Origin of the sequence: Serratia liquefaciens ATCC 27592, assembly GCF_000422085.1 — a bacterium.
GTDB classification, from domain to species: Bacteria; Pseudomonadota; Gammaproteobacteria; order Enterobacterales; family Enterobacteriaceae; genus Serratia; species Serratia liquefaciens.
Map to the genome: position 1 here is coordinate 862,759 of NC_021741.1, position 115,343 is coordinate 978,101.

Consider the following 115,343-nt stretch of genomic DNA (forward strand, 5'->3'; position numbering starts at 1 on the left):
CACACCGGTCACCTCAGCTGCGGCGCGCTGCTCGATAGGGATGGCGGCGCCGTTCGGACAGTGGGGGTCGTGCGTTGTATGCGGGGCGGCAACGTAGAAGGGGATGTTGTGGTAATGCGCCAGGACTGCCAGGCTGTAGGTGCCTATTTTATTGGCAACGTCACCGTTGGCAGCGATGCGATCGGCACCCACCCATACGGCGTCGACCTGGCCCTGCGCCATCAGACTGGCAGCCATGGAGTCGCAAATCAACCGATAAGGAATACCCAACTCGCCCAGCTCCCAGGCGGTCAAGCGGCCACCCTGCAGCAGCGGCCGGGTTTCATCCACCCACACCTGCTGCACTTTGCCCTGCTGATGGGCGCGTAGTAGCACGCCAATGGCAGTACCGACGCCAGCGGTCGCCAAGCCACCGGTATTGCAATGGGTCAGCAGGCGACTGCCGGGTTTGACCAGTTCGGCTCCGTGGTCGGCAATGCGATCGCACAATTTGCGGTCTTCTTCCACTAGCCGCAAGGCTTCTTCCACCATCGCCGCCACCCAGTGCGGTTGCGCCAGCGCCAGCTTCATGCGGTCCAGATTGTTCATCAGATTGACCGCCGTCGGCCTTGAAGCACGCAGAGTGATCAGTGCCTGCTCAAGCTGTTCACGCGGCAGCCCACGTTCTGCCAACAGGGCCAACAGCAGGCTGGCGGACAGGCCGATCAGCGGTGCGCCCCGCACCCGCAAGGTATGAATATGATCAACCAGTTCCTCTACGCTGTCGCAGGTTCGCCACTGTTTTTCCTGCGGCAAAGCCTGCTGATCGAGGATCCAAAGTCGGTTGTCACGCAGGGTCAAACTGGTGGTGTTAAGCGCTTGCATCGGCGGTTAATTCCTTGTTGCGTAGTTATTGCATCTGGAAAGCTATTCTGCCAACATGACTTCCAGATGTATAGACGTCCAAATGCTTTTACGTCTAAAAAATAATAATCGTTGTGTCAGAGAGACAGGAAAGAGGGGTTGGGAATGTCGCATTATCGTACGTTTACTGCTGCCGATGCCGTTGAGTATGCTCGCCAATACGGACAGTTAGCCGATCCGCAGGCGCTGGTGAGCGCTGACGAGATTGGTGACGGCAATCTGAACCTGGTGTTCAAGATCCGCGATCGCGACGGTGTGAGCAGGGTGATCGTTAAACAGGCGCTGCCGTATGTACGCTGCGTGGGCGAATCCTGGCCACTGACCCTGGATCGGGCACGGATCGAAGCGGAAACTCTGTTGATCCACGGCGGTTTTTGCCCAAGACATACGGTAAAAGTGTTGCATCATGATCCAGAGCTGGCGGTGATGGTGCAGGAAGATCTTTCCGACCACCATATCTGGCGCAGTGAATTGCTCAAGGGCCACTATTACCCGCTGGCGGCCGGGCAATTGGCGGAATATTTGGCGCAGACCCTGTTCCATACCTCCGATTTTTATCAGACGGCACAGGCAAAAAAGGCCGAAGTTAGTCGCTTCACCAACCCTGAACTGTGCCAGATCACCGAAGATCTTTTCTTTACCGATCCCTATATCGATCATGAGCGTAATCAGTTTGACCCGGTGCTGCTGCCCCAGGTGCTAGAGCTGCGTAGCGATTCCGCGTTGAAACTGGCGGTGGCTGGACTGAAACATCGCTTTCTGAGCAAGGCGGAAGCGTTGCTGCACGGCGATATCCACAGCGGCTCAATTTTTGTTGCGGAAGGCAAGTTGAAGGCGATAGACGCCGAGTTTGGTTTCTATGGGCCGATCGGGTTTGACGTCGGCAGCGCCTTGGGCAATCTGTTGTTGAACTACTGCGGTCTGCCGGGGTTGTTAGGGCCGCGTGACGCCGCCGCCGGGCGAGAACAACGCCTGCAGGATGTGCGTGAACTCTGGCTGATTTTTGCCGATCGCTTCCTGGCGCTGTGCCACCAATACACTCGTGAGCCGGCGCTGGCGGTGCCAGGTTACGCCGAGCAGTTCCTGCAGCAGGTGTGGACGGATGCGGTAGGTTATTGTGGCAGCGAACTGATTCGCCGCACTATCGGTCTGGCACACGTGGCCGATCTGGACAGTATTAGCGATGCCGAGATGCGTGCAGAATGCCAGCGCCACGCATTGAGCCTTGGCCGAGCGCTGATCGTTAATGCGTCGCAGATCGAACATATCGATGCACTGCTGGCGCGCATTCGCCAAAACGGCTAGCAGCCTGACGGATACGGCGAGGAAGGGTGCTCATGGATCTGTCGTAACAACCAACAGGCGGGGCGAGCCCCGCCGTTGGGTTGCCTTACCGTTCGGGTTCGTAAGCCAAAATGGCTGCAACCTCCGTGTCCCCCAGTTTGATGCGCAATTCACACAGTGAACCGCGAGTGATCCACATCAGCGCGATAAGCGTTATGCAGATAATCATCAGCCTAAGAACGACCCGTTCCTGCTGCATTTTTGACCTCCTTATCCTTGCCTTCCGGCGGGTAAGAGGCTAACCTGACGTTGTTGAGACGTTCAGAGTGGCCTCGGGTTGATGTATCGACTCGGGGCCTTTCTCTTTCTATCCTCGACTAAACTGAAGCTCCGGACAGAAAGATCCAGAGCACCCACCGGCAGTCTATCCGATAATCCTCAGGGTTAAATTAGCCGTTCTGGTAACGTTGCGAACGGCTGCGCATTTCTCAGTGGAAATAAAAAAGGGGCGATGATTATCGCCCCTGAGTGCACGTGTTTATTGCCGTTACGCGGCTTCGGTATGCTTCTGACGTTTATCCTGCTTTAGCGGCTTTTCCGGCTTGCTGGCCGCCAGCGCATCCGGCTCGAAATCATCCACGTTGATGGAACGCAGACGGCTCTCTTCGGCTTTCACCAGGATCTTCGCTTCATCGGCGCTGATTTTGCCTTCTTCCAGCGCCCGTTGTGCCAAACGATCCAGTCGGGTGAATGGCAGGTTTTTACCACTCTCCTTACACAGACGCAGGTGAATCGGCTCTGCGGCAATCACGTCCGCCAATGCGGCTTCCAACAGGCCTACCGGGTTATGCTCGCTCGGCGTCAGATACTGACCGCGCCCCAGACGGCTGCGGGTGGCAGACGGCTGTTGGAGGATCTTGGCCAATTGGTGATCCAGACGGTCAGAAGGTGCAGTATGCACGCGGCCGAACGGGAAGATCACGAAGCGCATCGCACCGGCGATAAAGCGGTTCGGGAAGTTGCGCAGCAGATCGTCCAACGCTTGTTCCGCCTGGTGCAGACTGTCCTGCACGCCCCAGTGGACCAGCGGTAAATCTTCTTTCTGACGGCCTTCGTCTTCAAAACGTTTCAGCGTAGCGGAAGCCAGGTACATTTGGCTGAGAATATCCCCGAGACGAGCCGAGATACGCTCGCGGCGCTTCAGGCTGCCGCCCAGCACCCCCATAGAAACGTCCGACAGCAGCGCCAGGTTAGCGCTCAGGCGGTTCAACTGCTGATAATAGCGACGAGTCGCGTCTTTGGTCGGTGTGCCACTGGTGCGGCCGTTGGTCAGGCCCAGCCAGAAGCTGCGCACCTTGTTGCTGCCTACGTGACCCAGATGGCCGAACAGCGATTTATCGAAGGCGTTCAGGTCGTTATTTTGCGCTGCCGCCATTTCATCCAGTACATAAGGATGGCAACGGATAGCGCCCTGACCGAAGATCATCATGGTACGGGTCAGGATATTCGCGCCTTCCACCGTGATGGCGATAGGCGCGCCCTGATAGGCACGGGCCAGGAAGTTGGATTTGCCCAGCATGATGCCTTTACCGCCGGCAATATCCATTGCATCGATGATTGCCTGCTGGCCTCTGTGGGTACAGTGGTATTTCACGATGGCCGACAGCACCGCCGGTTTCTCACCCAGCATCAGGCCGCTGGTGATAAGCGTAGCCGCGGCATCCATCACATAGGTGTTACCGGCGATACGCGCCAGTGGCTCTTCGATGCCTTCCATTTTGCCGATCGAGATTTTGAACTGACGGCGGATATGGGCGTAAGCGCCAATGCCCAACGCCATGGATTTCACGCTACCGGTGGAGTTGGAAGGCAAGGTGATGCCACGGCCTACCGACAGACATTCAACCAGCATGCGCCAGCCCTGACCGGCCATTTTTGGCCCGCCAATGATGTAATCGATAGGTACGAACACGTCGTTACCGCGGGTAGGGCCGTTTTGGAACGGCACGTTCAGCGGGAAGTGACGGTTACCGATTTCAACGCCCGGAGTGCTGGTTGGGATCAGCGCACAGGTGATGCCCGGTGATTCGTTATTGCCCAGCAGGTGGTTCGGGTCATAAAGTTTGAACGCCAGGCCCAGCACGGTCGCCACCGGTGCCAGCGTGATGTAGCGCTTGTTCCAGGTCAGGCGCATGCCCAACACCTGCTCGCCTTGCCACTCACCCATGCAGACGGTACCGACATCCGGAATAGCGCCGGCATCGGAACCCGCTTCCGGGCTGGTCAGGGCGAAACAAGGGATCTCGTCGCCGCGCGCCAGGCCCGGCAAGTAATGATTTTTCTGCTCGTCAGTCCCGTAATGCTGCAGCAGTTCGCCCGGACCGAGGGAGTTGGGCACGCCAACGGTGATCGCCAGAATGCCAGAAACGCCAGCCAGTTTTTGCAGCACGCGAGCCTGAGCATAAGGAGAGAAGTCAAGGCCGCCGTACTCTTTCTTGATGATCATCGCGAAGAAGCGGTGTTCTTTCAGGTACGCCCACAGTTCCGGCGGCAAATCGGCCAGTTCGTGGGTGATTTGGAAGTCGTTGGCCATGCGGCAAGCTTCTTCCACCGGGCCGTCAATAAACGCCTGCTCTTCGGCGGTCAGCTGTGGTTTCGGGTAATTATGCAGCTTGTTCCAGTCCGGCGTCCCGCGGAACAGATCACCTTCCCACCAGGTGGTACCGGCTTCGATCGCTTCCTTTTCGGTGGTGGACATAGGCGGCATTACCTTGCGGAACGCACGCAGCGCCGGTGCAGACAGCATCGAACGGCGCAGTGACGTGATGTTCAGCGGCAGCAGGATAATCGCCAGCGGCAGCAGCATCCAGAAGGTCCAAAGACCGATGGCGCCCATGGCGGCGGTGTATGCCAGCAGGATAAGGCTACTGAGGGTGAGGTTCACTCGGTGATAGAACACCACACCAATGAGTGCCAGTAAAACAACAATACTAAGAACCATCATAAGAAGCTCCAAAGTGGCAAGAGGTCTGACCTGTTGTGTGTATGTAATAGGTTTTAGTACAAGCCCATATTTTTATCAATGCATTTACAGTTTAATTACAACTTAAGTCACAATCTGACCGCACCAATCATCAAAAACCTCAGCGGCACCTCAACGAAGGCGCTGTTTGACTCAGAGTGCTTCTCGGTTTTTCCCCGATCCGGTACACTGCGGGGCGGAAGATTGACGATAACAAGAGGTTCCTCATGTACCACGACCTTATTCGCAGTGAACTGAACGAAGCGGCCGATACCCTGGCGAAATTTATCAATGACGATGCCAATATCGACGCCATTCAACGCGCGGCAGTGCTGCTGGCCGATTCCTTCAAAGCCGGTGGGAAAGTCATTTCCTGCGGTAACGGTGGCTCCCACTGTGACGCCATGCACTTTGCCGAAGAGCTGACCGGCCGCTACCGTGAAAACCGCCCAGGCTATCCGGCGATTGCCATTTCCGACGTCAGCCACCTGTCTTGCGTCAGCAACGACTTCGGCTACGAGTATGTGTTTTCGCGCTATGTGGAAGCGGTAGGCCGCGAAGGCGACGTACTGCTGGGCATTTCCACCTCAGGCAACTCCGGCAACATCATTAAAGCTATCGAAGCGGCGCGTGCCAAAGGGATGAAAGTGATCACCCTAACCGGCAAAGACGGCGGCAAAATGGCCGGTTCCGCAGACGTGGAAATCCGCGTACCGCACTTCGGTTACGCCGATCGCATCCAGGAAATTCATATCAAAGCGATCCACATCTTGATTCAGCTGATCGAAAAAGAGATGGTTAAGGCTTAACGGCTTTAGGGGGCGCACAGCCCCCGCTAATATTGTATTGGGGTGCGCCTGGCGCGCTCCAATAGACGGCGTCAGGGTGGTTAAGGAGTGGCAAGCGATGTGTGAACTGCTCGGGATGAGCGCAAACGTACCGACCGATATTTGCTTTAGCTTTACCGGGCTGGTTCAGCGCGGTGGCCGTACCGGGCCACATAAAGATGGTTGGGGCATTACCTTCTATGAAGGGAACGGTTGCCGCACGTTTAAAGATCCCCAGCCGAGTTTCGACTCGCCGATCGCCCGTCTGGTGCAAGAATATCCGATTAAGTCCTGTGCGGTGGTTTCGCATATCCGCCAGGCTAATCGCGGTGAAGTGGCGCTGGAGAATACCCACCCTTTTACCCGTGAGCTGTGGGGCCGTAACTGGACCTACGCGCACAATGGCCAATTGAAAGGCTATCGCCAGTTGGAAACCGGCAACTTCCGCCCGGTCGGCCAGACTGACAGCGAATATGCTTTCTGCTGGTTGCTGCACCAGCTTTCCCTGAAATACCCTCGTACCCCGAGCCGTTGGCCGCCGGTATTCCGCTATATCGCGCTGTTGGCGGATCAACTGCGTCAGAAAGGGGTATTCAACATGCTGCTGTCGGACGGGCGCTTTGTGATGGCGTACTGTTCCACCAATTTGTATTGGATCACGCGTCGTGCGCCATTCGGCAAAGCTACGTTACTCGATCAGGACGTGGAGATTGATTTCCAGCAGCAGACCACACCCAACGATGTGGTCACGGTGATTGCCACCCAACCGCTGACGGCGAATGAAACCTGGCACAAGATCGCACCAGGCGAATTCGCGTTATTTCACTTCGGTGAGCGGCTTGGCCTGAGCGAAGGGATTGGTGCTGACAGCGGGAGCCGTGGTTGACGCATACTGCGTCATCTGGCTGCTGCTCATCAACGGTTGGCCCAGCACGTACTGACCGTTGGATACCCCCACCATTGGCGGTTGATGGTTTTTGACGAAGTAGTCATAACCCGGCTTCAACTGGCGCCAAAAAGCGATGTAGTTAGACGAACTGTGTCGCTTCAGGTTTTGATCGGTCATGCGGAACGGGTAGATACTGATATCAATCCGGCTCTGACCATAAGCGAACGCGGCTTCGACGTAACGATAAATCTCATCCATATAGGTGTTGGTCATCGCGTAACACCCAATCGATTTACATTCACCGTGGATCATCAGATAAGCGCCGGAATACCCCTGTGATTTATCGTAATCATTAGGGAAGCCGATATTTATTGCCCGATAATACTTACTGTCGGGTTTCAGATGGCGCGAGTCGACGCTATAAAAGCCTTCCGGACTTTTAAAGTCACCTTCACGACGTTTCGGGCCGAGGCCGCCGGAGAAATTGCAGATAGGGAAAGAGTTCACCAGGCGGAATTCATTGCCCATTTTTGCATACAACTCCAGCGTGCGTTCTTCTTTGAATATCTGAATATAAACCGGTGAACCCACTAATTGCTGCTTAACCACCGGCGCCTCGGGAACCTGCTCGCTGGCGCTGCAGGCCGTGATCATCGGCATAGAAAAAAGCATCGCAAACAACAACGCGATTTTGCTCATTATTATTCCTGCTTATATTTATCTGCTGGCTCAATGTAAACATGGCCAACATGCCACTGATTATTGTTTTACGGTCTTAAAACTCCGTCAGATTACCAGCGTGTTCTTTTTTAGCAATATGCGATGTGTATAAAAAAACTACAAACTTCGATAAAAGTGAATCGACAGGCAGATTTTAACGATTGGTGGAGTAAAACAGCGGAAATTTAATTGCGTTTGCTTGACTCAGGTCACTGCCCAGCGCAGAAAAATGTTGTGAAAAATGTTAATATCCCGGCTCGAATTAATCTGCTGTTACGTCCGCAGAATGAGGTGTTGAGCTTACTTCTCGGGGGGATTGAATCACCCCTGCGGCAACAAAGTATTAACAGCGTTTTTAGCGCGCAAAAATGGATCCAGGAGTTATCAACGGAATGTTCGCGACCCCATTTTGTCAGTGCGAAAGATTTCATGTTGAGCGTGATGCCGTTGCGCTTAACCCAGAGGCTGCTGATGCAGTCTCATCATCCAGGCATCGTCAGCACCAGCCTCTGGGGCCGGTAAGACGTGTGAAACTAACCAACATCGTATAAATCTTATGATTAAAATCAGAAAAGGGTTAGATCTGCCCATTGCCGGAACACCGGTTCAGGCAATTCATGACGGCCCAATCATTCAGCATGTCGCCCTGCTTGGGGAAGAATACGTCGGAATGCGCCCGTCCATGCTGGTGCAGGAAGGCGATAGCGTTAAGAAAGGTCAGGCGCTGTTCGAAGATAAAAAGACCCCCGGCGTATTCTTCACTGCGCCAGCCAGCGGCCGCATCGTAGCCATCAACCGTGGTGAACGGCGCGTTTTGCAGTCGGTGGTGATCGCCATCGAAAATGGCGGTGACGAACAGCTGGAGTTTGCCCATTACCCGATGGCGGAACTGGCCATGTTGCCGCGCGAGCAGGTCGAAAGCGAACTGATCGCCAGCGGCTTGTGGACGGCGTTGCGCACCCGCCCTTTCAGCAAAACTCCTGTGCCGGGAACGACGCCGCGTGCCATTTTCGTTACCGCCATGGACAGCCAGCCGCTGGCTGCCGATCCGTTGGTGATCATTACCGAACAACTGGCGGCATTTAACGCCGGGTTAGCGGTATTGGCACGCTTGACCGACGGTAAAGTCCACGTCTGTCACGCATCAGGTGCGAACCTGGGCAAGCAGCCGGATGCACAGGTGACCTATAACGAGTTTGCCGGCCCACATCCTGCCGGGTTGGTGGGGACCCATATCCACTTCCTCGAACCGGTCAGTTTGAAAAAAACCGTCTGGCATATCGGTTATCAGGACGTGATCGCTATAGGGACGCTATTCACTACCGGCAAGCTCGATACCGATCGGGTGGTGGCGCTGGCCGGCCCGCAGGTGGAACAGCCACAGCTGCTGCGTACCCGCCTGGGGGCCAGCCTCGATGAACTGACCGCCGGCCGTCTTAAAGCCGGTGAAAACCGGGTGATTTCAGGCTCGGTGCTGAGCGGCACCCACGTCGCTGGCCCTAACGCCTATCTTGGCCGTTTCCACTCGCAGGTTTCCGTGCTTGAAGAAGGGCGTGATAAACAGCTGTTCGGCTGGATCGCGCCGTCGCCGGATAAATTCTCTATCACCCGCACCACGCTGGGCCATTTCCTGAAAAACAAGCTGTTCGCCTTCTCGACCACCACCCACGGTGGCGAACGCGCCATGGTACCGATCGGCAACTATGAGCGGGTGATGCCGCTGGACATTCTGCCGACGCTGCTGCTGCGTGACCTGCTGGCGGGTGACAGCGACAGTGCACAGGCGCTGGGCTGTCTGGAGCTGGATGAAGAAGATCTGGCGCTTTGCACCTTCGTCTGCCCCGGCAAGTATGAATACGCTCCGGTGCTGCGCGACGTGCTGACCAAGATTGAGCAGGAAGGATAACCGATGGGCCTGAAGAACTTTTTTGACAAAATCGAGCATCACTTCACTCCGGGCGGCAAGCTGGAAAAGTGGTACCCGCTGTTTGAAGCCACGACGACGGTGTTTTACACCCCGGGTCTGGTGACACGCGGCGCTTCGCACGTGCGCGACGCCATCGATCTGAAACGCATGATGATCCTGGTATGGCTGGCCGTTTTCCCGGCGATGTTCTGGGGTATGTACAACGTTGGCCAACAGGCCATTCCGGCGCTGCATCACCTCTACAGCGGCGATCAGCTGCAACAGGTATTGGCGGGCGACTGGCACTACCGGCTGGCGCAATGGTTGGGGGCTTCTTTGGCGGCGGACGCCGGCTGGGTCAGCAAAATGGTGCTGGGTGCCTGCTACTTCCTGCCGATATACGCCGTGGTGTTTCTGGTCGGCGGATTTTGGGAAGTGCTGTTCGCTATCATTCGCAAGCACGAGATTAACGAAGGTTTCTTTGTTACCTCGATTCTGTTTGCGCTGATTGTGCCGCCCACGCTGCCGCTGTGGCAGGCCGCGCTGGGGATTACCTTCGGCGTGGTGGTGGCGAAAGAAATTTTCGGCGGCACCGGGCGCAACTTCCTTAACCCGGCATTGGCGGGGCGCGCTTTCCTGTTCTTCGCTTATCCGGCGCAGATTTCCGGTGACCTGGTGTGGACCTCCGCCGACGGTTTCTCCGGCGCAACGCCGCTGGCGCAATGGAGCGCGGGTGGGGCGCACAGTCTGAGCAACGTCGCTACCGGCCAGTCAATCAGCTGGATGGACGCGTTTCTCGGCAACATTCCCGGCTCCGTCGGCGAAGTTTCCACACTGATGATCCTGCTTGGCGGGGCGATAATCCTGTTCGGTCGTGTGGCATCCTGGCGCATCGTCGCCGGCGTGATGCTGGGCATGATGGCTACCGCCTTCCTGTTTAATTCCATCGGTTCTACTACTAACCCGCTGTTCGCCATGCCGTGGTACTGGCACCTGGTGTTAGGTGGTTTCGCCTTCGGCATGATCTTTATGGCCACCGATCCGGTTTCCGCCTCGTTCACCAATAAGGGGAAATGGTGGTACGGCATCCTGATTGGCGTGATGTGCGTGCTGATCCGGGTGGTCAATCCGGCCTATCCGGAAGGCATGATGCTGGCGATCCTGTTCGCCAACCTGTTCGCGCCGCTGTTCGATTATCTGGTGGTGCAGGCCAACATCAAGCGGAGAAAAGCCCGTGGCGAATGAATCTAAAAACGACAGCATCGGTAAAACGCTGCTGGTGGTACTGCTGTTGTGCCTGGTGTGTTCTGTGGTGGTGGCGGGTTCCGCCGTCGGTCTGAAGTCCAAACAGCAGGAACAAAAGCTGCTCGACAAGCAGCGCAATATCCTCGATGTGGCCGGCCTGCTGCAACCGAAAATGGAGGGCGAGCAGGTCAAAACGCTGTTCACCCAACGCATCGAACCCCGGTTGCTGGATTTAAACAGCGGTGAGTTTGTTACCGGCAAGGCAGCGGCGTTCGATCTGGCTGCGGCATTGCGTGATGACAGCAAAAGTGCGGCGTTGCCGGCGGCTGACGATCCGGCGGGCATCAAACGCCGCAGTAACCAGGCGGAAATCTATCTGGTGCGTGACGACAGCGGCGCGGTGAACAAAATTGTGCTGCCGGTTTACGGCACGGGCCTGTGGTCAATGATGTACGCCTTTGTTGCGCTGGATAATGACGGTAACACGGTGAAAGGCATTACTTACTACCAGCAAGGGGAAACCCCGGGTCTGGGTGGTGAGGTTGAGAATGCCAGCTGGCGCCAGCAGTGGGTCGGTAAAAAGCTGTTTGACGATAACGGGCAACCGGCGATCCGCGTAGTGAAAGGCGGAGCGCGTCAGGGAGATGAACACGGGGTGGACGGCTTGTCCGGCGCCACGCTGACCTCCAACGGCGTGCAGCATACTTTTGACTTCTGGTTGGGCGAGCACGGCTTTGGCCCGTTCCTGAAAAAAGTTCGTGAAGGAGCGCTGAAAAATGGCTGATTCCAAAGAGATTAAACGGGTCCTTTTAGGGCCTCTGTTCGACAACAACCCGATTGCCCTACAGGTGTTGGGCGTCTGCTCCGCGCTGGCGGTGACCACCAAGCTGGAAACGGCGGTGGTGATGACCATCGCGGTGACGCTGGTTACGGCGTTTTCCAGCTTCTTTATTTCGTTGATCCGTCACCATATTCCGAACAGCGTGCGCATTATCGTGCAGATGGCGATTATCGCCTCGCTGGTGATCGTGGTCGATCAGCTGCTGCGCGCCTATGCGTTCGAGATTTCCAAACAGCTGTCGGTGTTCGTTGGCCTGATCATCACCAACTGTATCGTGATGGGGCGCGCCGAAGCCTATGCCATGAAGTCGCCGCCCATCGAGAGTTTCATGGACGGTATCGGCAATGGGCTGGGGTACGGGGTGATCCTGGTGCTGGTTGGCTTCCTGCGTGAGCTGTTCGGTTCCGGCAAGCTGTTCGGCATCCCGGTGCTGGAAACGGTACAGAACGGCGGTTGGTATCAGCCAAACGGTTTGTTCCTGTTGGCACCGAGCGCGTTCTTTATCATCGGCCTGCTGATCTGGGCGCTCCGCACCCTGAAACCAGCGCAGATCGAAAAGGAGTAATGGCCGATGGAACATTATATCAGCCTGTTTGTACGCGCAGTGTTCGTAGAGAACATGGCGTTGGCGTTCTTCCTGGGGATGTGTACCTTCCTGGCGGTATCGAAGAAGGTCTCGACCGCCTTTGGTTTGGGGATTGCGGTTACCCTGGTGCTCGGTATCTCCGTGCCGGTGAACAACCTGGTCTACAACCTGATCCTGCGTGATGGCGCGCTGGTGGAAGGCGTTGATCTGAGCTTCCTCAACTTCATCACCTTTATCGGCGTGATTGCTGCGCTGGTGCAGATTCTGGAGATGATCCTCGATCGCTTCTTCCCCTCGCTGTACAACGCACTCGGCATTTTCCTGCCGCTGATCACCGTGAACTGCGCCATCTTCGGCGGTGTGTCCTTCATGGTGCAACGTGACTACAACTTCGCCGAATCGGTGGTGTACGGCTTCGGTTCCGGCACGGGCTGGATGTTGGCGATAGTCGCGATGGCGGGGATCCGCGAAAAACTCAAGTATGCCAATGTCCCCGCAGGGTTGCGCGGCCTGGGCATTACCTTTATCACCACCGGGCTGATGGCGTTGGGCTTTATGTCCTTCTCCGGTGTTCAGTTGTAAAGGCGGGAAGAATTTATGGAAATTATTTTAGGCGTCGCGATGTTTACCGCCATCGTTATGGTGCTGGTACTGCTGATCTTGTTCGCCAAATCGAAGCTGGTGAACACCGGCGATATTGCGGTGGAAGTGAATGGCGATTTGGACAAAAGCTTTACCGCTCCGGCGGGCGACAAGCTGCTGAATATGCTCTCCAGCCAGGGGATCTTCGTTTCGTCCGCCTGTGGCGGCGGCGGTTCCTGCGGGCAATGTCGGGTGGTGATCAAAGAGGGCGGCGGCGATATCCTGCCGACTGAACTGTCGCACATCAACAAGCGTGAAGCGAAAGAGGGTTGCCGCCTGGCCTGTCAGGTGAACGTGAAGCAAAACCTGAAAATCGAGCTGCCGGAAGAAATCTTTGGCGTGAAGAAGTGGGAGTGCGAAGTTATCTCCAACGATAACAAAGCCACCTTTATCAAAGAGCTGAAGCTGAAAATTCCTGACGGTGAAGATGTGCCGTTCCGTGCCGGTGGTTTTATTCAGATCGAGGCGCCGGTGCACGACATCAGCTATGCCGATTTCGATGTGCCGGAGGAGTACCGCGGCGACTGGGACAAATTCAACCTGTTCTGCTATCGCTCAGTGGTGAATGACACCACGGTGCGCGCCTATTCCATGGCGAACTATCCGGATGAAAAGGGCATTATCATGCTCAACGTGCGTATCGCTACGCCACCGCCGCGCGATCCTGACGTGCCGCCGGGCATTATGTCTTCCTATATCTGGTCGCTGAAGGCCGGTGACAAGGTGACCATCTCCGGGCCGTTCGGCGAGTTCTTTGCCAAGGATACCGACGCCGAAATGATCTTTATCGGCGGTGGTGCCGGCATGGCACCGATGCGTTCACACATCTTTGACCAGCTCAATCGCCTGAAGTCCAAGCGCAAAATCACCTTCTGGTACGGCGCGCGTTCGCTGCGTGAGATGTTCTACGAGGACGATTTCAATCGGTTGCAGGAAGAGAATGAAAACTTTACCTGGCACGTGGCGCTTTCCGATCCGCAGCCAGAGGATAACTGGACGGGTTACACCGGCTTTATCCATAATGTTCTGTTGGAAAACTATCTGCGCAACCACCCGGCGCCGGAAGACTGCGAATTCTACATGTGCGGTCCGCCAATGATGAACGCCGCGGTGATCAAGATGCTGAAAGATCTGGGCGTCGAAGACGAAAATATCATGCTGGATGACTTTGGTGGCTAAATGCGCGTAGGGGCAATGAAGGGCTGGATGACGACGGTGGTGCTGAGCGCCACCCTGTTATTGACCGGTTGCGGGCCGGAGCAGGTGAATCTCGATGGTAAAACCATGGGGACCTCCTATTCGATCCGCTACGTCACCGGCGACGATACGCCGTCCGCCGCCAAGATACAGGCGGAGATCGACAAACGGTTGGAGTTGGTGAACGACCAAATGTCCACCTATCGTCCTGGCTCGGAACTGAGCCGCTTCAACGCCAGTCGCGCAGTGGATAAACCCTTCCCGGTGTCGGCCGCGACGGCAGAAGTGGTGCTGGAGGCGCTGCGTATCAACCGCGTTACTGACGGCGCGCTGGACGTGACCGTCGGGCCGTTGGTTAACCTGTGGGGCTTCGGGCCTGAAGGGCGGCCGGACAAGGTGCCGAGCGCCGCCGCACTGGAGCAGCGCCGCGCCTGGACTGGCATCGACAAGCTGTCGGTACAGGGCAACGCGTTGGTCAAACGCATTCCGGAGCTGTATGTCGATCTTTCCTCGATTGCCAAGGGTTACGGGGTGGATGTGATTGCCCAGTACCTGCAGTCGCAGCAGGTGAAAAATTACATGGTCGATATTGGCGGCGAGGTGCGCACTCGCGGCCACAACGGTGAGAATAAACCGTGGCGTATCGCCATTGAGCGGCCGACCGCCGGCATGGAGCAGAAAGCGCAATTGGTGATCCAACCCGGTGAGATGTCGATAGCTACCTCGGGGGATTACCGTAACTATTTCGAACAGGATGGCGTGCGGTATTCGCATACTATAGATCCGATCACCGGCCGGCCGATCCATCACCACCTGGTGTCGGTCACGGTGTTGAGCCCAACCTGCATGGCGGCAGACGGTTTGTCGACCGGATTAAACGTACTGGGGCCGGAACGCGGCATGGCATTGGCGAACCTGATGGGGATCCCGGTGTTCATGATTGTGAAAACTGCCACCGGTTTTGAAGAGCGCTACTCTGAGGCGTTTAAACCCTATTTGAACAAGCACTCGTGAGGTCGCTATGTTGACGGTATTTGTCGCCACCTTCGTGTTGTTTCTGCTGATTGTCGGCGGTATGTCCCTGGGCTACGTGTTTAAACGTAAAAGCCTGCAGGGCAGCTGCGGCGGCATTACGGCGCTGGGGATGGATAAGGTCTGCGACTGTCCGGAACCTTGCGATGCGCGGAAAAAACGCCTGGAGAAAGAGGCGTTGCGCCAGCAGCAGTTGGAAAAGCACCGGATTATCTGACTTGGAAAAGCATCGGATTATCTGACTACAAGGGGCGCATGCAGCGCCCCTTTTTTTATCGGTTATTTGGCCTGGCGAAAGTTTTTCGCATCGGCCGGTGAGTTGACCATCACCCCGTCTACCCCAAGCGCCAGCGCCTGCTGGTAGTCTGCCGGGGTGTTAATACCAAACAGAATGATGTGCGCTGGGCCTTGCGAACGGAAGCAGTCGATCGATTCTTTATCCCAGGTCAGAAACGCCTTGGAGCGCCCCTCGCCCAGGGTAAATTTCTCCACCACTTCCACTTCCCGTTTCAGTTCCAACCCGTACCAGCGTGGCTTCTGGTTATCCGGCTTCAGTTCGCACAGGTGTGACAGGCTGATATTCGCCAGCAGGTCGCGGGTTTCATCGCGGGTTTCGAAACGCTTGATAGCCGGCGGTAGCGCCTGCAAATATTTGGCATCGGTGGAGTAGACGCGAGTGCGGTTCAGGCTGTCGGTTTTTTCCAGGGTTGCCAGCAAGGTTTTACCGAACTGGGCCGGATTGGCATCCGGTGACTTGATGTCCAGATAGAAATTGACCTTGGGGAAGTCGTTTAGTATCTCATCCAGTCGAGGAATGCCAATGCCTTTCCCCCGGAACGGGTGCGTTTCCCCTTTGGCGAATGACCAGCCGGCGTCAACTTTCGCCAGTTGTTCGGCGGTGTAAGCGGAGACCAGGCCCTGTTGGTTGGTCAGCGCTTTCAGGTCTGAAGGACGGTATAGCACGATGACGCCGTCTTTGGATTCCTGCAGCGTGATCCAAATGGCGTCGGCGCCGTTTTTCAGTGCGGTTTCAATTGCGACGCGAGTGTTTTCAGGTGCGTCGGCAGTGCCACCGCGGTGCGCAATAATGGCAGGGGCTGCGCTCGCGGCAAGGGATATCAGGGATAATGCTGAAGCGAATAAATAGACCGATAATGCTTTCATGTAGGGCACCTTCCTGTGCAAGGTTTATTGTTATCAATAACTGAGGCGATTAATTTGCCACAGCGTACTATTCAAAAATTACGCTTTTTTAACAAGTCGAAGATAATTGGGTGAAACCCTGTTTTATCCGAGCTGATCCGAGTTTTGCCGAGGCTTGAGCTTTCCATTATTGGCTGTATACTTATACAGTATTATTGGAGGGGCGATGCGTAAAATCATTCATGTCGATATGGACTGCTTCTTCGCGGCGGTAGAAATGCGCGACGATCCCAGCCTGCGCGATATTCCGTTGGCGATTGGTGGCAGCGCCGACCGGCGTGGGGTGATCAGCACCGCCAACTATCCTGCACGTCGCTATGGCGTACACAGTGCCATGTCGACGGCGATGGCGCTCAAGCTTTGCCCGCACCTTAAGCTGCTGCCCGGCCGCATGGCGGCGTACAAGGAAGCCTCGCTGCATATCCGTGAAATTTTTGCCCGCTACACCCCGTTGATCGAACCGCTGTCTCTGGATGAAGCCTATCTGGACGTCACTGACTGCAGCCAGTGCAACGGCTCGGCGACGCTGATCGCCGAACAAATCCGCCAGGCGATAGCCGATGAACTGAACCTCACCGCGTCTGCCGGTGTCGCGCCCATCAAATTCCTCGCCAAAATCGCCTCGGAGCTGAATAAGCCGAACGGCCAATACGTCATTACCCCGGCGCAGGTTCCCGCGTTTTTACAGCAACTGCCGTTGAGTAAAATCCCGGGCGTGGGAAAAGTGACCGCCAAACGGTTGGAAGAAGTGGGGTTGATCACCTGCGCCGACGTGCAGCAGTACGATCTGGCAGCGTTGTTAAAGCGCTTTGGCAAATTTGGCCGCGTTCTTTGGGAACGCTGTCAGGGCATCGATCTGCGGGAGGTTTCGCCAGAGCGGCTGCGCAAGTCGGTGGGGGTAGAACGCACGCTGGCGGAGGACATTCATGCCTGGGAAGAGTGCGAAGCGCTGATCGTCGACAAACTGTATCCGGAACTGGAAATGCGCTTGCGCAAGGTAAAACCGGATCTGCATATCGCCCGCCAAGGCGTAAAGCTGAAGTTTCAGGATTTCCAGCAAACAACCCAGGAACACGTTTGGCCAGTACTGAATAAAGAGGATTTGATCAATGTAGCGCGTCAGGCATGGAGCGAAAGGCGCGAAGGGCGTGGGGTGCGGCTGGTAGGCTTGCACGTGACGCTGCTGGATCCGCAGCTAGAGCGCCAGCTGTTGCTGCCGTGGGAATAGCAAGGGCGCAATGCAATATTGCGCCCTTGCTTGCACAGCACGGTATTTTTTAGGGTTCAGTACACCGAACCCGGCAAATTACGCGCGCTCTGGGATAGCCTTCAGCAGTGCCGTCAGCAGTTTCCAGTACAGGCCCACGCTTTCGATATGCACCTGCTCATCCGGCGAGTGCGGCCCGGTGATGGTCGGCCCAATCGACACCATATCCATATTCGGGTACGGCTTTTTAAACAGGCCGCATTCCAGCCCCGCGTGGATCACCATGATGTTTGGCGTCTTGTTGAACAGATCCTGATAGATCTCGCGTACCAAATGCATGACCGGTGAGTCAGCGTCCGGTTGCCAGCCAGGGTAGCCGCCTTTCGGGGCCACTTTGGCATTGGCCAACTGGCCCAGCGCGGTCAGCATGCCGACCACGTAATCTTTACCGCTGTCGATCAACGAACGGATCAGGCAGATGATTTCTGCTTCGCTGTCGCTGGTGGTCACTACGCCCACGTTCAGTGAGGTTTCCACCACGCCTTTCACCGCGTCGCTCATGCGGATCACACCGTTTGGCGTGCCGTTGAGCAGTGCCAGGAAACGCTGTTGGCTGTCTGCGGTCATGGCCTGAGACGTGCTGGTGGTTGGCTCCAGCAGAACGGTGATGTTCTTCTCTTTAGCGGACAGCTCATTTTGCAGGGTGGCCAGGAACGCCTGGCTCAGTGCTTTGAGCTCATCGGCCTTAGCTGCCGGTACGGCAACCACGGCAGAAGCTTCACGCGGGATGGCGTTGCGCAGGGTGCCGCCGTTCAGGTCCAGTACGCGCAGATTCAACGCCGCGGCATTATCGAACAGGAAGCGCGCCAGCAGTTTGTTGGCGTTGCCCAGACCGACGTGAATATCCGCGCCGGAGTGGCCGCCTTTCAGGCCTTTGATCGTCAGCTTCAGGGTCTGGTAACCGGCCGGTACGGCTTCACGCTGCAGCGGCAGGGTGGTGATGAAATCAATACCGCCGGCGCAACCCATGTAGATCTCGCCTTCTTCTTCGGAATCGGTGTTGATCAGGATATCGGCCTGCAGCCAGTTAGCCTGCAGCCCGAATGCACCGTCCATGCCGGCTTCTTCGGTCATGGTCAGCAGCACTTCCAGCGGACCGTGCTCGACGCTGTCGTCTGCCAGCACAGCCAGCGCGGAGGCCATGCCGATGCCGTTGTCGGCGCCCAGCGTGGTGCCGCGCGCTTTGATCCACTCACCGTCGATATACGGCTGAATCGGATCCTTGGTGAAGTCGTGCACGGTGTCGTTATTCTTCTGCGGCACCATGTCCAGGTGCGCCTGCAGGGCAACCGGCTTGCGGTTTTCCATGCCTTTGGTGGCTGGCTTGCGCAGCAGGATATTGCCTACCTGGTCACGCTCGGCGTGCAGGTTTTTCTCTTTGGCCCATTCGAGGATGTGCTGCGCCAGCGCTTCTTCATGATAAGAAGGGTGTGGAATAGAGCAGATTTTGGCAAAAATATCCCACAGCGGCTGTGGCGAAAGTTGAGACAATTCAGACACAATAAGTCTCCTGTAACGGCATTCACGGCATAGCGGGAATACCGCTCGGTTAGGGTTAGGGGCATCTGTGCGGTTTTGGCACGATCTCCAGAGAATATCACTTTCTACCGGGCGGTGCCCGTCCCGAATTGTGCTGTTTAAGCGCTTGATCACACTAGTTTGCTGCGCTGCAGTTCATTTTTTCAGCATCAATCACCAGAGGAAATACTTATGATTTCCACGGTACAACTGGTATTCGGCGCGCCCAGTCTCTATAATCTCGCGCAACCTTTTTTCCCCTGATTACTGAATAAGCCACACGCTGGCTGGCTGGGACACCATTCTATGAGCGAAAAATACGTTGTTACCTGGGACATGCTGCAAATGCAAGCGCGCAAACTGGCTCACCGCCTGCTGCCTGCTGACCAATGGAAGGGCATTATCGCCGTAAGCCGCGGCGGTCTGGTACCGGCTTCTCTGCTGGCGCGTGAGCTAAGCATTCGTTATGTGGATACCGTGTGCATTTCCAGCTATGACCATGACAACCAACGCGAAATGAAAGTGCTCAAGCGCGCTGAAGGCGACGGTGAAGGCTTTATCGTCATCGACGATCTGGTGGATACCGGTGGTACTGCAAAAGCCATCCGCGAGATGTACCCGAAAGCGCATTTCGTCACCATCTTCGCCAAGCCAGCAGGTCGCCCGCTGGTGGACGATTATGTGGTTGATATCCCACAAGATACCTGGATCGAACAGCCATGGGATATGGCGGTGACCTTCGTACCACCGATCGGCGGTCGTTAAGTTCGACAGGCTGTTCCATTAAAACGCCCGGTTTCGCCGGGCGTTTTCGTTATTTTGGTTTATCGCCCCAGAGTTAGGTACACTACCTCCAGTTGATTAGGCTGTTTGCGGCCTATAGCCAGATTTACGGAGGCTGTTGTTACCATGGCACAAGCCAACCTTTCTGAAATTCTGTTCAAACCCTCATTTAAACATCCTGAGACCTCGACGCTGGTGATGCGCGCGCGCGCAACAAAGTCAGCGCCGATTTGCATTCCACGCTGGAAGGCAACACCGTCAGCAACTGGTATCGCATGCTTAACCCGCTGTTGTGGGCCTGGCGCGGCGTTGATCCGATCGAAATCAACGAAGTGCTGGCGCGCATCGCAGTCGCCGATGTGGAGCACACCAACGACAAATGGCTGGATACCGTGGTCGGTTACCGTAACGGCAACTGGATTTACGAATGGGTTCACCAGGGCATGCGCTGGCAACAGAGCGCGTTGGAACAGCAGGATCCTTTGATCGGCGGTCAGCACTGGCTCAACGCCGCCAATTTTTACAGCATCGCCGGCTACCCGCACCTGAAAGGGGACGAACTGGCCGAGCAGGCCGAAGCGCTCTCCTGTCGGGCTTACGAAGAAGCCGCGCTGTTGCTGCCTTATCAGTTGAAAGAGCTGGAGTTTCGCATTGAGGGCGGCAGCAGCATCAATGGCTTCCTGCACCTGCCGGACAAGGGTGAGGCCCCGTTCCCGACGGTGTTGATGTGCGGCAGCCTGGACACGCTGCAAACTGACTATCACCGCCTGTTCCGCGATTATCTGGCACCGCACGGCATCGCCATGCTGACCATCGATATGCCCTCCATCGGCTCCTCATACAAGTGGAAGCTGACGCAAGATTCCAGCTTCCTGCATCAGCAGGTGCTGATCCAGCTGGCCTCGGTGCCGTGGGTCGATCATCAGCGCGTCACCGCGTTTGGCTTCCGTTTTGGTGCCAACGTGGCGGTACGTCTGGCCTATCTGGAGCCACAGCGGCTGCGTGGCGTGGCTTGTCTGGGGCCGGTGGTGCATCGCCTGCTGTGCGACAGCAAAACGCAACAGCATGTGCCGGACATGTACATGGATGTGCTGGCCAGCCGGATGGGGATGGCCAACGCGTCGGATAACGTGCTGAAGGTGGAGCTGAACAGTTATTCGCTGAAAACCCAAGGGCTGTTGGGCCGCCGTTGCCCGACGCCAATGCTGGCCGGTTACTGGGATCAGGATCCGCTCAGCCCGAAAGAAGAAGCGCAACTGATCGCATCATCCTCGCTGGACGGCAAACTGATCGCCATACCGCGCGCCCCTGTCTACAGCAGTTTCCACAAGGCGTTGCTGCAAATGACCCACTGGATGAAAGATAAAATGCGTTAATTAGTTGCTAAATTTTAACAGTTTGTTAAAAAGAGTGGTCTACATTGAGGAGGTTAAAGAATGACGTTACCGAGTGGTCACCCTAAAAGCCGACTAATGAAACGTTTCGCCAGCTTGGGGCCGTACCTGCGTGAAGGGCAGTGTGAGAACGACCGTTTTTTCTTTGATTGTTTAGCCGTGTGCGTCAATGTTAAGCCCGCTCCAGAGAAGCGCGAGTTCTGGGGTTGGTGGATCGAACTGCATGCCGAAGATACGCGTTTCACCTACGCCTATCAATTTGGCCTGTTTGATAAAGATGGGCACTGGACGCCGGAAAAGATTAAAGATGCTGAAGTGAAAACCAAGTTGGAAACCACCCTGCGTGATTTCCACCGTCGTCTGGGCGAGCTGCTGACCACCATGGAACTGACGCTTGAACCGGCCGAGAATTTCAAAGAGAAACTGATTAAACTTTCCGCCTGACCCCGTTAGACCACAAGTATTCTGCTGATTTCGCGTTGTGCCTGTTGGCATAACGCGTCTCTCCTGCTACAAAGTCCTTTGCACTCTTATTCTCATCATATCCTATAGCTTTCGAGTTGCAGCTAGGCGGCAAGTGCAGGAATCCGCAGGAGCTTACCAAGGTAAGTGACTGGGGGGATTGCGAGTAGCCAACAACGCTGCAGCTTGAAAGATGACGGATAAATTACACGGCAGAAATACTATGAACGGCAGCCAGACACTGGTTGTGAAATTGGGCACCAGCGTGTTGACCGGCGGATCGCTGCGTCTTAACCGTGCTCACATTGTCGAACTGGTACGCCAGTGCGCACAACAGCATGCAGCGGGTCACCGCATCGTTATCGTCACCTCCGGCGCGATTGCCGCCGGGCGCGAACATTTGGGTTACCCCGAACTCCCCGCCACCATCGCCTCCAAGCAGCTGCTGGCGGCGGTCGGGCAGAGCCGGCTGATTCAACTGTGGGAGCAACTGTTTTCCATTTACGGCATCCACGTCGGGCAGATGTTGCTGACGCGCGCCGATCTGGAAGACCGTGAACGCTTCCTCAACGCGCGTGACACCATGACCGCGCTGCTGGACAACCGTATCGTGCCGGTAATCAATGAGAACGACGCGGTAGCGACCGCAGAAATCAAGGTGGGCGACAACGACAACCTGTCTGCGCTGGCGGCGATCCTGGCCGGGGCCGACAAGTTGCTGTTGCTGACCGATCAGCAAGGCTTGTACACCGCCGATCCACGTAATAACCCGCAGGCGGAACTGATCCGTGAAGTGCACGGCATCGACGATGCGCTGCGGGCCATCGCTGGCGACAGCGTTTCCGGCCTGGGCACCGGCGGCATGGGCACCAAGCTGCAAGCTGCCGACGTGGCTTGTCGCGCCGGCATCGACGTGATCATTGCCGCTGGCAGCAAGCCGGGCGTGGTGGCGGACGTTATTGAAGGTAAACCGGTGGGCACGCGTTTCCACGCGCTGGAAACCCCGTTGGAAAACCGCAAACGCTGGATCTTTGGCGCACCGCCAGCGGGTGAGATTACCGTCGACGACGGCGCGGTCGATGCGATTATGGCGCGCGGCAGTTCGCTGCTGCCGAAGGGCATTCGCGAAGTGAAAGGCGATTTCTCCCGTGGTGAAGTGATCCGCATCCGTAACCTGGCGGGGCGCGATTTGGCCCACGGCGTCAGCCGCTATAACAGCGACGCGATGCGCATGATTGCCGGTCATCACTCGCAGGAAATCAGCGAAATTCTCGGTTATGAATACGGCCCGGTGGCAGTGCACCGCGACGATATGATAGTCAGTTAAGGAGTGAGCATGCTAGAGCAAATGGGGAGAGCCGCCAAACAGGCTTCCTGGCAACTGGCGGTGCTGAGCACGGCGAAGAAAAACCAGGTGTTGTCGGTCATCGCCGACCGGCTGGAAGCCGAAAGCGAAGTGATTTTGCAGGCTAACGAGCAGGATATGACGCAGGCACGCGCCAGCGGGATGAGCGAAGCGCTGCTCGATCGCCTGCTACTGACCCCGGCGCGACTGGCGGCGATCGCCAACGATGTGCGCCAGGTGTGTCGTTTAAACGACCCGGTCGGCCACGTGTTGGACGGTAGCCTGCTGGACAGCGGGCTGAAACTGGAACGCCGTCGCGTGCCGTTGGGCGTGATTGGCGTGATTTATGAAGCACGGCCAAACGTCACCATCGACGTTGCCAGCCTGTGCCTGAAAACCGGCAACGCGGTGATCCTGCGTGGCGGTAAAGAAACCCACCATACCAATCAGGCGACGGTGAAAGTGATCCAGCAGGCGCTGGAACAGTGCGGCCTACCGGCGGCGGCGGTACAGGCTATCGACAGCCCGGATCGCGCGTTGGTGAATGAACTGCTGCGCCTGGATCGCTACGTCGATATGCTGATCCCACGCGGTGGCGCGGGCCTGCACAAGCTGTGTCGTGAACAGTCGACCATCCCGGTGATCACTGGCGGTATCGGCGTTTGCCACACCTACGTTGATGACAGCGTTGATTTCGACAAGGCGCTGACGGTGATAGAGAACGCCAAAATTCAGCGCCCAAGCGCCTGTAACTCGCTGGAAACGCTGCTGGTGAACCGCAACATCGCCGCAGAGTTCCTGCCGGCGCTGAGTGCCAGAATGGCGGCGGTGGGGGTTACCCTGCACGCGGCGGAGAATGCCATGTCGCTGTTGCAAGACGGCCCGGCAACGGTGGTGGCGGTGGCGGCAGAAGATTATGACGACGAATGGCTGTCGTTGGATCTGAACGTGGCGCTGGTGGACGATATCGATCAGGCCATCGACCATATCCGTACCCACGGCACCAGCCATTCCGACGCGATCCTCACCCGTTCACTGAGCAGCGCCGAGCACTTTGTGCGTGCGGTGGACTCCAGCGCGGTGTATGTGAATGCCAGCACCCGCTTCACCGACGGCGGCCAGTTCGGTCTGGGTGCAGAAGTGGCGGTCAGCACGCAGAAACTGCATGCCCGCGGTCCAATGGGCCTGGACGCTCTGACCACCTACAAGTGGATCGGCTACGGCGACGATTTGGTTCGCAGTTAACGTTTAGTACGGCGTTGAGATTTCATGTAGGGGCGCAGCATGCTGCGCCCTTTTTGTATGCTGGTTCATACCAGAACTGGCATTGTTGCAGGCCCAAAGAAATTATTCTGACAGTCGGTTCTGTGCCAGGAGCGGACGTTATTAACACTATGGTGTGTTAATAAATGTTGGGTAGAGCATCTCTCAGATGTTTTATATTAAAAATAAAAAAGGTATTATTTCTATTCAACCTCAACTTTTTCGACAACAAATCCATCTTTGCTAAAAAAGTCCAAAACTCGTTCAATGTTACCTATACCCCATTGGTTGGATATTACTATTACTTCACCTGATTCGAGCTCAATCAGATCATCGTCATTCATGTGGTATCGATTTTTTCTCTCATCACTAATACATTCAGCTAGAGCTATCGTACGGTTTTTTATGACGCCAAATAATTTTTTTCTCAGCTCATCGAAGTTAGCAGGATTATTCTTTTCTATCCAATCAGTAAAAATTTCTAATGCAAGATTTCTTTTGTTTAGGACAAGTCCTTTGTATCTATAACTTGAATAATCCCTCTCTGATTTTTTAGAGCTGGCAATCTGCTCTATACGCTTCTCTCTAAATCTAACTTGGTATTCGTTCAGTTCGGGGACCGGTATTATCTGCTCTGCATTGATTAGAACTTCACCTTTGAAATTATAAGGTGTTATTTTTACGCAGCTAATATCAACGCCTTTATCCCTTAGCCAGATTGCCGTAGTAGTAAGTTCCTTACTAAATCCAGCCGATGCCAATATGACTCTTATATCTTTTCCAAAGTCGACAAGCTCTGTATCTTGAAGTTCAACAAAGTCTAGTATTTTTTCTTTAGCATCGATATCAATATTGTTTTTATGAAGATAGGCCTGATAATATTCACATGCCTTAGAAAAACTCATAGTAGATATCATCGCCGCATATCTCAATGCTTGGAGCTCCATATGAGCACCAATCTCGTCACGCTTTAACTCTATTACTACAAGGTTTGCCTGTTTATCAATAGCTAATATGTCAATCCTTCGGCGACTATCTTCCCAATCAGAGAATTCTTCGGCGATGACAAGACAATCAGGTGCCAATATGGTGATGTTATTTTTAATTGCCTCTTGCAAATCATAACGCTCTTGCAATCCTTCAATAGAAAACGTAGTTCTCTCTAAAGGTGTCAATGTTTTGTTGGAAATGTTATATAAAGCCACAAAAACTCCTTTTTAAACCTAACTGATAATAATTAAATGAATCGTTAAATATCACTTTTCCTTGTTAATAACATACCTCTGTTGTGAGTTGTGTGCCAATGAGAAATTTACGTCTGCTCCTCGATCATAGCGGCCCAATATTAAAGGTTTTCCATATAATAGAACGTTTTCATCAGTTCTTCTTCGGTTTGTGGTGATACCAAACTTGCCCCAGAATCTTCCTCAACTTTTATCAAAAGCTCAATTCCTAACCTGTTTGCCACATGGTTAGCACAACTTCGTGCATGAGAAGCTCTGTGTGCCAAGGATCTTGCAATATCCAAAACTCTTGTCCTCGATGATGAATGAGATATTAGTTCCTCCTTAAACAGATACACCTGGATAACTCGTTCTTCGCTGCCAAAGCTATCAGGGGGCGTTCAACTATAAGGCAGGGAATGTACCGGACCGGTGGCTCTCTTCAATAGCTATAGCTATGGAGTGTCTAATTTGCTCATCGCGCCCGATATGTACTGATAAGCGCATTCGTAATGCAAAAATCGTAGGTTCGATTACAGAGAATGAAATCGCCCGCCAATTCGCTCAATAACCGCTCCAGCATCAACCCCAAGCAACCGGGTAATCACAGCAAACTCCACCACATCCAGCTTGCGCTCGCCGTTTTCAACCTTGGCGATAAACGACTGCGGGCGTCCCAGCGCTTCGGTCAGGTTGGCCTGAGTGATGCCTTTTTCCATACGTGATACCCACACCAGCGCAAGAAAAGTGAGCTGCGGGTGGGTGCATAACAGGGCAGCGAACCTAACGCCGATTCAACCAAGGCAGCATACGCACCAGCGCATTGTCCTTAACGATATAGTGATGGAACAGCGCTGCGGCGGCATGCAGCCCGATCAGCCAATAGCCGAAAGCCGCCAGCGTCTTATGCCAGCCGATAATCGTCCGCGCCTGCGGCCGGTCGGCAATCTCGGCGAAGGGCATCGGCAAGCCGAATAAAAACCACTCTTTCCCCCCCAAATAGCGGGAATAGACGCCCAGAATCGGCAACGTCAGCAGCAGCAGGTAAATTAGGCTGTGTACCAGATGGGCTACGCCAGTTTGCCATTTTGCCGGTTTCGGCTCGATAGCGGGGCTGGTGTGGCGCCAGCGTAGAAACAAGCGGGCGATCATCAGAACAAATACCGTCACTCCGCAACTGAAATGGGTCACCACCAGCACGTACCACACCGGGGTGCCCGGTACGGCAAGCCCTCTCAGCTCAATCGTCGTGCAGGTCACGACCAGCAGGATCGCCACCAGCCAGTGCAGACGGATCTGCATCGGCATATAAGAGTTCTGCACCGGGTTACCTTTTGATGTTAAATCACAGTGTTGATGAGAGTAACCAAATGTTACAGGAGAGGAAAGCGCCGGATGAGAATTTCATCCGGCGGAATGCCGGTGTGGCACCCAACGCGGGTGCCACACTTTCACTCAGTTGATCTTGGCCTTGGCAAAGTCGCTGCCGTTAACGTCAACCACATAGCCGCTGACGTTGCTGCGGGTGGCGTAGAACACCTTGCCGTTAGCCAGCGGCAGCAGCGGAGCCTGCTGGGCAAAAATCACCTGTGCCTGCTGATAAAGCTTGGCACGTTCGGCCGGGACGCTAACCTTAATCGCCTGCTGGATCAGCTTGTCGTAGCTGCTGTCGCACCAGCGTGCCGCGTTGGCACCGGTTTGCACGCCGGCGCAGTTGAGCAGGGTAGCGAAGTTGTCCGGGTCGCCGTTATCCGACATCCAGCCATACAGCGCGCTCTGCTGTTCCCCTTTGCGCAACCCGGCCAGATACTGGCCCCATTCCCAGGTGACGATTTTGGCTTTTACGCCCACTTTCGCCCAGTCGTTTTGGATCATCTGAGCGATGCGGCGTGAATTCGGGTTGTAAGGGCGGGCTACCGGCATCGACCAGATGTCGGTCTCAAACCCTTTCTCCAGCCCGGCCTGCTTGAGCAGTTCACGCGCTTTTTCCGGGTTGTAAGCGTATTCGGGCAGTTTGTCGTTATAGCCCAGCATGCCCGGCGGCAGTATCGAATAGGCCGGCGTGCCGCTGTCTTTGAATACCGCCGCAACGATGGCCTTTTTGTCCACCGCATAGCTCAGAGCCTGGCGTACCAACACGTTGTCGAACGGCTTCTTCTGGGTGTTGAACGCCAGATAGCCGACGTTCAGGCCGTCGATGTTGTGCAACTGCAGGTTTTTGTCGCTCTTGATGGCGTCAAACTGCTCCGCCAGCGGGGCAGGGATAATCTGACACTCGTTGGTTTTCAGCTTGGCCAGCCGGGTTTCCGGGTTTGGCGTAATGGAGAAAATCAGGTGTTTGCTGGCCACTTCGCCCTGCCAGTAATGCGGGTTGGCGATGTAGCGGATCAGCGAGTCCTGTTTGTACTGCTGCAGCGCAAACGGACCGGTGCCGATCGGCCAGTTATCGACATATTCCGGGGTGCCTTTTTTCAGCATGGCATCGGCATATTCGGCGGAAAGGATCGAGGCGAAGTCCATCGTCCAGTCGGCGAGGAACGCGGCGTTAGGCTGGCTCAGCGTAAAGCGCACGTGGTCGTTATCCACCGCCTCCACTTTGGTGATCAGCTTGTCCAGCCCGGTGTCGGTGAAGTACTCGTAGTTGCCGCCGGACACCTTGTGATACGGATGATTGGGGTCCTTTTGACGCATCACGGTGAACACCACGTCCTCGGCGTTGAAGTCGCGCGTCGGGGTGAAGTATTTGTTGCTGTTGAATTTCACGCCCTTGCGCAGCGTAAAGGTGTAGGTTTTGCCATCCGGACTGATGGTCCACTCGGTCGCCAGTGAGGGCGCCGGGGTTTTATCGCTTTCACGCAGCGTCAGCAGGCGGTTGTACAGCACCTGCGAGGTGGCGATAAAGGTGGTGCCGGAGCTGGAAAGCTGCGGGTTGAAAGATTCGGGCGAGGCTACGGTGCAGTAGACCAGGGTATCCGTGGCGGCCAGTGCGTTGCCCGTCGTCAACAGGCCGGTTCCTGCCAACAACAGACCCGCAGTGCTTTGTTTTAAACGCATAAAATGGATGGCTCCCTCAGGTTGATTGAGGACACTGCCGCCGCGGTGGCATTCAGGCAGCCCTCAATTTAAATATAAGTGATTGATCGCGAATATGGGAACTGAGGAATGACGATTGTTCGACGGTCGCAGAACGGTCGGGCGTCAAGATAGCCGATGAAATTGTATGCTTAGGTAAATAACCCCGGTTTTTCGGTTGTCTGACAAAAATGTTATCGACGAGTCACTTTGGGGTCAGCAACCCCCACTTAGAATCACCTCACCAGGCAGAACCTGGTCTGGTCAATCTAATGAGGTGGTTATATGAAAGCGATTAAATATGTCATGGCGGCGTTTATCCTGGCGGTGGTGTCCACCAGCAGCTTTGCGGCCAACAGCGTCAGTTCCGAGCAGGGGCTGACTAAACTCGGCGTGGTCTCCGCCAGCGGAGCACTGACGCTCTCAGGTCTGGAAAAGCAATTGGCGAAGAAAGCCGATCAGGCTGGGGCCAGTTCATACCGCATTATTTCCGCCAGCGGAGGCAATAAACTGCACGGCGTAGCGGTAATTTACCAATAATGGCAGGTGCATGCCGTTAGACCGGGGCGGTACTTGTTTTTACCGCCCCAGAAGGTTTCTGTTTTGTTGGTTTGTAGCCCTCATCCTCCGTCACTTAACCCTCGGTCATTCCTCAAGCGCACTCTCCCCGTCAATTAAGTTTGCAGCATGAACAGGTTGTTCTATATTCATGAAAATGATAATAAGTGTTATTATCATTTTCATTTGTAACCAAACCGAAACATCTTCAGTGCGTTGCCCTGGCCTTGGAAAAGGTGGCTGCGCCGTCTCGCTTTACGTGCGCCAGGGAGGTCAAGCACGCCAACCACAACACAATAATAAGGATCACGCCGGGCAGCCCTTGGGCTGGTCATCCAACCGTGTCCGCCATTTACCCCGCTTTTGGCCGTTATCGGCGGCAGCGGGGTTTTCGCTTCCGTTGTTTCAACATTTGTTTATGGCTTATCAAAGGTAGGTAACATGTCGGAAACTGTTTTGGCTACTGAATGGCTGCCGCTGACACCGGCGCAGTTAGACTTCTGGGACGAATTTACCTTGCACCCCGGACAGCCTTTTTCCACCGTCGCTCACGTCACCGAACTACGCGGCGCGGTAGATGAAGAGGCGCTGTGTCGGGCTATCACTCAGACGATGGCGGAAACGCAGGCGTTTGCATTGCGTTTTCGCGGCGGCACTGGCGAGAGCTTGCCGCAGCAACGTTACGATCCCCAGGCAATACCGCAACTTAATCGCCTAGATCTTCAGGCACAGCCCGATCCCTACCAGACCGCGATGCGGCTGATGCAGGCGGATGTCGATCAACCACTGGATCTATGCAGCCAGCCGGTGGCCGCGGTGTGGTTGATCAGGCTGGGGCCTTCGCGTTTTATTTGGTACATGCGCGCCCATCATATTGTGATTGATGGCTTTGGCATGGCGTTGGTTGAACATCGTTGTGCCGCGCTGTATGCGCATTTCCTCGACGACAGCGCGGCAGGGCACGCATTGGGCGAAATTCGTGCTTTTCAGCACCATGAACTGGCCTATGCGGCTTCTGAACGCTGCGCTAAAGACCGGTATTTTTGGCAGCGGTATTTGCCACCGTCGCAGACCTTGCCAACGGTGCGCAAAGGCGGCAGGGAATATGGCGTGAAATCCCTGAGTACCAGCACGCCGTTGCCGGAGGAGATCCCGCAGCGGTTGCGTTGGCTGTCGGAACGTAGTGGTATCGGTTGGCCCGATCTGTTGCTTTCCCTGTCCGCCGCCTGGCTGTTCTTTACCTTGCCGCCGTTGCCGCATGATAAGGGCGATTCGCGCACCATGTGGATGCCGGTGATGAACCGCCGCAGCAGCCAGGCCACCAATACGCCGGCGCTGGCGGTCAATACGCTGCCGCTTTTGGTATCGCTGCGTGCGGAAGAGACTTTGGGCCATTTTCTGTCGGGCATGGCGAAGATGCTGCGTGAGCTGCGCAGCCACGCAGGTTACCGTCTGCGGCACATTGCCGCAGATCGCGGTGTGACGCCGGCCTCTCGTTTGTTTATCTCGCCGTTTATCAACGTCCAGCCGTTTGATCCCGCCGGTTTCAGCGGCTGCACCTGTACGCGACGGGTACTGGCAGGAGGATCTGGCGACGGCGCTAACCTGACCTTCCGCGGGCGCACCGATGCTGGCGATCTGCACCTGGATATCGATGTTTACGTGCAGCAGTTTGCCTGCGATGGGATCGAAGACTACGGGCGTGACCTGCAGGCGTTTTTACTGCGTGCGTTGCGGGAAGAAGCGCTGGAGACGGCGCTCGGCGAACTGGTGGCGGTGCCCGCCTGATGGCCGAAAGGTCAGCGTAATGGTTGGGGCCATGCTCGACCCGATATAAGTTTGAATGAGGTGATAGGGGGCTGCATGCAGCCCCTTTTAGTTTGAACCGTTTAACGTGCCAACAACGCCGCCACTTCCCGCGCATTTTTGCAGGGGATTAACAGCGTTGGCGGCAGTTGGGTGTCAAAGGCCTGGTTAAGCTGCGCCGCCACCTGGCGAATGTGTGGCAGCTTCAACCCCATGCTGATAAAGGCCGTTTCTTCTCCCCATTCCGGGCGCGGCGTTGCGCCGATAGCCTGCAAATAGATCGACAGGATCTTGCCGCTGTGCGCCGGTGGCGCGCTCGGCAGCGGTGCCGCACAGGCATTCAGGCCCGGAGTGGCACGATCGGCGCTGAAGGCTGCGCGGATGCGGTGACGGTCGGTCTTGCCGTTACCCGACAGCGGCAGCAACTCGGTATGAATAAAGCGTGTCGGGATATGGGTACAAGGAAGGTAGCCGGTCGAAAAAGCGCGGATCGCCGCCAGCGACAGCGGTTTGCCGTCGTGGGTGAGGTACATCGCCCCGAGCGTCGCTTCGCCATTGTCACCGCCAGGGTAATCCACTACCACGATATCGACAATAGCCTCGTGTCCGCGCAACACATCTTCAATTTCCGGCAGCGAAACGCGCACGCCACGGATTTTCACGTAGCCGTTCACCCGGCTGGCGAACAGGATATTGCCGTCCGGACGATAGTACCCCTGATCGCCGGTACGGAAGGCCCGCAGCGGTTGCCCGTCGGGCCCCTCCAGCGTAACGAAATCATGTTGTTTTAAATCACCGTCCTCCAGATACCCCAGCGCCAGATTCACCCCGGAGGTGTGGATGCGGCCGACCACGCCGGTCGGGCAGTGGGTACCGTCGTCATGGCAGATAAAGTATTGGTTAGCCGGCAGCGGCTGACCATAAGGCACGGTGCCGGTGTCCTGCGGCGCTAGCGGGTGCCAGATGCTCCAGATGGTGGTTTCGGTCGGGCCACCGAGTGAGAACAGGCTGATGTCCGGACGCAGGCCGCGCAATTGCTGTACCGTCGCCGGTTTGATGTAATCGCCCCCCTGAGCCACCAGTCGCAGCGAACGCAGGCTGTCGTCGGTTTTACAGGTAAGCAGCATTTCCAGAATGGCGGGGACCGAACACCACAGGCTGACGCCATGGCGCTCAACCAACTGGTTCCAACTGATGGCGTCCTTTTCCTGATGTGGTGCCGGTAACACCAGCGTGGCACCGGCGCTGAGCGAGCCGAACAGATCAAACATCGACATATCGTGGTGCGGCGGCGTGACCGAAATCATCACGTCGTCGGCGGTGACCGCCCAGCGCTGCAGGGTCTGGCCGATAACGTTGGCGGTGGCGCGGTTATTGAGCACCACGCATTTCGGTTTGCCGGTGGTACCGGAGGTATACAGATAATAACTGGCTTCGGTGCTGACGCTGCGCTCGGTCAGCGTCTGGCTGTCCGGCAGCTTGGCGGCGCCCGCCGTCGGGTCAAGCAGTTCCACTGGCGTAACCCCGAACGAGGTGTCCAGCTCACCCTTGTGTACCACCAGATCCGGCCGGCAGTTGGTCAGCAGATAGGCGGTACGTTCCGGCGGTGAGTTGATGTCGATCGGCACCCAGATAATGCCCAACAGCGCACAGGCGAGTGAAATGGTTACATGCTCCGGGCTGCGCGCCAGATACAAGGCCAGCACGCTGCCTGGCTTCAGGCCACGCTGTTGCAGATTTGCCATCACTGCGCTAACCCGTTGGCCCAATTCCGGGTACGTCAGGCTTAGTTGGTCGCAGATTAACGCGGGGCGCGGCTGCGGATCGTTAAACAACCTGTCGGCCAACTGCGCAAGATAAGGGTAAGCGCTGAATGACGTCTCGCTGTGGTTATGGCGGTAATGTTGGTAATCGATAAATTGCGCGGGGGAATTTCCACATCGCCGTCCCGGCACATCAACATTACCCGACGTTGCAATGCGTCCAGCATTGCCTGAACTTGCTCACCATCCAACGCCTGCTCGGCGTAGTCGACGCACAGCAGCAGGTTCTTGTCGGCATCTTGTGTCAGGCGGATATCGATCGCCACCTGCGGCGTCTGGGTCACGCCGTCATGGTAGCGAACCGGCGCGTTGCCAGGCAGCGTCTCCCACCCCAGGCAGTTGGTGAGGATCACCGGCAGCGCCGGGGAACCCTGGCTGAGGTTTAGCAACTGCCGCGCCAGATCAACACCGGAAAATGCCAGATGGTCTAGCGCCCCCAGCACGTCGTCCTGCAAGGCCTGGGCGCGGCTGATAAAGGTGCCCCCCAGGCGGGAATAGCGTACCGCCACAAAGGTAGAGGCGTTGCTGAGCGCACCATTTGCCGCAGGAAACGCCACCGGCACGCCGACGCAGAGTTCGCCGTCGGTGGTCCACTGCGCCAGCGTATCGAGGATCAGAGCCGAAAGGCTGCTGTTGCGCAGCAGGGCATGGGCGGAACCTAGGCGCGAGAACTGTTTTAGAACCTCGCGCGGCAAAGTCAGGTTGGCGCGGCGATAGCGAGAGGATTTGATATTGGCCAGCGGGGTGCGCCACGGCAACGCCGACGGCGTGGTGACGTCCTGTAGCTTGGCTTGCCAGTAGGCGGCATCAATCTGACGCTGTTCCGCCGTGGCTGCAGCCGGTGGGCTTGGCGGCACGACAGGCGGCAGCGGGGCGTCGTCGAACAGCCGGGCGATGACGGTGGAGATACCCTGGCCGTCGAGGATCAGCGCGTCGAAGCTGGTGAAAATCACGGTGTCGTAGGGGTTGCCGGTGGCGTCCTGCGTCTCCGAGAACTGAATGGCGGCAATACGCCACAACGGCTGCGCGGGATCGTGGCGCTGATGCGAATATTGCTCGCGCAAGTCAGCCAATTGGCGTTGCGCTGCCTGATGGTCGAGCGCACGCAGATCGTGCCGATCCAGATTCAGCGTGGCCTCTGCCCGCACGTGTTGGGTGAAACGCTGGGTATCGATGCAAGTGCGCAGCGCCGCATAGTGCTGCACCAGTTCGCTCAATCGGCTTTCCAGGCGGGCCAAATCCAGTCCCAGACCGCGATATTCGCGAAAGTCGTGCATCGCTACGCCGCCGAGCGGCCATTGTTCGCTGCGCCCGAGCAGGTAAGCCTGCTGCAGTGCGCTTAATGGTGTCTCCATGGTATTTCCCTATTGATTGTCACTAACCCACGAAATAGAAAGCAGGGCGCATGAGACCACGCGCCCGGATCGGTATCAGGCTTTGGGTGCCAGCACCTGCAATAACAGTTGAGCGCCCTCGGCGGCATTGGGGGCTCGCTCGCAGATCACTGCGGCAAGAGCGGCCGGAGTCGGGTTCGCCTCTATATCCTTCGGCGCCAGCGCCACCGGCAGGTATTTGTTAAGTACCGCCAATAGGGCCATCAGAGCGTCCTGCGGCAGTTGCAGGGTACGGATATCGTCATCGTCACCCAGCCTGGCGTCCGGCGCGACCCGCGCCAGCAGCCGGTGCAGCAGTTGGCGAACCGGCATCTGACGTGCCTGGCCCGCTGAGGAGCATTGCGCCAACCACTGCGAAAGTGGCTGATTAAAGCTGTCCGGCCGGTTGGCGGCCCGTTTCAGCAAGGCGCCGTAAGTGGCGAACAGCTGCGGCAACAGCCGATCAGGGAAGGCGTCCAGGCGGACGTCCCAGTTGATCAGAATGCCGCCGTTGGCGTGTGCCACCTGCGCGTCCAGCGCCACCTGCGGCCCCTGGGAAATTACCCACTCCAGCGGGCCAAAGGTGCGGGTGACGTTGTCAGAAAACAACGCTTTGCCACGGATGCCAAACCCGGCGGTAAACACGACGGGTGAAGGCTGCATGCTGCCTTGCAGGCGCGACAAATCGCGCATCACGCTGACGCCGGGGTAATCGGCGTGAGCTATTAACTCCGCCAGCTGGGCCATCAGGCGGCGGCTGAAAGCCGGCAAGTTTTCAGCCGGGTTCAGCTCCACGCCCAGCAGCACCAGGTTAGAGAAGTCGCCAATGATCGGGGCGAGGTTGGCTTCATCCCGGTGGAACAGCGGCACGTTGAGCCTGAAGCGCGGCATGTTCCAGCCATGGCCGACGGTAACGGCAAACAGCGCCAGAAACAGGGATGACAGCGTGATGCCGTGCGCTCTGGCGGCATCCTCCAGCGCTTTGGTTTCGCTCGCGCTCAGTTGCAGCGCCAGCCGATCGCTGCGGCAAATATCCGGCGTGCGCAACAGGTGTGGTGCCGGCGGCAGCTGAGGCAGGCGTTCACGCCACCAGGCCTGAGCGCGAGTGCGACGTGACTGCTGCGCGGTATCGGCATAGTGACGATCCAGATAGTCAAAGTAGGGTACGCCATTGTCGGCGGGGGATGCCGGACATTGGTGATAAAACCGCGCCAAATCCTCCATCAACACGCGGAAACCCATGGCATCGCCGGCGATCATATCCAGATCAACATGCAGCCTGCTGTGGCCGCCCGGCAGCAGGCTGAGGCTGATATCGCAGGGGATACCTTGTTCCAGCGGCAGTTTTTGGCTGCTTTTTTGCTGCCGTTTGGCTGTGAGCCGGTGGCTCGCTTCGGGGGTATCGAACTGGCTGAAATCGTCCAGATGCAGGCCATGCTCAGGGCCGCAGGGGCTGATGGTCTGCTGGCCATCGGCCGTGATGCACAGGCGCAACATAGGGTGATGCAGGTAAAGGGCGGCAACGGCCTGTCTCAGTCGTTCGACGTCCAGGTCGCAGCAGTTAAATTCCGCATACAGGTGGGCGGATACGCCCCCCAGCGGCGCTTCGGATTGCCGACCTACCCAGTAGGCGGCCTGCATCGTGGTCAACGCTTTCATCGGGTTTCCATCAGTATTGAGAGACTGTAAGAATATATTGCAATGTTAATGGGAATGAAAATTATTACTATTTTTATTTGTTGGTATAAAACGTAAGGGTAATGTGGAAAGGGGAGATTCTCGCTCGCTTATAGAAAATATTAATACTGATATAATTATGTTTTATATTCATTTTAATTGAAATTATTGGTTTTATAGAACCCACAATAACTGCGTTTTATCGTTCAGCACTTTACCCGCTGCGCATCCTGTTTATTTGTTTAGTTGATAATGATTTGCATTAAAAAATGTAAAATATTATCATTATTAACATTTCTTTACGTTTCCAGACAAAAAATCTGCGTCCGCCCCCGGTTTATCTGGGGTGGGGCGGCTGTCTGCGGCAGGGATATGCAATAGCAAGGTCAGGAAGGCCGCAATGCCATTGTCAGTGTGAGAATCAGCGTCGTTACCTATGTGAAATAAAACATATTTTTGTGCATCTGGGATGAAAGGAGAATACATCTATGAGCAAGCATTCAGCGGCTCAAAGGCATAAAATCGTAGGAAACAAGGAAAAAGCAGGCTTGCAAGCCATTGGGGCATTTTCCTCACTCTTTCTGGGTCTTTGTTCTTTATCTGTGGGCAGCGTTAATGCCGCCGCAGTGGACGAAAAGGTGCAGGAAGCCGCCGACAGCAAACGTAACGATAATTGGCAGGACTCCGAAAGCCTGCTGGTGACCGGCGAAAAGATAAAGCGCAGCATTTTCGACACCGGCTCCAGCGTGCAGGTGTTCGACAGTGAGCGGATCGCCGCTATGCCCAATGCGTTGCAGATCCCCGATTTATTACGCATGACGGCCAACGTCATGGATGTTGGCATCGGTAACGATCTGCCCACCGTACGCGGTATCGACGGCTCCGGCCCGAACACCGGCGCCAACGCCTTCCTCAGCGGCACCCGTCCGCGCCTCAATTTGTCTCTGGATGGTCGCTCCCTGACCTATAACGAGCAGGCCTATGGCCCGCAGTCGCTGTGGGATCTGGATCGCGTCGAAGTGTTCCTCGGCCCGCAGAGCTATATTCAGGGGCGTAACGCCATTGCCGGTGCGATCGTGATGGCCAGTAAGGATCCCACTTTCGATTGGGAGAGTGCCTTCAAGGGCGGTGCGGGCAACCAGCACTCTTCGCAATTGTCCGCTATGGTTTCAGGCCCGCTGGTGGAAGATCAACTGGCGTTCCGCGTCAGCGTCGATCGCCAGCGTCGCCGCAGCGATGTCGATCTTCCTGCTTATGAGCCGGTGGGCGATCCGCGTGAGGTTGAAGCCACTACCGCACGTGCCAAACTGTTGTTCAATCCGGCAGGCCTGCGCGAGCTGACCACCAAGCTGACCTTTAACCACTTTGGCAGCACCTCGCCACAAAACGAGAGCCTCAACCCGCTGGTTCACCCGACCAGCCTGCGCCACGATCCGCGCCGAGCGGTGTTTAAAAGCAACACCAACAGCGGCGTTTGGGATCTGTCCTGGGAGCAATCCGACAGCCTGACGCTGGAAAACCGCGTTATTTATACCGACTTCAATATTAACCGTCCTACGGCTTATGCCTTGCCGTACGCCGATATCGGCGGAAAAGAGGTGCACGTGGAGCCGGTGGCGCGTTTTGGTGGGCCAGACAGCCGCCTGCGCGGGCTGGCGGGGTTGCGTTATTTCCACTCCAAGCAGGATGAGTTCGTTAATATTTTCGGCGGTTCGACCTTCAAGGATAAAACCGACACCAACTCGGCCTTTGCCGAGCTGACCTACGCCATCACGCCGAAGGTGGATATCACCGCCGCCAGCCGTTTGGAACGCGAGCACCGTCAGCGTACCGGCGGCAGCAAGGCCGTGCGTATCGATTTCGATGAAACCTACGACGTATTCCTGCCGAAGCTGGATCTGGCCTGGAAACCGACGGATACCCAGACCTACGGCGCCAAGGTGGCGCGCGGCTATAACGCCGGTGGCGCAGGCATCACCATCGGCACGCCGGTAGTCAATTACACCTATGGTTCGGAATATGTCTGGAACTATGAGTTGTACACCCGTCACCACCTGAAAGATGCCAACGTCATCCTGACCAGCAACATCTTCTACAACGACTACAAGGACATGCAGCTGCCGTATTCCCTGGGGCCGAACTCCTCGGTGATCCGCAATGCCGACAAGGTGGAAACCTACGGCGCGGAAATGGGGGCGACCTGGCAGCCGCGTTGGGACTTCGAACTGTTCACGAACGTCGGTCTGCTGAAGACCAAGATCAAGAAGTTCTCGGGCAGCGGCGTAGATGGGCATGAACTGGCGCGTGCGCCGGCTTATACCGCCAACATGGGCGCCAAGTACCAGTTGATGGCCGGGTTGGAACTGAGCGGCAACGTGGCGTTCTCGGACTCCTACTACTCGCAGTACGACAACGACTCTCGCGGGCGCATCGGATCTTACTGGTCGGCGAATACTCAACTGGCGTACACCTTCGCCTATGGCCGCGCCACCCTGTATGCGCAGAACCTGTTTGACTCGGAACGTCGCGTGATGGTCAGCGGCAACGACGTCTACACCGCGACTCAGCAGCGTCCACGCATGATCGGTGCGGCGCTGGAACTGACATTCTGATGCGATAGCAATCGGTCTGCAGCAGGGGCGTATTCACGCCTTGGATTGTTGGCGCTTGCGCGAGTTTGTCAGCGATCTGTGGTAGATACGTCCCTGTTTATGACCCGCGTTCCCCCGAGGTTCCGGTATGGCCGGGCACAAGGAGATAGAGCAGTGAGCGGTTATTTTGACAATATTCTCAGCGATGACGAGGCCCAGCGTCTGGACCTGGCGTTTCAGACGCTGGGCGAGCGGGCGGCGGATGCCTCACAGCCATTGAGCGAAGCGGAAGAACTGGCGTGGTTCATGCACCAGCAGCGCGGCGACGGCGGTTGCCAGCAGGCGATGGCCTGGCGGCTGGGCGGCGAGCCGGATATCGGCAGACTGGCCAGCGCGCTGGAGGCTCTGACCCGACTGATGCCGGAACTGGACGTTCGTTACGATTTCGACGATGAGCAAGGCTTACGCAAACTGCGCGGCAACGCAACGCTGAATCCGGTGAGCATTCAGCCTGTCGCGGACGAACAGCAGGCGGTAAGCCGTCTGTTGCAAGCGCAGGCGACGCCTCTTGAGTTGGCAAGCGAAGCGCCGCTTCGTTTTCTGCTGTTTACCGGTGCCGGTTCGGTGCTGGGCGTCGTTGCCCACGATATTTTGGCTGAAAGGCTGTCGTGTCGACAATTATTGACGATGCTGTCGGCGCTGTATAATCGCCATGATCCCCTGCCAGTCCCGGACACTCTGTCGCCGGTTGCACTGAATAATCCATTGCCGGAAGCGACGGAGCTGGTTCTGCCGTGGCCACGCCATGCGACAGCGCTGCGGGACTACCGACAATTGGCAGCACAGGACGAACGTCTGGCGCAGGCCGGGGTACGTATAGCGACCCGCGTGGCGCGCAAGATTTTGCCCGTAACCGATAACCCAACCACCTTACTGGCGGCGATCACCGTTCGCTTTGGCCGCTTTATCGCCGCTCAGTCCGGCGGGCAACCGGTGCAGTTGTGCGTGCCGCTCGACGACGCACAACAGGCGAACGGTATGGACGGCTGGCAGGGCGCCAGCCGATTGAAACGCCTGACCTTGCAGCCTGCGGATCAGGAGGCGGAAAGCCGACTGCTGGCACAGCAAACGGCGGAAGCGCCCAACCCAGAATTGGCTCAGCTTCTGGTGAGCTGGCTGGCGGATCCTTCGGTGGCGCTGCAGTTGGATGGGGTTAACGCTGAACGCCTGCTGTTACCGCCGCTGCATACGCCTTTTGAACTGATGCTGGCTTTGAGCCTGCCCGAGCCGGACTCGATGGTGTTGGAGCTAGTGGCGGATCCGCGCCTGACCCCGCATGTCGCGCCGTTCCTGCTGGAGCAGTTCGTCGCTTATCTCGCCGGACGGACGATCACGACAGCCCTGCTGCCTGCCGCTGAGCAACCGTTGGCCCAGCCCGAAGCTGTCCTGGCGGGAGAGGATGCACAACAACAAGAAAATGATGAAATCGCCCAATTGATCCTGGCGGAATTCCGCGATGCCCTGGTGGCGCCGGACATGACCGTCGATGAAGATTTCTTCGATCGCGGCGGGCATTCGCTGGTCGCGACCCGCGTCATCGGTCGCTTGTTAAGCCTGCACCGTATCGAACTCAACATTAACGACCTGTTCAGTCACGCCACGGCCCGAGGGCTGTCGGCCTACGCCAAACGTCAGGCGGTTACGGCACCGGCGGTACAAGCGCCCAGTACGCAGCTGCGGGATGAGGTGGTCCAGGCACCGCTGTCGCTGGCCCAGCACTCCCTGTGGAAAGTGTACGAGGCCTTCGGTCACGACGAGATTTTCAATCTGCCTTTCGCCATCAATTTCCTCGATCCGGTGGATGAAATGGCCCTGCGTCAGGCGTTTATCGACGTCATGACGCGCCACAGCGTATTGCGTTCACTGTTTATCGAACATCAGGGGGAGGTTCGCCAACAGGTCGTGCCTGCGGCTGAACTGCTCGATTACGAGTGGTTCCACTTCTCTTATGAAACACCGGCCGGTAACGCCAGCGAACTGTTGGCCAAGGCCGGCGACCACCGCTTTGATCTGACCCGCGAGCTGCCGCTGCGCGCTACCTTCCTGCGTGACGCGGCAACCGGCCGGCAACTGCTTTCGCTGCTGTTCCACCATGTGGTGCTGGATGAATGGTCGCTGAACCTGATGATGGACGAGCTGGGCATCGCCTACAGCCACCGTGTGGCAGGGCAGAAGCCGCAGTGGAAAGGTGAAGTGCCGCAGTTTTATGCCTTTGCCCGGCAGCAGCAGGCCGGCGGCGTCGCACAGCAACACCTGGACTATTGGCTCGATAACCTGCGCGATGCGCCGGTCGGTCAGCCGCTGTTCCAGCAGGAACCTTCGCACCATCCTGCAGTCCCGGCCGATGCAGACGTCAACGGCGGATGGCTGGAATTTGACGTCGAACCAACGGTGGCTGAGGGGTTGTACGCGCAGGCCAGGAAGAACAACGCCTCACTGTTCAACGTGGTCTACGCCGGTATCACTACGGCGCTGCGCCTGTTGGGCGGTCCGACGGATCTGCTGGTGGGGACTTCCACCTCCGGCCGTAACGACGCCGAGTTCTTTGACACCATCGGCTACTTCACCACGGTGGTGGTGCACCGGGTGCGCTTCGCCGACCAGCTGACGGTCGCTGGGCTGATTGACCAGGTGAAAAACACCATCAATGGTTCTATGCCTTACACCGATATTCCTATCGATCTGGTGGAAGAAGGGCTGTTTGGTGCTCATGCCGACCGCAAGAACCACATGTTCGAAGTGTTCATTCAGATCCACAGCCGTATCAAGCTGAACGGGGCATTTACCCTGCAGGACGGCAGCACGGTGGCCTATCGTCAGGTGGAGCCGGAGAAAACCGAATCGCTGCTCGGTTTGCAGTTTGAAGTGATGGAAGAAAACCTCGACGGCGTGAAATCCCTGCGCGTGATGATGACCTACCGTACCGATCATTACACCGCGCAACAGGCGGGGTTGATCGCTGCAACTATTCAGCACGTGTTCTCTCACTTTGCCCAACAGGCCGGCGGGGACATGCCACTGTCGGCCTTGCCGCCGGCGCCACAGCAATAACGTTGTTCACCCTAACTGACTTTATTACTTTCATGGAGATAAACGGATGTCTGGAACAATAGGAACACCCCGCGCTTTACTGTCGCTGTTGATTGCAACGTCGTTGGTGGTGGCCGGTGCGGCGCAGGCCCGTGACGCAGGGATCTCTCAGCAGGATATCAAGCGCCAGCCGTTGTCGTCGGCGCTGGTGGAAATGGCCTACAGCCCAAGCCAGAAGTCGCTGTTCGTCAGCGCACCGGACTGGAAGGAAGAGGCGAAATCCCGCGTGTTGCGTCTGGATCCGACCACGTTGGCGGTGCAGGCGGAGATCCCTCTGCAGGTGAAGGGGTTCGGCGTAGCCCTGGATGATGCCGGCCACCGGCTGTATCTGACTCAAGGGTTCAATGGCTCGGTCGGCGTGGTGGATACCACCACCAACCGTGCGCTGGACAGCATTCCGGTGACCGAAAAAACGATGCTGGAGCAGACCTACAAGGAGGCCGGTATCAGCGGCAAGCGCCTGGAGTTCCTGCTCAAGGAGCTTAAGCGCTTCAAGATCACTGAAGACTACCAGTACCGCATCCGCGAAATGAAGTATGACGCGCAGAGCGGCCGCCTGTTCTTGCCGGGGTTGGGTTTTGGGGTAGATAGCGTGCTGTTTGTGGTCAACACCCGGACTCAAAAGCTGGAGAAAATGATCCCCGGTTTCGGCTACAACGCGGTGGGCATCACTCTGGATGAGAAAGGACGGCGCGTATTTGTCTCTAACATGCAGGGGCAACTGATTACCCTGAATGCCGATACCCTGGCGATCACCTCTACCAAAGAGATTCAAGCGGATCAGCTGCTGAACCTGGTGTACGACGGGAAGAATAACCGTCTGTTAGGGGTGGATCAGGGGATCGACCGCGACAACTACCGCAATACCCACCTTGAGCGCGACTACGTGAAGCGCAGCAGCGGTCACCGGGTGTTTGCGCTGGATGCGGACAGCGGCAAAGTGTTGGCCAGCGAACTGACCGATGAAGTGCCAATTGGCCTGCTGTTGGACGATCGCAACCAGCGTGTGTACGTCGCCAACCGCAAAGGGATCCGCGTCGATCATGGCGCAGGTACGTTGACGGTGTTTGATTCAAACAGCCTCAAGCGCCTGCAAACCGTAGAACTGCCGCCGCACCCTAACAGCCTGGCGCTGGACACCAGCAACAACGTGTTGTTCGTGACGGTGAAGAATGACGGAGCCAGCACCAAAGCCGGCAAACCGGAAAGCGTTGTCCGTATTCAACTGCCAAAAAACTGAGTGTGATCCCGCTGCGTCAGTGAAGGCTGACGCAGCGTATTCTTGGCATAAGTCTTCTTGTCCGCAGTGAATCCATACTCACCAATGTTGTTATTAATTAACGGCATACTCATTTCGCTGCCGCCTCTTCTGAGGCGGTTGTGTAGCATGACGTCTGGGGCGCAGAACGCCACTGACGGCCCGCATGGCCCCTTGATGTGAGCCAATCCCACATAAACACAAGGTAATAAAAACTGGTCTTGTTCCGATAATTTGATTATAAACACCGCCGTTAGGGACAATGTTCTCATCTGAATTGGAGTAGTTATGTTGGCTAAAGTTAATCGGTTGTTCGCCGGTGCGCTCCTGGCGCTATTGCTTCCTGCTGTCGCCGTGGCGGCGGATTACCGTGCTGGCGAGCAATATTCTCGCCTGGATAAACCGGTGGCGTCAGCCCCTGCGGTGGTGGAGTTTTTCTCTTTTTATTGCGGCCCTTGTTATCAGTTTGCCGAAACCTACCATGTGGGCAGCACCGTCAGCCAGGCGCTGCCTGAGGGCACCAAGCTGACCAAATATCATGTCGGCCTGATGGGCAAATTGGGCAATGAGCTGACTGAAGCCTGGTCGATCGCGATGGTGATGGGCATCGAGGATAAAATCGAAGGCCTGCTGTTCGACGAGCTGCAAAAAAAGCGCGCCATCAACAGTGAAGAGGATATTCAGTGGGTGTTTGCCGCCGCCGGCGTAGATGCCGCGGCCTATGAAAATGCGCGCCACAGCCTGTTGGTGAAGGGCTTGATTGCGAAGCAGAATGAAGCGGTGAAAGCGCTGGACGTACGGGCAACCCCATCGTTTTATGTCTCCGGCAAGTACAAAATCGATAATGCCGGAATGGCGAGCCAAAGCGTTGACGGCTATGCAAAAGAATACGCGGCCGTGGTGCGTTATCTGCTGGATAGCCAGCCTTAATCCTCCCGATTCTCCCGTTTTTATCAACCCGGCTACGGCCGGGTTTTTCATGTCTGGAGCCATAAGGCGCAATTTGTGATCCCAGCGCCAGATCCCACTGTCGGCATTGCTTGTATGTTACTGGGTTGTTATGTTGATTTTCTGTTCATTGCCGCTTGCGGTTCGAACGCGTCCATCGCTGATGTGTGAAGGGGGGATCCATGGCAATTTCCGTACCGGTCAGGGAGGTTGGCTTCGAAGAGTGGTTGGCGAAAATCAACTCCGCCTGCGGCCGGTTCTGCGCCCGAACTCTGGGGCCGGGATTTAGCGGCGCGATGCAGGAGTTTCGTGCCCACGCGTTACGTATGAGCGTGGTGGATGCGACGCAAACCCGCCTGTATCGAACCCAAAAAGAAATTAACCGCAGCGACGGCTCGCATTTTTTCACGGTCTTTCAACTGCGCGGCAGTTCATTGATGGAGCAGGGTGACCGACAGGCAGTCTTGTCCGCCGGTGACGTCACGCTGATCGACGCTTCACGTACCAGCAGTTTTACCTTTCAACAGGACTCCCGCCAAATCTCATTACTGATGCCGCGCAGCTATTTCGAACGGTCGGCACGTTTTAGCGATCTGCAATTCGCACGACGGCTGGATGGGCAAAGCAGCATGGCGCGCCTCAGTCGGCAACTGGTCTTGGGCTGCATGCAGGACGCGCAGATGAGCGCACCGGAGAGCGAGGCGATACTCAGTGCCGTGGCAACTCTGTTGCGCCCGGCGCTGGTGGAACCTGAAGTGGGAGCGGAGGTTTTCCCGCAGGCTTTCACCCGAACGCTGGCGTTTATCGATACGCATATCCAGTCGCCGCAGTTGCGGCCTGAGTGGATCGCCGCTGAACTGGGCGTTTCGGTACGCAGCCTGTACCGGATGTTTGCCCGTCAGGGACTGGTGGTGGCGCAATATATCAAGCACCGCCGTCTTGATTTGTGCGCTCAGGCGCTACGCACGGCGCCTGAGCGGCAAAAGTTGGTCACTATCGGCCATGACTGGGGTTTTGCCGATCACAGCCATTTCTCCACCGCCTTCAAAAGCCGTTTTGGCGTTTCGCCCAGCGAATACCGCAAGCAGTATCAGTAGCGCCCTTAAGGCGCTACTCAGATTATTGACAAAGGGGGATAAAAGCGTGGTTTTTCCCCCTTTGAGTTATCAGCCGAAAATCAATAATTTGATTTTCCTGATCTATTTTCAAAACCTTTAGCGCCTGCTGACAAACATTTTATGTTTATCAGCAGTATCAGTAGCGCTCTGAAGGGCGCTACTGGCCATTAAGGCGCGGTTCAGTAACGAATGCACACCGATTTGGATTCGGTATAAGCATCCAGCCAGTCCGGGCCGAAATCACGGCCGCTACCCGATTGTTTGAAGCCGCCGAAAGGCATGTTGGCGTCGATCAGCGTATGGGTGTTGACCCACACCGTGCCGGCCTGAATTCGTGGCGTGAAGGCCATCGCCGCTTGCAGGCTGGTGGTCCACAGGCTGGCGGTCAGGCCGTAGTCGGTGTCGTTGGCTTTGCGCAACGCTTCTTCAGCATCCGCCACGCGGATCAGATTGACCACCGGGCCAAACACTTCTTCGCGCGTCAGGTTCAGCTTGTCGTCCGGGTTAATTACCAGCGTCGGCGGAATATAGAACCCTTGCGAGTCCGGCCCGGTCGCGCCGCTGATCAACTCAGCGTGCTTGGATCTGGCATCGTCCAGATAGGCCGCCACTTTATTGCGGTGGTCGCTGGAAACCAGTGGGTTGATCTGCGCACTGGCATCCATGCCCGGTCCGACGGACAGGGATTTCACCGCCAGCTCGAACCCGGCCACCAAAGTGTCGTAGATTGGCGCTTCAATATAAATCCGCGAGCTGGCGGCGCACACCTGCCCCTGGTTCAGGAAACTGCCCGCCATCAGGCCTTCGATAACCTGCTGCGGGTCGGCATCTTTCAGCACGATGGCCGGGTTTTTACCGCCCAGCTCCAGCGTCACGCGTGTCAGCCGGTCCGCCGCTGCGCGGGCGATGCCTTTGCCGACCGGCGTGGAGCCGGTGAAGCTCACTTTGGCGATCAGCGGGTGTTCGGTCAGCGCTTTGCCGCAGCCGGTACCTTTACCCGTCACCACGTTGAATACCCCCGGTGGAATGCCGGCTTCGGTCGCCAGTTCAGCCATGCGCAGCAGGGTGAGCGGTGTGGTCTCCGAGGGTTTGATCACGATGGAACAACCTGCGGCCAGCGCTGGCATCACTTTCCACATACCGATCATCAGCGGGAAGTTCCACGGCACAATGCCTGCCACCACGCCAATCGGCTCTTTACGGGTATACACCTGATATTTGGCCCCCGGCGGCATGGGGATCGACACGTCCAGGGTTTGGCCGGTGATCTTGGTAGTCAGCCCGGCGGTGTAGCGCATCCAGTTTAGCGTGCAGCCTACCTCGAACATGCGGGCAATATTGATCGACTTGCCCTGTTCCAGCGTTTCCAACTGGGCCAGTTCTTCGGTGTGTTGTTCAACCAAATCGGCATAGCGCAATAAAATACGCTCGCGCTCGGCAGGTAAACGTTGCGCCCAGACCCCAGAGGTAAAAGCCTGATGGGCTGATTGTACGGCGCGTGCGACGTCTTGCGCGTTGGCGTCGGCGGTGGAGGAAATTTGTTGTCCATTGGCGGGGTTATACACCGCCAGCCGGCCTTCGGCGGTGGAACCACACCATTGGCCGTCGATATACAGCCCATGATGGCGATCGAGAAAACGCGAAACGCTGTCCATCACTGCTACGTTATTGTCAGGCATATGCCCTCCTGTCAGACAAAAAAGGTCGCTATCGTTAACCTTAAAAGTCTATAGCAGGCAGAGAAGGAGGGCTTTCGTCTGTCTGACATTCGGTTTGTCGTGCGTGACAGAGTAGAGAAAACGGCTGAGGGGATCAGCCGTTAATGCGGCGAACTAGGAGCTGAGGGTGGCCAAACGAGTGGCGAAGCCGAGGAACAGCAGGCCGATCAGGCCATTACCCAGTTTTGCCAGGCCTTTCTTATGGTTAAAGAAGTGCGCCAGCATCGCGCCGGAGAAGATCAGCGTGGTCATGTAGATAAAACTGACCGATTCGAGGATCAGCGCCAGAATGGTGAACGACAGGCCGGTGTGCGCATAGTTGAAGTCGATAAACTGCACGAAGAACGACACGTAGAACAGGATCGCTTTCGGGTTGGTCAGGCTGAGCGTCAGCGATTTGCGCAGGATGCTGTGGCCGCCTTCAATCTGTTGTTGCTGCGCCGCATTTTTCTGGATAAAGGTGGCGTAGAGAATTTTCGCACCGAGGAACAGCAGGTAAATTGCGCCGAGAAAACGCACCAGGGTAAACAGGAACGGCGTGGTACGGATCAGTGAAGCCACGCCAATATAGGCGCAGAAAATCAGGATCGCATCGCCGATAAACACGCCCAGCGCGGCGGTATAACCGGCACGTACGCCACGTGTCACACCGGTCTTCAGTACGTACAGCGTATTCGGGCCTGGCAGAATGATGATAAATACCACCCCGGCCAGATAGGTCCAAAGATTCAGGACGCCAAAACTCTCTAACACAATAACCTCTCCATGCGCGGAACTGACAGCCAATAACACTGGCTACACCCGTAGCCGGGCGCGATCCTAACGCCGCAGCGGCGGGTTGGCAACGTATTAAACTTCATGTTGTTTGCCGTATTTTGCTACAGGTCGGCGCCAGTCAATACTGCATCGAGCGGCGCCAATTGAAGGGATTTTAGGGTTTACGCGCCAGCAGCGTGGCAAAGCGCAGTGAAATGCGGTTACCGGCGGCGTCGGTTTTGTGCAGTTGGCCGACATCCTCGTTGTACTTCAGGATTTCCCAGTCGGCGTAATACTCCTTAAGCTCGCCCGGTTTAAAGGTGAAGGGGAAGGGCAGACTGCAAGGGTAATCCGGAGTATCCATCGCGGCGACAATCAGGTTGTAACCGCCGTTCAGGGTGCTGTCCTGCATGTTTTTTACCAGCCCTGGAATTCGCTCGCGGCTGAGGAACATAAACACCACGGTGGAAAGAATAAAGTCGTAATCGCCGTTGAAGGTGTGAGCATTGAGGTCTTGCACGCTGGCGCGAATGTGCGTCAGTCCTTCGCTATCGATGATGCTATTGAGGTTGTCGATCGACGGGCCATGTTTGTCCCAGGCGGTGACGTCAAAGCCTTTCAGATTGAGATAGAGCGAGTTGCGCCCGCCGCCGCAGCCCAGATCCAGCGCTTTGCCGGGTTTTATGCGCTGCACGGCTTCGATCACCTCGGAATGGGTGCGCGTCAGTTGGTGCTTTTTGTGGTAGTAATCCTCCGGTGAACAGTAGAAAGCCAGTTGGCAGGTCATATCATCGGAAAATGAAACGATGCGGTGCCATTGCTGTGGTTCGATAAACGGCGGCTGGCTCTCAGGGCTGAACTGCCAGGTTTCGGTAGTTTCGCCATCTTCGGTCATCAACGCAAAGGTCAGGGTGCCGCTCAGCAGCGTGAGTTTGGCCCAGGTGCCGCTTTGGGTGTTGTGCTTTTGCTGGAAACTCTCCGGCAGCGTCACGCTGTTCCATACCTGCAGGGTTTTATAACACAGCAGCTCATTCATGCGTCTCTCCTCAAATTTTGCGTTGCCCCGGTGTGGGCGAATAAAATGATTTTATATGTTGCATATAAAATACATGTTTATCGGTTCGTTGAAAATGCCCGCGATCATGAAAGGTGTGATTAGAAGTGAGCAAGGCAAGATGCTTAACCCCACGGTCATTCCTTTAAGGTGTATTTCCTGGCAGACGCCTGCTCTCAGCTCCGAATCAACACATTTAGACTGGATCGGGGTCCGCTGCTGGGCTAACGTCACTGCAGTGTATGTCAAAACGATCAGGGAAAAGATGCCAATTCGCCGTTTTATCAACCCGATGACCTTGCGTCCGTTGAGCCTGGCCGCGCTGCTGGTGCTGGCCGGTTGTACCACGAAAACCACCACGACTTCACCGGTGCAACGCCCGGCTGACGTCAAAGCTCAACTGGTGCGTTTGATGCCGGCTAACACCGCCGATCGCCAGGGCTGGGCCACCGATATCACCGCCGCTTTTGCCGCACAGGGTATCGAGCCCAGCGACCAAAACCTGTGTTCAGTGCTGGCGGTAACCGAGCAGGAGTCGACCTTCCAGGCCAATCCGCCGGTGCCGGGGCTGCCCAAAATCGCCTGGAAAGAGATCGACCGCCGCGCTGATCAGTTGCATATTCCCAACTTTCTGGTGCATACCGCTTTGCTGATCAAGTCATCGAACGGCAAGAGCTACAGCGAGCGTTTGGATAAGGTTCGCACCGAAAAAGACCTGAGCGATATCTTTGACGATATGATTGATTCGGTGCCGATGGGGCAAAAGCTGTTTGGCAGCCTGAACCCGGTGCATACCGCCGGGCCGATGCAGGTCAGCATCGCCTTTGCCGAGGCGCATGCCAAAGGTTATCCGTATCCGATCGACGGCTCGATCCGCCGTGAAGTGTTCAGCCGCCGCGGCGGCATGTATTTCGGTATTGCCCACCTGTTGGGTTACCCGGCTGACTACAGCCAGCCGATCTACCGCTTCGCCGACTTCAATGCCGGTTGGTACGCCAGCCGCAACGCCGCTTTCCAAAGTGCGGTCAGCCGCACGACGGGCATTCCGTTGGCACTGGATGGCGACTTGATTAACTACGGCACCGACAAACCCGGCACCACCGAGCTGGCGGTGCGTACCCTCGGCAAGCGGCTCAATATGAGCGACTCGGCAATTCGCCGGGCGCTGGAGAAGGGGGACCTGCCCGAATTTGCCGATACCGACCTGTATGAGCGGGTGTATGCGCTGGCAGAGAAAACCACCGGCAAGAAACTGCCGCGGGAAATGCTGCCAGGCATTCAGTTGGAAAGCCCGAAAATCACCCGTAAGCTGACCACCGCCTGGTTTGCCAAACGGGTGGATGAGCGGCGCCAACGCTGCATGACGCGCGCTTCGGCAGGTTAAACCTGCGACAACACCCGCTGCTGCAAAGTTTGCAGCGGCAGGTGGTGCAAGGTCTGGAGGGATCCGCCGCGCATTGAGCTACGGCGGATGTTGACGCGGTTAAGCGCGACGCGGGTTGGTCAAGCCGAAGTTAAAGTTATTGCAGCGGTTGCAGAATTCCTTCATCACCGGCGGGGTGTCCATCATCGGCACCTTAACTTCGATAAAGGCCAGCCGCTCCTGACGCGAGGCGTGTTCCAGCGCCAATTCCAACTGGTGGGTAGTTTCTACCGCCACGCTGAACGGTTTCGCCTGGGTATTGAGCACCGCCGGCAGTTTGGCGTAGTCCCAGGGGCCGATATCGTTGTACGACGAGTTCTCGCCAAGAATATAACGTTCGATGGTGTAACCATCATTGTTAATCAAGAAGATAATCGGCTTCTGATCGTAGCGCAGCAGGGTGGAAACTTCCTGAGCGGTCAGTTGGAAAGAACCGTCGCCAATGAACAGCAGATGCCGGCGGTCTGGTGCGGCCATCATGGTCCCCAGCAGCGCCGGCAGGGTATAGCCAATCGAGCCCCAGATCGGTTGATTGACCACCTGAACACCGTCCGGCATACGCATGCCGCCAATCGCCGCGCCTGAGGTGCCATTCTCCACCACAATTACGTCATCGGCGCGAATAAAGCGTTGTATGCGTTGCCATAAATAAGCCTGATCGATAGGGGCATCGCTGGGCGTTGCCAACCGATGCCGCGCTTCAGGCAGGGGTGTCGGCGGGTGGCCTGTTACCTCTTCACCCAGTGCCAGCAGCGCCTGCAACAGGTCGGCGGTCGCCACTGCCGGGTAAGAGGTCGTGCCCAGCTTCACGGAGAACGGCTGAATATCAATTTGCGCGTCAGCCGGGATCTGGTGCGAAAAATACCCGGTTGTGGAGTCCACCAGGCGAACGCCAAAGCTCAGCACGCAGTCGGCGTGCGCCATATGTTCATAGAGTTCGGGGCGCGAAAGGTTGCCGCTGTAACCGCCCATCCAACCCGGCGTGGTTTCCGGAATGATGCATTTGGCCGTCGGCATATTGGTGAGGGGAATGGCAAATTTATGTGCGACCTCGATCACTAATTGCTGCAGTTGAAAGCGATCCACCATTTGGTCGACCAGAATAATCGATTTCTTTGCCTGTTTTATTCGCGCCAGCAATGCCATGGCCGCCAACTGGACATTATATTGGTCGCTGGCTGGCAATTGCGGCGCGACCATTGCCTGAGTGATTTCAATTTCCACATCACAAATATCAGAAGGTAACTGTAAATAAACCGGTTTCTTTTCCGTCCAGGCACGGGAAATAACGCGAGGGATCTCCACCGCCGCATTTTCTGGCGTGATCAACGCTTGGGCGACGGTGAATTGTTTAAAACAGTTCATGACGTTATCAAAATTGCCGTCCGCCAGCGTGTGGTGCAGCAGCTCATGATTTTTCATTGCGTGCAGCGGCGGGGTACCGGCCAGGCAGACAACCGGTGCGGACTCGGCGTAAGCCCCGGCAATGCCGGACAGCGCGGCCAGATCGCCGACGCCGTAGGTGGTGATCAGTGCCCCAGCCCCTTTTAACCGTGCATAACCGTCGGCCGCGTAGGATGCATTCAGCTCATTGCAGTTGCCAATAAATTCGATATTGCTGTCGTGCTCGATCAATTCCAGCAGCGCCAGATTATAGTCGCCGGGTACGCCATAAATACGATCGATGTTCAGGGTGCGGAGCTGTTGCAGGATGAATGCCCCGATAGTGATTTTCATGTGTTTCTCCGGATTTTTTATCTTTCTTTTATCAGGCAGAGAGCAGCAAATAACTTGCTGGCGATGTTGTGTTATGAGCAATTCAATAAACGTTCAGCCCTTGCAGACCGGGTCATGCTCATTAGCTTTAACAATTATTTAAACTATCGGCTTGTTCAAGTTGAGTGGGGCGCATGAGAGGGTAGTTTGTTGTATTTGCGGGTTTACGTTGGGGGTGAGGGGGATTAACCGCAGCGATGTTGTGGGTGGTATTTTTCACCAAATGTAATAGATATGTGAAATATGGCGACTGTGGCCGGAACATGGCGCACGGGATGATCACCGGTACTTTTGTCTGCCGCTAAAAATGACGGTGGGAAGTCATCCGTTTTCGCCGTTGCAGGTCTCTAAAACAGCGATGTAACTGCAAATTTACAGTCGTGTCGCCTGACAGGGCCTTGAGGTTATTGAGATTGCCGCAAAATGGGGGGAGAAAACCCACGAAAAGCGTGACGGCGATTACAGTTGCTCTTTGGGCGGCAGTAAAGATTTCGCTACGTTCAGAGCAGGAAAGAAGTTCGCTAGCAGGCTGGTGAGCCACCGGGTTTTACTTCGGCAGCGGCATTATTGCGGAGTATTCCGACAGACGGTGCATAGGGAGCGCAGTAGCCTGAGCGCCCGGAGTCGACCCGCCGGGCGCGTTTCCCTTTATCTGCGGCTAAACTTAACCAAGTGACAACGAGGTAGGAGAAAGCAGTTGGATAAATAAGATACAGCTTGATCTTGATGGGTCGATCGGTAAGAATCGCCGGCCTTATTTTTTACAGGAGTTTGATGATGTTTTTTAAACGGACAATTTTGGCTTGCTCAGTGGCGCTGCTATTTCCTGCACTACCTTCTTACGCTGAGGTTGGTGCAGAAAATGGCAGCGCGGCGCAGGCTGAAAAACCGGGGTTGTGGCAGCGTTTCACCGATAACGTGGCGGAAACCTGGAACAACTCGCCGAATAAAGACATTTATCTGCCGGCCATCACCTGGCATAACCGCTGGACTTACGACGACGAACATATCGATAAGTACAACGAGCGCCCCTGGGGCGCCGGCTATGGTATTTCGCGTTACGACAGCGACGGTGACTGGCACGGTATCTATCTGATGGCATTCAAGGATTCATTCAATAAGTGGGAGCCGATCGGCGGTTACGCTTATGAGAAGATCTGGCGTCCTCTGGACGACAAGGACTTCCGACTGGGTCTGGGCTTCACCGCCAGTGTCACTGCGCGAGATAACTGGAATTACATTCCTATCCCGGCCCCGTTGCCTTTGGCTTCTATCGGTTATAAGCGTCTGACCTTCCAGGCCACTTATATTCCTGGCACCTATAATAACGGCAACGTGTTCTTCGCCTGGCTGCGTTGGCAGTTCTGATCCCCAGCGGGTCGCCCAGTTTGGCGGCCCATAGCCCCCCGAGCTGTACATTCCTCGCTCAAAAAATTACCTGAATTCTGAAAAAACGCCGTATTGCCGGCTAAAAGGAACTTGTCGCCGTGGGTGGCGTCCCAAGAGGTGACCCGGCGCATTGCGCTGATTGCACACGATTCGCCCATCCGCTTTCTCCTGTTGCCAATGGCAAGGGGGGATGCTGAAAAGATGGCGAGATAAACAGGAGCTTTACCCCATGAACACCAAGCATCGTTTACTGCTGGCGCTGACATTGACTTCCGCCATGACTTGCGGCGCCGCTCAGGCAGCCGGCCTGATGGATTCCCTCAGCAGCGCGGCCGGTGAACTGAGTAAATCGGGTGGCAGCACCAGTGGCACTTCACTGTCTTCCCTGACCGGTTTACTGAACGGTGGCGACAAAGCGCTGAGCTCCAGCAGCATGACCAACGCGGCCGGCATCTTGCAGTACTGCGTGAAAAATAACGTCCTGTCGGCCAACGGCACCGAAGCGGTGAAAGACCAACTGCTGAGCAAATTGGGCATCACCAGCACGGAGAACGCTAAAAGCCAGGACTACCAGCAAGGGCTGGGCGGTCTGCTGAAAACCGGCGAAGGCAAGAGTCTGGATCTGAACAGCCTGGGCACTTCGCAAATCACTGAAAAAGTGAAGCAAAAAGCCTGTGATTTGGTCCTGAAACAGGGCGCGTCCTTTATTTCCTGATAGCTTGAACGGCGGTATGCTCCGGCTGCCGCCGTTTTTAACTTTCCCCGCCGTATTTCAAACGGGCCGGCTATCTGCGACGTGAAATAGACCGGGAGTGGTAAGAGAAAAAATGAAAAAAATTCTGATGGTTTCCCTGCTGGCAGGGATGGCGATATTACAGGGCTGCAGCATGAAATCTAACGATGCGCCACCGCCGCCGCAGGTAAAACCAATTGGCATGGCGAACCCGGCGGACGTGTATTGCACCAAGATCGGCGGCAAGCTGAACGCCAAGCAAAATGCTGACGGCCAGTATTCCACCTGTACCTTGCCGAACGGTCAGGAAATCGAAAGCTGGGAATTATTCCGCCGCGATCATCCGGTGAAGAAATAAGCCTCGCGATTAAAACTCGCGGTCGCTGATCGGCTGGTATTGCACACTGCCGTCCGTTTGCAGTTTCAGCGACAGCCGCCAATCCTGATGACGACTCAGGGTGAAAGGTTTGGAGCGGAAGTTACAGCCGGTTTTGATGTTTTTAATTTTCATCACGTATTCCCCGGCCGGGTTGGTTTTGATATTAAAACTGCCGGCTGCGGGAATAAAAACTTCCGCCAAACGCTGTGGCGCGCCCGGCGTCTCCAGTTTGACCAACACCGCAAAATTGTTGTTTTGATTATCCAGCGTCAGTTGTTGCAGTGGGTTGGCGGCTTTGCCTTCCGGCTGATGCAGGTAGCCGGCCGAAAGAGGCCAGGGTTGCCCGGCATTGTCATGCAGCGGGCCACCACACTGTTCGCGTGCTTCGCGCATCGGCATTTCACGCTGGATGGCCCGGTTGTAATCTGTGGTAGCCGTCGCGACAAACTCATCGTCATTTTGATCGGCTCGCAGATAGCGTTTGGCGCTGAAAACCCCAGCGGCAATCAGCATAAAGAAGATAAAAATCGTCAGGCGGCTCCTGAAAATGCCCCCAAACAGCCTGCCCGGCAATTGAAATAGCCACTTCGCAATTTTTGACAGCATCCTTTTCCCTTAGCGCCCAAGCCGTTACGTTCTGCGGTAACCTTGCTCGCCTCAGTATAGCCAAATCACTTGGGGTGAGGTAATAACCCCGTAAAATTCCTGAGTTTTAACCCATCCCTTCTTCCAGCAGCAACAGCAGTAAAAAACCGACAAAAAACATCGCGGTGGCGAGCGGGGTATCTTTACCTCCTTCATGCGCCTCAACCAGCAACTCCTCCGTGACCAAATAGAGCAAGGCAATCAGGCCGAAGGCCAGAAACGCGGTTAGCCAGAATGCCCCCAGCATGGCAATCGGCGCACCCAGCATACCGCCTAGTGGCAACAGCAGAGCCAGGCCGCCAATCGCCAGCATGGCTTTTATCCGTCGGCCGAAAAAATCACGTAAATCGCCCACGATCGACAGCCCCAGAAACAGCACTTCCAACGTTAGCGCGAGCGTCAATAACAGGCCCGCTTTTGCACCGGCAGCGAAGGCGATGCCCAGCACCAGGCCATCGATAAAAATATCCACGCCGACGGTTGCCACAAAGCCCACCGGCCCCTGAGCCCGTTCGCCCAAACGCCTGACCAGCAGCATCATCAGCACACCTGCGGCACCACCGAGCAGTACTGCCCAGGGCGATTGTTGCTTGAGGTCGGGCAGAATTTCGGTCGCGGCCGCGGCAAAGACGATACCAGCGGTAAAGTGATGAATGATGCGCATGGCGGCATCGCCAGGGCGGCGGTACAGCGCGATGGCGGCGCCAATGACGGTCGCTGCGGCGGGGAATAAGGTATAAAGCACGGCTGAGGTCATCAATAGTCCTTTATTTGAGACGTAAAGTTTCAGTCTAGCCCAGTGCTACCCTTTCGTAGCGTTGCATAAAAATTTGTACGTTTATGCACGTTTGTGTACATTTGTGATCACTTGTTCGCCATCGAGAAACCGAATGTCCAAAATGTTGCCCAATCAGCGCCACGACGCGATCCTCGCTACCTTGCAGCAGCAGGGGCGAGTACTGGCGGTTGAAATGGCGGAACGCCTGAACACCACCGAGGCCACCATTCGGCGCGATCTGCGCCAGTTGGCGGCACAAAACCTGTGTAAACGCATTTATGGCGGTGCTCTGGCACCCACGCCGGCAACCGGCCCTATCAGCGCAAGGCTGCAATTGAGCGGTGACGAGAAGCAGGCACTGGCGCTGGCTGCGCTGGCATTGGTCAAGGAAGGGCAGGTTATTTTCCTCGATGCCGGCAGTACCCACCTTTATTTAGCCGAGCTGTTGCCGCGCGATTTGCGGCTGACGGTGGTGACTAACGCATTGACTATTGCCGGCAAAATGCTGGACCAGCCGGGGATCCGCACGATTTTAATCGGCGGCGAGCTGGATGCCGACATTGGCGGCTGTGTGGACGCCAAGGCGGTACAGGAAATCGACGATTTTTACTTTGATCTCGCTTTCGTCGGCATTTGTGCTTATGACCCGGGCTGCGGTTTCTCGGCGCTGAATTATCAGGATGCCCAGTTCAAGAAGCGTCTGCTGGCGCGGTCAGGCAACTTGGCGGTGCTATGTACCGGCGACAAACTCAACACCTATGCCCCCTACAGCTTTCTGCCCGCCCATCGGGTCGATTATTTAGTCACGCCACCTGGCCGTCATCCGCAGCTCGAACAGCAGATCACGCACAGTGGCGGCAAAGTGTTGTACAGCGATTCACCCATTGGAGACTGAGATGAAAATAGCCCATGTTGCACTCTGGACCCGCGATATTGATGCCCAGGTGACGTTCTGGCAGCGGTATTTTGACGGCGTTGCCGGGGAACAATACGTTAGCCGGAACCGTCCGGGGTTTGTTTCCCGCTTTGTCAGCCTTGCGGCGGGGCCAACGCTGGAAATCATGAGTTTGCCGGATCTGCTGTCAGCGGAGCAGGCCAGTGAACGTGTGGGTTGGGCGCATATTGCTTTGTCGGTGGGAGAGGAAAGCCGTGTCGATCAGTTGGCGCAGCGCGCGCAGCAGGAGGGGATCCTGCAGGCGGCGCCACGCTGGACAGGGGACGGTTTTTATGAGGCGATCATCCGTGATCCGGACGGTAACGCCATCGAAATCACCGCCTGATCACTCCTCTTCGATGCTGGCGAACTGCTGCCCCAAATAGTCGAGCAGCAGCCGCACCGCCGGCAGCAGGCCGCGGCGTGACGGGTAAACCGCATGCACCACGCCGCCCTGCGGTTGCCAACCCGGCAGCAACTGCACCAACTCACCGCGCAGCATATCGTCACGCATCATCATTGACGGCAATTGCACGATCCCTGCACCGGCAATCGCCGCAGTTCGCAGCATCAGCATATCGTCCGTCACCAGCCGTGGCCTGTGTTCCCACTCCATTTTTTCTCCCTGCGGCCCGGTCAACTGCCACAGGTGCTGTGCGCGTGCCGGACCGAGATCCAGGGTGGGGTATTTATGCAGCTCTTCCGGTTTTTCCACTGGGCCCAGGGTTCGAACCAGCGCCGGGCTGGCGGCGATGCACCAGGTGCGCTGCGCCAAAATTTTCAGTACCAGATCGCTGTCTTCCAGCGGCGGCGGCCGCACGCGGATGGCCAGATCCAGGCCTTCACCCACCACATCTACCCGGCGATTAGTCGCTTCCAGATGCACCGTGACCTTCGGGTAATCGGCCATAAAGGCCGCCACCATGCTACCGACCCGGGTGTGCAGAATGGCCACCGGGCAAGTCATGCGCACCGTGCCACAGGGTTCGGCGCGGGTTTGTTCGATGGCTTGCTGTGCGGCATCGGCTTCTACCAGCATGGCCTTGCAGTGCGCATAGTAATTCAGACCGACGTCGGTGACGGAAAACCGTCGCGTCGAGCGTTGGATCAGGCGTACGCCCAGGCGTTCTTCCAGTAGCGCTATGCGTCGACTCAGTTTGGACTTGGGGATACCCAGCGCCCGGCCGGCGGGGGCGAAGCCCTGATGGTCGACTACGCTGGCGAAATAAAACAGATCGTTCAAATCGGTGAACATTGCCTGCCCTTACCATCGTTCTATATGTAGAACACTGAGTGTACATCTTGCCTACTACTGCGGCAAACGCCGCAGGATTAAACTTCTGACATCAACTTAAGGTCGTGAGACCTGAAACAGGAGTTCAAGATGAAAAAGATCCTCGGTATTTACAACAGCCCTGAAGCCCACTGGGTCGGCAACGGTTTCCTGGTGAATTCGCTGTTCTCCTATAACGATTTGGGGGCAGAAATGAGCCCGTTCCTGCTGTTGGATCATGCTGCGCCAACCAAGTTCCGCTCTGCCTCCGGCACCCGCGGCGTGGGTCAGCATCCGCATCGCGGGTTTGAAACGGTCACCATCGTCTACCAAGGCGAAGTGGAGCACCGTGATTCCACTGGCAGCGGCGGGGTGATTGGCCCCGGTGACGTACAGTGGATGACCGCCGCCTCGGGTATTTTGCACGAAGAGTTCCATTCACGGGATTTCTCGCGCAACGGCGGCACCATGGAAATGGTTCAGCTGTGGGTGAACCTGCCGGCCAAGGACAAAATGGCTGAGCCGGGTTACCAGACGCTGCTGAATGCGGATATCCCGGTGGTTCCACTGGCGGATGGCGCAGGCCAGGTGCGGGTGATTGCCGGTAACTTCGGCGGCCACGCCGGTCCGGCACGTACTTTTAGCCCGCTTAATGTCTGGGACATGAAGCTGAATGCCGGTCATACCACCACGTTGACGGTGGAGGAAGGGCATACGCTGGCGCTGGTGATACTGCATGGCGCGATTCATGTTAACGGTGAAGAAGTGGTGCGCGAAACCCAAATGGTCAGGTTTGACCGTGCAGGGGATTCAATCACCCTCGAAGCCAACAATGATGTCAGCTTGCTGGTACTGAGCGGCGAGCCGATCGATGAGCCTATCGTCGGTTATGGCCCGTTCGTGATGAACAGCGACGCGGAAATCCAGCAGGCTTTCCGTGACTTCAACGGCGGCAAGTTCGGCAGCATGACGGCAGAGAACCACGCCGGCTAAGCCCTCACCGCATATCTTAGAGCCGATCCGGAAAAACACCTCCGGATCCGGTTCTACACTTAGGTAACCTTTGCACTTTGGCCTCTTGGCCAAGGCAACCTTTAACCGCAATAATCAACACCCCACAGGAGTAAACCATGACTGCAAATTACAAACGCCTCGATAAGGATCAGGCTGCCGTTTTGCTGGTGGATCATCAGGCAGGGCTGCTTTCACTGGTACGCGATATCGATCCCGATCGTTTTAAAAACAACGTACTGGCACTGGGTGATTTAGCGAAGTATTTTAACCTGCCGACTATTTTGACCACCAGCTTCGAAGACGGCCCCAACGGCCCGCTGGTCCCTGAACTCAAAGCTCAATTCCCCGATGCACCCTTTATTCCACGCCCTGGGCAGATAAATGCCTGGGATAACGACGACTTCGTCAAGGCAGTGAAAGCCACCGGCCGCAAACAGTTGATTATCGCCGGTGTCGTCACCGAAGTGTGCGTGGCCTTCCCGGCGTTGTCTGCCCTGAGCGAAGGTTTCGAAGTGTTCGTAGTCACCGATGCTTCCGGCACCTTCAACGAGCTGACGCGTCAATCGGCCTGGAGCCGTATGGAAGCCGAAGGCGCGCAACTGATGACCTGGTTTGGCGTCGCGTGTGAGCTGCACCGCGACTGGCGCAACGATGTCGAAGGGCTGGGGGCCTTGTTCTCCAACCACATTCCCGATTACCGCAACCTGATGACCAGCTACAGCACGCTGACCAAAGGCAAGTAATCAAAATAGAAAGAAAAGCCGAACGACCTTTACACAATCCTTAAGCTTTCATCACGTTAGCGGAGAGATGTAAGCAAAGATCATCGGGATGCAAAGGTCGTGAAAAGCGGCTTTCTCATCGGCCGGGGGCGGGGTAGGTTAGGCCCAATCCCGGCAAATGAGATCGACAACATGAAAAATGCAATCAAAGTACTGACGCTTCCTGTGCTGGCTGCCGTGACGCTGTTCAGCGTTAGCGCGCTTTCCGCTCCGGCTCCGGTAGAAAAAAACGTCCCCCCTGCAGAACAGCAGTTCCGCTTACCTCCTTTCCCTGGTGGGCATATGCCTAAACCGGGCTTCTGCCACGGCGGTGAGCTGTTCTGTGCGACTTCCGCCAGCGATAATCCCACTGAAACCATCAATAAGCTGACTTCGGTGATCCCTGCCGGTAACGCCAAGCATTACGAAGTACGAATCTCGGTAGTGGCATTGCCGGATACGCCACCTGCGTCCCCAGCGCCGTAAGCGGCCCCGCTGGTTCTGAAGGGGAATGCGCGTTAGTCTGGGGTAAACCTCAGGAGGCAGGATGAATCCGTCAACGCTCCCCCCTTATCTCCAGCCCGGTGACCGGGTGCTGTTATTCGATGGCGAATGTAATTTGTGTCACGGGCTGGTGAGATTTTTGATTCGTGCCGATCGACAGGGCAAGATCCTGTTGGCCACGGTGCAATCCGAAGAAGGTCAGGCAATCCTGAATTGGCTGGCCTTGCCTACCGACCGTTTTGACTCCATCGTTTATCTTGAACCGGGCCGACATTGGTTGCGTTCGGCGGCGTTTTTTCAGGCGTTGCGTCAGCTTGGCTGGCCATTTCGCCTGTTGGCGCTGGCGCGCTTTTTGCCGCAGCGCCTGGCGGATAGGTTTTACAATGCAGTGGCGAGCAATCGCTATAGGTTATTTGGCCGCAATGCTGGCACGGCGTTGCCTGGAGAGGTTTTGCCGGGGCGTTATCTGCGCGATCGTCGTGAGCAATCTCGCTGAGCTTTACGCTTCTTTACCCTTTAATCGATTGAATTATCATCATTCCGCCCCAATATAGTGGAACGTTCAGCTAAAAAGGAGCGCGTATGGGGATCAGTGAAGAAGAGTACATCCGCCGTTTGAGTCAGGAGAAGAATGCGGTGGGAAATACGGCAAAATGGGTGGCGATTGTCTCCGCTATTTATTTCGCCCTTATGGTGTTTTACGGCCACCCGATCGGCGTGCTGACCATGTCCGGGCTAATTTTTATTGTCTCAACCACCACCTGGTTGAAGAAGCGCCAAAAGGTTAAGTCCTACCGTCGGGCGCTGGCGAAGATCAATGATGAACCGCCGGCTCAGCAGCCCTGATACTCACTGCGCGTAATGCTGTAAACCAGGCTTGGCGTATCGCCGGGCACGTCATCCAGAGTATCGACCACACGTAACCCCGCTTTTTCCAGCACGCGGCATGAGGCCAGATTTTTTTCGCGCACAATAGCCGAAATTTCTGTCAACTGCAGATGCTTGAAACCATACTCCAGCGAGGCCTGCGCCAACTCAGTGGCCAAGCCGCTGCCCCAAACCTGCGTATCAAAACGATAGCCCAAGTTCACCGTGCGCTGTGCCCCTAGCGGCCGCCAGGACAACCCGCCAAAGCCAATGACCCACTCCGGCTGCTCACGCAGTGCAATTGCCCAGGATCCATAGCCGTGTTGCGCCCAATTTTCGATCCGCCCCGTCAGCGCCAATCGTGCCTGTTCTTCGCTGGCGATGGGGCCTGCGGGATTAAATCGCTGGGTGTCGGGATCGCCAAAAATGGCGTAAAAACGCGGCAAATCGTCGGCCACCGGCGGACGCATCAACAGGCGAGTGCTTGCATAGGGGGCGATAGGGTTCATCTTCGGCATAGCTTGCGTAACCTGCTGTGATTGGACAGGTTTAACTGTAGACCAGCGGTGCGGAAGAAGAAACAGCCCCCCCCCTCCGGGTGGAAAGGGGGGGAAGGATCAGATAAACGAATCGTCGTCGCTGTAGTCGTCGTCGGCGAAATCGGTGTTATCGTCGTTTTGATAATCCGCGTTCTGGAAGCCGTTATCTTGGTTGAGGAAGCGGCTATCACCGCCGTTGTTAAAGGTATCGAGATTGTTGGACGCGTCGAAATTATTCATCGCGCTGTCATCCACCGGTGTTGCCGGCGTTTCATCGATAATATTAACAATTTCCTGTGGTTGTGAATGGCGGAACATACCGGTCAACATGTCGGCCAGCACCACACCGCCTGCCACGCCGGCGGCAGTCTGCAATGCCCCGCCGAGGAACCCGCCGGCACGTGAAGGTGCTGCCTGCTGCGGTTGGCTGTAGGCCGGTTGCTGCTGTTGAGCATAGCCTCCCTGCGGCTGGTTGTTCCATGCCGCGTTATTCTGCTGTTGCGCCTGATACTGCTCGCGCGGGCTTGGCGCGTTGCGATTACCGCCACCAAACAGCCCGGCCAGAAAGCCGCCGCTGCTTTGTTGGTTGGCGTTATTTTGCTGTTGCTGGGCAATCTGGCTCTCCAGATCCTTCACCCGCTGGTCGAGCTGCTTCAGCGCCGCTTCCTGAATGATCATCGCCTGAGCCATGTAATAAGGCGCGGAAGGCTGTTCACGGATGTGTTGGTTGATTTGCTGCTCTGCCTGGAGATCCCTCTGGCCCGTCTTGGTCTCGGCTTCTTTCAAACGGCCAAACAGACCATCGATAAGACGTTGTTCTTCGGATTGCATAGGATTACCTCTAGGAGATGAATAACGATACTGGATGATAGATATCATCGGTAACTGTCACCCTAGCGCGTTTAGATGAACCAATAAATAAATGGCAGGTAAACCTGTTTATGAATTTGTTACCCGTTACGTCAGAGGGATCAGCATCACCAGTTTCAGACCGCTATTTTCCGATGGATTAAACGTCAGTTGACGATAGCGCAGCTCCCCGTGTTGCACATGAGCGAAGGTACGCTCGCCCCCCTCGCGTGCCAGTACGTCATGCTGTTTCCACCAGTGATGGAAGGCTTCGCTGTTGTGCGTCATGTTGCGGACGAAAGCCCGCATCTCTTCGGTATTTTGATGGTGGCTGGTTTCGGCACGAAACTCGGCGACCACGCGGCGTGCCCGTTCCTCCCAGTCGCTGACCAGCGTTTTGGCTAACGGGTGGAAAAACATAAAGTGCAGCAGATTGGGCGTAGCGGCTTGGCCCAGCCAACCACAGAACAGGCTTTCCGCCGCCGGGTTCCAGGCGACGACATTCCAGGTGATATCCAGCAGGTAGCAAGGCACCGTTACCTGGTTAACGCTTTGCAGCACCGCGCTGTTGTCGGCTTCGTGAGGTTGCTCCTGTTCGGGGTCTGCGACTCGCGCCAGGGTAAACAGGTAGTGGCGCTCGGCATGCCCTAACCGCAGTGCTTTGGCGATACGCGCCAGCGTATGCGGCGAGATGGATACCTCGCGGCCTTGCTCGATCCAGGTATACCAGGTGGCGCTGATACCGCTGATTTGCGCCAGCTCTTCACGGCGCAGTCCACTGGTGCGGCGGCGTGGTGCGGTGGGTAAACCCAGCATTTCCGGCGTGATGCGTTCACGGTGCGCACGCAGGAAAGCGCCGAGGGCTTTGGGGCCGGATAAGGCTTCAGATTGCATAGGCTGGTACCTGTTCATACTAGGATAACTGCTCATATTGTACCCGTATATTAAGCTGATTATAGTAATAAAAAAGCCATCCGGCACCGGCGCAAGCCAGACAAAAAAGGAAGCACATATGAGCAACAGCAACAGCCATAAAAATGCGGTCGATCGTCAATTTGGTGAGCAGGCCAGCGCCTATCTGACCAGCGCAGTTCATGCACAGGGGAAGGATCTGCAGCGACTGTCTCAGTTGCTGGAGCCTTATCCCGATGCCAGGCTGCTGGATCTGGGGTGTGGGGCCGGGCATGCCAGCTTTATCGCCGCAGCGAAAGTGGCTCAGGTTGTGGCCTACGATTTGTCGGCGCAAATGCTGGCGGTAGTGAGCCAGGCCGCGGTAGAGAAAGGTTTCAATAATATTCAGGTGCAGCAGGGCGTCGCGGAATCACTGCCGTTTGAGGACGCCAGCTTCGATCTGGTGATTAGCCGCTATTCGGCCCACCATTGGCATGATGTCGGCCAGGCGCTGCGCGAAGTGCGCCGGGTGTTGAAACCGGGCGGCAGAGCGATCTTTATGGATGTGGTCTCACCGGGGCATCCGCTGCTGGATATCTATCTGCAAACCGTTGAGGTGCTGCGTGACACTTCGCATGTCCGCAATTATGCGCCGGGTGAATGGTTGGGGTTACTGACTGAATCAGGGCTGCTGGTACGGGAAGTGACGTCGGACAGGTTATATCTGGAATTCAGCAGTTGGGTCGCGCGTATGCGTACGCCGGAGCATTTCGTTACCGCGATCCGAGCGTTGCAACAGGGGGTTTCTGAAGAGGTGCTGCAGCATTTTGCCATTCAGCCGGACGGCTCATTCACCAGCGATATTATGATGTTTGAGGCGGTCAGAGGATAAATAATTTCAGGGCAGCCTATATACCCTCTATCTTTACGATTACCGCGTGATTAGCGATAACCGGAAGTCCATTGGATATAGCGGCTGCCCTGACAGAACATTACCGGGTATAAATTACTTCTTGTCTTCCAACAGGCAGCGATAAATCAGGCCGCCGATAGCACCACCGACTAATGGCACCAGCCAGAATACCCAAAGCTGTTGCAATGCCCAGGTTCCCTGGAATATTGCTACACCGGTACTGCGTGCCGGGTTAACAGAAGTATTGGTTACCGGAATACTGATCAGGTGGATCAGCGTTAATGTCAAACCGATGGCCAGCGGAGCAAATCCTGCCGGTGCACGTTTATCTGTCACGCCATGAATAACGATCAGGAAGAATGCGGTCAATACCAATTCAATAACAATCGCGGATTGCAGAGAATAACCGCCCGGTGAATGTTCACCGTAACCGTTGGAAGCAAAGCCGCCGCCGGTAGGATCAAAACCTGCTTTGCCGCTGGCGATCAAATACAACACCGCCGCTGCAGCAATCCCGCCAATCACTTGAGCAATCACGTAGGGAATAACGTCTTTCGCGGCGAAGCGACCGCCGGCAAATAAACCTACGGTAACGGCCGGGTTAAAGTGCCCGCCAGAAATATGGCCAACGGCATAAGCCATAGTGACTACAGTCAGACCAAAAGCGAGTGCGACACCAAGAAAACCAATACCCAGTTGTGGGAATGCAGCTGCTAATACTGCGCTACCACAACCACCGAACACCAACCAAAATGTGCCAAAAAATTCGGCAAAAAGTCGCTTTGACATAGATTCCATCCCACGGAAAATACTAACGGGCGTTAGCACTAAAAACTATAGAACACCTTTTTAAATTAATGCAGGTTTCTATAAGTAATTTCTTAATGCACCTTGAGTAACAGCGGGTATTAAATCCCCGGGAATTAATTTTGTCTATGCGACTTCATCCCTATTCTTAGGTTTTTCGTGCGTTTGCTGTTTTTTTTATCGCTGTTATAAGAATTTACCCTAAGCTTAGCTGGTATAGGTGTTTTTAGCGGAAAATAGCTATGGTTAAATTTGATTTTCTATCTGTTTTTTCCATTCGAATTGTCTGCGTTAATTGCTAATTCCTATTTGCCATATTTAATTGTTGCTGCAATTCATAGCATTAGGTCCGTTTGTCATCAGGCTGTCATGTAAGACTAATACCTTAGCAAGCTGCCAACTCTACCCCCATAACACTGAGCCAACATCATGAAAATAAAATCAGTTTCGCTGTTAATCAGCGCGTTGTTCCCCCTGTTTTCTTATGCTGCCACCGACGTTGAAGTGGCGCGTTATATTGTCAGTTTTCCGGGTGGCGAGCATGTGAGTTATCAGGGAGCATTCGCCAAGAATTTCCCGCAAGGATTACCGGTGGGTATCGGATCGGGCCTGGTATTCAATGGGCGTGAGGGTAAGGACTTGCTGTTAACGACGTTGACCGATCGCGGCCCGAATGCCGACGCGCCTGCGGTAGGCGATCAGGAAGCGAAAATCTTCGCTAATCCGCAGTTTGTGCCGTTGCTGATGGATATTCGTGTTGGCGACGGCAAGGCGGTCGCCAGCAACTTGCGTCCGCTGCATGACCAGCAAGGCCCTATCAGCGGATTACCGCTACCGGCGGGGTTGATTGGTTCAACCAATGAAGTAGCGCTGAGCGACACGCTGAAAACGTTGGAAAGCGATCGACGTGGGCTGGATACCGAAGGCATCACGCCGGACGGTAAAGGCGGCTATTGGCTGTGTGATGAATATGGCCCATTCCTGATCCATATCGACAATCAGGGCAAGATCCTCGCCAAATACGGCCCGACCCCGGAGCAGGGGGAGCAAGCGGTGGCCAGCGGGTTACCGAATATCATCAAGTGGCGCCAGCCGAACCGGGGCTTCGAAGGGATCACTCGTTTGCCGGACGGCCGCATTCTGGCTGCGGTGCAGAGTACGCTCGACGTCGACGGCAAGAGTAAAAACAAGGCGCAGTTTACGCGCTTGGTCAGTTTTGATCCGGCCAGCGGCAAAACGGCCATGTACGGCTATCCGATCGATATCGACAGCTATAAAAAAGCCAAAGACGCCAAGGTGGGTGACATCGTGGCGGTGGATAACCAACATATCCTGCTGGTTGAGCAGGGCAGCGATAAAGACAAGCAGATGATCAATAAGATCTATCTGGTCGATCTCAGCCAGGCGAGCGATCTGACGGCTTTCGAAGGTAAAGGAAAGGCGCTGGAGTTTGACGATGCCAAAGATCTCGCCAAGCGCGGCGTGAAGCTGGCGCAGAAACGTGAAGTGGTGGATCTGCGTAAATTGGGTTGGCAACAAGAGAAGGTAGAGGGCCTGTCGCTAATTGACGATCGCACCCTGGCGGTGATTAACGATAACGATTTTGGCCTGCAGGCCAAGCTGGTGGACGCACAACCCAAGGCCAAGAAAATCGGCGATTATCAGCTGGATAAACAGGGCAGCCTGAGCCTGGACGGCAAAGCGGTATCCACCCGTATCGAGCTGCAACCGCTGGAGAAACCGGAATCGCTTAGCGAGCTGTGGGTGCTGACGCTACCGCAACCGCTGAAGTAAATAAGGCAACAGGGGGCGACGTCTCAATAGCGCACCGCCCCCTGTTTTCTGGTTTATCAGTGAAAGCCGCCGGCCTGCGGCGTTCTGCCGCGTGAAATACTCTCCCACACCGCGACGGCCACCATAATCAACGTGGTCAGGCCATTCACCATCAGTAAATCGGTGAGGTAGGCTATCGGCGCCAATACCGCCAAAGCGATCAATCCCACCAGGTGCGAAAGCGGGAACCGACGATACACCAACCGCTTGTAAAGTGCGTTGGCGAGCAGGTAAATCGCCGGGCCCAGCAGCAGCACTGCTGCCGTCACATTGTCGATATGGCCGTCAGGGTGGGCGATCACCAGTTCATTGGCAACGGCGCAGACGATGATCGCGCCAACCAGCACCACGTGTACGTAATGGAAGTTAGCGCCCAGTTGGCCGGGGTTTTCCGCCTGGCTGATAGCATGGCTGCCGGCTTTGCTGCTGGTATCAAAATAGACCCACCACATCGCCAGGCTGCCGAGAAACGCCACCAGTGAGGCAATCAGCACCGGCGCGCTCCAGGACTCCATTTCGCTGAGGGTCGAACCGGTAATCAGAATGGTTTCCCCCAGCGCTACGATCACGAATAGTTGGCAGCGTTCCGCCAGATGATGGCCTTCGATAGTCCATTCGCTGCTGCTGTCGGAGCGACCCAGCACCGGTAAGCGGAAGCCGAACATCGGCGAAACGTATTCGCACAATACGGCCAGGGCCCACAGCACCAGTCGGTTATGACCTTCCGCCAGGCCGCCAAGGATCCAGAACACCGCTGAAATACACATCCAGCCAAAAATACGGCGGAAGTTTTGTTTCAGTGGATGGCCGGCGGGCAGCAGCTTCAGCACCACGCACGATCTGCCTACCTGGATCGCCACGTAAAACAGCGCAAAAGTCAGCCCGCGTTCGCCAAAGGCCTGTGGCAGAGCAGAAGAAGCGAACAGGCCCAACAACATGATGCCAAACAGCAGAATACGGATAGGACGGGTATCCGGGTTAAACCAGTTGGTGACCCAGGCGGTGTATTGCCAGGCCAGCCAAACGGCGAACCACAGCAGCAGCGTTTCCACCGCGCCGGTCAGCGTCAGATGGTGCAGCAGGTAGTGGGAAAGTTGGGTAACGGCAAAAACGTAAATCAGATCGAACAGCAGTTCCGAAAACGAAACCGAAGCGCCATGACCATCACGAACACGCAGTAAGGTTTGCGACATAGGGAGTCCTTCCATAATGATAACCTTCGGAAATAGCGTAGTTCAGTCGCGGTTGCGGGGAGAAGAATCTTAAAAGGGGCGGTTTTTATATTCCTTGGCCAAACGGACTTTAAATTGTCATCTGTCAGGGGTAGAGTGACGGTATAGACCCGCTTTGTCCTGCCAGAGACATACCTGCACGTACTTCCTCCTTATTTTCATCACAATGATTGATGTTCTTTACATTGGATTACGTCTGCTTTCATTGCCTGGTAGATAATTAACTCCACTGATACGAGAAAATAAACAAAAACATCTGGAGTTCATTATGAAACTATTACCTGGCATCGCAGCAGTTCTTTTGGCAGCCGCTTCATTCTCTTCCTTTGCAGCGCCGCTGTCATCGGTAAAACAGATCAATACAGAGCAGGCCAGCGGTATGCAAAGCCTTGGCGTAGTGTCGGTTTCCGGCGTTAGCGGTTCTCCGGGCGATGCGGTTCACGCACTGAAAGAAAAAGCTCAGGCGGACGGCGCCAGCAGCATTCGTATTATCGGGTTGGACACCCCGGGGGATTCCAGCAACTGGCGCGGTAATGCAGAAATATATCGTTAATCGTCTGCAGTAAATAAAATTCGGCCACTGTAACAGGTGGCCGATAAAATAAACGGGTGTGGATAATAATCTGACCGGTAATGCAATTGCTTGATTACCTGACGATGATTTCCACACCCTTTTTTATCTGCGCTCGGTTGCATTTTATTACAACTGTGTCGGCGGTTTTAGGAAACATGTTAATGAATACTTAAGGAATTGGGGTCAGATTGGTGACTACTCAACCTAAGGAGGCCCCAATGTTAAACGCGACACGGCTGCAACTGAAAAACCACTTTTCCTACCTCCAGCAGTTTATGGCTTCGCCGCGCACCATTGGTACGCTGGCACCTTCTTCCCCCTGGCTATGTCAGGCGATGTTGAATCAGGTTGAATGGACCGGGGCGCTGTCGATCGCCGAACTGGGCGCGGCGGACGGCGTGCTGACCAAACGGATATTAGGCCGGATGCGTGCAGATGCTTCGCTCGAGGCCTTTGAAATCCAATCTCATTTTGTTCATCAGCTGCGGAAAATTGACGATCGTCGCCTGCAAGTGATGGATCGCTCGGCTGAAGAGATGGCCGGCGATTATGACGTGGTGTTCTCTTGCCTGCCGTTGCTGTCGATCCCGCTAAAAATCAGCATGCGTATTTTGCAGCAGGCCCAGCAGCGTTTGCTCGCGCGCAACGGAACCTTGGTGCTGTTTCAGTACAGCCACCTGTCGGAAAAGCTGCTGTCCCGCTATTTTCACTGGAAGCGGCTGCGGGTGGTGCGCAACTTCCCGCCGGCGTTGGTTTACATTTGCACGCCGCGTTAGCCCAGCTTTTTTTCCATCACCACCACTTCGCCATCATATTGCCGTCGGCGTTCGATGGTCTGCCAGCCCCAACCCGCATACAGCGCCTCGGATTTATCGGTGATCAGGTGCAATACGGGGTGATTGCGTTGGCGTGCCAACAACACGATGGCCGCCTCCAGCCGTTGCGCAATGCCCTGGCGACGGTGATCCGGGTGGACGAATACGCCGGCCAGCCAGGGAGAAAGGTCCATCCGATGATGATCGTCGCTCGGCCACAGGCTGGCCATGCCCAGCGGGCGTTCGTCCTCGATCGCCAGCAGGGTGGTGTAATCTTCGCTCGGCTGCGCGCACTGGGCAAAGCGTTGGCGCGTGCGTTCCAGTGAACCGCCGCGTTGCGAACCCCATTGACCAAACGCCCATGCGGCGCAAACGTCGCTGAACTGTGGGCACTCCGCCAATGGAATAATACGTTGGGTCATCTCGGTACCTCCTGAATTATCTGCAATCTGGCTTGCCACAGATCGCATTATCGACCGATTTTTTAACTTTATAAAACGGCATTTACAGCGATTTTTCACGTATCAGCGCCGAAATAGCGTGATTCAGCGGATTTAACCGATCCGCCAAGCGTTGTGATTGAAAGTGTTAATGAGAGTGATTATCATGCGCGCATATTTTACCGATCCGGCTTACCCATGCGCAATTCCCTCATGTTACTGCTGTTTTCCTTGCTGCTTGGCGTTTTTAACGTTCAGGCGAAAATGGTCACCGACATCACTGGTCGCCAGGTTGAGGTGCCGGATAATCCGCAGCGCATCGTGGTTGGCGAAAGCCGCATGCTGTATACCCTGGCGTTGCTGGAGCCGGGTAATCCTGCACAACGAATTGTCGGCTGGCCGGAAGACATGGCGCGTTTCGATGCGCAAAGCTGGCAGCTGTATACGCAGAAATTTCCTCAGATCAAAGCCATACCCTCTATCAGCAAGGGCAACTTCCGCCAGGTTAACATTGAAAATCTGATCCAGTTGAAACCGGATCTGGTGATCCTTGCCCGCTATGCGAAGGAGGAGGGCGACAGCGATTTGCTGCTAACGGCGCTGAGTAAGGCGGGTATTGCCGTTATCTACGTCGATTTACGGGTCGACCTGCTGCATAACACCGTACCCAGCGTTCGACTGCTGGGTGAGGTGCTCAACCGTCAGCAGCGTGCGGAGCAGTTTATCGACTTCTACCAGCAGCATATGGCGGTGATCCAGCAGCGTCTGGCCAGCTATCGGGGGCCAAAGCCCAAGGTCATGCTGCATTTGCACCTCGGGCGGCGTGAAACCTGCTGCACCACCGCGGCTCATGGCAATCTCGGCGATCTGCTGGCCTTTGCCGGCGGCGACAATATCGCCAGCGCCAGTATCAAAGGGGTTTATGGGGAACTGAACCCGGAAACCATTCTGACCGCCAATCCTGATATTTACATTGCCACCGGCATGGCCGGTCCACAGGGTAAGCGCTTTTCCGATTTGCGTCTGGGGCCGCTGGTTACCCAGCAGGAAGCGGATGAAAGCTTCCGTCAGATCATGCAAAAACAGCCGATGCTCGCCAACCTGAAAGCGATAAAAAATCATCAGGCCTGGAGTATCTGGCACAACTTCTATCTCAGCCCGTACCACGTCGTGGCGGTCGAAATGTTCGCCAAAGCGTTTTACCCGGATCTGTTTGCTGACATCAACCCGCAACAGACCTTTAAGCAACTCTATCAACAATTTTTGCCGTTACCTTTTTCAGGGACCTATTGGAGTCAGTTACAAAATGAATAATACCCAGCGCGGCTGGTGGTGCGCACTGCCTCTGGCGGCCTGTGCTTCTGCTCCGGCGATCGGCGCCGACAAAACCGCCGAAAAAGAACCAGGGGAAACCCTGGTGGTGGTCGGCCAGGCCTCTGCGAAGGGCGTGCAAAGTTATCAGCCGCTGACCAGCGTGACCGCCACCCGAACTGAGACCAGCCTGCTGAACGTGCCGCAGGCAATCGACGTGGTGCCGCAGCAGGTGCTTACCGATCAGGCGGTCAGCAGCCTGGATGAAGCGCTGTATAACGTCAGTGGCATTACCCAGGCGAACACCTTGGGCGGTACCCAGGACGCGGTGATGAAGCGCGGTTTTGGTGATAACCGCGACGGCTCCATTTTGCGTGACGGCGTGCGTTCGGTGCAGGCGCGTAATTTTACCCCGACCACTGAGCGGGTTGAGGTGCTGAAAGGCCCGGCTTCGATGCTTTACGGCATGGGGGAACCGGGCGGGATGATCAACATGATCACCAAAAAGCCGCAGCTGCAGCAGCGCACCCATGTGGAAGGCTGGGGCAGCAGCTTCAAGGGCGGCGGTGGTCAGTTGGACGTCACCGGTCCGCTTGGTACCTCCGGGTTCGCCTACCGGATGATTGTCGATCACGATGAAACCGATTACTGGCGTAACTTTGGCCGTAACCGCCAAACGGTGATTGCGCCGTCGCTGATGTGGTACGGCGAGAGCACCACGGTACGCGTTGCCTACGAACATATGGAATATCTGGTGCCGTTTGACCGCGGCACCATCATTGATTCACGCACCGGCAAGCCGGTAAATACGCCGCGCGACCGCCGTTTCGACGAAAGTTATAACGCCACGCGGGGCGATCAGGACAGCGTCACCCTGCAGGTTGATCAGGTGCTGAATGAAAGCTGGAAAAGCTCTCTGACCTACGCCTATAGCCGTAACAGTTACAGTGACAATCAGGCGCGCGCGCTGGCTTTGGATCCTGAAACTGGCGTGCTGTCGCGCCAGGCCGACTCCACCGCCCATGCTGTCAGCCATGCCAACGCGGTACAGCTGACGCTCAACGGTGACGTTGACTGGGGCAGCATCAACCACCAGATGCTGTTTGGCTTTGATTTTGAAGATAACCGTACCTACCGCGGCGATATGATCCGTGGCAAGAAGAACAGCGATTTCAATATCTATGATCCGGTGTATGGCCTGATGCCAACCTCGAACGCCGTCAGTGCCAAAGACAGCGATCAGCGTGAAAACCTCACCAGCTACGGCTGGTTTATGCAGGATTCCGTTCAATTGACCGATAAATGGTTGGTGATGGGCGGGCTGCGTTATGACGCTTTTGACGTTTTTGCCGGTAAAGGGCGGCCGTTTGTCACCAACACCGACAGCTCCGACGGCAAATTGGTGCCGCGCGCCGGGGTGGTCTACAAACTGACGCCCTATGTGTCGCTGTACAGCAGTTACACCGAGTCTTTCAAGCCAAACTCGTCCATTGCCAGCCAGATTGGCTCATTGCCGCCGGAACAGGGTAAGGCCTGGGAAGTCGGCAGCAAGGTCGAATTGCCCAACGGCGTTACCGGGACCCTGGCGTTGTTCGACATCACCAAACGTAACGTGATGGTCAGCGAACTGGTGGGTGGTGAAACCGTCACCCGAACCGCCGGACGCGTACGCTCGCAGGGCGTGGAATTGGATGTTGCCGGCAACATCACTGATTCGTTAAGCATGATCGGATCTTACGCATACACCGATGCGCGGGTGGTAGATGACCCGGACAACAAGGGTAAGGAGATGACCAACGTGGCGCGCCATACCGCCTCGCTGTTCCTGACGCAGGATCTGGGTTCCCCAGGGCTGTATAGCGGCGACAACGTACGCATTGGCGCAGGGGCGCGTTATGTTGGCCGTCGTCCAGGCGACGCTGCCAACAGTTTCAGTCTTGATAATTACACCGTTGCCGATGCCTTCGCCGCTTACACCATGCCGGTGCAGGGTTATCGGGTGAAGTGGCAATTGAACGTGAAGAATCTGTTCGACAAAACCTATTACCCTTCCAGCGGCGGCAATTTGCGCGTGGCTGTAGGGGAACCGCGAGAAGTGGTGCTGCGCGCCAGTGTCGACTTCTGATTTTTCGTACAGGAATACGTCCCGGCGAGCAGGTATCTGCCGTCGGGGAAATCTGGTTAAATAGCCGGCCCCGTTGTTAAGGAGAACCCGATGAGCCTGCAAATCCGTTTGGCGCAGCCACAGGATATCGCTCAACTGATAGCCGTTGAGCGCTCGGCGGCGCAGCTGTTTCATCAACAACCGGCCTGGCGTTTTATCGCTGAAGGTCCGGTGATGAGCGCAGAGCAGCATGCTGATTTTATTCAGCGACAGAATGAATGGCTGGCGGAAGGTGCGGCGGGGGAGGTTGCCGGCTTTATCGCCGTCGTGCCACAACAGCAGGATTGGCATATCGCCGAACTGTCTGTGGCTGCCAACTGGCAACGTCAGGGCATCGGGCGCCACCTGCTCGTTGAGGTTGCGGCACTGGCCGCGTTATCGGGCGCGCAGCGCCTGACGCTAACCACTTTTATTGACGTGCCCTGGAATGCGCCTTATTACCGGCGTCTGGGGTTCAGTCCGATAGCCGCCGAACGGCTCAGCCTGTCGTTGAGGGCAAGGTTGGCGGAAGAGGTGGCGCAGGGTTTTGCTGCAGGCAGCCGCTGTGCCATGGAATTTACACTATCGTAAATATTGAAATACAGGCTGATGGCGGTATGATGCAGCAACTACGCCATCGCACGATCTGCACGCTGGATTTTGGCGTGCTAACGCATTCAAGTCACCGTATAAGGGACAACCCGTAATGACACAAACCATTTTCATGGTGGGCGCGCGCGGCGCCGGTAAAACCACGGTGGGCAGTGCACTGGCGTTGGCGCTGGGCTATCAATTCACCGATACCGATCTGTTTATGCAACAGACCACGCAAATGAGCGTGGCGGAAATGGTCGCAAATGAAGGCTGGCTGGGATTTCGCCGCCGTGAAAGCATTGCTCTGCAAACCGTCACCCAACCGTCAACTGTAGTTGCCACAGGTGGCGGTGCGATCCTGGCGGAAGAGAACCGTCAATTTATGCGTCAGCACGGCACCGTCATTTATCTGCGCTCACCGGCCGAGGTGTTGGCGCAGCGGCTGGAAGAGTACCCGCAAGACGCGCAACGCCCCACGCTGACCGGTCGTCCGATCGCTGAGGAGATGCTGGAAGTGCTGGCCGCCCGCGAGGCCTTGTATCAGGAGACCGCGCACTACGTGATGGACGGTACCGGTAACCCACAGCAGGTGGTTGAAAAGATCCTCGCCGTACTGCAATTGGAAACGGTAAAGTAATCCCCTCTGACATTTTCGGGCACCGTGCCGCGTGCCCGAGCGCTTCGTATCTTCCCTTGGTTTTTGCCTTCGCCGCAGATTGCGCTTGCTTTTATAAATGATGAATGACATATATAAAATAATGATGACCATCATCTATTTTGATAAATGCAACGTAATCGTGAGGTTTTACCATGAAATACACCACCTTTGGCCGCAATACCGGCCTGCGCGTTTCTGAACTGGCATTAGGAACCGGCAACTTTGGCACCGGCTGGGGCTACGGTTCGGAAAAAGAACAGGCCAAACAGGTTTTCGATCGTTATGTCGACGCCGGCGGCAACTTTATCGACACGGCTGATACTTACCAATTCGGCCAGTCAGAACAGATGGTAGGGGATTTCATCGCCGCCGAACGCGACCGTTTCGTGGTCGCCACTAAATACACCTTGGGTGCTGCGCCGGACGCGGGTATTGCCTCTACCGGCAACAGCCGCAAAAACATGATTGCCTCGGTAGAGAGCAGCCTGAAGCGGCTGAAAACCGATCGTATCGATCTGCTGTGGGCGCATTTTTCCGACAACCTGACGCCGCTTGAAGAGATCGTTCGCAGCTTTGACGATCTTATCCGCGCCGGCAAGATCCAATATGCCGGGTTGTCCAACTTCCCAGCCTGGCGCATTGCCCGCGCAGATACGCTGGCAGAACTGCGTGGCTGGGCGCGCATTGCAGGTATACAGGTGGAATACAGCCTGGTAGAGCGGACCGCAGAACGTGAATTGCTGCCGATGGCCGAAGCGCTGGGGATGGCCGCCACCCTGTGGTCGCCGCTGGGCGGTGGTTTGTTGACCGGGAAGTATCGCCATAGCGATGCTGGTCGATTGAGTGAGTTGGGGCGCCTGGTGCATCGCGAAAAAGACACCGCGTTGCTGGATGAAGTGCTGGCGATTGCGCAAGAACACCAGGCCCTGCCGACCCACGTTGCTATCGCCTGGCTGCGCAACAGGGCCGCGCATTCCAGCACCAGTCTGATCCCTATTCTGGGTTCGCGCACGCTGGACCAGTTAGAGGATACGCTGGCGGCGCTTGATTTGACGTTGGACGAGCAGCAGATGGCGCGTCTGGATCGGGTCAGCGCGATTGAACCGGGCACGCCTCACCGGCAGATTGCCCACACGCTGGCGCGTGCGCAGGGCGGTGACAGTTCCCGCTTTGCCGCGCCGCGTACCCCGCGCGCCTGACTCTTTGGATGAAAGGCATCATCTATTGAGCGCTGTCGGTGGATAGCCTAAGATGATGCCTGATTGATAAGGAGAAAATGCCATGGCACGGGTTTCAAAGCAGCAGATGGAGCGCAATCGCGAGGCGATTGAGCAGGTGTCTTCACAGCTTTTCCGCGAACGCGGCCTGAATGGCGTCAGCGTTAACGATCTGATGGCGGCCGTGGGGCTGACGCACGGTGGTTTCTATGGCCATTTTGCTTCCAAGGACGAACTGGCGGCGGTGGCCAGCCGCAGGGCGGCAGAGGAATCTGCTCAGCGCTGGGAAGCAGCCAGCCGTCAGCCCGACCAGCACAATTTACAGACTCTGGTTGACGCCTATCTGAACGTCAGGCACCGCGACTGCCCGGGCGAAGGCTGCATGGTTGCCGCTCTGGCCGGTGACGTGGCGCGCGAAGAGGCGGATAAACCCGTGCATCAGGCTTACCTGAGCGGTGTGAAAGCCATGTTGGCGCGGCTGGAGTCGCTTTCGCCAGATGAACAACAACCCCAACGACAACAGCAGGCGCTGGTGCAGATGGCGATGCTGGTGGGGGCACTGACGTTGGCAAGGGCAACGCAGGGCGATGCGCTGTCAGAACAGTTTCTTAACGCGACGCGTCAGGCGCTGTTACCGACTGAGGCTGACTAAAATACAGCCCCGGCGTGGTGCCAAAACGCTGACGGAAGGCGGCAATATAGGCGCTGACATTGTCATAACCGTATTCGCCGGCGATTCGACCGACCGATTCACCACGCGACAGCGGCTCCAGCGAGCGAATCACCCGTGCTTGCTGGCGCCAACGGGCGAAGGTCACACCGGTTTCGCTGATAAAACGGCGGCTGAGGGTGCGTACGCTCACCCCGGCCCAGGCGGCCCAGTCACTCTGGGTACGCGCGCTGGCGGGTTCATTCAGCAGGGCGCGGGCGATTTTCAACAACCTGGCGTCCTGCGGTAGCGGTAACTGCAGCGGTACGCTCTCTTCCACAGAAATCTCATCCAACAAGACCCGCAATAGGCGTTGTTGCGCCGGATCCAGCTCTTGTCCGGCAAAAGGAGCAATACGTTCCATTAACGCCTGAATCAACGCGGAGGCAGGGCTCAGATGCGGCTGCGCCGGCAGCGTCGCACAGTAGGACTCCGGCAGATACAGACTCCAGCCGACGACGTTGCCGCATGCCAGTGCCTGGTGCGCACAGTTGGGTGGCAGCCAGCCGATACTGCCGGCGGTCATTGCCCATTGGCGCTCCCGGGTTTCCAACGCCATCATGCCATGGGTCAACAGGTAGATCTGTCCGCTGGCATGCTGGTGCCAGGGCGTCAGGTGTTTTTTCTCATGCCAAAGTCGCTGGCTCTGCAGGATCATAATGATTGGCCGATTTGCAGTATTAAAAGTCCGAGTGTGGTTATTATGCCATGCCTTGTTCGTTTTATGATCTCCGCGTCATTCACTTCTGGAGATCAACCATGACCCCGAAAACCCCCACAGCCCTGGTGCTCGATGCCTTGCAAAAGGTTGTCGCCGCCCCGCAACATCAGCCGACGCTGATCGCTGAGCTTTTCAGTGCGGATTACCGTCAACAGGTGGACGGCAAGACGCTGGACTACATGCAGTTTGTGCAACACATGGCGTTGCTCAAGCAGTTGACTCGCAGCATGACGCTGGAGATGGTCGCCATTGCCGGACAGGACGATTCGGTGTTGACGCATCATAGGGTGCGGGTGGAAAAGCGCGATGGCAGCCTTAGTCTGGTTAAGGTGCTGGCGCATTTCACCGTACGTGACGGCAAAATCTGCGCCTGCGATGAACTGACGCAACTGCTGGAAGGCGATCACGCCGATCGCGATCTGGGGTCACGCATGTCGGTATAAATCGCGCTGCTATACTTAATCCTGTGGAATCACACGGGAGATCAACATGCGCGAAAATAACCGACCAGGCTATCCGAGAACCGCCCGAGTGGTCGCCGTTGACCGGGGCGATCCCAGCTTGCATATGCACCGTTTCGAGGTGCGCACCGACGATATAGAACCCAATACGCTGCTCAGCGAGCACGCAACCGAGCAGGAAGCGTTGGATGCCAAGCACCGCTATGAGGACCCTGCGTTGGAAGACTAACCGTTATCCCTCAGAAACCGGCGTAAAGCCGGTTTCTTGTTTTTACCGCTATAGTCTCTGTTTTCCAGTCTTTTATTGATCATCATTTTGTGATTTTTATCGCCCCTATGGGTGTTTCACTTCTGGGAAAAGAGATGTCCAATTCCGAGTTACAGGCGTTGTTTCAACGCCATATGCTGATGTTGTTGCAGCAGGCGTAGTCGTCTCAACCGCCTTAAACGTTACCCCAAAGACGCGTTTCGTTTTGCCTACGCTGCCGGGCGACACTTTCTATAACGGTGTGGTGGAGTTAATTGTGCCGATCGATTTCAGTCTGCATAACGCTCGCTTCTGATTCTGGGGCGGCAAAGCGTATTTTGTTTGCTCAGGTGAATGGCGTTTTCAGCAGCTTGTGCTGATATTTCCCCCAGCTTAAGTAGATGTGCAAATTAATTTCCCTCATGACTTTGGCGATCTTTCCGCTATTTTATTTTCAAAAGCATCATTATCTTTAATTTTCCACAGCGTAAAAAATAAACTGCTTGACGATAAGTTGTGCGAGTTTTAGTTTCTAATTATCGAACAGGAACTAAGTTCCATATAGTGGAACAAGGCGTGCCATGACAACCCTGGAAAATGCCGCAGCGGTATTAAAGTTATTTTCACAACAACGAATGATGCACGGGCAACCCGGTATTTCATTCAGCGATGTGGTGAACCAACTGGCGCTGCCGAAAAGTACCGTATCGCGCCTGCTGCAGACCATGGAAACACAGGGCATGCTGGAGCGCGATCCCGACAGCAAGCTGTATAAAATCGGTCGCTTGCTTTTATCGGTTTCCAGCCATTATTTGTCGACGCCGCTGGTGGACAGCGTGGCGGCCAGCATGGTGCAGCTCAGTCAACTGACTTGCTGCACGGGTTATGTTTCGGTGCTCGAGGGGCAGGAGATCATGGTGATGCGCATGTTCCCGGGCCGTCACTTCCTCCAGGTAGTGACGCCGGCGGGCAGCCGTTCACCGGCGGCGGAAACGTCGGTGGGCAGGGCAATTTTGGCGCGTGACAGCGATGAACAGGCTATTGCGCGCTATGCCACCGGTTACCACGTGGCTTCGCCCAATGCCCCGCAATCGCCGGATGCGTTGTTGAGCAAGCTGGCGCAGATTCGGCGGCAGGGCTGGTCCCTGGCGCGTAACGAAACCTTGCAGGGTATCAGTTCGTTGGCGACAGCGGTGACCAACAAACACCGCAATGAGACGGTGGGGCTCTGTTTATCCTTTGCCACCCAAGCGGACGAACAACCGTTTTCTCCTGCCGTATTAGAAGCGTTGATGACGGTATCTCGGCAATTAGCGGAAAAGTTCGGTGATGATTATTGGCAACAGATCAAATAACGCATCGAAATAGTTCTGCTAGCACGGAGTAATTAATGAAAGCCAACACCAGGGAATTCGTTAGTTATTTCACTTTAGGTTACGGGTCAAAAAATTATTAATTCAAATCGTAGTTCCAAATACCGGAACTACGACGGCAGCCTGACGCCGAAAAATGACCTTTGCCATGCGCCAGCGAATATTCAGGGAAATTGACTCTATGAAATCCAATACCACCATAAATCCGTTGAAAGATATCGGTACGCTGCTGGTGATGGTGATTCTGTCCATCGTTGGGGCGATCATCGGTGTGCAGCTAATCACTACGTTGGGCGTGACCCCCAATACGTCGATCATCGGGGCGCTGTTCGCGATGCTATTGGCGCGCATTCCGCTGCAAATGTTCCAGCGTTATCGATCGGTACATACGCAAAACCTGGCGCAAACGGTGATTTCCTCCGCCACCTTTGGCGCTGCCAATTCATTGCTGATGCCAATTGCCGTGCCTTATGTGATGGGGCAGCCGCAGCTGATCCTGCCGATGTTTTGCGGTGTGGCCGTGGCAATGTTGCTTGACGCCTATCTGCTGTATCGCATGTTTGACACCAAAATCTTTCCTGCCGCCAACGCCTGGCCGCCAGGCGTTGCGGCGGCGGAAGCCATCAAGGCCGGCGATCGGGGGGGCAAACAGGCCTGGTTGCTGGTGGTGGGCGTGGCGGTGGGGATCGCCGGGTCGATGCTTAAAATCCCGATGGCGGCCTTCGGCACCGCATTTATCGGCAATATTTGGGCTTTGGGGATGTTTGGCGTCGGCCTGCTGCTGCGCGCCTACGCAGAACCTATGGCGGGTTTCGACATCAATGCGCATTTTATTCCTCATGGGGTGATGGTTGGCGCCGGATTGGTGGCGTTGATCCAGGTGGTGCAGGTGATCCGTAGCAAAAACGTCGACGCCGCCGGTTACAGCCAGGCAGATAGCGAAGTCAGCAAGGCGCTGGGGCTGGGAGCCGTTGGCTATATCGTTATCGCTGCGTTGCTGGCGTTGGCCGGCGGGCTGTATAGCGAGATGTCGCTGACCATGCTGGTGTTGTTTGTTATTTATGCCGCGTTCGCCGCCTTTGTGCATGAGTTGATCGTCGGTATCGCCGCCATGCACTCTGGCTGGTTCCCGGCCTTTGCGGTGGCGCTGATCACCCTGATTATCGGTATTTTGATTGGTTTTCCGCCGGTGGCATTGTGCGTGCTGACCGGGTTTACTGCCGCCACTGGCCCGGCGTTTGCCGACATGGGGTTTGATCTGAAAGCTGGCTTTATTCTGCGCGGCTACGGCAAAGATTTGCAGCAGGAGCTGTTGGGGCGTCGCATTCAACTGTTTGCCGCCTTGATCGCCTTTGTTATTGCCATCCCGGTGGTGTACTTCGCTTACAGCAGCTACTTCCTGCAGGACCTGATCCCACCGGTAGCGCGGGTGTACGCCAAAACCATCGAGGCGGGCGCTCAGCCGGGCATTGCCTTCAGCTTGCTGATCTGGGCCATTCCCGGGGCCATCGTGCAGCTGATTGGCGGGCCCAAACGCCAGCTCGGCGTGCTGTTAGCTACGGGCCTGCTGATCAACAACGCGTTGGCGGGGTGGGCGGTGCTCCTTGGCATTGCGCTGCGCATCCTGATTATCCGTCGCTGGGGCGACAAGGGCCGCACGCCGATGGAGATCATGGCGGCCGGTTTTATTGCCGGTGACGCGTTGTACAACTTTTTCAATTCGATTTTTTCCAGCAAAGGGAAATAACCCCCCGGTTAAATTGTGAGGTCAGCCGATTATGAGTTTGCAACAAACGCTGCAGGTTTTTGAATTAATAGATAATGCCTACGTGAGCGGTCAGGACGTCGTCGATCTGTTTGCGTCTTATCCCGGCATCCGGGCCAGTACGTTGCGTGCCAGCGGACCGAAAGGCGCCACCGATTTCGTGCGCATCGATATCCCCGGCAGCGCCGGTAAAAACCGGGGTGGGGATGCGCCAACTCTGGGCATTGTCGGCCGGTTGGGCGGCATCGGTGCGCGGCCTACGCGCATCGGCTTGGTGTCCGACGGCGACGGGGCAATTGCCGCGATTGCCAGCGCGTTGAAGCTGGCAGAAATGCAGCGTAAAGGGGACGTGTTGCCGGGGGATGTCATTATCACTACCCATATTTGCCCTGACGCGCCAACCCGCCCGCACGATCCGGTCGATTTTATGGATTCGCCAATCGACGACGTGACGATGAACGACAATGAAGTGGTGGCGGAAGCCGATGCAATCTTGTCTATCGACACTACCAAAGGCAACCGCATCATCAATCACAAAGGTTACGCGCTGTCGCCGACGGTGAAAGAAGGCTACATCCTGCGGGTGGCGGAAGACTTGCTGCGGATTATGGAGATGACCAGCGGTCGTCCGGCGGTGACGTTCCCGATCACCACGCAGGACATTACGCCGTACGGCAATGGGGTGCATCACCTGAACAGCATCCTGCAACCTTCCACCGCGACTTCTGCGCCGGTGGTTGGCGTAGCGATCTGTACCGAGTCGGTGGTGCCGGGCTGCGGTACCGGTGCCAGCCATGAAGTGGATATTGCGCTGACCGTGAAGTTTGCGGTGGAAGTGGCGAAAGAGTTCGGGCGCGGTACCTGCCAGTTTTACCAGGCCGATGAATACGCGCAGCTTCTGGCGTTGTACGGCAGCCTCAGCCACCTGCAAAAAAGGAAATAACCGGATGAATGCCTCATTTGCCACGCTGACTATCGGCCAGGCGCCGCGTAACGACATCATGCCGCTGCTGTCGGCCTTTCTGCCCGCGGATCAGGTGAGGCATGTCGGGCTGTTGGATGGACTGAGCTTCGGCCAGATTGACCAAGGCTACGCTCCTATGGCCGGTGAGAAGGTGCTGGTTTCACGATTGTTGGACGGTACGCAGGTGAGGCTGGGCGCCTCGCGGGTCGAAAAGGGATTGCAGCAGAAAATCCGTGAGCTGGAAGCCGAGGGCTGTGAAGCGATCCTGCTGCTATGCACCGGAGAATTTGGCCGACTGCACGCCGAACGCGCGCTGTTGCTGGAGCCGGATCGCATTATTCCGCCGCTGATTTCCGCCATTGTCAGCCAGCATCGGGTCGGCATTGTGGTGCCGGTAGCGGAGCAAATCAGCCAGCAAGCAGGCAAATGGCAACGGCTGGCGACGCCGCCCTGTTTCGCCGTGGCCAGTCCCTATCTGGCGGACGACGCGGTGCTGGAACGGGCGGCAAGTGAGTTGCAGCGACAAGGGGCGCAGGTGGTGGTGCTGGATTGCATCGGCTATCACCGCCAGCATCGCGATTTCCTGCAGGCGCGGCTTGAAAGACCGGTGCTGCTGTCCAACGTGCTGGTCGCCAAGTTGGCGGCTGAGCTAATTAACTGATTTTATATAGAATAAATCCTTAGTCTGGCGAATGACAGCGGCTGTCTGGCGCGTTTTTATCAGCGGATCCAGAGTGCCAGGCTGAGGAGCCATTGCCCGGCAGAATTTTACTCTGCGTCGCGATCGCATTTCGCGTGAAAAACCAGTGACAGATCAACCACAATCCCCCAATATGGATTTCCCATAAAGTTGATTACGCGGGTGCCAGTCTATGCTGAAAGTGAACGAGTATTTTGCCGGAAAAGTGAAGTCTATCGGTTTCGATAGTAGCAGCATCGGCCTTACCAGCGTCGGTGTGATGGAAGAGGGTGAGTACACCTTCACCACCGCCCAGCCGGAAGAAATGACCGTGATTACCGGGGCGTTGAAAGTCCTGCTGCCGGGCTCGCCGGACTGGCAGGTGTTTATGCCGGGTGAGAAGTTCTTCGTACCGGGCCACAGTGAGTTCAACCTGCAGGTTGCCGATGCAACCGCTTATCTGTGCCGTTATTTGAGCAAGTAATTCATACCCTTCTTACTTGAAGCTGCTGCGTTGTTGGCTGCATGCGCCCACCCCAGTCACTTACTTGAGTAAGCTCCTGGGGATTCCCGCACTTGCCGCCTAGCTGCAACTCCAATTAATTTGGGTATGCTATCTGTGTTGCGAAGCTACTCATGTGGAACAAAGGCGCAGCGATTTGCGCCTTTGTGTACTTAACGCTGGGCTTCACCACCCAGAGCTTCGATGGTGTTTTTGATTAACGCCGCCAACTCACTGGTCATCAGGATGAAATCGGCATCAAAACGCTGGGCGAAGTCGTCACGATCGATATCGTCATTCTGCTCACGCAGCGTATCGGCGAACTTCAGACGCTTCAACGAGCCGTCATCCGCCAGCACCAGCTGAATGCGCTCTTGCCAGTCCACTGCCAGCTTGGTTACCAGTTTGCCGGCTTCAATATGTACCGCAATTTCATCGCTGATCAGGTTCTGCTTCTTGCAGCGGATCACGCCGCCGTCTTCCAGAATCGCTTTCAGTTCCGCCTCGTCCTGAATAATAAAGCCGGCCGGCAGTTCACCTGAACGCACCCATTCGGTCAGCGTCAGCTCGATCGGGCTTTCCATGGTCAATGGCACTACCGGCAGAGAGCCCAGGCTTTTGCGCAGCAGCGCCAGGGTATCTTCCGCGCGCTTGGCGCTGGCGGCGTCAACCATGATCAGATCGTTAACGGTGTCGATCCACATAAAGGTTTGGTTAAAACGGCTAAAGGCGCGCGGCAGCAGGCTGTGCAGCACTTCGTCTTTCAGCGCGTCTTTTTCGGTTTTCTTCAGTTTACGGTGCTGCTCGCCTTCGAGGCGTTCAATTTTGGCCTGCAGCTCTTGCTTGATGACCGGCGACGGCAGGATTTTTTCTTCCTTACGTGCGCAGATGACGATCTGGCCGTTAACCGCATGCGTCAATGCGTCGCTGTGGGAGCCCATCGGGGAGACCCAGCCGGTTTTCGCCATGTCCTGGCTGCCGCACGGGGTGAAAGCAAAAGCGCTGAGCTGTTTTTCCATTTCATCCGCGTTTAGCGCAACTTCGCGGCTCAAACGGTAAACCATCAAATTCTTAAACCACAGCATAATGTTATCCCTGGCTGGGCGTGCACCTGGCACGCTTATTCATCAAAAGCAGGGCGGCATAATAACGAATCAGAGGCGAAAAATCGCCTCATTCCCTCCGAATTGCGTCGCCGTCCGCGTTTGAACGTCGTGCTCGTTGCAGCGCCAACGCCAGTTGCCGCTGGCTGAAAGGCTTACGCAGCAGTTCAACGTTTGGCAGATTTTCTTCGTGCTGACGGCGGATGTCCTGGCCGCTGATCAGCAGGGCGGTAAGCTGTGGGTTAATCTCTCGCGCCAGCCCAATCACCTGCACGCCGTCCAGTTCGCCCGGCAGCATCAGGTCGCTGATCAGTATGTCTATATCCGGCGTCTGGCGCAGCAGCGCCAAAGCTTCCTGACTGTCCGCGCTGTCCAGCGTCAGGTAGCCGAGCTGGTGCAAGTGTTCGCACAGCGTATGGCGAACGTCATTTTCATCTTCCAGTACCAGCACCAGATTATCCGTGTTCTTGCATTCTTCGAGCTGCGGGGCGGGAACTTCCTCTATCGCCGCCGTAGGCGCTCGCGGGAGCTGCAGGCGCACCAACGTGCCTTTGCCCGGCGCGGTTTCAATCTGGACCCGTCCACCGGACTGGCGGACAAAGCCGTAAACCATCGACAGCCCCAGGCCACTGCCGCTGCCTACCGCCTTGGTGGTGAAGAAGGGTTCGAACACCTGAGCCTTCACCTCTTCCGACATGCCGCAGCCGGTATCAATCACTTCCAGCGCCACCATGTCCTGCTTTTTGCCGCCGCTGCGCACCACCCGTTGGTTGTAGATGCGAATATTCACCACGCCGCTGCGGCCTTCCATCGCATCCCGCGCGTTGACCACCAGGTTGATGAGAGCGTTCTCCAACTGATTGGCATCGATCCAGGCAGGCCAGCCAGGACGCTGTGCCTCGATGCTCAGTGAGAGCGTGCTGGGCAGTGAATGGCGCAACAGCTCCTGCAAATTTTCCACCAGCGATTGCAGCGTGATGGCCTGCGGGTGCAGCGCCTGTTTTCGGGAAAAGGCCAGCAGCCGCTGGGTAAGCTGTGCGCCGCGTTCGGCGGCCTTCAGCGCCCGAATAATGCGCTGTTCGGTCTGTGCGTCCTGCGTTTGTTGAGTGGTCAGTTCCAGGCTGCCGATAATCACCGCCAGCAGGTTGTTGAAATCATGCGCCAGGCCGCCAGTGAGCTGGCCGACCGCCTTCATTTTCTGGCTGTGCAGCAGCGCTTCTTCCAGCGCTTTGCGCTCGGTGCGTTCCAACACCACGTTAACCACGCCACGGTTCGGTACCGGACTGAAGCGTAGCTCTACGGTACGACCATCGCTCAGGCGCAGTTCCTGCGGCTGTGGCAGTTCGCTAGACAGATTGGCCAGCACCGCTTCCCAACGTTGCCCCGCCGGTGGCGTAACCTGTTGCAGTAGCTCGCGGTAGTGCAAACCGCGGTGCAGTTGGTGTTCGTTGAGCCCCAGCAGCAAGGGGTATTGCGGGTTCCACACCACCAGTTGACCGTCGTTATCAAACAGCGCAAAACCGTCGCGCATCGCCAGAAAGGTGGTTTCCAACTGGGTGCTTTTTTCTTTCAGCAGACGGGAGGTCTGCTCCAGCGAGGCGGTGTTACGGGCAAAGACGTTAAATGCCCGAGCCAGCTCGCCCAGTTCGTCGCGGCGTTGCAGCGCCGGTACGCTGACGTCACGTTCGCCGCGCGCCAGCCTCGTCATGGCTCCGGCGATCGCCGTCAGGTTGGAACCGAGATTGCGGTAGATATACAGTCCGGCGAAGCCGGTAATCACCAGTGCCAGCAACGCGAACAGGCCGATAAACCAGCTTATGGAACTGAGCTCATGATGGGTCTGGTGGGTGCGCAGCTCCGACTCGTTGGCCACCTTTTGCACGTAAAGGTTGATATCGTCGTTGAGCATCGCAACTAACGCTTTGATATGGTAGGTGTAATAGGCCAGGGCCAGGTCGCTTTGCTCCAGCTCCAGCGTTTCGGGCAGCAGGCGCTGTTCGCTGAGCCGAAACTGCCGCATTTTCTCGTCTACCAGGACATCCGGGCTGTGTTGCGGCCAGTAGGCCATAACGTTGTCGAGCTGCTGGGCTGCGGCCTTGGGAGTAGGGGTCTGTATGGCGATCGCCAGCAACCGGTCGATCTGGCTAAGCAGCGGCTGCGAGGGCTGGTTGAGGTTATTGCGCTGATTGAGGGTGGCGATATGCCGTAGCGTGCTCTGCGACTGATACAGCCCGCTGAGCAGGATATTGCGCTGCAGATGCCGTTGGTGTCCCAGATCCAGCATGCGCGTTACGCTGCTTTCCAGCGCGTTGCTGCGGCTGATGATGCGCTTGACCAGCGCCGGTTCGCTGTGGGCCAACGGGGCGTCTGCCAGCCGGCTGAGCGAGGTTTGCAGCACCAGTTGCGTTTGCTTCAGCCGGGCGGATTCGCTCTGGTATTCCAGCGCACCCACCACTTGCGAGAGCCGAATAGCCGCGGTCGCCACGTTGGAGGTATCCCGGCTCAGCGCCATGCTGCCGTTCATTTCTGCCAGGGTTTGCGCCTGCATCTGTTCCTGCAGCTTGCCCGCATGGTAGAAACCGAAGATCGCCACGCCGCTGACCATCAGCGTCACCGCCACCACCAGCAGATTGAACATCAACAGGCGCCCACGCGCGCCGGCAAGGAAAGGCAGTCTGCGCATCGAATCCCCCGTAACTGACTGTTCGCAGTATAAATCCCCGTCCCATTAACAATATGACAAAGATGAACGGGCGCTGACATTTTGCATTTATTTATGCGTGGTTAACTGCATGCCATCCGAACCGCAACCTGAGGTATGACGATGAGCGCGACCCCGATTCTGGAAATGCACAACATCGCCAAGAGTTTTGGTCAGTTCTATGCGCTGAAAGGCGTCAACCTGACGGTGTATCGCGGTGAGATCCACGCGCTAATGGGTGAAAACGGCGCGGGTAAAAGTACCTTAATGAAAATATTGGCCGGCGCTTATATCGCCAGCAGCGGGGAAATTTTTATCGATGGGCAGCCGTTCGCCATCAAGGGGCCAAAAGATGCCCTGGCGGCAGGCATCACGCTGATTTACCAGGAAATGAACTTGGCTCCGAATCTGACGGTGGCGGAAAACATTTTTCTGGGCAGCGAGATCCAGCGTGGCGGCCTGGTGAAGCGCGGGCAGATGTTGCTGGAAGCGCAGAAGGTGATCGATCGTTTGGGGGCGCAGTTCAGCGCCGGCGATCGCGTGATGAAATTAACCATCGCCGAGCAGCAACAGGTGGAAATCGCCCGTGCGCTGCACCGTAACAGCCGCATTCTGGTGATGGACGAACCTACAGCGGCGCTTTCTTCACGCGAAACGCATCGACTGTTCGAGCTGATCAAACGGCTGCGCGATGAAGGCATGGCAATCATTTATATCAGCCACCGCATGGCGGAGGTGTACGAGCTGTCGGATCGCGTCAGCGTGCTGCGCGACGGTCAGTATGTTGGCAGCCTGATGCGCGACAAGCTGTCCGCCAGCGAGTTGGTGCGCATGATGGTGGGCCGCCCGCTGAGCGACTTGTTCAATAAGGAACAGGGCATCCCGGTGGGGGAACCTCGCCTGACGCTGCACGGCCTGACTGACGGCAAAAAGGTGAAGCCGGTCAGCCTTCAGGTCCGCGCCGGTGAAATTGTCGGCCTTGCCGGGCTGGTGGGCGCCGGTCGTTCCGAACTGGCGCAGCTGATTTTCGGCGTGCGCAAGTCCAGTGGCGGTACGGTGGAAGTCGACGGCAAGCCGGCCAGTATCCACTCGCCGCGCGATGCCATTGCTCTGGGCATCGGCTTTCTCACCGAAAACCGCAAGGAGCAGGGGTTGTTTCTCGATCTGGCCGCGCATGAAAACATCGTGATGGCGACGCTGGAACGTGACGGTCGCTATGGCCTGCTCAATCGCCGCAAGGCGCAGCGTATTTCCAGTGACGCTATCGGCCTGCTGAATATCCGCGTGCCACATGCTCAGGTGCGGGCCGGCGGCCTGTCCGGCGGTAATCAGCAAAAGTTGCTGATTTCACGCTGGGTAGCCATTGGCCCACGGATCCTGATCCTCGATGAACCGACACGCGGTGTGGACGTGGGGGCCAAGAGCGAGATCTATCGCATCATGAGCCAGATGGCACAGCAGGGCGTGGCGATCCTGATGATTTCCAGTGAATTGCCTGAGGTGGTCGGCATGAGCGACCGGGTTTACGTGATGCACGAAGGCAGCATTGTCGGGGAACTGGGCGGCGGTGAGATCAGCCAGGAAAACATCATGACGCTGGCCACCGGCGTTGACACCACCCAACCGCAGGCGACTACCGCATGAATAATTCCACCCCTACGCTCAAGGAGCCGACCATGACTTCGAATCCATTGCCGCCAGGCGCAAAAAATCCGACGCTGAAACGGGCACTGTTGGGCGATATGATGCAAACCGTCGGTATCTTGCCGATATTGATCCTGATCGTCGCGATTTTCGGCTTTGTTGCCCCGAATTTCTTTACCGATGCCAACCTGCTGAATATCGCCCGGCAGGCGTCGATCAACATCGTGTTGGCGGCGGGCATGACCTTCATCATCCTGACCGGCGGCATCGATCTTTCGGTCGGTTCGATGCTGGGCACCACCGCGGTGGTAGCGATGGCGGTGTCACTGATGCCTGGCATGGCTGGAATGTCGATCCCGCTGGCGCTGTTGGCCGGTTTGGGCATGGGGCTGTTTAATGGTTTTCTGGTGGCCTACGCTGGCCTCCCGCCGTTTATCGTCACCCTCGGTACCTACACCGCACTGCGCGGTGCCGCTTATCTGTTGGCGGACGGCACCACCATCATCAATTCCAATATCAGTTTTGAATGGATCGGCAACGCTTACCTGGGGCCTATCCCCTGGTTGGTGATTATTGCCTTTGCGGTGATTGCCGTGTGCTGGTTCATTCTGCGCCGTACCACGCTGGGGGTTCATATCTACGCGGTAGGCGGCAACATGCAGGCGGCGCGCCTGACCGGGATCAAGGTCGGTGCCGTGCTGCTGTTCGTCTATGGCATGAGCGGCCTGCTGTCCGGGTTGGGTGGGGTGATGAGCGCCTCCCGGCTTTACAGCGCCAACGGCAACCTCGGTATGGGCTATGAGCTGGATGCGATCGCCGCAGTGATTCTTGGCGGCACCAGCTTCGTCGGCGGCATCGGTACCATTACCGGCACGCTGGTAGGGGCGTTGATTATCGCCACCCTGAACAACGGCATGACGTTAATGGGCGTTTCTTATTTTTGGCAGTTGGTGATCAAAGGGGCGGTGATCATCATCGCGGTGTTAATCGACAAGTACCGCACCCGCAATTATCAACACTGATCTACCCGTCCTCTTTCAAGCCGCAGCGTTGTGACTTGCACTCGCTGCCACTGGAAATCCATAGGGCAAGGTTGAGTGAGAAAGAAAGGTTGGTTGGCGCCCACCGGGGCAGGTTTTTCGTATCTCAGAAAATAATGAGGAAAACACTATGCGTTTCAAACCATTGATTACCGCTTTGCTGGTTACCGCCGCGCTCGGCAGTGCTTCGTTGGTGCAGGCGAAAGAGTTGAAATCGATAGGGGTGACGGTGGGCGATCTGGCCAACCCGTTCTTTGTGCAGATCACCAAAGGTGCGGAACTGAAAGCGCGCGAACTGGCCGGTGACAAGGTTAACGTGACGCTGGTGTCGAGCGGTTACGATCTCGGTCAACAGGTGGCGCAGATCGATAACTTTATCGCCGCCAAGGTCGATATGATCATCCTGAACGCCGCAGATTCCAAGGGTATCGGCCCGGCGGTGAAACGCGCCAAAGACGCCGGCATCGTGGTGGTGGCGGTTGACGTAGCGGCCGAAGGTGCCGATGCCACCATCACCTCGGACAATACCCAGGCCGGCGCCATGGCCTGTAATTACATCAGTGATCGCCTGAAAGAGAAAGGCAACGTGGTGATCATCAACGGCCCACCGGTGTCCGCGGTACAGAACCGGGTAGAAGGCTGCATGACCGAACTGAAGAAACACCCGGAGATCAAGCTGCTGTCCTATAACCAGAACGCCAAGGGCAGCCGTGAAGGCGGGCTGGAGATCATGACCGCGCTGTTGGCGGCCAATCCGAAGATCGACGGCGTATTCGCGATTAACGATCCTACGGCGATCGGTGCCGATCTGGCCGCCAAGCAGGCGCAGCGCAGCGAGTTCTTCATCGTTGGCGTAGACGGATCGCCAGATGGCGAAGAGGCGCTCAAGCGCGGCAACTCGCTGTTTGTGGCAACCCCGGCACAGGATCCGCAGGTGATGGCGGCCAAGGCGGTCGAGATCGGTTACGAAATCCTGCAGGGTAAACCCGCACCAACCGGGCCGGTGCTGATCCCGGTCACCATGATCGATAAAAACAATATCGGCAGCTACAAAGGCTGGACGGTGAAATAACCTGCTATCGGCGGGGTCTGCTATTCAGGCCCCTCATTTCATCCCCACTTTCGGAGGCGATATGAACCGTTCCGCCGTGAACCAGATTCTGCAACAAACCCAGCATTTTTTTGCCCGCTTCGACGTCCATCTGCCGCCCTTTGCGCACTTTAGCCCAACCGTCTGGCGTCAGCTCGATCGTCAGCCGTGGCAGGAGGTATTCGACCTGAAGCTGGGTTGGGACGTCACGGCGTTCGGCGGTGAGGATTTTGCTCACAAGGGGCTGACGCTGTTCACGTTGCGAAACGGTTCGCCCGGCGGTCAACCTTATGCCAAATGCTATGCGGAGAAAATCATGCATTGCCGCGAAGCACAGGTGACGCCGATGCATTTCCACTGGCGCAAGCGGGAAGACATCATCAATCGCGGTGGCGGCAACCTGATCGTCGAGCTGCATAACGCCGATCCGCAGGAAGGGCTGGCCGACAGCCCGGTGAGCGTGACCCTGGACGGTTGCCGACAGACTCACGCCGCCGGTTCACGCCTGCGGCTGGCGCCGGGGGAAAGCATCTGCCTGACGCCGGGCATCTATCACAGCTTTTGGGGCGAGGAAGGTTTCGGCGACGTGTTGGTGGGTGAGGTTTCGACGGTGAATGACGATGACAACGATAACCGTTTCCTGACGCCGCTCAGCCGCTTTAGCCAGATCGAAGAGGATCAGCCGCCCCAGTGGTTGCTGTGTAACGAATACTTGCGCTTTATCGATTAAGGAGATGCACCATGGCATTGATTTCACTGGCACAGGGGTTAGCGCATGCGCGTCAACACGGCTATGCGCTGGGTGCGTTCAACGTGCTCGACAGCCATTTCCTTCGCGCGTTGTTTGCCGCGGCGCAGGCCGCGCGATCGCCCTTTATCATCAATATTGCCGAAGTCCACTTTAAGTACGTGTCGCTGGAGTCTTTGGTCGCGGCGATCAAAAGTGAGGCGGCGCAGCACGACATTCCGGTGGTGTTGAACCTCGATCACGGTCTGCATTTTGAGGCGGTGGTGCAGGCATTGCGTCTCGGATTCAGCTCGGTGATGTTTGACGGTTCCGGCCTGAGTTATGAAGAAAATGTGCGTCAAACGCAGGAAGTGGTGCGCATGTGTCATGCGGTGGGCGTCTCGGTGGAGGCCGAATTGGGTGCCGTCGGCGGTGACGAAGGCGGTGCTCTGTATGGTGAGGCCGACAGCAATAAATTTACCGACCCGCAGCGGGCGCGCGAGTTTGTCGAATTGACCGACATCGATGCACTGGCGGTGGCGATCGGCAACGCGCACGGCAAATACAAGGGCGAACCTAAGCTCGATTTCGAAAGACTGGCGGCTATCCAGCAGCAGGCAGGCATTCCTTTGGTGCTGCACGGCGGTTCCGGCATCAGCGATGCAGACTTCAAGCGGGCCATCGGCCTGGGCATTCACAAAATCAACTTCTATACCGGCATGTCGCAAGCGGCACTGGGGGCGATTGAACAGCGGATGACGCAGCGTCACGCGATTTATGATGAGTTTGCCGAAGTGCTGTTGGCGGTGGAGCGGTCGATCAGCGAAGTGGTGCAGCAGCAGATGCATATTTTCGGCAGCGCCGGGCGGTTGTGATGAGCCGGCGTGGCATTGTTTCTGCCGGGAACATGCTGGTGGATCATGTCCATCAAATTGCGCATTGGCCTCAGCCGGGCTGGCTGGTGGAGATTGAACATAGCCAGCGTGCCACCGGCGGTGCGCCGCTTAATGTATTGCTGACGCTGGCGCGCATGGAAACCGGTTTGCCGCTGGCGGCGCTGGGGCTGATCGGCTGCGATGCCGATGGTGACTATATTTTGCAAATGCTGGCGCAGTACCAAGTCGACAGCGGCCGGGTGCGTCGCAGCGAAACGGCGATGACCTCGATGTCGCAGGTGATGACCGAGCCGGGTGGACAGCGGACCTTTTTCCATGCGCCGGGCGCGAATCGGTTGTTGGACCTCGGCGATTTTGACGCGCTGCACAGCAATCATAAAATTTTCCACCTGGGCTATCTGCTGCTGCTCGACAGCCTGGATTGTCCGGACGAGGAATTCGGCACCCGTAGCGCACGCCTGCTGGCGCAAATGCAGCAGCGCGGTTACCAGACTTCGTTGGATCTGGTGTCGCGCCAGGGCGATCCTCGTTATCGGCCTTTGGTGTTGCCGGCGCTGCGCTGGCTGGACTATCTGGTGATCAACGAGCTGGAAGCCGGTGAGTTTACCGGACTGGCGCTGCGTACGGCTAATGGCTCGTTACAGCAGTCACTGATGGCGCAGGCCGCAGAACAATTATTGCAGGCCGGTGTGCGGCGGCGGGTGGTGATCCATTGCCCGGAAGGGGCTTACGGGCTGGAGAGCGGTGGCGAAGCGCGTTGGCAACCCTCATGGCGGGTGAGGCAAGCTGAAATCGTCGGCAGCGTCGGCGCCGGTGATGCGTTCTGCGCCGGCGTGCTGTACGCCAGCCATGAAGACTGGCCTTTGGTGGAGACCCTGCAGCTGGCGCATGCCTGTGCGCGTTTCAACCTGCTGTGCGCCAATGCTATCGACGGTGCTCGGCCGCTGCCGGAACTGCAGGATTTTATCAGGCGGCAGCCACCGGCTGGCTGACGTCGGCGGCAAAGACGTAACCCAGCCCGCGAATGGTGCGGATCAGTTCGGGCTGGTGCGGATTGATTTCGATCTTGCGGCGCAGCCGCATGATCAGCACGTCGATAGTGCGATCGAAGACCTCCAGCGTTTCGCCGTGGGTCAGCTCCAGTAGGCGATCGCGGGTCAGTACTTTACGCGCATGTTGTACCAGCGCCAGCAACAAGCCGTATTCGCCCTGAGTCAGATCGACAGCCTGGCGCTGAGGGTTGTGCAGCGTGCAGCGGCTGGTGTCCAGACACCAGCCGTTGAACTGCCAGCCCTCCGCTCTGGTCTGGCCGACAGCGGCAGGTTCCAACGCCAGCGCACCGGTACGGCGCAAAACCGCCTTGGCGCGAGCGACCACCACGCGTGGATTAAAGGGTTTGGCGATGTAATCGTCGGCGCCCATTTCCAGGCCGACCACCACGTCGGACTCGGCACCGAGACCGGTCAGCATCACCACCGGCAGATCCGGACGCAGGCGGTGGATCTGCTGTAACACCAGCAGGCCGTTGGTGTCCGGCAGGATCAGATCCAGCAGCACCAGCGCAATATCCGGCTGCTTGCTGAGTAGCGTCAGCGCCTCGCTGCCCCGGTGGCAGGCATGTACGGTAAACACGTGCTCATTGAGCACGTCACAAAGCAGATCACAGATAGCGGGATCGTCGTCGACGATCAATATGGCAGGTTTCATCGCTGCTCTCCGAATTTTATGATGCGTAAAAATGTTATCAATAGGTTAACTGATAAAATCCAGTGTACCCGATGGCTAATTAATAAGCGGCAGCCGGTGCGGTTCTGATGCGGAAATTGCCATCGCCGTCACACTCGGCGTTAATGGGGTGATCCCGAAAGCCGGTTACATTAGGCTGTAGCAACGTTGTTGTGCATTGAGGAGAAAAATCGTGCGCATTGGTATCGACCTGGGTGGCACCAAAATTGAAGTGATCGCGTTGGCCAACGACGGACGGGAACTGTTCCGCCATCGTATTGCCACGCCGCGCCATGACTATCAGCAAACGCTGGAGGCCATCACCGGTCTGGTGAAACTGGCGGAAGAAAATACTGGGCAGCAGGGATCGGTCGGGGTGGGCATTCCCGGTACGCTGTCGCCTTATACCGGCTTGGTTAAAAACGCCAACTCGGTGTGGCTCAACGGCCAACCTCTGGACAAAGACCTGTCTGCGATGCTGGCGCGTGAAGTCCGTATCGCCAACGACGCCAACTGCCTGGCGGTTTCGGAAGCTACCGACGGCGCGGCCGCCGGCAAACAAACGGTGTTTGCGGTGATTATTGGCACCGGCTGCGGCGCAGGGGTGGCGATCAACGGCCAGGCGCATTCGGGCGGTAACGGCATCTCTGGCGAATGGGGGCATAACCCGTTGCCGTGGCTGGACGATGACGAACTGCGTTTTCGTGCAGAGGTTCCCTGCTACTGCGGCAAGCAGGGCTGTATCGAGACCTTTATCTCCGGCACCGGCTTTGCCAGCGATTATGCGCGCCTGAGCGGTAATCCGCTAAAGGGGCATGAGATCATGGCGCTGGTGGCGCAGGGAGATACCCTGGCGGAGCAAGCCATTAGCCGCTATGAGCTGCGGTTGGCCAAATCGCTGGCGCACGTGATCAATATTTTTGATCCAGACGTGGTGGTGTTGGGCGGCGGTATGAGCAATGTGGACCGTCTTTATCAGCGTGTGCCGCAGTTGGTGAAATCCTGGGTTTTCGGTGGCGAGTGTGAAACCCCGATCCGTAAAGCCGTTCACGGTGACTCCAGCGGCGTACGCGGTGCAGCCTGGCTGTGGCCGCAAGTGTAACTGTTGCAAAAAAGCGCGGGCCTGCTCGCGCTTTAATCCATTCACCGTATAAAAACCAGACCGCCCTCTGTGCTTTAGCTAACTTAGCTGATGAATGAGGCGTCTGCTGCTGGATACCCATGCGCTAATCTGGTATTTGTCAGCGCGACCAGCATTTGGGAGATTTCGATCGCATGCTGCTCGCCCAGGCACAGGCCGAAGGGTTGACGCTGGTTTCCGCCGTACGGCATTCGGGTGTTTGACGCCCGTCGCTAAACCTATCTTGCCTCGCTTTCGCTGCGCACCCGTTCGATATGAATGGTCAGAAACATCATCTCTTCCCGCGTGAGTTGATGCTGATAGTTTTTTTCGATGTGCTGATTGATCTTGCCTGCGCAGGCAAAGGAGTCAGGGTACTTTTCTTTCACCACCAGATAGAGTGAGTCGTCATCGCTGTCGACGTAGTTTTTACCCAGCAGACGCTGGGCGAAGAACTTCAGGTGAGTGATAAAGCGGTGATAGCTCAGGGCTTCTTCGTTGTAGTCAAAACGGAAATGGTATTTGACGATATTCAGGATTTCCTGCATGACGCGAGTGATATGCAGGGTGTTGTGCATTTCATCGTTCAACTGGGCGTTGACCAGGTGCAGGGCAATAAACCCGGCTTCGTCCTCCGGCAGCGTGGTGCCCAGCCGTTCGGCGATCAGCGTCAGTGCCTCCAGCCCGACGGCAAATTCGGCCGGGTAGAGCTTCTTGATTTCCCACAGCAGCACGTTTTTGATGTCCAGCCCCTGGGCATGGCGTTGCAGCGCAAAGTGGATGTGATCGGTCAGCGTGATATAAACAATGTTATGCAGCTTGCCCGGCAAGCGCTGGCGGGCGAGGGTGATGATTTTGTCGGCCGTGGTCACGCAGGCCAGGGGGATCTCCGACAGCAGCGTTTTAAAGCGCTCGGCCATTTCGCTGCCGTTAAGGGTGAAGACCTTCTCGATCAGGTTTTCGTCCAGCAGATCGCCAGCCTTCTTTTTAAAGCCGATACCTTTTCCCATAACCACCGTCTCTTCCTGACGGTCGTCCAGCGTAATCACCACGTTATTATTAAGTATTTTTGCGATCTTCATGGTTTTTCCCGGATGTTTCAGCATGCTGAAAACGAAAAAACCTGACGTCCAGGAGCGATCCCGTGCGTCAGGTTTTGCCTGTATATTTACAGTAACAATCCTGTTATCGATAGCATCATAAACCTTGTCAGCGGCGGCTCAATGTTTTTGACCGGGGAGTGACGCCACGGTCACATTTCCGAGCTCAGAGTCACGTTATTCCAGCCGGAACTGCGGCTCCAGCCGGCTGATACCCAGGCCGTTCACCTTTTTCACCTTAATCTGCACTGGAATACGATCTTTCATGGCTTCAACGTGGCTGATCACGCCGATGGTTTTGCCGGAGGCGTTCAGGCTGTCCAGTGCGTCCAGCGCGGTGTCCAGAGTTTCCGCATCCAGCGTACCGAAGCCCTCGTCAAGGAACAACGAATCGATACTGGTCTTGTGGCTGACCAGATCGGACAGCGCCAGCGCCAGCGCAAGGCTCACCAGGAAGCTTTCACCGCCGGACAGGGTTCGAGTGTCGCGCAGTGCGTCCGCCTGCCAGGTGTCCACCACCTGCAATTCCAGTGCATCACTGGTTTTGCGCTGCAGCAGATAGCGGCCGTGCAACCGGCCCAACTGGTTATTGGCCAGGTACACCAGATGATCGAGCGTCAGTCCTTGGGCAAACTTACGGAATTTATCCCCCTCTTTGGAGCCGATGAGCTGATTGAGGTAGCTCCAGTCGTCGTATTGTTGCTGACTTTGGCTGATTTGCTCAAACAGCGACTGCTGATTGAGACGGCGCGCGGCATCACTTTCCAACTGGTTGCGCACTTCACCCTGTCGGAGCTGCAGAGTTTTGAGCTGCTGCGCCAGCGCGGCCAGATCCTGGCCCAGGGTTTGGGGATCGGCCTGGCTTTCATCCAGCCCTTCCGGACGCTGTTGGCGTTGCTGTTCCAGATTGGCTACGGCCTGGGTCAGCAGGGCGCTGGCTTCAACCTGCCGTTGCTGCAGCTGCTCTTTGCGCCGTTGCAATTGTTGGCGCTGATCGTCATTCAACAGGGCAGCGTTGAAGGCCGCTTCGTCGTCGAATTCGCTGGTGGACAACGCTTGCAGCCAATCTTGCTCCGCCTGTTGCAGCCGTTCGGCCAGGTGCAACAGCTGTTGCTGCAACCCGGTGAGTTGCCCGCCAAGACGATCGCGTTGTTCCTGCGCCTTCTGCCAGTGCTCTGCGGCCAGTTGTATAGCCTGTTCGCAGGCCGTCTGCCGGGCACGCAGCTGTTCACGCACCTGCACGATTTGCTGTTCGCCAAACAGCGCCAGCCGCTGCGTACGTTGTTCGCCCAGAGCTTGCTCTGCTTCTTGACGCTGTTGCTGCAGGCGTTGCTGCTGCGATTGGGCCTCGGCGTGGCTTTTTTCCAGCAGGCTGAAACGCTCGTCCAGCAGTGCCTTTTCTTGCTGCGCCTGTTGCTGCTGTGTCTGCAGTGCGGCCAACCGGTCTTTAGCCTGCTGTACCGCCTGGGCTGCCTGCTCGTGTTGCAGCAGACTGGCCTGAGCCTGACGCTCCTCATTGTCGCAGTCGCTTAACCACTGGCTAAGGCGAGCGGTGTCCTGCAGATCAAAATCAAACGCCAGAGGCGTGCTGAGGGTTTGCCATTGCTGACGATGAGCGGCCAGCTGTTGTTCATCTTGGCCGATAAGATGTTGCTGGCGCTGCAGTTGCTCTTTCAGGCTTTCGCAGCGGGTGCGCAGCTCGGTGCCCTGGGTGTACAAAGCCTCGGTTTTGACGCGCATATCGGCCAGACGCAGTGCTGTCTCAGAGGGTTTTACCGCCTGATACTGTTCGATGGCCGGATGCTCGGAAGATCCGCACAGTGGACAAGGTTCGCCGGTTTGCAGGCGAGCGCGTTCCGCCTCCAGGCTGACGATGCGTTGCTCCAGCTCAAGGGCTTTCTCTACGTCCGTCTGATGTGCTTTTTGCTGTTTGTACTGCTGGCGTGTTTCTTCAAGCTGCTTTTCAAGCTCGCTGAGCTGGGTCTGACGGGCCGTGAACTCCTTGCGTTGTTGTTCCAGACGTTCGCTGACCTGGCCAAACAGCGAGGAGAGGGTAAATAATTTCTGGCGCACCGGACGCAGCTCGGCCAGTTCGGTCTGACGTTGGCGCAGCGCTGTTAGGGGGGCTTGGGCTTCCAGCGCATTTTGCTGCTGTTGCTGCGCTGCCAGTGCGGCAGTGAGGCCGTTAAGCTGCTCCTGCTGCTGTCCGGTCTGGGCGGTGAGCCGGGCTCGTAAAACCTCGAGTTGTTCCAGCTCCGCTTGTTGCTGAGCATACTGTTGCGTGGCGGCATCGCAGGCCTGTTGCAGTTCTGTCTGCGTTTTTTGCAACTGGGTTATCTGGTGGTCGAGCGGGACGATCTGCTCGTCGATCAGACGTTGTTGGATCTGCTGGTGTTCGACATGCGCCTGCAGTTGAGCACGTGCTTGTTCCACTGCCTGCTGCAACGGGGTCATCTGGGCAAGCTGTTGCTCCTGTTGCTGCGTCAACTGGGCAATCTGCTGTTGTAGCGCCTGTTGATCGCTGCGGCAGCGGTTGCGTTCGTTGAGCAGTGGGCGCAGTTTCTCTGCCGGCTCGCTGCGCGCCAACTGCTGCAGCTGGGGTTCTGCCTCAGCCTGCTCCTGTTGTACGGCGCTCAACTGACGCTGGTATTCCTGCTGTTTCTGCTGCGTCTGCTGCCATTGCTGTAGCCAGTTTAACGCCCGTTGCTGACGCTGGGTCTGTTCGCTGAGGGTATTTTCCTGCGAACTGAGCTCCACGAGCTGGCTTTCCAGCTGTTGGCGCTGTTCTTCGTTCAGCAACTCAATGCCGCTGGCGCGCTGATGCAACGCGTCCAGATCGGTTTTGGCCTGTTTGTGCTGCTCGAAAACGCGCTCGGAAAGCTGGCCGTAAATCTCGGTGCCGGTCAACTCTTCCAGCAGTTCGGCCCGATCATTGGCATCGGCATTCAGGAAGGCAGCGAACTGCCCCTGAGACAACATCATCGATTTGGTAAAACGACCGAAATCCAGTCCGGTGATCGCGGCGGTAAGATCCAGCTTGTCGCGGACTTTATCGGCCAGGATCTTGCCGTCATCGCGCAGCGCCAGCTCCACCTTCGGCGCCTGCAGGTTGCCGTCCGGGGAGTTTTTGGCACGGCGCTGGCTCCAGAACGCGCGGTAACCGACGCCTTTAACCTCAAACTCGACCTCCGCCAGCGACTCGGCGGTGTGGCGGGTCATCAGCTCATTTTGGCTTGGCGTGACATTCAGGCGCGGCGTCTGGTGGTACAGTGCCAGACAGATGGCGTCCAGCAGGGTGGTTTTACCCGCGCCGGTGGGGCCGGTGATGGCAAATAATCCGTTGCTGGCGAAGGGCTCGACGGTGAAGTCTATCTTCCATTCCCCCTGCAGCGAATTGAGGTTTTTTAATCTCAGGCTGAGGATTTTCATTGGTTCGGCTCCTGATCCTGGTGCCGTACGGCTTCGACCACCTGTTGGAACATCTGACTCATTCGCTGTTTGCGCGCTTCGGCCATCTCGGGTTCCTGCGCCAGCCGCCGCTCAAAGACCTCGGTGACGCTCAGTTCGTTGAGCGTTTCTTTGTCTTGCTGTTCAATGGCCTGGCGACGCTGCTCCTTACTGCGGCGCAGCAGCACGACCTCTACTGGTAGTTGATCGGCCAGCAGCTGAATGCGACGCTGAATGTCGCTAAGGTAATCCTGGGTCGCCACTTCGATATCCAGCCATACCGGTAATTCACCCTGATAATCGGCGAACAGCCGTAATTGTTGCTCGATCTGCGCCAAATCTCCCTTAATGAGCTGCATTGGTTGGAAGCTTGGGATCTCCAACGCGCTGACTTGCTGCAGGGCACCCGCCGCGAAATCCACCATAAACACGCTTTTGGCCTTGCCCAACTCGTCAAAACTGAGCGGGATAGGGGAGCCGCTGTAGCGAATATGTTCAGATTTGGCGACGTTTTGCGCGCGATGAATATGCCCCAGCGCGATGTAATCGGCCGGCGGGAACGCTTGTGCGGGGAAGGCGTCCAGCGTACCAATATAGATGTCGCGCACCGAGTCGGACGTGGTGACGCCGACGGTGGTCAGATGGCCGGTAGCGACGATGGGCAGCGGCAAGCCCAGCGCATCACGGCGCGCACAGGCGGCCTGGTACAGGGTGTGATAGTGGTCGGCGATAGACTCTTGCAGCGCCTGCTGTTTTTGCACCCCGGACTCACCGGCGCGGCTGGTGAGCAGATCGCGCGGGCGCAGAAAAGGAATGGCGCACAATACCGCACCCGGTTGGCCGTCGCGTTGATTCAGCACCAGCACCTGTTGTTCGATTTCGCTCTGCGCATTGGCGATCACGGTGGTATTCAGGCAGGAAAGTAATTCACGCGATTCATTTAAGGTGGCCACGGAGTCGTGATTGCCGCCCAACACCACCAACTGGCAGCCGGTACGCTGCAGTTCCACCACGAAGCGGTTATACAGCTCGCGGGCGTAGCTTGGCGGCGAGCCGGTATCGAACAGATCCCCGGCGACGATCAGCGCGTCCACCTGGTGTTGTTCGATCTGTTCGATCAGCCAGCGCAGAAAGGCCTGATGCTCGGCGGCGCGGCTTTTGGTGAAAAAGTACTGGCCAAGATGCCAGTCAGAGGTGTGGATCAGGCGCATGACACTCCCGGGGCGATAGGGTAATGGCGGTGATTATAAAGGGCGTTGCGGCGGCTGTCGTGACGCAATCATTATGACAACTGAATGATTTTTCTTTGACGTTGGAAATAATCGCTATGCTTACTGCCTATAACAGCCCGCTTTTTTCATAAAAGTGTCACAAAACTGACGCATAATGGCGCCCGCAATCAACTGTGATCGCTAACACATTGGCAGGATTGACGATGGCAAGACGCATACTGGTGGTGGAAGACGAAGCGCCGATCCGTGAGATGGTGTGCTTTGTGTTGGAACAGAATGGTTACCAACCGTTGGAAGCTGAGGATTATGACAGCGCCGTGACGCGCCTGTCTGAGCCGTTCCCTGATTTAGTGTTGCTCGACTGGATGTTACCCGGGGGATCCGGCATTCAGTTTATTAAACATATGAAACGTGAAGCGCTGACCCGCGATATTCCGGTGATGATGTTGACCGCGCGCGGTGAAGAAGAAGACCGGGTGCGCGGCCTGGAAGTCGGGGCGGATGATTACATCACCAAACCCTTCTCACCGAAGGAACTGGTGGCGCGCATCAAGGCGGTAATGCGCCGTATTTCACCGATGGCGGTGGAAGAAGTGATTGAAATGCAAGGGCTGAGCCTGGACCCTTCCTCACACCGCGTGATGGCTAACGAACAAGCGCTGGATATGGGGCCGACCGAGTTCAAGCTGTTGCACTTCTTTATGACCCATCCTGAACGTGTTTATAGCCGTGAGCAGTTGCTTAATCACGTCTGGGGCACTAACGTTTATGTGGAAGACCGCACCGTTGACGTGCACATCCGTCGGCTCCGTAAGGCGTTAGAGACCAGTGGTCATGACAAAATGGTTCAAACCGTTCGGGGCACCGGCTACCGATTCTCAACGCGCTACTGATCGCGCCGCGCTGGAGAATATGCCGTGTTAGAACGTCTATCCTGGAAGAGGCTGGCCCTGGAGCTGGCCCTTTTCTGCCTGCCTGCCTTACTGTTGGGGCTGATTTTCGGTTATCTGCCCTGGCTGCTGCTGGCCTCCGTGCTGGCGGCGTTGGTATGGAATTTCTACAATCAACTCAAACTTTCCCACTGGCTGTGGGTTGACCGCAGCATGACGCCGCCGCCTGGCCGCTGGAGCTGGGAACCGCTGTTTTACGGCTTGTATCAGATGCAGCAACGGAACCGTCGTCGGCGCCGTGAGCTGGCGCTGTTGATCAAACGCTTCCGTAGCGGAGCGGAATCGCTGCCCGATGCGGTAGTGATGACTACCGTCGAAGGCAATATCTTTTGGTGCAACGGGCTGGCGCAGCATTTGCTGGGTTTCCGCTGGCCGGAAGACAATGGCCAGCACATTCTCAACCTGTTGCGTTATCCGGAGTTCAGTCACTATCTGCAACAGCAGGAGTTCTCCCGCCCTTTGACGCTGCAACTGAATAACGAGCATTACGTCGAGTTTCGTGTGATGCCCTACTCCGAAGGGCAATTATTGATGGTAGCCCGCGATGTGACCCAGATGCGTCAACTGGAAGGGGCTCGGCGCAACTTCTTCGCTAACGTCAGCCACGAGCTGCGCACGCCGCTGACGGTATTGCAGGGTTACCTGGAAATGATGAGCGACGAAGAGCTGGATGGTTCGCTGCGCGGTAAGGCGTTGGGCACCATGCAGGAGCAGACTCGCCGCATGGACGGACTGGTCAAGCAACTGCTGACGCTGTCGCGCATCGAGGCGGCGCCTAACGTTGAAATGAACGAGCGGGTTGATATCCCCCTGATGTTGCGGGTGTTACAACGTGAGGCGCAATCGCTGAGCGGCGGCAACCACGAAATCACCTTCCGGGTGAATGAGCAGTTGAAAGTGTTCGGTAACGATGACCAACTTCGCAGTGCGGTGTCGAATCTGGTGTATAACGCCGTCAATCATACGCCGAAAGGCACCAATATTGAGGTCAGCTGGCAGCAGACGCCAAGCGGCGCGCAGTTTCAGGTCAGTGATAATGGGCCGGGTATCGCGGCCGAACATATTCCCCGTTTGACCGAACGCTTCTACCGCGTTGACAAAGCTCGTTCACGCCAGACCGGCGGCAGTGGGCTGGGGTTGGCGATCGTCAAGCATGCGCTCAGTCACCACGATGCGCGGCTGGAGATCCTTAGCGAGCAGGGCATCGGCACCCGATTTATCTTTACCTTGCCTAACCGGTTGATTGTTCCCGCAGCTTTGTCAGAGAATGCGGTGAAAAATTAACGCGAGAGGCTGGCATGATCCGAATCACCCGAGGGCTGTTGCTTTGCCTGGCGCTGTTGGCAAGCCGAGGCGCGCTGGCACAGCCGGATGGCATGCTGTCCGGCAACCTGTCTAGCGTCGGCTCCGATACGCTGGCGAACCTGATGGCGCTGTGGGCGCAGGACTTCAGCCAGCATTATCCCAACGTTAATCTGCAAATCCAGGCCGCCGGTTCCTCCACGGCGCCAACCGCATTGGCGGCTGGTGCAGCGCAGCTTGGCCCGATGAGTCGCCCGATGAAGGCCGCGGAAGTCTCTGCATTCGAGCATCGTTACGGTTATGCGCCGTTGGCGGTACCGGTCGCGGTCGATGCGCTGGTGGTGCTGGTGCATCAGGACAATCCGCTGCGCGGTCTAAATCTGCAGCAGCTCGACCGAATTTTCTCCGCGACTCTGCGCTGTGGCGAGAGCCAGCCTCTGACGAGGTGGGGGGAACTGGGGCTGGCCGGTGATTGGCAACAGCGTGCGCTGCAACGTTTTGGACGTAATTCGGCCTCCGGCACCTACGGCTATTTCAAACTGCGTGCGCTGTGCGGCGGCGATTTTATGCCGCGCGTCAATGAGCTGCCGGGCTCGGCTTCAGTCGTGCAGGCGGTGGCCGGTTCGCTGAACAGTATCGGCTATGCCAGCATCGGTTTTCGCGCCAGCGGCGTACGGCTGTTGCCGTTAGCGGAGACCGGCCAAAACTATGTGACGCCAAATGACGCCAACGTGCGTAACGGCAGCTATCCGTTGTCGCGCTATCTGTATATTTACATTAATAAAGCGCCCAACCAGCCGCTGGAGCCGCTGACGGCGGCATTTCTCGATCGCGTGCTGTCGGACACCGGGCAAAATCTGGTCAATCACGACGGCTATCTGCCACTGCCGCCTCAGACTCTGCAGAAAACCCGCCTGGCGCTGGGCCTGCAATAAGCCTGCCTCTGGGCACCTTGGGTGCCCAACATGAATTTCTTTCATCCCCTGTGAAAATTCTTCCGTTGCCGCCCGTCAGTCGACGTGACAGCATGCTGATTACAAGTCATCTAGACGTCTGGAAGTCTATTTAATAACCCGGCGTAATAGTTCACACTGTAAATCACTGAGGCAAAGGCCCGAGCTTTTGCCGGCTAGCGGGAGTCATATTATGTGCGATTGCAATTCTGCCTTTCACGCTGACGTTGTCGGCAGTCTGTTACGCCCTGCGGCGCTGAAAACCGCTCGCCAACAGTTTCTGCAGGGCGAGATTGATGCCCTTCAGTTACGGGAGGTTGAAGACCAACAGATCCGTCTGGCGGTGGCAAAACAGAAAGATCTCGGTTTGGCGGTCGTGACGGATGGAGAGTTTCGTCGAGCGTGGTGGCACTTCGACTTTTTGGAAGGGCTGGACGGCGTGGAAGGTTATGACGCGGAGCAGGGGATCCAGTTTAACGGCGTACAGACGCGGGCGCGCAGTATCAAGGTGGTCGGCAAATTGGGCTTCAACCTGCAGCATCCGATGCTGGAGGACTTTCGTTTTCTGAAGGCCATCGCCGGTGATGCGGTGCCGAAGATGACCATTCCAAGCCCGAGCGTGCTGCACTTTCGCGGTGGGCGTAAGGCCATCGACAGCCAGGTTTATCCGGATCTGAACGCCTATTTTGACGATCTGGCGCAGACCTACCGCGAGGCGATCAAGGCGTTTTATGATGCCGGTTGCCGCTATCTGCAACTGGATGACACCGTGTGGGCCTACCTGTGCTCTGACGATCAACGGCGACAGATCCGCGAGCGTGGAGAGGATCCGGATCTTCTGGCGCGCATTTACGCGGATGTGCTGAATGCGGCGATCGCCGACAAGCCGGAGGATCTGATCATCGGGTTGCACGTTTGCCGCGGTAATTTCCGCTCCACCTGGATCTCCGAGGGCGGCTATGAACCTGTGGCGGAGATCCTGTTTGGTCAGGTGAATATCGACGCTTTCTTCCTGGAATACGACAATGAGCGTTCCGGTGGTTTCGAGCCGCTGCGTTTTATCAAGCCGGGCAAACAGCAGGTGGTGCTGGGCCTGATTACCACCAAAAACGGGGAACTGGAAAACCCCGAGCAGGTGAAACAAAGACTTGAAGAGGCGGCGCAGTTTGTCGATCGTCGACAGCTTTGCCTCAGCACCCAGTGCGGTTTCGCTTCGACTGAAGAGGGCAACAGCCTGAGTGAGCAGCAGCAGTGGAATAAGCTGCAAAGCGTGGTGAATATTGCCGAGCAGGTTTGGTAGGGCAAAAAATCGGTTCAGACCGCGCGTAAACTGGTGGTTTATTGGCGGTTTCGCGCGGTCATGAGGCATCTTCTTCACGTTTTGTGAATGCGTTGCTCAAAAATGATACAAATCATGTATTGTATATTTATTGATAGCCCCTATGATCGACTGGTGTCGAAAGATAATCTGGTCGATAGCTCTGCTTTTTGTCATGCGACTTGCCTTTCAACGCTATAAACGTTTAACTTAGCCTCCGTTGTCGGACTAAACCTCCATTTATAACTCCTAAAACTCTGCCCATCATCATGAGTGGTCACTTTCGAATAAGGACAAAACGCCGGACGTTATGCGTTTTCTGCTCTTATTGGTCTCGCGATGAAATGGCAAGCCGGCAACCGGATGGGGCTTAACGCTACCTCCATATCGGGCATTTTTTTTCATTTGAACAGGCAACACGACATCGTATGAGTCATCGTTTAACGTCAAAAGATATTATCGCATTGGGTTTTATGACCTTTGCCTTATTCGTCGGCGCCGGGAATATCATTTTCCCGCCGATGGTCGGTTTACAGTCCGGTGAACACGTCTGGACCGCAGCTATCGGCTTTCTGATCACCGCCGTCGGTCTGCCGGTGATGACCGTGATCGCCCTGGCGCGCGTCGGTGGCGGCATTGACGCCCTGAGCTCGCCGATTGGCCGTCGCGCCGGTCTGCTGCTGGCTACCGTCTGCTATCTGGCCGTAGGCCCGCTGTTCGCCACGCCGCGTACCGCGACCGTCTCCTTTGAAGTGGGCATTGCACCGCTGACCGGTGATGGCGCCATGCCGCTGTTTATTTACAGCCTGGTGTACTTCGCGTTGGTGATCGGCATCTCGCTGTATCCGGGCCGCCTGCTTGATACCGTGGGTCACGTGCTGGCACCGTTGAAAATTGTTGCGCTGGGCGCGCTCGGCATCGCCGCGCTGGTTTGGCCGGCAGGTACGCCTATCCCGGCGACCGACATTTATCAGAACGTTCCTTTCTCTTCCGGCTTCGTCAACGGCTATCTGACCATGGATACGCTGGGCGCACTGGTATTCGGCATCGTCATCGTTAATGCTGCGCGTTCCCGCGGCGTCAAAGATGCCGGTTTGCTGACGCGTTACACCATTCTGGCCGGGCTGATTGCCGGTGTGGGCCTGACGCTGGTTTATCTGAGCCTGTTTAAACTGGGCTCCGGCAGCGGCGTGTTGGTACCCGACGCGACCAACGGCGCGGTGATCCTGCATGCTTACGTGCAAAACACCTTCGGTGGGCTGGGCAGCTTCTTCCTGGCGGCGCTGATTTTCATCGCCTGTATGGTGACTGCGGTTGGCCTGACCTGCGCTTGCGCAGAGTTCTTTGCCCAATATCTGCCGTTCTCCTACAAGACGCTGGTGTTTATTCTGGGGCTGTTCTCGATGGTGGTGTCCAACCTGGGCCTGAGCCATCTGATCCAAATCTCCATTCCGGTGCTGACCGCGATTTACCCGCCGTGCATCGTGCTGGTGGTGCTGAGCTTCACCCTGCGTTGGTGGAACAGCGCGCCGCGTATTATCGCGCCGGTGATGTTAGTCAGCCTGTTGTTTGGTATCCTTGACGCGGTGAAAGCGTCCGCCTTCCAGCAAGTGCTGCCGGATTGGACCAATCACCTGCCGCTGGCAGAACAGGGTCTGGCATGGTTGTCGCCTTCGCTGTTGATGCTGGTGCTGGTCGCGATTTATGACCGGGTTTGTACGCGTTCCGAAGTGACCGCGCACTCCTAATCCCCCGGCTAAATTTTGGGCCACGGACTTGTCCGTGGCTTTTTTACGTTTAAAAAACACGGGTTATTTTCATGCAACAACAGTCACCCACCGCTCCCACGCCCAATAAGCTAAAACGCGGTCTCAGCACCCGTCACATTCGCTTTATGGCTTTGGGTTCGGCTATCGGCACCGGCCTGTTCTACGGTTCGGCGGACGCGATTAAAATGGCCGGCCCTAGCGTTTTGCTGGCGTACCTGATCGGCGGCATCGTCGCTTTTATCATCATGCGTGCGCTGGGCGAGATGTCGGTCAACAACCCGCAGGCCAGTTCGTTCTCGCGTTATGCACAGGACTACCTGGGCCCGATGGCCGGATATATCACCGGTTGGACCTACTGTTTTGAAATCCTGATCGTCGCGATTGCCGACGTGACCGCTTTCGGCATCTATATGGGCGTGTGGTTCCCCGAGGTGCCGCACTGGATTTGGGTGCTGAGCGTGGTGCTGGTGATAGGCGCCATCAACCTGATGAGCGTGAAGGTGTTCGGTGAGCTGGAGTTTTGGTTCTCCTTCTTTAAAGTCGCCACCATCATCATCATGATTGCCGCCGGTATCGGTATCATCATCTGGGGGATTGGCAACGGTGGGCAGCCGACCGGCATCCATAACCTGTGGTCTAACGGCGGCTTCTTCAGCAACGGCTTTATCGGCATGATCCTGTCGCTACAGTTGGTGATGTTCGCCTACGGCGGTATCGAGATTATCGGTATCACTGCCGGTGAAGCCAAAGATCCGAAAACCTCCATTCCCAAGGCCATCAACTCGGTACCGTGGCGTATTCTGGTGTTCTACGTCGGTACGCTGTTTGTCATTATGTCAATCTACCCGTGGAATCAGGTGGGTACCAACGGCAGTCCGTTCGTGCTGACTTTCCAGCATATGGGCATTACCGTGGCGGCGGGCATCCTTAACTTTGTGGTGATCACCGCGTCGCTGTCGGCGATTAACAGCGATGTGTTTGGCGTTGGCCGCATGCTGCACGGCATGGCGGAGCAGGGCCATGCGCCGAAGATGTTCAGCAAGGTGTCCAAACGCGGGATCCCGTGGGTCACAGTGGTGGTGATGATGCTGGCGCTGTTGCTGGCGGTGTATCTCAACTACATCATGCCGGAAAACGTGTTCCTGGTGATTGCTTCACTGGCGACCTTCGCCACCGTGTGGGTGTGGATCATGATCCTGTTCTCGCAGATTGCCTTCCGTCGCAGTCTGAGCAAAGAGCAGGTGAAAGGCCTGGCGTTCCCACTGCGCGGCGGGGTGTTTACCTCGGTGGTGGCGATCATCTTCCTGGTGTTTATCATCGGTCTGATTGGTTACTTCCCAACGACTCGCGTATCGCTGTACGCCGGGCTGGTGTGGGTGGCGGTGCTGCTGGCGGGGTATTACTTCAAGGTCAACCGCCAGAAGAAGCTGGCGACGCTGGCGCAGCAACAGGATTGAAGATGAAAACACCGGCCATGAGCCGGTGTTTTTTTAATGCTTTTCCTCAGGTTCGTCGTCACCGGAGGCGCGCGCTTCGATACGCAGGCTGCTGTCGTTCAGCCTTTCCTCTTTCCCCTCGCCGGCACAGCGTGCCAGCACTTCGCGAATATCCTGCATGCTGCTGCTCAGGGCGCTAAGCGACGGTTGCAGAGTACGGCTCATGCGGCTTTCATCCAGCGAAGCGCTGTGCAGACAGCCGATGAACAACAGCGTGGCCAGCAGGGTAAACAGCCGATGTTTTACCTGTTTCAGCAATGGTATCTCTTCTTTCCGGTGGCTTGGTGAGCGTATTAACACCGCTTTAGGTGGGCAAGAAAAGAGGCTGGAGATATCTGCTGGCAATTGGCGGAGAATAATTACCAGCAGAAACAGTTACGTCAGCCTGCGTCAGGAAATGTCTGCCGCCTGTCGCAGGGGGGGCAGCATGCTGCGCATGTCGTTACCGGTCGGCGTTTGGTGCACCCGCAAATCGAATTCGTTAATCACCGCCAGGATATGGTCAAAGATATCCGACTGAATGCTCTCGTATTCAGCCCATACCGTGGTGTTGGTGAAAGCGTAAATCTCCAGCGGTAAACCTTCTGGCAGCGGTGCCAACTGGCGCACCATCAGCGTCATATTCTGGTGAATGCCGGGGTGAGCGCGCAGATAGGCCACCAGGTAAGCGCGCAGCGTGCCAAGATTGGTCAGGCGGCGGCCGTTGAGCGGTGAACTGAGATCTACGCCAGTCTGCTGATTATGCTGGCTCAGCTCCTGCGTTTTATCGTTCAGGTAGCGTTGCAGCAGCGGGTTACGGTTCAGGCGCTGTTGTTCTTCCTCCGACAGGAAATGCACGCTGGTGGTGTCGATATTGATACTGCGCTTGATGCGACGGCCACCGGACTCCGACATGGATCGCCAGTTTTTGAAGGAGTCGGAGATCAGCGCGTAAGTCGGGATGGTGGTCACGGTATTGTCCCAGTTGCGCACTTTCACCGTGGTCAGGCCAATGTCGGTCACCGCGCCATCGGCGCCGTATTTCGGCATTTCCAGCCAGTCGCCGATGCTCAGCATGTCGTTAGCGGAAAGCTGGATGCCGGCCACCAGGCCGAGGATCGGGTCCTTAAAGACCAGCATCAGCACCGCAGTCATCGCCCCCAGGCCGCTGAGCAGCAGCAAGGGTGATTTTCCCATCAGCAGTGAAACGATCATGATGCCGATCAGGATCGCCGCGACCAGCTTCAGGCCCTGGAAAATACCGCGCAGCGGCAACTGATTGGAGATCGGGCTTTGGCGCAGCATTGCCAGCAGCGTATCCAGTAAGGAAAACAGCGACAGCAGGGCGAAGCCCATGATCCACACCTGAGCGGCGGTGACAATAATCGCCTGGGTCTCACTGCCGGCGTGCAGCCACAGCACCGCCTGCAGATTAATGATCACCCCTTGCAGCAACAGTGCCATGCGCTGGAACAGCTTGTACTGGGTGATCGCCTGCTGCCAGACACGCTGCGACCGTTGGCCACGGCGTTGGATTGCTGCCAACACCACGCGGTGCAACACCAGGTGGATCACTACCGAAATCAGGACGATCAGTCCCAGCACCATCAGCAGGGACATGACTCCGCTAAATTCCAGTCCGAATTTTTCCAGCCACAGGGTTATCTGTTGTTGCATTGCCGCTCCTTTAAAAAATGCGCAAAAAATATCCAACACACTCAAAAGACGTTAGCCTAATGGTTACGGGTCATAATGTGCGGCTGTTTACCCTTTTTTACATAGGGTTAGCGCTGACTGCTTATCTCCACCCCCCGGCTCCTCCCCGAGTTTACCGGCCAGAGAGGAGGGGGACTGACACTCAACGTGGCATTGTTCGTGGCATTGAATAACGTCGTCGATTTCGTTTTGTACAGCTGGAGGAAAGTCATGCTTAACGCCTGGCATCAACCGGTCCCGCCTTTTGTGGTGAAGAAGGGACAACGCCTGGATATCACGCTGTGGTTACAGGGCAATGAACTGCCTGAACAGGTTTTTTTACGCGCCGAACCGGACAATGAAGAATGGCTGCTGATCATGAAAGGACAGCAGGTTGGCGGGTTGCAGCGATATCAGGCCAGCCTGACCCTGAATGAGGGCGAGGCAACCCGTCGTTACTGCTTCAAACTGGTCTGGGCCGACCGCCAGCAATGGTTCGGTCCACAGGGGGAATTTCTGACGCCGCCGGGACAATTGGCGCAATTTGCCGTCGACGTGCCCGACAGCAGCCCGCAATGGGTGGCCGACCAGATTTTCTATCAAATCTTTCCCGATCGCTTTGCCAGCAGCGGCGGCGAACACGGCATTCAGAGCGGCAGCTATCGTCACCATGCCGCCGGCTGCGATGTCGTTCGCTGCGACTGGCAGCAGCCGCTTGAGGACCGACACGCCGCGTCCACCTTCTATGGCGGCGACCTGGACGGCATTAGCCAAAAATTGCCTTACCTGCAGCAGTTGGGCGTGACGGCGCTCTATCTGAACCCGATCTTTACCGCACCCAGCGTGCATAAATACGATACCGAAGACTATTATCAGGTCGATCCCTATTTGGGCGGCAACGTCGCCTTGCAACGTTTGCGAGTGAGCACTCACAAGGTGGGGATGAAACTGGTGCTCGACGGGGTGTTTAACCATACCGGCGATTCCCACCCGTGGTTTGATCGTCACCAGCAAGGCGACAGCGGCGCTTGCCACCACCCGGATTCTCCCTATCGTGGCTGGTTTAATTTCTACCCGGATGGCCGTGCGCTTGACTGGAAGGGCAACGCCAGCCTGCCGAAGCTCAACTTTGCCGAACCCCAGGTGGCGGAGGCGATTTATCGCGGTGAGGGCAGCGTAGTGCGCCATTGGTTACGCCCGCCCTACAGCATTGACGGCTGGCGGCTGGACGTGGTGCATATGCTGGGTGAAAACGGCGGGGCCACCGGCAACCTGCGGCATCTGGCAGGCATTTATCACGCGGTTAAGCAGGAAAATCCACAGGCCTATGTACTGGGCGAGCATTTTGGCGATGCGCGGCGCTGGCTGCATGCCGGCGTTGAAGATGCGGCGATGAACTACATGGGCTTTGCCCTGCCGGTGAGGGGGTTTCTCGCCGGATTGGACGTCGCGCATCACCCGGTGCGGATGTCGGCGGCGGAGTGTGCACAATGGATGGACGGCTACCGGGCAGGCTTGCCGCATGGCCGCCAGTTGATCCAGTTCAATCAACTCGACAGCCACGATACCGCGCGCTTTCTGACGCTATTGCAGGGCAACCGGGCGCGGATGCAGATGGCGGCAGTGTGGCTGATGAGTTGGATCGGTGTGCCCTGTTTATATTATGGCGATGAAATTGGCCTGGATGGCGCCAACGATCCGTTCTGTCGTAAACCCTTCCCGTGGGATGAGAGCCACTGGGATCAGCCCCTGCTGGCTTTGTTCCAGCGTATGGCGGCGCTACGCAAACAGAGCCTGGCGCTGCGTCGCGGTGGCTGTCAGGTGCTGCACGCGGTCGGAGAGACCTTGGTATTTGTGCGTCTCTATCAACAAGAACAGGTGTTGGTGGCATTGCAGCGTGCTGGCAGCGGTGCAGTGACGTTGCCGTACACGCCGTTGCTGGCCGCAGGCCAATGGCAGCGGCTGGAAGGAAAGGGCGAAATGGAAGAAACGCAGAATGCGATGGCGCTGCAGCTGGGTGAAGAGTCCGTGACCCTGTGGCGGCGGCTGGGTTAAGGCAGGAAGGGCCGATATTCTGCAATGCTGTTCACTTAAGCCTGACGGGCATTTTTTATTCGGTCCCTGAAGGCTCAGTGCAGGCGGAATTGCCGTCAATATCCCGCATTTCTCTGCCGCCGCAATGAACGGCAATTGGAGGGGCCGTAGGCGCGGCCCCTCCACCCGCGCCCTCGCTTAACACCCTCTGTCCGCTGCGCGGATACCCTCGCTGCACCCACGTTGTCGGGCGGGTCGGCTACGACAAACCTCCCTGTTAGTCTCGCCTCAACCGGCCTTCCCTGGCCGGTTGCCCCTGACAACGCCGCCTTGCTCGGCAGAGGGTGATGCGCGCCAAGGTCAACACTCGCATCAGCAGCCACCGGGCAACTTATCCCTCTGAGTTTGACGTTGCGTGATGAAAGACAGTGAAAAGGGTGAGATGAGCACGTTGTTGGGTGCCCTTGAAGACGTCGAACGCAGGAGCGGCGCATAGGCGAAACCGCCATGGACGGCGGTTTCAGGCGAGACAGGCAGGGACGCCTGTCGTAGCCGGCCGTGATGCGGCGTGATGAAGTGAGAGTCGTTGGCGCAGCCAACCGTCTGATAGGGCAAAGGCGCGGGTTGCAAGGGGCCGCGCCTACGGCCCCTTGCTCGGTCGGAGCTTCAGAACCTCATGGAGCTTTGCCCGTTTATCGACCGAAAAGAACATTGAACTGGCCTAAAAAACACCTTAAGTGAACGACATTACGGTATCCCGGCCCTTAATTCAGTGAGTGGGCGTTCACACGCCCAATGAGCCGATCAATACCCCACGGCAGAACCGGCTGGGCGGCGAACGTCATTGGCACCGTACAGGTAGCCTTCGCGCACCTTGCCGGACACTGCCGAATCGTTGCCGGAGTTGGCCGGGCTGACTCCCGCGGCACCCGGCAGGCCCACCAGAATCAGCTCCGCCGCGCCCCACGGCGTTTGCTCAACCATCTTGTAACCCATACCGGCAAGGATTTTAAGCGTATCGGCAGAAACGCCGCGCTGCTCGTAGTAAACCTCATCCGGCAACCACTGATGGTGGATACGTGGCGCATCTACCGCCTCTTGCGGCGCCATGCCGTGGTCAATCACGTTGAGCGCGGTCTGCAGGGTGATGGTGATGATGCGGGAGCCGCCCGGCGAGCCGAGTACCATAAAGATTTTATTGTCTTTGGTCACCAGCGTCGGGCTCATCGACGATAGTGGGCGCTTACCGGGGGCAATGCTGTTGGCGGTACCCTGCACCAGGCCATAGAGGTTTTTCTCGCCGACCTTGACGGTGAAGTCATCCATTTCATCATTGAGGAAGAAGCCAGTGCCCGGTGCGATCACCACCGCGCCAAAGCGGCCGTTAACGGTATAGGTGGTGGAGACGGCGTTGCCATCATGATCGACAATCGAGTAATGAGTGGTTTCCGGCTTCTCGTGGGGTTCCATGCCGGGCTGTACGTTTTCCGACGGTGTAGCTTTGTCAGCGACGATTTTCTTGCGGATTTCTTCGGCATAGCTCTTGCTGACCAGCCTGTCGATCGGATTCTTGATGAACTCCGGGTCGCCAAGGTAGGTGTTGCGGTCCATATAGGCGTGGCGCATCGCTTCGGTCATGGTATGGATTGCCGCTGCCGAATTGAAGCCCATGCTTTTCAGGTCATAACCCTCAACCACGTTGAGGATTTCGCACAGCGTCACGCCGCCTGAGCTGGGTGGGGGCGCCGATACAAATTTATAGCCGCGATAGCTACAGGTGATCGGCGGGGTTTCGGTCACTTTGTAGTTGGCGAAATCGGCCGCGGTCAGGATACCGCCGCCTTGTTTGGCTGCTGCCTCTACCGCTTGGGGAATTTTGCCTTTGTAGAAGGCGTCTGGCCCCTCTTTGGCGATAGCGGTCAGGGTGTTGGCCAAATCGCTTTGCACCAGGCGATCGCCCGGCTGCAGTGGCGTGCCGTCAGCGCGCAGGAAGATTTTGGCGGATTCCGGATCTTGCTTAAAGCGCGCGATGGTCGTATCGAGAATATCGGTGTCGGCACGGGTCAAGATAAAGCCCTCGCGTGCCAGTTTGATGGCCGGCGCCATGACCTGTTCGCGGCTCAGCTTGCCGTATTTAACGCGCGCAGTTTCCATTCCCAGTACCGTACCCGGCACGCCCGCTGCCAGATAGCCATACAGGCTGGCACCTTTCTTCACGTTGCCCTCGGCATCCAGATACATGTTGGCATTGGCCGCCGCCGGCGCGGTTTCACGGAAATTGATAAAGGTATCGGTGCCGTCAGCCAGGTGCACCGTCATAAAGCCCCCGCCGCCGATGTTGCCGCAGCACGGGTTGACCACCGCCTGCGCGTAACCCACTGCCACGGCTGCGTCTATGGCATTACCGCCCAGCTTCAGGATATCGACGCCGACCTGAGAGGCCAGATGTTGCGATGTTACCACCATGCCGTTTTTGGCTTCGACCGCCGGATTGGATGCGGCATACAGGCTGCTGCTGACCAGCAGCGCTGCCATGGTCAGCGGCTTGCTCCATTTCTGTAAAAACATAGTTATTCCTACCCTGTCAGTTTTCTTATTGTGTTTGGCTTGCCACCGGTGTCGTGCAAAGAGTGGGCCAGCGTTATTGATACTAGCTGCTGATAGGGATACGCGCGGAAAACCGCCGGGGAAATGTGAGCGGAAACAAGGAAATGAAGCACGATAACTGGGCAGTACGCCCTAATTTGGCGCAAAAAAAACCGGCCACAAGGGCCGGTTGATACGCTAATGGGCTGAAATTACAGCTTGGAAGCGTTTTCGGACAGGTATTTAGCAACGCCGTCTGGAGAAGCGCC

The 115,343-nt window shown here is 56.6% G+C and carries 103 protein-coding genes and 1 pseudogene (2 of these 104 only partly in view); 67 read left to right on the top strand and 37 right to left on the bottom strand.

Annotation, left to right across the window (positions count from 1 at the left end; all coding sequences use genetic code 11):
• A protein-coding gene (gene mtnA / locus M495_RS03980; protein WP_020825361.1) for an S-methyl-5-thioribose-1-phosphate isomerase crosses the window boundary here: on the bottom strand, window positions 1–864 show its 5' portion. The gene continues 165 nt to the left of window position 1, outside the view; 864 of the gene's 1,029 nt are visible here — the first part of the coding sequence; it begins with the start codon at window positions 862–864; the stop codon falls past the left edge of the window.
• 144 nt (window positions 865–1,008) lie between these two features.
• Between mtnA and mtnK the strand changes: the two genes are divergently transcribed.
• Window positions 1,009–2,208, top strand: a complete 1,200-nt coding sequence (gene mtnK / locus M495_RS03985; protein WP_020825362.1) for an S-methyl-5-thioribose kinase — start codon at window positions 1,009–1,011, stop codon at window positions 2,206–2,208.
• A gap of 85 nt (window positions 2,209–2,293) precedes the next feature.
• Here mtnK and M495_RS03990 read toward each other — a convergent pair whose 3' ends face one another.
• Both M495_RS03990 and fadE read right to left on the bottom strand, forming a co-directional pair.
• The gene (locus tag M495_RS03990; protein ID WP_041414251.1) at window positions 2,294–2,446 is read right to left on the bottom strand and encodes a Hok/Gef family protein; all 153 of its coding nucleotides are present in this window, start codon (window positions 2,444–2,446) and stop codon (window positions 2,294–2,296) included.
• 288 nt (window positions 2,447–2,734) lie between these two features.
• Window positions 2,735–5,191, bottom strand: a complete 2,457-nt coding sequence (gene fadE / locus M495_RS03995; RefSeq protein WP_020825363.1) for an acyl-CoA dehydrogenase FadE — start codon at window positions 5,189–5,191, stop codon at window positions 2,735–2,737.
• A 245-nt stretch (window positions 5,192–5,436) separates the two neighbouring features.
• On the opposite strand from fadE, the gene lpcA reads away from it, so the two are divergent.
• Together lpcA and M495_RS04005 are read left to right on the top strand one after the other, a co-directional pair.
• Window positions 5,437–6,018 carry a D-sedoheptulose 7-phosphate isomerase gene (gene lpcA, locus M495_RS04000; RefSeq protein WP_004949058.1) on the top strand — a complete coding sequence of 194 codons (582 nt, stop codon included), beginning with the start codon at window positions 5,437–5,439 and terminating at the stop codon, window positions 6,016–6,018.
• A gap of 97 nt (window positions 6,019–6,115) precedes the next feature.
• Window positions 6,116–6,922, top strand: coding sequence for a class II glutamine amidotransferase (locus tag M495_RS04005; protein ID WP_020825364.1), 807 nt, complete (start codon window positions 6,116–6,118; stop codon window positions 6,920–6,922).
• Here the strand turns inward: M495_RS04005 and dpaA are convergent.
• A complete protein-coding gene (gene dpaA / locus M495_RS04010; RefSeq protein WP_020825365.1) occupies window positions 6,854–7,624 on the bottom strand; it encodes a peptidoglycan meso-diaminopimelic acid protein amidase in 771 nt (256 codons plus the stop codon). The two genes, M495_RS04005 and dpaA, sit on opposite strands and share 69 nt — an antisense overlap.
• A 210-nt stretch (window positions 7,625–7,834) precedes the next feature.
• On the opposite strand from dpaA, the gene M495_RS25480 reads away from it, so the two are divergent.
• The 9 genes from M495_RS25480 to nqrM are packed head-to-tail and all read left to right on the top strand — an operon-like array spanning window position 7,835 to window position 15,311.
• Window positions 7,835–8,167, top strand: coding sequence for a hypothetical protein (locus M495_RS25480; protein ID WP_130016277.1), 333 nt, complete (start codon window positions 7,835–7,837; stop codon window positions 8,165–8,167).
• Window positions 8,168–8,201: 34 nt separating this feature from the next.
• Entirely contained in the window at window positions 8,202–9,551 is a 1,350-nt protein-coding gene (locus M495_RS04015; protein ID WP_020825366.1) for a Na(+)-translocating NADH-quinone reductase subunit A, read from the top strand.
• Window positions 9,552–9,554: 3 nt separating this feature from the next.
• Window positions 9,555–10,796 carry an NADH:ubiquinone reductase (Na(+)-transporting) subunit B gene (locus tag M495_RS04020; RefSeq protein ID WP_020825367.1) on the top strand — a complete coding sequence of 414 codons (1,242 nt, stop codon included), beginning with the start codon at window positions 9,555–9,557 and terminating at the stop codon, window positions 10,794–10,796.
• The gene (locus M495_RS04025; protein WP_020825368.1) at window positions 10,786–11,580 is read left to right on the top strand and encodes a Na(+)-translocating NADH-quinone reductase subunit C; all 795 of its coding nucleotides are present in this window, start codon (window positions 10,786–10,788) and stop codon (window positions 11,578–11,580) included. The genes M495_RS04020 and M495_RS04025 overlap by 11 nt, the downstream gene beginning before the upstream one ends.
• On the top strand, window positions 11,573–12,202 hold the full coding sequence (locus tag M495_RS04030) for an NADH:ubiquinone reductase (Na(+)-transporting) subunit D (RefSeq protein WP_020825369.1): 630 nt from the start codon (window positions 11,573–11,575) through the stop codon (window positions 12,200–12,202). Before M495_RS04025 ends, M495_RS04030 begins: the two co-directional genes overlap by 8 nt.
• A 6-nt stretch (window positions 12,203–12,208) precedes the next feature.
• Complete coding sequence (nqrE, locus tag M495_RS04035) at window positions 12,209–12,805, top strand: NADH:ubiquinone reductase (Na(+)-transporting) subunit E (protein ID WP_012005400.1); 597 nt, start codon at window positions 12,209–12,211, stop codon at window positions 12,803–12,805.
• A 15-nt stretch (window positions 12,806–12,820) separates the two neighbouring features.
• Window positions 12,821–14,044 carry an NADH:ubiquinone reductase (Na(+)-transporting) subunit F gene (nqrF, locus tag M495_RS04040; RefSeq protein ID WP_020825370.1) on the top strand — a complete coding sequence of 408 codons (1,224 nt, stop codon included), beginning with the start codon at window positions 12,821–12,823 and terminating at the stop codon, window positions 14,042–14,044.
• Entirely contained in the window at window positions 14,045–15,076 is a 1,032-nt protein-coding gene (locus M495_RS04045; protein WP_041414253.1) for an FAD:protein FMN transferase, read from the top strand.
• Window positions 15,077–15,083: 7 nt separating this feature from the next.
• Entirely contained in the window at window positions 15,084–15,311 is a 228-nt protein-coding gene (gene nqrM, locus M495_RS04050; protein ID WP_020825372.1) for a (Na+)-NQR maturation NqrM, read from the top strand.
• A gap of 62 nt (window positions 15,312–15,373) precedes the next feature.
• Here the strand turns inward: nqrM and M495_RS04055 are convergent, their stop codons facing one another.
• Complete coding sequence (locus M495_RS04055) at window positions 15,374–16,258, bottom strand: glycerophosphodiester phosphodiesterase family protein (protein WP_020825373.1); 885 nt, start codon at window positions 16,256–16,258, stop codon at window positions 15,374–15,376.
• Between the two features lie 205 nt (window positions 16,259–16,463).
• Between M495_RS04055 and dinB the strand changes: the two genes are divergently transcribed.
• On the top strand, window positions 16,464–17,525 hold the full coding sequence (gene dinB, locus M495_RS04060; protein ID WP_020825374.1) for a DNA polymerase IV: 1,062 nt from the start codon (window positions 16,464–16,466) through the stop codon (window positions 17,523–17,525).
• A gap of 78 nt (window positions 17,526–17,603) precedes the next feature.
• On the opposite strand, the gene pepD is transcribed toward dinB, so the two are convergent.
• On the bottom strand, window positions 17,604–19,064 hold the full coding sequence (gene pepD, locus M495_RS04065) for a beta-Ala-His dipeptidase (protein WP_020825375.1): 1,461 nt from the start codon (window positions 19,062–19,064) through the stop codon (window positions 17,604–17,606).
• Between the two features lie 324 nt (window positions 19,065–19,388).
• Here pepD and gpt point away from each other — a divergent pair, with 324 nt between their 5' ends.
• The 5 genes and pseudogenes from gpt (at window position 19,389) to proA (ending at window position 24,311) form a co-directional block, all read left to right on the top strand.
• Entirely contained in the window at window positions 19,389–19,847 is a 459-nt protein-coding gene (gene gpt / locus M495_RS04070; protein ID WP_020825376.1) for a xanthine phosphoribosyltransferase, read from the top strand.
• Window positions 19,848–19,991: 144 nt separating this feature from the next.
• A pseudogene (gene frsA / locus M495_RS04075) lies at window positions 19,992–21,241 on the top strand (esterase FrsA).
• Window positions 21,242–21,301: 60 nt separating this feature from the next.
• Window positions 21,302–21,703, top strand: coding sequence for a sigma factor-binding protein Crl (gene crl, locus M495_RS04080; RefSeq protein ID WP_041414255.1), 402 nt, complete (start codon window positions 21,302–21,304; stop codon window positions 21,701–21,703).
• A gap of 241 nt (window positions 21,704–21,944) precedes the next feature.
• Window positions 21,945–23,048 (top strand): glutamate 5-kinase, encoded by a 1,104-nt coding sequence (gene proB / locus M495_RS04085; RefSeq protein WP_020825379.1) that lies wholly within the window; start codon window positions 21,945–21,947, stop codon window positions 23,046–23,048.
• Between the two features lie 9 nt (window positions 23,049–23,057).
• Complete coding sequence (proA, locus tag M495_RS04090; protein WP_020825380.1) at window positions 23,058–24,311, top strand: glutamate-5-semialdehyde dehydrogenase; 1,254 nt, start codon at window positions 23,058–23,060, stop codon at window positions 24,309–24,311.
• Between the two features lie 221 nt (window positions 24,312–24,532).
• Here the strand turns inward: proA and M495_RS04095 are convergent, their stop codons facing one another.
• From M495_RS04095 to M495_RS04110, 4 genes are all read right to left on the bottom strand, one after another.
• Window positions 24,533–25,534, bottom strand: a complete 1,002-nt coding sequence (locus M495_RS04095) for a PDDEXK family nuclease (protein ID WP_020825381.1) — start codon at window positions 25,532–25,534, stop codon at window positions 24,533–24,535.
• Between the two features lie 551 nt (window positions 25,535–26,085).
• The gene (locus tag M495_RS04100) at window positions 26,086–26,271 is read right to left on the bottom strand and encodes a helix-turn-helix domain-containing protein (protein ID WP_020825382.1); all 186 of its coding nucleotides are present in this window, start codon (window positions 26,269–26,271) and stop codon (window positions 26,086–26,088) included.
• A 64-nt stretch (window positions 26,272–26,335) separates the two neighbouring features.
• Window positions 26,336–26,860 (bottom strand): cytochrome b561, encoded by a 525-nt coding sequence (gene cybB / locus M495_RS04105; protein ID WP_081667723.1) that lies wholly within the window; start codon window positions 26,858–26,860, stop codon window positions 26,336–26,338.
• 147 nt (window positions 26,861–27,007) lie between these two features.
• On the bottom strand, window positions 27,008–28,606 hold the full coding sequence (locus M495_RS04110) for an ABC transporter substrate-binding protein (protein ID WP_020825384.1): 1,599 nt from the start codon (window positions 28,604–28,606) through the stop codon (window positions 27,008–27,010).
• A 303-nt stretch (window positions 28,607–28,909) separates the two neighbouring features.
• Here M495_RS04110 and bhsA point away from each other — a divergent pair, with 303 nt between their 5' ends.
• Window positions 28,910–29,164: a multiple stress resistance protein BhsA gene (gene bhsA / locus M495_RS04115; RefSeq protein ID WP_020825385.1), complete on the top strand. Its 255-nt coding sequence runs from the start codon at window positions 28,910–28,912 to the stop codon at window positions 29,162–29,164.
• A 459-nt stretch (window positions 29,165–29,623) separates the two neighbouring features.
• Window positions 29,624–30,970, top strand: coding sequence for a condensation domain-containing protein (locus M495_RS04120; RefSeq protein WP_020825386.1), 1,347 nt, complete (start codon window positions 29,624–29,626; stop codon window positions 30,968–30,970).
• 101 nt (window positions 30,971–31,071) lie between these two features.
• Here the strand turns inward: M495_RS04120 and M495_RS25970 are convergent, their stop codons facing one another.
• The 3 genes from M495_RS25970 to M495_RS04130 all read right to left on the bottom strand — a co-directional run bounded on the left by M495_RS25970 (window position 31,072) and on the right by M495_RS04130 (window position 35,843).
• Complete coding sequence (locus M495_RS25970; RefSeq protein WP_236615034.1) at window positions 31,072–32,835, bottom strand: amino acid adenylation domain-containing protein; 1,764 nt, start codon at window positions 32,833–32,835, stop codon at window positions 31,072–31,074.
• Complete coding sequence (locus M495_RS25975; RefSeq protein WP_236615024.1) at window positions 32,790–34,166, bottom strand: condensation domain-containing protein; 1,377 nt, start codon at window positions 34,164–34,166, stop codon at window positions 32,790–32,792. The genes M495_RS25970 and M495_RS25975 overlap by 46 nt, the downstream gene beginning before the upstream one ends.
• A 75-nt stretch (window positions 34,167–34,241) precedes the next feature.
• On the bottom strand, window positions 34,242–35,843 hold the full coding sequence (locus M495_RS04130; RefSeq protein WP_020825387.1) for a condensation domain-containing protein: 1,602 nt from the start codon (window positions 35,841–35,843) through the stop codon (window positions 34,242–34,244).
• Window positions 35,844–36,349: 506 nt separating this feature from the next.
• Here M495_RS04130 and M495_RS04135 point away from each other — a divergent pair.
• From M495_RS04135 to feaR, 5 genes are all read left to right on the top strand, one after another.
• On the top strand, window positions 36,350–38,473 hold the full coding sequence (locus M495_RS04135; RefSeq protein ID WP_020825388.1) for a TonB-dependent receptor: 2,124 nt from the start codon (window positions 36,350–36,352) through the stop codon (window positions 38,471–38,473).
• A gap of 153 nt (window positions 38,474–38,626) precedes the next feature.
• On the top strand, window positions 38,627–41,563 hold the full coding sequence (locus M495_RS04140) for a condensation domain-containing protein (RefSeq protein WP_020825389.1): 2,937 nt from the start codon (window positions 38,627–38,629) through the stop codon (window positions 41,561–41,563).
• A 46-nt stretch (window positions 41,564–41,609) separates the two neighbouring features.
• Window positions 41,610–42,842, top strand: coding sequence for a YncE family protein (locus M495_RS04145; protein ID WP_041414258.1), 1,233 nt, complete (start codon window positions 41,610–41,612; stop codon window positions 42,840–42,842).
• 306 nt (window positions 42,843–43,148) lie between these two features.
• Window positions 43,149–43,790 carry a DsbA family protein gene (locus M495_RS04150; protein WP_020825391.1) on the top strand — a complete coding sequence of 214 codons (642 nt, stop codon included), beginning with the start codon at window positions 43,149–43,151 and terminating at the stop codon, window positions 43,788–43,790.
• A gap of 200 nt (window positions 43,791–43,990) precedes the next feature.
• Complete coding sequence (gene feaR / locus M495_RS04155) at window positions 43,991–44,905, top strand: transcriptional regulator FeaR (protein ID WP_020825392.1); 915 nt, start codon at window positions 43,991–43,993, stop codon at window positions 44,903–44,905.
• Window positions 44,906–45,105: 200 nt separating this feature from the next.
• Here the strand turns inward: feaR and M495_RS04160 are convergent, their stop codons facing one another.
• The 3 genes from M495_RS04160 to tehB form a co-directional block, all read right to left on the bottom strand.
• Entirely contained in the window at window positions 45,106–46,605 is a 1,500-nt protein-coding gene (locus tag M495_RS04160; protein ID WP_020825393.1) for an aldehyde dehydrogenase family protein, read from the bottom strand.
• Window positions 46,606–46,758: 153 nt separating this feature from the next.
• Window positions 46,759–47,397, bottom strand: coding sequence for a leucine efflux protein LeuE (gene leuE / locus M495_RS04165; protein ID WP_020825394.1), 639 nt, complete (start codon window positions 47,395–47,397; stop codon window positions 46,759–46,761).
• 178 nt (window positions 47,398–47,575) lie between these two features.
• Window positions 47,576–48,436 (bottom strand): SAM-dependent methyltransferase TehB, encoded by an 861-nt coding sequence (tehB, locus tag M495_RS04170; protein ID WP_020825395.1) that lies wholly within the window; start codon window positions 48,434–48,436, stop codon window positions 47,576–47,578.
• 283 nt (window positions 48,437–48,719) lie between these two features.
• Between tehB and M495_RS04175 the strand changes: the two genes are divergently transcribed.
• Window positions 48,720–49,838 (top strand): DUF1615 domain-containing protein, encoded by a 1,119-nt coding sequence (locus M495_RS04175; protein ID WP_020825396.1) that lies wholly within the window; start codon window positions 48,720–48,722, stop codon window positions 49,836–49,838.
• Window positions 49,839–49,937: 99 nt separating this feature from the next.
• Here M495_RS04175 and M495_RS04180 read toward each other — a convergent pair whose 3' ends face one another.
• Complete coding sequence (locus M495_RS04180) at window positions 49,938–51,614, bottom strand: alpha-keto acid decarboxylase family protein (RefSeq protein WP_020825397.1); 1,677 nt, start codon at window positions 51,612–51,614, stop codon at window positions 49,938–49,940.
• 813 nt (window positions 51,615–52,427) lie between these two features.
• On the opposite strand from M495_RS04180, the gene pagP reads away from it, so the two are divergent.
• From pagP to M495_RS04195, 3 genes are all read left to right on the top strand, one after another.
• Complete coding sequence (gene pagP / locus M495_RS04185) at window positions 52,428–53,021, top strand: lipid IV(A) palmitoyltransferase PagP (RefSeq protein ID WP_170868519.1); 594 nt, start codon at window positions 52,428–52,430, stop codon at window positions 53,019–53,021.
• Between the two features lie 250 nt (window positions 53,022–53,271).
• Window positions 53,272–53,757, top strand: a complete 486-nt coding sequence (locus M495_RS04190; protein ID WP_020825399.1) for a DUF2501 domain-containing protein — start codon at window positions 53,272–53,274, stop codon at window positions 53,755–53,757.
• 112 nt (window positions 53,758–53,869) lie between these two features.
• Window positions 53,870–54,133 (top strand): putative hemolysin, encoded by a 264-nt coding sequence (locus M495_RS04195; RefSeq protein ID WP_020825400.1) that lies wholly within the window; start codon window positions 53,870–53,872, stop codon window positions 54,131–54,133.
• A 9-nt stretch (window positions 54,134–54,142) separates the two neighbouring features.
• Here M495_RS04195 and M495_RS04200 read toward each other — a convergent pair whose 3' ends face one another.
• Window positions 54,143–54,760, bottom strand: coding sequence for a hypothetical protein (locus M495_RS04200; RefSeq protein ID WP_020825401.1), 618 nt, complete (start codon window positions 54,758–54,760; stop codon window positions 54,143–54,145).
• A 106-nt stretch (window positions 54,761–54,866) separates the two neighbouring features.
• Complete coding sequence (locus M495_RS04205) at window positions 54,867–55,556, bottom strand: ZIP family metal transporter (protein WP_020825402.1); 690 nt, start codon at window positions 55,554–55,556, stop codon at window positions 54,867–54,869.
• Window positions 55,557–55,689: 133 nt separating this feature from the next.
• Here M495_RS04205 and M495_RS04210 point away from each other — a divergent pair, with 133 nt between their 5' ends.
• Both M495_RS04210 and M495_RS04215 read left to right on the top strand, forming a co-directional pair.
• Window positions 55,690–56,472, top strand: a complete 783-nt coding sequence (locus M495_RS04210) for a DeoR/GlpR family DNA-binding transcription regulator (protein ID WP_020825403.1) — start codon at window positions 55,690–55,692, stop codon at window positions 56,470–56,472.
• Between the two features lies 1 nt (window position 56,473).
• A complete protein-coding gene (locus tag M495_RS04215) occupies window positions 56,474–56,857 on the top strand; it encodes a VOC family protein (RefSeq protein WP_020825404.1) in 384 nt (127 codons plus the stop codon).
• Here the strand turns inward: M495_RS04215 and M495_RS04220 are convergent, their stop codons facing one another.
• A complete protein-coding gene (locus tag M495_RS04220; RefSeq protein ID WP_020825405.1) occupies window positions 56,858–57,766 on the bottom strand; it encodes a LysR family transcriptional regulator in 909 nt (302 codons plus the stop codon).
• Between the two features lie 129 nt (window positions 57,767–57,895).
• On the opposite strand from M495_RS04220, the gene M495_RS04225 reads away from it, so the two are divergent.
• The 5 genes from M495_RS04225 to M495_RS04245 all read left to right on the top strand — a co-directional run bounded on the left by M495_RS04225 (window position 57,896) and on the right by M495_RS04245 (window position 60,909).
• Window positions 57,896–58,777, top strand: a complete 882-nt coding sequence (locus M495_RS04225) for a pirin family protein (protein ID WP_020825406.1) — start codon at window positions 57,896–57,898, stop codon at window positions 58,775–58,777.
• 137 nt (window positions 58,778–58,914) lie between these two features.
• The gene (gene ycaC, locus M495_RS04230) at window positions 58,915–59,541 is read left to right on the top strand and encodes an isochorismate family cysteine hydrolase YcaC (RefSeq protein ID WP_020825407.1); all 627 of its coding nucleotides are present in this window, start codon (window positions 58,915–58,917) and stop codon (window positions 59,539–59,541) included.
• Window positions 59,542–59,712: 171 nt separating this feature from the next.
• Window positions 59,713–60,045 carry a hypothetical protein gene (locus tag M495_RS04235; protein ID WP_020825408.1) on the top strand — a complete coding sequence of 111 codons (333 nt, stop codon included), beginning with the start codon at window positions 59,713–59,715 and terminating at the stop codon, window positions 60,043–60,045.
• A 61-nt stretch (window positions 60,046–60,106) separates the two neighbouring features.
• Window positions 60,107–60,559 (top strand): thiol-disulfide oxidoreductase DCC family protein, encoded by a 453-nt coding sequence (locus M495_RS04240; RefSeq protein ID WP_020825409.1) that lies wholly within the window; start codon window positions 60,107–60,109, stop codon window positions 60,557–60,559.
• A gap of 86 nt (window positions 60,560–60,645) precedes the next feature.
• Window positions 60,646–60,909, top strand: a complete 264-nt coding sequence (locus M495_RS04245) for a hypothetical protein (RefSeq protein ID WP_020825410.1) — start codon at window positions 60,646–60,648, stop codon at window positions 60,907–60,909.
• Here M495_RS04245 and M495_RS04250 read toward each other — a convergent pair.
• From M495_RS04250 to M495_RS04260, 3 genes are all read right to left on the bottom strand, one after another.
• Entirely contained in the window at window positions 60,897–61,448 is a 552-nt protein-coding gene (locus M495_RS04250) for a GNAT family N-acetyltransferase (RefSeq protein ID WP_020825411.1), read from the bottom strand. The two genes, M495_RS04245 and M495_RS04250, sit on opposite strands and share 13 nt — an antisense overlap.
• 99 nt (window positions 61,449–61,547) lie before the next feature.
• The gene (locus M495_RS04255; RefSeq protein ID WP_020825412.1) at window positions 61,548–62,300 is read right to left on the bottom strand and encodes a DUF2076 domain-containing protein; all 753 of its coding nucleotides are present in this window, start codon (window positions 62,298–62,300) and stop codon (window positions 61,548–61,550) included.
• Between the two features lie 126 nt (window positions 62,301–62,426).
• Window positions 62,427–63,212, bottom strand: a complete 786-nt coding sequence (locus M495_RS04260; RefSeq protein ID WP_020825413.1) for a helix-turn-helix transcriptional regulator — start codon at window positions 63,210–63,212, stop codon at window positions 62,427–62,429.
• Window positions 63,213–63,330: 118 nt separating this feature from the next.
• On the opposite strand from M495_RS04260, the gene M495_RS04265 reads away from it, so the two are divergent.
• Entirely contained in the window at window positions 63,331–64,101 is a 771-nt protein-coding gene (locus M495_RS04265) for a class I SAM-dependent methyltransferase (RefSeq protein ID WP_020825414.1), read from the top strand.
• Window positions 64,102–64,215: 114 nt separating this feature from the next.
• Here M495_RS04265 and aqpZ read toward each other — a convergent pair whose 3' ends face one another.
• The gene (gene aqpZ / locus M495_RS04270; protein ID WP_041414261.1) at window positions 64,216–64,911 is read right to left on the bottom strand and encodes an aquaporin Z; all 696 of its coding nucleotides are present in this window, start codon (window positions 64,909–64,911) and stop codon (window positions 64,216–64,218) included.
• Window positions 64,912–65,358: 447 nt separating this feature from the next.
• Here aqpZ and M495_RS04275 point away from each other — a divergent pair, with 447 nt between their 5' ends.
• Window positions 65,359–66,723, top strand: a complete 1,365-nt coding sequence (locus M495_RS04275; RefSeq protein WP_020825416.1) for an esterase-like activity of phytase family protein — start codon at window positions 65,359–65,361, stop codon at window positions 66,721–66,723.
• Window positions 66,724–66,779: 56 nt separating this feature from the next.
• On the opposite strand, the gene M495_RS04280 is transcribed toward M495_RS04275, so the two are convergent.
• Window positions 66,780–67,955, bottom strand: coding sequence for a low temperature requirement protein A (locus M495_RS04280; RefSeq protein ID WP_020825417.1), 1,176 nt, complete (start codon window positions 67,953–67,955; stop codon window positions 66,780–66,782).
• 307 nt (window positions 67,956–68,262) lie between these two features.
• Between M495_RS04280 and M495_RS04285 the strand changes: the two genes are divergently transcribed.
• Both M495_RS04285 and M495_RS04290 read left to right on the top strand, forming a co-directional pair.
• Window positions 68,263–68,547: a YdgH/BhsA/McbA family protein gene (locus M495_RS04285; protein ID WP_020825418.1), complete on the top strand. Its 285-nt coding sequence runs from the start codon at window positions 68,263–68,265 to the stop codon at window positions 68,545–68,547.
• A 239-nt stretch (window positions 68,548–68,786) separates the two neighbouring features.
• On the top strand, window positions 68,787–69,344 hold the full coding sequence (locus M495_RS04290) for a class I SAM-dependent methyltransferase (protein ID WP_020825419.1): 558 nt from the start codon (window positions 68,787–68,789) through the stop codon (window positions 69,342–69,344).
• On the opposite strand, the gene M495_RS04295 is transcribed toward M495_RS04290, so the two are convergent.
• Window positions 69,341–69,805 carry a GNAT family N-acetyltransferase gene (locus tag M495_RS04295; protein WP_020825420.1) on the bottom strand — a complete coding sequence of 155 codons (465 nt, stop codon included), beginning with the start codon at window positions 69,803–69,805 and terminating at the stop codon, window positions 69,341–69,343. The genes M495_RS04290 and M495_RS04295 overlap by 4 nt on opposite strands.
• A gap of 216 nt (window positions 69,806–70,021) precedes the next feature.
• Between M495_RS04295 and M495_RS04300 the strand changes: the two genes are divergently transcribed.
• From M495_RS04300 to M495_RS04325, 6 genes are all read left to right on the top strand, one after another.
• Window positions 70,022–71,137: an ABC transporter substrate-binding protein gene (locus tag M495_RS04300; protein ID WP_020825421.1), complete on the top strand. Its 1,116-nt coding sequence runs from the start codon at window positions 70,022–70,024 to the stop codon at window positions 71,135–71,137.
• Window positions 71,130–73,259, top strand: a complete 2,130-nt coding sequence (locus tag M495_RS04305) for a TonB-dependent siderophore receptor (protein ID WP_020825422.1) — start codon at window positions 71,130–71,132, stop codon at window positions 73,257–73,259. The genes M495_RS04300 and M495_RS04305 overlap by 8 nt, the downstream gene beginning before the upstream one ends.
• 90 nt (window positions 73,260–73,349) lie before the next feature.
• On the top strand, window positions 73,350–73,868 hold the full coding sequence (locus M495_RS04310; protein WP_020825423.1) for a GNAT family N-acetyltransferase: 519 nt from the start codon (window positions 73,350–73,352) through the stop codon (window positions 73,866–73,868).
• A 115-nt stretch (window positions 73,869–73,983) separates the two neighbouring features.
• Window positions 73,984–74,508, top strand: coding sequence for a shikimate kinase AroL (aroL, locus tag M495_RS04315; protein ID WP_020825424.1), 525 nt, complete (start codon window positions 73,984–73,986; stop codon window positions 74,506–74,508).
• Between the two features lie 173 nt (window positions 74,509–74,681).
• The gene (locus tag M495_RS04320) at window positions 74,682–75,728 is read left to right on the top strand and encodes an aldo/keto reductase (protein WP_020825425.1); all 1,047 of its coding nucleotides are present in this window, start codon (window positions 74,682–74,684) and stop codon (window positions 75,726–75,728) included.
• 82 nt (window positions 75,729–75,810) lie between these two features.
• The gene (locus M495_RS04325; protein WP_020825426.1) at window positions 75,811–76,398 is read left to right on the top strand and encodes a TetR/AcrR family transcriptional regulator; all 588 of its coding nucleotides are present in this window, start codon (window positions 75,811–75,813) and stop codon (window positions 76,396–76,398) included.
• On the opposite strand, the gene M495_RS04330 is transcribed toward M495_RS04325, so the two are convergent.
• Window positions 76,355–77,113 carry a helix-turn-helix domain-containing protein gene (locus M495_RS04330; protein WP_020825427.1) on the bottom strand — a complete coding sequence of 253 codons (759 nt, stop codon included), beginning with the start codon at window positions 77,111–77,113 and terminating at the stop codon, window positions 76,355–76,357. The genes M495_RS04325 and M495_RS04330 overlap by 44 nt on opposite strands.
• 101 nt (window positions 77,114–77,214) lie before the next feature.
• Here M495_RS04330 and M495_RS04335 point away from each other — a divergent pair, with 101 nt between their 5' ends.
• The 7 genes from M495_RS04335 to ppnP all read left to right on the top strand — a co-directional run bounded on the left by M495_RS04335 (window position 77,215) and on the right by ppnP (window position 83,149).
• Window positions 77,215–77,619 carry a nuclear transport factor 2 family protein gene (locus M495_RS04335; RefSeq protein ID WP_020825428.1) on the top strand — a complete coding sequence of 135 codons (405 nt, stop codon included), beginning with the start codon at window positions 77,215–77,217 and terminating at the stop codon, window positions 77,617–77,619.
• Window positions 77,620–77,665: 46 nt separating this feature from the next.
• Window positions 77,666–77,866: a YaiA family protein gene (locus M495_RS04340; protein WP_020825429.1), complete on the top strand. Its 201-nt coding sequence runs from the start codon at window positions 77,666–77,668 to the stop codon at window positions 77,864–77,866.
• A gap of 599 nt (window positions 77,867–78,465) precedes the next feature.
• Window positions 78,466–79,239 carry an IclR family transcriptional regulator gene (locus M495_RS04345; protein ID WP_020825430.1) on the top strand — a complete coding sequence of 258 codons (774 nt, stop codon included), beginning with the start codon at window positions 78,466–78,468 and terminating at the stop codon, window positions 79,237–79,239.
• A 199-nt stretch (window positions 79,240–79,438) separates the two neighbouring features.
• Window positions 79,439–81,004, top strand: a complete 1,566-nt coding sequence (locus tag M495_RS04350) for an OPT/YSL family transporter (RefSeq protein WP_020825431.1) — start codon at window positions 79,439–79,441, stop codon at window positions 81,002–81,004.
• 31 nt (window positions 81,005–81,035) lie between these two features.
• Window positions 81,036–81,965 carry a DUF1177 domain-containing protein gene (locus tag M495_RS04355; protein ID WP_020825432.1) on the top strand — a complete coding sequence of 310 codons (930 nt, stop codon included), beginning with the start codon at window positions 81,036–81,038 and terminating at the stop codon, window positions 81,963–81,965.
• 4 nt (window positions 81,966–81,969) lie between these two features.
• Window positions 81,970–82,647 carry an AroM family protein gene (locus tag M495_RS04360; RefSeq protein ID WP_020825433.1) on the top strand — a complete coding sequence of 226 codons (678 nt, stop codon included), beginning with the start codon at window positions 81,970–81,972 and terminating at the stop codon, window positions 82,645–82,647.
• 211 nt (window positions 82,648–82,858) lie between these two features.
• Complete coding sequence (gene ppnP, locus M495_RS04365; protein WP_020825434.1) at window positions 82,859–83,149, top strand: pyrimidine/purine nucleoside phosphorylase; 291 nt, start codon at window positions 82,859–82,861, stop codon at window positions 83,147–83,149.
• 191 nt (window positions 83,150–83,340) lie between these two features.
• Here the strand turns inward: ppnP and rdgC are convergent, their stop codons facing one another.
• Both rdgC and M495_RS04375 read right to left on the bottom strand, forming a co-directional pair.
• On the bottom strand, window positions 83,341–84,252 hold the full coding sequence (gene rdgC / locus M495_RS04370; RefSeq protein ID WP_020825435.1) for a recombination-associated protein RdgC: 912 nt from the start codon (window positions 84,250–84,252) through the stop codon (window positions 83,341–83,343).
• 88 nt (window positions 84,253–84,340) lie between these two features.
• The gene (locus M495_RS04375) at window positions 84,341–86,953 is read right to left on the bottom strand and encodes an ATP-binding protein (protein WP_020825436.1); all 2,613 of its coding nucleotides are present in this window, start codon (window positions 86,951–86,953) and stop codon (window positions 84,341–84,343) included.
• A 141-nt stretch (window positions 86,954–87,094) separates the two neighbouring features.
• On the opposite strand from M495_RS04375, the gene M495_RS04380 reads away from it, so the two are divergent.
• The 6 genes from M495_RS04380 to M495_RS04405 all read left to right on the top strand — a co-directional run bounded on the left by M495_RS04380 (window position 87,095) and on the right by M495_RS04405 (window position 93,360).
• Entirely contained in the window at window positions 87,095–88,615 is a 1,521-nt protein-coding gene (locus tag M495_RS04380) for a sugar ABC transporter ATP-binding protein (RefSeq protein WP_020825437.1), read from the top strand.
• A 32-nt stretch (window positions 88,616–88,647) separates the two neighbouring features.
• A complete protein-coding gene (locus M495_RS04385) occupies window positions 88,648–89,637 on the top strand; it encodes an ABC transporter permease subunit (protein WP_020825438.1) in 990 nt (329 codons plus the stop codon).
• Window positions 89,638–89,785: 148 nt separating this feature from the next.
• Window positions 89,786–90,727, top strand: coding sequence for an ABC transporter substrate-binding protein (locus tag M495_RS04390; RefSeq protein WP_020825439.1), 942 nt, complete (start codon window positions 89,786–89,788; stop codon window positions 90,725–90,727).
• Between the two features lie 61 nt (window positions 90,728–90,788).
• The gene (locus tag M495_RS04395; protein WP_020825440.1) at window positions 90,789–91,475 is read left to right on the top strand and encodes a D-lyxose/D-mannose isomerase; all 687 of its coding nucleotides are present in this window, start codon (window positions 90,789–90,791) and stop codon (window positions 91,473–91,475) included.
• A gap of 11 nt (window positions 91,476–91,486) precedes the next feature.
• Entirely contained in the window at window positions 91,487–92,347 is an 861-nt protein-coding gene (locus tag M495_RS04400; RefSeq protein ID WP_020825441.1) for a ketose 1,6-bisphosphate aldolase, read from the top strand.
• Window positions 92,347–93,360 carry a carbohydrate kinase family protein gene (locus tag M495_RS04405; protein ID WP_020825442.1) on the top strand — a complete coding sequence of 338 codons (1,014 nt, stop codon included), beginning with the start codon at window positions 92,347–92,349 and terminating at the stop codon, window positions 93,358–93,360. Before M495_RS04400 ends, M495_RS04405 begins: the two co-directional genes overlap by 1 nt.
• Here the strand turns inward: M495_RS04405 and M495_RS04410 are convergent.
• Window positions 93,335–94,075, bottom strand: coding sequence for a response regulator (locus M495_RS04410; RefSeq protein ID WP_020825443.1), 741 nt, complete (start codon window positions 94,073–94,075; stop codon window positions 93,335–93,337). The two genes, M495_RS04405 and M495_RS04410, sit on opposite strands and share 26 nt — an antisense overlap.
• A 211-nt stretch (window positions 94,076–94,286) precedes the next feature.
• Between M495_RS04410 and mak the strand changes: the two genes are divergently transcribed.
• Window positions 94,287–95,195, top strand: a complete 909-nt coding sequence (gene mak / locus M495_RS04415) for a fructokinase (RefSeq protein ID WP_020825444.1) — start codon at window positions 94,287–94,289, stop codon at window positions 95,193–95,195.
• A gap of 257 nt (window positions 95,196–95,452) precedes the next feature.
• Here mak and licT read toward each other — a convergent pair whose 3' ends face one another.
• The 3 genes from licT to sbcD form a co-directional block, all read right to left on the bottom strand.
• Window positions 95,453–96,295 (bottom strand): BglG family transcription antiterminator LicT, encoded by an 843-nt coding sequence (gene licT / locus M495_RS04420; RefSeq protein ID WP_041415225.1) that lies wholly within the window; start codon window positions 96,293–96,295, stop codon window positions 95,453–95,455.
• Window positions 96,296–96,490: 195 nt separating this feature from the next.
• A complete protein-coding gene (gene sbcC, locus M495_RS04425; protein WP_020825447.1) occupies window positions 96,491–99,742 on the bottom strand; it encodes an exonuclease subunit SbcC in 3,252 nt (1,083 codons plus the stop codon).
• On the bottom strand, window positions 99,739–100,971 hold the full coding sequence (gene sbcD / locus M495_RS04430) for an exonuclease subunit SbcD (RefSeq protein WP_020825448.1): 1,233 nt from the start codon (window positions 100,969–100,971) through the stop codon (window positions 99,739–99,741). Before sbcD ends, sbcC begins: the two co-directional genes overlap by 4 nt.
• Window positions 100,972–101,195: 224 nt before the next feature.
• Between sbcD and phoB the strand changes: the two genes are divergently transcribed.
• From phoB to proY, 6 genes are all read left to right on the top strand, one after another.
• Window positions 101,196–101,885 carry a phosphate response regulator transcription factor PhoB gene (phoB, locus tag M495_RS04435; protein ID WP_020825449.1) on the top strand — a complete coding sequence of 230 codons (690 nt, stop codon included), beginning with the start codon at window positions 101,196–101,198 and terminating at the stop codon, window positions 101,883–101,885.
• A 24-nt stretch (window positions 101,886–101,909) separates the two neighbouring features.
• Complete coding sequence (gene phoR, locus M495_RS04440) at window positions 101,910–103,226, top strand: phosphate regulon sensor histidine kinase PhoR (RefSeq protein ID WP_020825450.1); 1,317 nt, start codon at window positions 101,910–101,912, stop codon at window positions 103,224–103,226.
• Between the two features lie 14 nt (window positions 103,227–103,240).
• Entirely contained in the window at window positions 103,241–104,179 is a 939-nt protein-coding gene (locus M495_RS04445; RefSeq protein WP_020825451.1) for a PstS family phosphate ABC transporter substrate-binding protein, read from the top strand.
• A gap of 211 nt (window positions 104,180–104,390) precedes the next feature.
• Window positions 104,391–105,497 carry a cobalamin-independent methionine synthase II family protein gene (locus M495_RS04450; protein WP_020825452.1) on the top strand — a complete coding sequence of 369 codons (1,107 nt, stop codon included), beginning with the start codon at window positions 104,391–104,393 and terminating at the stop codon, window positions 105,495–105,497.
• Between the two features lie 446 nt (window positions 105,498–105,943).
• Complete coding sequence (gene brnQ, locus M495_RS04455; RefSeq protein WP_020825453.1) at window positions 105,944–107,263, top strand: branched-chain amino acid transport system II carrier protein; 1,320 nt, start codon at window positions 105,944–105,946, stop codon at window positions 107,261–107,263.
• 71 nt (window positions 107,264–107,334) lie between these two features.
• Entirely contained in the window at window positions 107,335–108,741 is a 1,407-nt protein-coding gene (gene proY / locus M495_RS04460; RefSeq protein WP_020825454.1) for a proline-specific permease ProY, read from the top strand.
• A 33-nt stretch (window positions 108,742–108,774) separates the two neighbouring features.
• Here the strand turns inward: proY and M495_RS04465 are convergent, their stop codons facing one another.
• Both M495_RS04465 and M495_RS04470 read right to left on the bottom strand, forming a co-directional pair.
• A complete protein-coding gene (locus M495_RS04465) occupies window positions 108,775–109,038 on the bottom strand; it encodes a hypothetical protein (RefSeq protein ID WP_020825455.1) in 264 nt (87 codons plus the stop codon).
• A 132-nt stretch (window positions 109,039–109,170) separates the two neighbouring features.
• Window positions 109,171–110,436, bottom strand: coding sequence for a mechanosensitive ion channel family protein (locus tag M495_RS04470; RefSeq protein ID WP_020825456.1), 1,266 nt, complete (start codon window positions 110,434–110,436; stop codon window positions 109,171–109,173).
• 249 nt (window positions 110,437–110,685) lie between these two features.
• Here M495_RS04470 and malZ point away from each other — a divergent pair, with 249 nt between their 5' ends.
• Entirely contained in the window at window positions 110,686–112,509 is a 1,824-nt protein-coding gene (gene malZ, locus M495_RS04475; protein WP_020825457.1) for a maltodextrin glucosidase, read from the top strand.
• A gap of 783 nt (window positions 112,510–113,292) precedes the next feature.
• On the opposite strand, the gene ggt is transcribed toward malZ, so the two are convergent.
• Window positions 113,293–115,056, bottom strand: a complete 1,764-nt coding sequence (gene ggt, locus M495_RS04480; RefSeq protein WP_020825458.1) for a gamma-glutamyltransferase — start codon at window positions 115,054–115,056, stop codon at window positions 113,293–113,295.
• A gap of 230 nt (window positions 115,057–115,286) precedes the next feature.
• Window positions 115,287–115,343 carry the 3' end of a peroxiredoxin C gene (locus M495_RS04485; RefSeq protein WP_020825459.1) on the bottom strand. 546 nt of this gene lie beyond the right edge of the window, so only the last 57 of its 603 coding nucleotides appear in the window; its start codon lies beyond the right edge, outside the window — the gene reads right to left on this strand; it ends in the stop codon at window positions 115,287–115,289.

Bases quoted from the DNA above. Each gene is read 5' to 3' on its own strand.
- M495_RS04295 (WP_020825420.1), bottom strand. From the start codon at position 69,805: ATGACCCAACGTATTATTCCATTGGCGGAGTGCCCACAGTTCAGCGAC.
- M495_RS04015 (WP_020825366.1), top strand. From the start codon at position 8,202: ATGATTAAAATCAGAAAAGGGTTAGATCTGCCCATTGCCGGAACACCG.
- M495_RS04410 (WP_020825443.1), bottom strand. From the start codon at position 94,075: ATGAAACCTGCCATATTGATCGTCGACGACGATCCCGCTATCTGTGAT.
- fadE (WP_020825363.1), bottom strand. From the start codon at position 5,191: ATGATGGTTCTTAGTATTGTTGTTTTACTGGCACTCATTGGTGTGGTG.
- sbcD (WP_020825448.1), bottom strand. From the start codon at position 100,971: ATGCGCCTGATCCACACCTCTGACTGGCATCTTGGCCAGTACTTTTTC.
- M495_RS04020 (WP_020825367.1), top strand. From the start codon at position 9,555: ATGGGCCTGAAGAACTTTTTTGACAAAATCGAGCATCACTTCACTCCG.
- M495_RS04145 (WP_041414258.1), top strand. From the start codon at position 41,610: ATGTCTGGAACAATAGGAACACCCCGCGCTTTACTGTCGCTGTTGATT.
- M495_RS04055 (WP_020825373.1), bottom strand. From the start codon at position 16,258: ATGAAAGCATTATCGGTCTATTTATTCGCTTCAGCATTATCCCTGATA.
- aroL (WP_020825424.1), top strand. From the start codon at position 73,984: ATGACACAAACCATTTTCATGGTGGGCGCGCGCGGCGCCGGTAAAACC.
- M495_RS04375 (WP_020825436.1), bottom strand. From the start codon at position 86,953: ATGCGCAGACTGCCTTTCCTTGCCGGCGCGCGTGGGCGCCTGTTGATG.
- mtnK (WP_020825362.1), top strand. From the start codon at position 1,009: ATGTCGCATTATCGTACGTTTACTGCTGCCGATGCCGTTGAGTATGCT.
- M495_RS04200 (WP_020825401.1), bottom strand. From the start codon at position 54,760: ATGCTGTCAAAAATTGCGAAGTGGCTATTTCAATTGCCGGGCAGGCTG.
- proY (WP_020825454.1), top strand. From the start codon at position 107,335: ATGCAACAACAGTCACCCACCGCTCCCACGCCCAATAAGCTAAAACGC.
- dinB (WP_020825374.1), top strand. From the start codon at position 16,464: ATGCGTAAAATCATTCATGTCGATATGGACTGCTTCTTCGCGGCGGTA.
- rdgC (WP_020825435.1), bottom strand. From the start codon at position 84,252: ATGCTGTGGTTTAAGAATTTGATGGTTTACCGTTTGAGCCGCGAAGTT.
- bhsA (WP_020825385.1), top strand. From the start codon at position 28,910: ATGAAAGCGATTAAATATGTCATGGCGGCGTTTATCCTGGCGGTGGTG.
- M495_RS04190 (WP_020825399.1), top strand. From the start codon at position 53,272: ATGAACACCAAGCATCGTTTACTGCTGGCGCTGACATTGACTTCCGCC.
- M495_RS04330 (WP_020825427.1), bottom strand. From the start codon at position 77,113: ATGATCCTGCAGAGCCAGCGACTTTGGCATGAGAAAAAACACCTGACG.
- nqrF (WP_020825370.1), top strand. From the start codon at position 12,821: ATGGAAATTATTTTAGGCGTCGCGATGTTTACCGCCATCGTTATGGTG.
- M495_RS04355 (WP_020825432.1), top strand. From the start codon at position 81,036: ATGAGTTTGCAACAAACGCTGCAGGTTTTTGAATTAATAGATAATGCC.
- brnQ (WP_020825453.1), top strand. From the start codon at position 105,944: ATGAGTCATCGTTTAACGTCAAAAGATATTATCGCATTGGGTTTTATG.
- nqrM (WP_020825372.1), top strand. From the start codon at position 15,084: ATGTTGACGGTATTTGTCGCCACCTTCGTGTTGTTTCTGCTGATTGTC.
- proB (WP_020825379.1), top strand. From the start codon at position 21,945: ATGAACGGCAGCCAGACACTGGTTGTGAAATTGGGCACCAGCGTGTTG.
- M495_RS04275 (WP_020825416.1), top strand. From the start codon at position 65,359: ATGAAAATAAAATCAGTTTCGCTGTTAATCAGCGCGTTGTTCCCCCTG.
- M495_RS04160 (WP_020825393.1), bottom strand. From the start codon at position 46,605: ATGCCTGACAATAACGTAGCAGTGATGGACAGCGTTTCGCGTTTTCTC.
- M495_RS04395 (WP_020825440.1), top strand. From the start codon at position 90,789: ATGAACCGTTCCGCCGTGAACCAGATTCTGCAACAAACCCAGCATTTT.
- M495_RS04310 (WP_020825423.1), top strand. From the start codon at position 73,350: ATGAGCCTGCAAATCCGTTTGGCGCAGCCACAGGATATCGCTCAACTG.
- M495_RS04385 (WP_020825438.1), top strand. From the start codon at position 88,648: ATGACTTCGAATCCATTGCCGCCAGGCGCAAAAAATCCGACGCTGAAA.
- M495_RS04345 (WP_020825430.1), top strand. From the start codon at position 78,466: ATGACAACCCTGGAAAATGCCGCAGCGGTATTAAAGTTATTTTCACAA.
- M495_RS04135 (WP_020825388.1), top strand. From the start codon at position 36,350: ATGAGCAAGCATTCAGCGGCTCAAAGGCATAAAATCGTAGGAAACAAG.
- M495_RS04265 (WP_020825414.1), top strand. From the start codon at position 63,331: ATGAGCAACAGCAACAGCCATAAAAATGCGGTCGATCGTCAATTTGGT.
- M495_RS04215 (WP_020825404.1), top strand. From the start codon at position 56,474: ATGAAAATAGCCCATGTTGCACTCTGGACCCGCGATATTGATGCCCAG.
- M495_RS04380 (WP_020825437.1), top strand. From the start codon at position 87,095: ATGAGCGCGACCCCGATTCTGGAAATGCACAACATCGCCAAGAGTTTT.
- M495_RS04280 (WP_020825417.1), bottom strand. From the start codon at position 67,955: ATGTCGCAAACCTTACTGCGTGTTCGTGATGGTCATGGCGCTTCGGTT.
- lpcA (WP_004949058.1), top strand. From the start codon at position 5,437: ATGTACCACGACCTTATTCGCAGTGAACTGAACGAAGCGGCCGATACC.
- M495_RS04390 (WP_020825439.1), top strand. From the start codon at position 89,786: ATGCGTTTCAAACCATTGATTACCGCTTTGCTGGTTACCGCCGCGCTC.
- licT (WP_041415225.1), bottom strand. From the start codon at position 96,295: ATGAAGATCGCAAAAATACTTAATAATAACGTGGTGATTACGCTGGAC.
- M495_RS04100 (WP_020825382.1), bottom strand. From the start codon at position 26,271: ATGGAAAAAGGCATCACTCAGGCCAACCTGACCGAAGCGCTGGGACGC.
- M495_RS04285 (WP_020825418.1), top strand. From the start codon at position 68,263: ATGAAACTATTACCTGGCATCGCAGCAGTTCTTTTGGCAGCCGCTTCA.
- M495_RS04150 (WP_020825391.1), top strand. From the start codon at position 43,149: ATGTTGGCTAAAGTTAATCGGTTGTTCGCCGGTGCGCTCCTGGCGCTA.
- M495_RS04360 (WP_020825433.1), top strand. From the start codon at position 81,970: ATGAATGCCTCATTTGCCACGCTGACTATCGGCCAGGCGCCGCGTAAC.
- M495_RS04120 (WP_020825386.1), top strand. From the start codon at position 29,624: ATGTCGGAAACTGTTTTGGCTACTGAATGGCTGCCGCTGACACCGGCG.
- sbcC (WP_020825447.1), bottom strand. From the start codon at position 99,742: ATGAAAATCCTCAGCCTGAGATTAAAAAACCTCAATTCGCTGCAGGGG.
- M495_RS04130 (WP_020825387.1), bottom strand. From the start codon at position 35,843: ATGAAAGCGTTGACCACGATGCAGGCCGCCTACTGGGTAGGTCGGCAA.
- M495_RS04400 (WP_020825441.1), top strand. From the start codon at position 91,487: ATGGCATTGATTTCACTGGCACAGGGGTTAGCGCATGCGCGTCAACAC.
- feaR (WP_020825392.1), top strand. From the start codon at position 43,991: ATGGCAATTTCCGTACCGGTCAGGGAGGTTGGCTTCGAAGAGTGGTTG.
- ggt (WP_020825458.1), bottom strand. From the start codon at position 115,056: ATGTTTTTACAGAAATGGAGCAAGCCGCTGACCATGGCAGCGCTGCTG.
- crl (WP_041414255.1), top strand. From the start codon at position 21,302: ATGACGTTACCGAGTGGTCACCCTAAAAGCCGACTAATGAAACGTTTC.
- M495_RS04325 (WP_020825426.1), top strand. From the start codon at position 75,811: ATGGCACGGGTTTCAAAGCAGCAGATGGAGCGCAATCGCGAGGCGATT.
- nqrE (WP_012005400.1), top strand. From the start codon at position 12,209: ATGGAACATTATATCAGCCTGTTTGTACGCGCAGTGTTCGTAGAGAAC.
- M495_RS03990 (WP_041414251.1), bottom strand. From the start codon at position 2,446: ATGCAGCAGGAACGGGTCGTTCTTAGGCTGATGATTATCTGCATAACG.
- M495_RS04405 (WP_020825442.1), top strand. From the start codon at position 92,347: ATGAGCCGGCGTGGCATTGTTTCTGCCGGGAACATGCTGGTGGATCAT.
- M495_RS04235 (WP_020825408.1), top strand. From the start codon at position 59,713: ATGAAAAATGCAATCAAAGTACTGACGCTTCCTGTGCTGGCTGCCGTG.
- gpt (WP_020825376.1), top strand. From the start codon at position 19,389: ATGAGCGAAAAATACGTTGTTACCTGGGACATGCTGCAAATGCAAGCG.
- M495_RS04195 (WP_020825400.1), top strand. From the start codon at position 53,870: ATGAAAAAAATTCTGATGGTTTCCCTGCTGGCAGGGATGGCGATATTA.
- malZ (WP_020825457.1), top strand. From the start codon at position 110,686: ATGCTTAACGCCTGGCATCAACCGGTCCCGCCTTTTGTGGTGAAGAAG.
- M495_RS04245 (WP_020825410.1), top strand. From the start codon at position 60,646: ATGGGGATCAGTGAAGAAGAGTACATCCGCCGTTTGAGTCAGGAGAAG.
- M495_RS04175 (WP_020825396.1), top strand. From the start codon at position 48,720: ATGCCAATTCGCCGTTTTATCAACCCGATGACCTTGCGTCCGTTGAGC.
- M495_RS04205 (WP_020825402.1), bottom strand. From the start codon at position 55,556: ATGACCTCAGCCGTGCTTTATACCTTATTCCCCGCCGCAGCGACCGTC.
- M495_RS25975 (WP_236615024.1), bottom strand. From the start codon at position 34,166: ATGGAGACACCATTAAGCGCACTGCAGCAGGCTTACCTGCTCGGGCGC.
- M495_RS04470 (WP_020825456.1), bottom strand. From the start codon at position 110,436: ATGCAACAACAGATAACCCTGTGGCTGGAAAAATTCGGACTGGAATTT.
- M495_RS04300 (WP_020825421.1), top strand. From the start codon at position 70,022: ATGCGCAATTCCCTCATGTTACTGCTGTTTTCCTTGCTGCTTGGCGTT.
- M495_RS04335 (WP_020825428.1), top strand. From the start codon at position 77,215: ATGACCCCGAAAACCCCCACAGCCCTGGTGCTCGATGCCTTGCAAAAG.
- M495_RS04260 (WP_020825413.1), bottom strand. From the start codon at position 63,212: ATGCAATCTGAAGCCTTATCCGGCCCCAAAGCCCTCGGCGCTTTCCTG.
- ppnP (WP_020825434.1), top strand. From the start codon at position 82,859: ATGCTGAAAGTGAACGAGTATTTTGCCGGAAAAGTGAAGTCTATCGGT.
- M495_RS04005 (WP_020825364.1), top strand. From the start codon at position 6,116: ATGTGTGAACTGCTCGGGATGAGCGCAAACGTACCGACCGATATTTGC.
- M495_RS04305 (WP_020825422.1), top strand. From the start codon at position 71,130: ATGAATAATACCCAGCGCGGCTGGTGGTGCGCACTGCCTCTGGCGGCC.
- ycaC (WP_020825407.1), top strand. From the start codon at position 58,915: ATGACTGCAAATTACAAACGCCTCGATAAGGATCAGGCTGCCGTTTTG.
- M495_RS04255 (WP_020825412.1), bottom strand. From the start codon at position 62,300: ATGCAATCCGAAGAACAACGTCTTATCGATGGTCTGTTTGGCCGTTTG.
- proA (WP_020825380.1), top strand. From the start codon at position 23,058: ATGCTAGAGCAAATGGGGAGAGCCGCCAAACAGGCTTCCTGGCAACTG.
- M495_RS04210 (WP_020825403.1), top strand. From the start codon at position 55,690: ATGTCCAAAATGTTGCCCAATCAGCGCCACGACGCGATCCTCGCTACC.
- M495_RS04110 (WP_020825384.1), bottom strand. From the start codon at position 28,606: ATGCGTTTAAAACAAAGCACTGCGGGTCTGTTGTTGGCAGGAACCGGC.
- dpaA (WP_020825365.1), bottom strand. From the start codon at position 7,624: ATGAGCAAAATCGCGTTGTTGTTTGCGATGCTTTTTTCTATGCCGATG.
- M495_RS04320 (WP_020825425.1), top strand. From the start codon at position 74,682: ATGAAATACACCACCTTTGGCCGCAATACCGGCCTGCGCGTTTCTGAA.
- M495_RS04350 (WP_020825431.1), top strand. From the start codon at position 79,439: ATGAAATCCAATACCACCATAAATCCGTTGAAAGATATCGGTACGCTG.
- phoB (WP_020825449.1), top strand. From the start codon at position 101,196: ATGGCAAGACGCATACTGGTGGTGGAAGACGAAGCGCCGATCCGTGAG.
- M495_RS04180 (WP_020825397.1), bottom strand. From the start codon at position 51,614: ATGAAAATCACTATCGGGGCATTCATCCTGCAACAGCTCCGCACCCTG.
- M495_RS04340 (WP_020825429.1), top strand. From the start codon at position 77,666: ATGCGCGAAAATAACCGACCAGGCTATCCGAGAACCGCCCGAGTGGTC.
- pagP (WP_170868519.1), top strand. From the start codon at position 52,428: ATGATGTTTTTTAAACGGACAATTTTGGCTTGCTCAGTGGCGCTGCTA.
- M495_RS04045 (WP_041414253.1), top strand. From the start codon at position 14,045: ATGCGCGTAGGGGCAATGAAGGGCTGGATGACGACGGTGGTGCTGAGC.
- aqpZ (WP_041414261.1), bottom strand. From the start codon at position 64,911: ATGTCAAAGCGACTTTTTGCCGAATTTTTTGGCACATTTTGGTTGGTG.
- M495_RS04445 (WP_020825451.1), top strand. From the start codon at position 103,241: ATGATCCGAATCACCCGAGGGCTGTTGCTTTGCCTGGCGCTGTTGGCA.
- M495_RS04450 (WP_020825452.1), top strand. From the start codon at position 104,391: ATGTGCGATTGCAATTCTGCCTTTCACGCTGACGTTGTCGGCAGTCTG.
- M495_RS04225 (WP_020825406.1), top strand. From the start codon at position 57,896: ATGAAAAAGATCCTCGGTATTTACAACAGCCCTGAAGCCCACTGGGTC.
- M495_RS04240 (WP_020825409.1), top strand. From the start codon at position 60,107: ATGAATCCGTCAACGCTCCCCCCTTATCTCCAGCCCGGTGACCGGGTG.
- cybB (WP_081667723.1), bottom strand. From the start codon at position 26,860: ATGCCGATGCAGATCCGTCTGCACTGGCTGGTGGCGATCCTGCTGGTC.
- tehB (WP_020825395.1), bottom strand. From the start codon at position 48,436: ATGAATGAGCTGCTGTGTTATAAAACCCTGCAGGTATGGAACAGCGTG.
- M495_RS04220 (WP_020825405.1), bottom strand. From the start codon at position 57,766: ATGTTCACCGATTTGAACGATCTGTTTTATTTCGCCAGCGTAGTCGAC.
- M495_RS04030 (WP_020825369.1), top strand. From the start codon at position 11,573: ATGGCTGATTCCAAAGAGATTAAACGGGTCCTTTTAGGGCCTCTGTTC.
- M495_RS04250 (WP_020825411.1), bottom strand. From the start codon at position 61,448: ATGCCGAAGATGAACCCTATCGCCCCCTATGCAAGCACTCGCCTGTTG.
- M495_RS04290 (WP_020825419.1), top strand. From the start codon at position 68,787: ATGTTAAACGCGACACGGCTGCAACTGAAAAACCACTTTTCCTACCTC.